General features: G+C 67.8%; 99 protein-coding genes and 5 pseudogenes (1 of these 104 only partly in view). 33 read left to right on the top strand and 71 right to left on the bottom strand.

Annotated elements, in window-relative coordinates; translation table 11 throughout:
• On the top strand, positions 1-465 hold the 3' portion of the coding sequence (locus ACIBK2_RS13645; RefSeq protein WP_396966896.1) for a hypothetical protein. It extends 6 nt beyond the left edge of the window; only the last 465 of its 471 coding nucleotides appear in the window; the start codon falls outside the window, past its left edge; the stop codon is at positions 463-465.
• A 13-nt stretch (positions 466-478) separates the two neighbouring features.
• On the opposite strand, the gene rpe is transcribed toward ACIBK2_RS13645, so the two are convergent.
• Complete coding sequence (gene rpe / locus ACIBK2_RS13640) at positions 479-1,135, bottom strand: ribulose-phosphate 3-epimerase (RefSeq protein WP_396967232.1); 657 nt, start codon at positions 1,133-1,135, stop codon at positions 479-481.
• A 96-nt stretch (positions 1,136-1,231) separates the two neighbouring features.
• Between rpe and ACIBK2_RS13635 the strand changes: the two genes are divergently transcribed.
• Both ACIBK2_RS13635 and ACIBK2_RS13630 read left to right on the top strand, forming a co-directional pair.
• Positions 1,232-1,654: an anti-sigma factor gene (locus tag ACIBK2_RS13635; protein WP_357392013.1), complete on the top strand. Its 423-nt coding sequence runs from the start codon at positions 1,232-1,234 to the stop codon at positions 1,652-1,654.
• Positions 1,654-2,580: an RNA polymerase sigma factor SigF gene (locus ACIBK2_RS13630; RefSeq protein WP_396966894.1), complete on the top strand. Its 927-nt coding sequence runs from the start codon at positions 1,654-1,656 to the stop codon at positions 2,578-2,580. The genes ACIBK2_RS13635 and ACIBK2_RS13630 overlap by 1 nt, the downstream gene beginning before the upstream one ends.
• Positions 2,581-2,585: 5 nt before the next feature.
• Here ACIBK2_RS13630 and ACIBK2_RS13625 read toward each other — a convergent pair whose 3' ends face one another.
• The 8 genes from ACIBK2_RS13625 to ACIBK2_RS13590 all read right to left on the bottom strand — a co-directional run bounded on the left by ACIBK2_RS13625 (position 2,586) and on the right by ACIBK2_RS13590 (position 9,919).
• The gene (locus ACIBK2_RS13625; protein WP_396966892.1) at positions 2,586-2,936 is read right to left on the bottom strand and encodes an MmcQ/YjbR family DNA-binding protein; all 351 of its coding nucleotides are present in this window, start codon (positions 2,934-2,936) and stop codon (positions 2,586-2,588) included.
• A 574-nt stretch (positions 2,937-3,510) separates the two neighbouring features.
• Entirely contained in the window at positions 3,511-4,911 is a 1,401-nt protein-coding gene (locus ACIBK2_RS13620) for an RsmB/NOP family class I SAM-dependent RNA methyltransferase (RefSeq protein WP_396966890.1), read from the bottom strand.
• Positions 4,912-5,588: 677 nt separating this feature from the next.
• Entirely contained in the window at positions 5,589-5,885 is a 297-nt protein-coding gene (locus ACIBK2_RS13615; protein WP_396966888.1) for a hypothetical protein, read from the bottom strand.
• Positions 5,882-6,805 carry a methionyl-tRNA formyltransferase gene (fmt, locus tag ACIBK2_RS13610; protein WP_396966886.1) on the bottom strand — a complete coding sequence of 308 codons (924 nt, stop codon included), beginning with the start codon at positions 6,803-6,805 and terminating at the stop codon, positions 5,882-5,884. Before fmt ends, ACIBK2_RS13615 begins: the two co-directional genes overlap by 4 nt.
• Positions 6,805-7,371 (bottom strand): peptide deformylase, encoded by a 567-nt coding sequence (gene def, locus ACIBK2_RS13605; RefSeq protein ID WP_396966884.1) that lies wholly within the window; start codon positions 7,369-7,371, stop codon positions 6,805-6,807. Before def ends, fmt begins: the two co-directional genes overlap by 1 nt.
• A gap of 137 nt (positions 7,372-7,508) precedes the next feature.
• Positions 7,509-8,432: an esterase/lipase family protein gene (locus ACIBK2_RS13600; protein ID WP_396967230.1), complete on the bottom strand. Its 924-nt coding sequence runs from the start codon at positions 8,430-8,432 to the stop codon at positions 7,509-7,511.
• Positions 8,433-8,577: 145 nt separating this feature from the next.
• The gene (locus ACIBK2_RS13595; RefSeq protein ID WP_396967228.1) at positions 8,578-9,228 is read right to left on the bottom strand and encodes a PadR family transcriptional regulator; all 651 of its coding nucleotides are present in this window, start codon (positions 9,226-9,228) and stop codon (positions 8,578-8,580) included.
• Between the two features lie 106 nt (positions 9,229-9,334).
• A complete protein-coding gene (locus ACIBK2_RS13590) occupies positions 9,335-9,919 on the bottom strand; it encodes a TetR/AcrR family transcriptional regulator (RefSeq protein ID WP_396966882.1) in 585 nt (194 codons plus the stop codon).
• 79 nt (positions 9,920-9,998) lie between these two features.
• Here ACIBK2_RS13590 and ACIBK2_RS13585 point away from each other — a divergent pair, with 79 nt between their 5' ends.
• On the top strand, positions 9,999-10,844 hold the full coding sequence (locus ACIBK2_RS13585) for an NAD(P)H-binding protein (RefSeq protein WP_396966880.1): 846 nt from the start codon (positions 9,999-10,001) through the stop codon (positions 10,842-10,844).
• Positions 10,845-10,850: 6 nt separating this feature from the next.
• On the opposite strand, the gene ACIBK2_RS13580 is transcribed toward ACIBK2_RS13585, so the two are convergent.
• The 18 genes and pseudogenes from ACIBK2_RS13580 to ACIBK2_RS13495 all read right to left on the bottom strand — a co-directional run bounded on the left by ACIBK2_RS13580 (position 10,851) and on the right by ACIBK2_RS13495 (position 30,670).
• On the bottom strand, positions 10,851-11,546 hold the full coding sequence (locus ACIBK2_RS13580; protein WP_396966878.1) for a hypothetical protein: 696 nt from the start codon (positions 11,544-11,546) through the stop codon (positions 10,851-10,853).
• Positions 11,543-12,148, bottom strand: coding sequence for a TetR/AcrR family transcriptional regulator (locus ACIBK2_RS13575; RefSeq protein WP_396966876.1), 606 nt, complete (start codon positions 12,146-12,148; stop codon positions 11,543-11,545). Before ACIBK2_RS13575 ends, ACIBK2_RS13580 begins: the two co-directional genes overlap by 4 nt.
• Before the next feature lie 178 nt (positions 12,149-12,326).
• Entirely contained in the window at positions 12,327-12,725 is a 399-nt protein-coding gene (locus ACIBK2_RS13570; protein ID WP_396966874.1) for an SSI family serine proteinase inhibitor, read from the bottom strand.
• A 318-nt stretch (positions 12,726-13,043) separates the two neighbouring features.
• Positions 13,044-14,693 (bottom strand): annotated as a pseudogene (locus tag ACIBK2_RS13565) (primosomal protein N'); the annotation flags it as partial.
• Between the two features lie 1,152 nt (positions 14,694-15,845).
• A pseudogene (locus ACIBK2_RS13560) lies at positions 15,846-16,184 on the bottom strand (primosomal protein N'); the annotation flags it as partial.
• Between the two features lie 162 nt (positions 16,185-16,346).
• On the bottom strand, positions 16,347-17,558 hold the full coding sequence (gene metK / locus ACIBK2_RS13555; protein ID WP_396966872.1) for a methionine adenosyltransferase: 1,212 nt from the start codon (positions 17,556-17,558) through the stop codon (positions 16,347-16,349).
• Positions 17,559-17,772: 214 nt separating this feature from the next.
• Positions 17,773-18,996: a bifunctional phosphopantothenoylcysteine decarboxylase/phosphopantothenate--cysteine ligase CoaBC gene (coaBC, locus tag ACIBK2_RS13550; protein ID WP_396966870.1), complete on the bottom strand. Its 1,224-nt coding sequence runs from the start codon at positions 18,994-18,996 to the stop codon at positions 17,773-17,775.
• A 45-nt stretch (positions 18,997-19,041) separates the two neighbouring features.
• On the bottom strand, positions 19,042-19,323 hold the full coding sequence (rpoZ, locus tag ACIBK2_RS13545; RefSeq protein ID WP_357392002.1) for a DNA-directed RNA polymerase subunit omega: 282 nt from the start codon (positions 19,321-19,323) through the stop codon (positions 19,042-19,044).
• A 26-nt stretch (positions 19,324-19,349) separates the two neighbouring features.
• Positions 19,350-19,922, bottom strand: coding sequence for a guanylate kinase (gene gmk, locus ACIBK2_RS13540; RefSeq protein ID WP_396966867.1), 573 nt, complete (start codon positions 19,920-19,922; stop codon positions 19,350-19,352).
• A 20-nt stretch (positions 19,923-19,942) separates the two neighbouring features.
• Positions 19,943-20,263, bottom strand: coding sequence for an integration host factor, actinobacterial type (gene mihF / locus ACIBK2_RS13535; RefSeq protein WP_014986450.1), 321 nt, complete (start codon positions 20,261-20,263; stop codon positions 19,943-19,945).
• 612 nt (positions 20,264-20,875) lie between these two features.
• Positions 20,876-21,700: an orotidine-5'-phosphate decarboxylase gene (pyrF, locus tag ACIBK2_RS13530; protein WP_396966864.1), complete on the bottom strand. Its 825-nt coding sequence runs from the start codon at positions 21,698-21,700 to the stop codon at positions 20,876-20,878.
• Positions 21,701-21,719: 19 nt separating this feature from the next.
• On the bottom strand, positions 21,720-25,046 hold the full coding sequence (gene carB, locus ACIBK2_RS13525) for a carbamoyl-phosphate synthase large subunit (RefSeq protein ID WP_396966862.1): 3,327 nt from the start codon (positions 25,044-25,046) through the stop codon (positions 21,720-21,722).
• Positions 25,046-26,188 carry a glutamine-hydrolyzing carbamoyl-phosphate synthase small subunit gene (gene carA, locus ACIBK2_RS13520; protein WP_396967226.1) on the bottom strand — a complete coding sequence of 381 codons (1,143 nt, stop codon included), beginning with the start codon at positions 26,186-26,188 and terminating at the stop codon, positions 25,046-25,048. Before carA ends, carB begins: the two co-directional genes overlap by 1 nt.
• Before the next feature lie 26 nt (positions 26,189-26,214).
• The gene (locus tag ACIBK2_RS13515; protein ID WP_396966860.1) at positions 26,215-26,730 is read right to left on the bottom strand and encodes a transporter; all 516 of its coding nucleotides are present in this window, start codon (positions 26,728-26,730) and stop codon (positions 26,215-26,217) included.
• A gap of 16 nt (positions 26,731-26,746) precedes the next feature.
• Positions 26,747-28,039 (bottom strand): dihydroorotase, encoded by a 1,293-nt coding sequence (locus ACIBK2_RS13510; RefSeq protein WP_396966858.1) that lies wholly within the window; start codon positions 28,037-28,039, stop codon positions 26,747-26,749.
• The gene (locus tag ACIBK2_RS13505) at positions 28,036-28,992 is read right to left on the bottom strand and encodes an aspartate carbamoyltransferase catalytic subunit (protein WP_396966856.1); all 957 of its coding nucleotides are present in this window, start codon (positions 28,990-28,992) and stop codon (positions 28,036-28,038) included. The genes ACIBK2_RS13510 and ACIBK2_RS13505 overlap by 4 nt, the downstream gene beginning before the upstream one ends.
• A gap of 76 nt (positions 28,993-29,068) precedes the next feature.
• Positions 29,069-29,701 (bottom strand): bifunctional pyr operon transcriptional regulator/uracil phosphoribosyltransferase PyrR, encoded by a 633-nt coding sequence (gene pyrR, locus ACIBK2_RS13500; RefSeq protein ID WP_396966854.1) that lies wholly within the window; start codon positions 29,699-29,701, stop codon positions 29,069-29,071.
• A gap of 157 nt (positions 29,702-29,858) precedes the next feature.
• Positions 29,859-30,670, bottom strand: a pseudogene (locus ACIBK2_RS13495) (SAM-dependent methyltransferase).
• A gap of 136 nt (positions 30,671-30,806) precedes the next feature.
• Here ACIBK2_RS13495 and ACIBK2_RS13490 point away from each other — a divergent pair.
• The 5 genes from ACIBK2_RS13490 to ACIBK2_RS13470 all read left to right on the top strand — a co-directional run bounded on the left by ACIBK2_RS13490 (position 30,807) and on the right by ACIBK2_RS13470 (position 34,755).
• Positions 30,807-31,361, top strand: a complete 555-nt coding sequence (locus ACIBK2_RS13490) for a TetR/AcrR family transcriptional regulator (RefSeq protein ID WP_396966852.1) — start codon at positions 30,807-30,809, stop codon at positions 31,359-31,361.
• A gap of 56 nt (positions 31,362-31,417) precedes the next feature.
• Positions 31,418-32,044 (top strand): alpha-ketoglutarate-dependent dioxygenase AlkB, encoded by a 627-nt coding sequence (locus ACIBK2_RS13485; RefSeq protein WP_396966850.1) that lies wholly within the window; start codon positions 31,418-31,420, stop codon positions 32,042-32,044.
• 61 nt (positions 32,045-32,105) lie between these two features.
• Positions 32,106-32,555 (top strand): SgcJ/EcaC family oxidoreductase, encoded by a 450-nt coding sequence (locus tag ACIBK2_RS13480; protein WP_396966848.1) that lies wholly within the window; start codon positions 32,106-32,108, stop codon positions 32,553-32,555.
• Positions 32,556-33,139: 584 nt separating this feature from the next.
• Positions 33,140-33,853, top strand: a complete 714-nt coding sequence (locus tag ACIBK2_RS13475; protein ID WP_396966846.1) for an HD domain-containing protein — start codon at positions 33,140-33,142, stop codon at positions 33,851-33,853.
• 86 nt (positions 33,854-33,939) lie between these two features.
• Positions 33,940-34,755, top strand: a complete 816-nt coding sequence (locus tag ACIBK2_RS13470; protein WP_396966844.1) for a lysostaphin resistance A-like protein — start codon at positions 33,940-33,942, stop codon at positions 34,753-34,755.
• 14 nt (positions 34,756-34,769) lie between these two features.
• Here ACIBK2_RS13470 and ACIBK2_RS13465 read toward each other — a convergent pair whose 3' ends face one another.
• Entirely contained in the window at positions 34,770-35,345 is a 576-nt protein-coding gene (locus tag ACIBK2_RS13465; RefSeq protein ID WP_396966842.1) for a TetR/AcrR family transcriptional regulator, read from the bottom strand.
• Positions 35,346-35,427: 82 nt separating this feature from the next.
• On the opposite strand from ACIBK2_RS13465, the gene ACIBK2_RS13460 reads away from it, so the two are divergent.
• Complete coding sequence (locus ACIBK2_RS13460) at positions 35,428-36,411, top strand: zinc-binding alcohol dehydrogenase family protein (RefSeq protein WP_396966840.1); 984 nt, start codon at positions 35,428-35,430, stop codon at positions 36,409-36,411.
• 872 nt (positions 36,412-37,283) lie between these two features.
• Here ACIBK2_RS13460 and ACIBK2_RS13455 read toward each other — a convergent pair.
• The 3 genes from ACIBK2_RS13455 to ACIBK2_RS13445 all read right to left on the bottom strand — a co-directional run bounded on the left by ACIBK2_RS13455 (position 37,284) and on the right by ACIBK2_RS13445 (position 45,077).
• Positions 37,284-38,522 carry an FAD-dependent oxidoreductase gene (locus ACIBK2_RS13455; protein WP_396966838.1) on the bottom strand — a complete coding sequence of 413 codons (1,239 nt, stop codon included), beginning with the start codon at positions 38,520-38,522 and terminating at the stop codon, positions 37,284-37,286.
• 171 nt (positions 38,523-38,693) lie between these two features.
• The gene (locus ACIBK2_RS13450) at positions 38,694-39,254 is read right to left on the bottom strand and encodes a DUF4334 domain-containing protein (RefSeq protein WP_396966837.1); all 561 of its coding nucleotides are present in this window, start codon (positions 39,252-39,254) and stop codon (positions 38,694-38,696) included.
• Between the two features lie 81 nt (positions 39,255-39,335).
• Complete coding sequence (locus ACIBK2_RS13445; RefSeq protein WP_396966835.1) at positions 39,336-45,077, bottom strand: TIR domain-containing protein; 5,742 nt, start codon at positions 45,075-45,077, stop codon at positions 39,336-39,338.
• A gap of 27 nt (positions 45,078-45,104) precedes the next feature.
• Between ACIBK2_RS13445 and ACIBK2_RS13440 the strand changes: the two genes are divergently transcribed.
• Together ACIBK2_RS13440 and ACIBK2_RS13435 are read left to right on the top strand one after the other, a co-directional pair.
• Positions 45,105-46,361, top strand: coding sequence for an SLC13 family permease (locus ACIBK2_RS13440; RefSeq protein ID WP_396966833.1), 1,257 nt, complete (start codon positions 45,105-45,107; stop codon positions 46,359-46,361).
• Between the two features lie 26 nt (positions 46,362-46,387).
• Positions 46,388-46,867, top strand: a complete 480-nt coding sequence (locus ACIBK2_RS13435; RefSeq protein ID WP_396966831.1) for a Clp protease N-terminal domain-containing protein — start codon at positions 46,388-46,390, stop codon at positions 46,865-46,867.
• Between the two features lie 21 nt (positions 46,868-46,888).
• On the opposite strand, the gene ACIBK2_RS13430 is transcribed toward ACIBK2_RS13435, so the two are convergent.
• The 7 genes from ACIBK2_RS13430 to ACIBK2_RS13400 form a co-directional block, all read right to left on the bottom strand.
• On the bottom strand, positions 46,889-47,764 hold the full coding sequence (locus ACIBK2_RS13430; protein WP_396966829.1) for an inositol monophosphatase family protein: 876 nt from the start codon (positions 47,762-47,764) through the stop codon (positions 46,889-46,891).
• The gene (locus ACIBK2_RS13425) at positions 47,746-48,432 is read right to left on the bottom strand and encodes a hypothetical protein (RefSeq protein WP_396966827.1); all 687 of its coding nucleotides are present in this window, start codon (positions 48,430-48,432) and stop codon (positions 47,746-47,748) included. The genes ACIBK2_RS13430 and ACIBK2_RS13425 overlap by 19 nt, the downstream gene beginning before the upstream one ends.
• Positions 48,432-49,322 carry a hypothetical protein gene (locus tag ACIBK2_RS13420; RefSeq protein ID WP_396966825.1) on the bottom strand — a complete coding sequence of 297 codons (891 nt, stop codon included), beginning with the start codon at positions 49,320-49,322 and terminating at the stop codon, positions 48,432-48,434. The genes ACIBK2_RS13425 and ACIBK2_RS13420 overlap by 1 nt, the downstream gene beginning before the upstream one ends.
• A 464-nt stretch (positions 49,323-49,786) precedes the next feature.
• Positions 49,787-50,050, bottom strand: coding sequence for a YciI family protein (locus ACIBK2_RS13415; protein ID WP_379287485.1), 264 nt, complete (start codon positions 50,048-50,050; stop codon positions 49,787-49,789).
• Positions 50,047-50,553: a transcription antitermination factor NusB gene (gene nusB, locus ACIBK2_RS13410; protein WP_357391976.1), complete on the bottom strand. Its 507-nt coding sequence runs from the start codon at positions 50,551-50,553 to the stop codon at positions 50,047-50,049. The genes ACIBK2_RS13415 and nusB overlap by 4 nt, the downstream gene beginning before the upstream one ends.
• A gap of 31 nt (positions 50,554-50,584) precedes the next feature.
• Positions 50,585-51,148 (bottom strand): elongation factor P, encoded by a 564-nt coding sequence (efp, locus tag ACIBK2_RS13405; protein WP_396966822.1) that lies wholly within the window; start codon positions 51,146-51,148, stop codon positions 50,585-50,587.
• Positions 51,149-51,195: 47 nt separating this feature from the next.
• Positions 51,196-52,323: a M24 family metallopeptidase gene (locus ACIBK2_RS13400; protein WP_396966820.1), complete on the bottom strand. Its 1,128-nt coding sequence runs from the start codon at positions 52,321-52,323 to the stop codon at positions 51,196-51,198.
• Between the two features lie 233 nt (positions 52,324-52,556).
• On the opposite strand from ACIBK2_RS13400, the gene ACIBK2_RS13395 reads away from it, so the two are divergent.
• The 4 genes and pseudogenes from ACIBK2_RS13395 (at position 52,557) to aroB (ending at position 56,633) form a co-directional block, all read left to right on the top strand.
• Positions 52,557-53,024, top strand: a complete 468-nt coding sequence (locus ACIBK2_RS13395) for a prepilin peptidase (protein WP_396966818.1) — start codon at positions 52,557-52,559, stop codon at positions 53,022-53,024.
• A 191-nt stretch (positions 53,025-53,215) separates the two neighbouring features.
• Positions 53,216-54,427: a chorismate synthase gene (gene aroC, locus ACIBK2_RS13390; protein ID WP_396967224.1), complete on the top strand. Its 1,212-nt coding sequence runs from the start codon at positions 53,216-53,218 to the stop codon at positions 54,425-54,427.
• A pseudogene (locus tag ACIBK2_RS13385) lies at positions 54,424-54,942 on the top strand (shikimate kinase); the annotation flags it as partial. The gene aroC and the pseudogene ACIBK2_RS13385, both read left to right, overlap by 4 nt.
• A gap of 572 nt (positions 54,943-55,514) precedes the next feature.
• Positions 55,515-56,633, top strand: coding sequence for a 3-dehydroquinate synthase (aroB, locus tag ACIBK2_RS13380; protein ID WP_396966816.1), 1,119 nt, complete (start codon positions 55,515-55,517; stop codon positions 56,631-56,633).
• Positions 56,634-56,923: 290 nt separating this feature from the next.
• On the opposite strand, the gene ACIBK2_RS13375 is transcribed toward aroB, so the two are convergent.
• From ACIBK2_RS13375 to ACIBK2_RS13350, 6 genes and pseudogenes are all read right to left on the bottom strand, one after another.
• Positions 56,924-57,382: a B-4DMT family transporter gene (locus tag ACIBK2_RS13375; protein WP_396966814.1), complete on the bottom strand. Its 459-nt coding sequence runs from the start codon at positions 57,380-57,382 to the stop codon at positions 56,924-56,926.
• A 48-nt stretch (positions 57,383-57,430) separates the two neighbouring features.
• Positions 57,431-58,258 (bottom strand): shikimate dehydrogenase, encoded by an 828-nt coding sequence (locus tag ACIBK2_RS13370; protein ID WP_396966812.1) that lies wholly within the window; start codon positions 58,256-58,258, stop codon positions 57,431-57,433.
• The gene (gene mltG / locus ACIBK2_RS13365; protein WP_396966810.1) at positions 58,248-59,780 is read right to left on the bottom strand and encodes an endolytic transglycosylase MltG; all 1,533 of its coding nucleotides are present in this window, start codon (positions 59,778-59,780) and stop codon (positions 58,248-58,250) included. Before mltG ends, ACIBK2_RS13370 begins: the two co-directional genes overlap by 11 nt.
• Positions 59,777-60,313: pseudogene (ruvX, locus tag ACIBK2_RS13360) on the bottom strand (Holliday junction resolvase RuvX); the annotation flags it as partial. The pseudogene ruvX and the gene mltG, both read right to left, overlap by 4 nt.
• Before the next feature lie 122 nt (positions 60,314-60,435).
• On the bottom strand, positions 60,436-63,099 hold the full coding sequence (gene alaS, locus ACIBK2_RS13355) for an alanine--tRNA ligase (RefSeq protein WP_396966808.1): 2,664 nt from the start codon (positions 63,097-63,099) through the stop codon (positions 60,436-60,438).
• A 256-nt stretch (positions 63,100-63,355) separates the two neighbouring features.
• A complete protein-coding gene (locus ACIBK2_RS13350; RefSeq protein ID WP_396966806.1) occupies positions 63,356-64,702 on the bottom strand; it encodes a replication-associated recombination protein A in 1,347 nt (448 codons plus the stop codon).
• 176 nt (positions 64,703-64,878) lie between these two features.
• On the opposite strand from ACIBK2_RS13350, the gene ACIBK2_RS13345 reads away from it, so the two are divergent.
• Entirely contained in the window at positions 64,879-66,543 is a 1,665-nt protein-coding gene (locus ACIBK2_RS13345; RefSeq protein ID WP_396966804.1) for an alkaline phosphatase D family protein, read from the top strand.
• Positions 66,544-66,574: 31 nt separating this feature from the next.
• Here the strand turns inward: ACIBK2_RS13345 and ACIBK2_RS13340 are convergent, their stop codons facing one another.
• Positions 66,575-66,940, bottom strand: a complete 366-nt coding sequence (locus ACIBK2_RS13340; protein ID WP_396966802.1) for a hypothetical protein — start codon at positions 66,938-66,940, stop codon at positions 66,575-66,577.
• A gap of 302 nt (positions 66,941-67,242) precedes the next feature.
• Entirely contained in the window at positions 67,243-68,412 is a 1,170-nt protein-coding gene (locus ACIBK2_RS13335) for a phosphotransferase family protein (RefSeq protein ID WP_396966800.1), read from the bottom strand.
• Between the two features lie 341 nt (positions 68,413-68,753).
• On the opposite strand from ACIBK2_RS13335, the gene ACIBK2_RS13330 reads away from it, so the two are divergent.
• Positions 68,754-69,875 carry a hypothetical protein gene (locus tag ACIBK2_RS13330; RefSeq protein ID WP_396966798.1) on the top strand — a complete coding sequence of 374 codons (1,122 nt, stop codon included), beginning with the start codon at positions 68,754-68,756 and terminating at the stop codon, positions 69,873-69,875.
• Here the strand turns inward: ACIBK2_RS13330 and ACIBK2_RS13325 are convergent.
• Positions 69,864-70,850 (bottom strand): DUF389 domain-containing protein, encoded by a 987-nt coding sequence (locus ACIBK2_RS13325; RefSeq protein ID WP_396966796.1) that lies wholly within the window; start codon positions 70,848-70,850, stop codon positions 69,864-69,866. The two genes, ACIBK2_RS13330 and ACIBK2_RS13325, sit on opposite strands and share 12 nt — an antisense overlap.
• A gap of 75 nt (positions 70,851-70,925) precedes the next feature.
• Positions 70,926-72,752, bottom strand: a complete 1,827-nt coding sequence (gene aspS / locus ACIBK2_RS13320) for an aspartate--tRNA ligase (protein ID WP_396966794.1) — start codon at positions 72,750-72,752, stop codon at positions 70,926-70,928.
• 161 nt (positions 72,753-72,913) lie between these two features.
• Between aspS and ACIBK2_RS13315 the strand changes: the two genes are divergently transcribed.
• Positions 72,914-73,834: a neutral zinc metallopeptidase gene (locus tag ACIBK2_RS13315; protein WP_396966792.1), complete on the top strand. Its 921-nt coding sequence runs from the start codon at positions 72,914-72,916 to the stop codon at positions 73,832-73,834.
• A 146-nt stretch (positions 73,835-73,980) separates the two neighbouring features.
• Positions 73,981-74,514: a hypothetical protein gene (locus ACIBK2_RS13310; protein ID WP_396966790.1), complete on the top strand. Its 534-nt coding sequence runs from the start codon at positions 73,981-73,983 to the stop codon at positions 74,512-74,514.
• Positions 74,515-75,909: 1,395 nt separating this feature from the next.
• On the opposite strand, the gene ACIBK2_RS13305 is transcribed toward ACIBK2_RS13310, so the two are convergent.
• Positions 75,910-77,571 carry a hypothetical protein gene (locus ACIBK2_RS13305; protein ID WP_396966788.1) on the bottom strand — a complete coding sequence of 554 codons (1,662 nt, stop codon included), beginning with the start codon at positions 77,569-77,571 and terminating at the stop codon, positions 75,910-75,912.
• The gene (locus tag ACIBK2_RS13300) at positions 77,568-78,203 is read right to left on the bottom strand and encodes a type VII secretion target (RefSeq protein WP_396966786.1); all 636 of its coding nucleotides are present in this window, start codon (positions 78,201-78,203) and stop codon (positions 77,568-77,570) included. The genes ACIBK2_RS13305 and ACIBK2_RS13300 overlap by 4 nt, the downstream gene beginning before the upstream one ends.
• On the opposite strand from ACIBK2_RS13300, the gene ACIBK2_RS13295 reads away from it, so the two are divergent.
• The 7 genes from ACIBK2_RS13295 (at position 78,129) to ACIBK2_RS13265 (ending at position 85,433) form a co-directional block, all read left to right on the top strand.
• Positions 78,129-79,130, top strand: a complete 1,002-nt coding sequence (locus ACIBK2_RS13295) for an NAD-dependent epimerase/dehydratase family protein (RefSeq protein WP_396966784.1) — start codon at positions 78,129-78,131, stop codon at positions 79,128-79,130. The two genes, ACIBK2_RS13300 and ACIBK2_RS13295, sit on opposite strands and share 75 nt — an antisense overlap.
• Before the next feature lie 111 nt (positions 79,131-79,241).
• Positions 79,242-79,961: a VOC family protein gene (locus tag ACIBK2_RS13290; protein WP_396966782.1), complete on the top strand. Its 720-nt coding sequence runs from the start codon at positions 79,242-79,244 to the stop codon at positions 79,959-79,961.
• Between the two features lie 9 nt (positions 79,962-79,970).
• On the top strand, positions 79,971-80,543 hold the full coding sequence (locus ACIBK2_RS13285; RefSeq protein ID WP_396966780.1) for a PadR family transcriptional regulator: 573 nt from the start codon (positions 79,971-79,973) through the stop codon (positions 80,541-80,543).
• A gap of 52 nt (positions 80,544-80,595) precedes the next feature.
• Positions 80,596-81,180: a helix-turn-helix domain-containing protein gene (locus ACIBK2_RS13280; protein ID WP_396966778.1), complete on the top strand. Its 585-nt coding sequence runs from the start codon at positions 80,596-80,598 to the stop codon at positions 81,178-81,180.
• A 75-nt stretch (positions 81,181-81,255) separates the two neighbouring features.
• On the top strand, positions 81,256-82,272 hold the full coding sequence (locus ACIBK2_RS13275) for an Rv2578c family radical SAM protein (RefSeq protein WP_396966776.1): 1,017 nt from the start codon (positions 81,256-81,258) through the stop codon (positions 82,270-82,272).
• A 132-nt stretch (positions 82,273-82,404) separates the two neighbouring features.
• Complete coding sequence (locus tag ACIBK2_RS13270) at positions 82,405-84,357, top strand: 2-oxoacid:acceptor oxidoreductase subunit alpha (RefSeq protein ID WP_396966774.1); 1,953 nt, start codon at positions 82,405-82,407, stop codon at positions 84,355-84,357.
• Positions 84,354-85,433: a 2-oxoacid:ferredoxin oxidoreductase subunit beta gene (locus tag ACIBK2_RS13265; RefSeq protein WP_396966772.1), complete on the top strand. Its 1,080-nt coding sequence runs from the start codon at positions 84,354-84,356 to the stop codon at positions 85,431-85,433. The genes ACIBK2_RS13270 and ACIBK2_RS13265 overlap by 4 nt, the downstream gene beginning before the upstream one ends.
• 8 nt (positions 85,434-85,441) lie before the next feature.
• Here ACIBK2_RS13265 and ACIBK2_RS13260 read toward each other — a convergent pair whose 3' ends face one another.
• From ACIBK2_RS13260 to hisS, 3 genes are all read right to left on the bottom strand, one after another.
• The gene (locus tag ACIBK2_RS13260; RefSeq protein ID WP_396966770.1) at positions 85,442-86,452 is read right to left on the bottom strand and encodes a malate dehydrogenase; all 1,011 of its coding nucleotides are present in this window, start codon (positions 86,450-86,452) and stop codon (positions 85,442-85,444) included.
• A 460-nt stretch (positions 86,453-86,912) separates the two neighbouring features.
• On the bottom strand, positions 86,913-87,560 hold the full coding sequence (locus ACIBK2_RS13255; RefSeq protein WP_396966768.1) for a hypothetical protein: 648 nt from the start codon (positions 87,558-87,560) through the stop codon (positions 86,913-86,915).
• Positions 87,561-87,756: 196 nt separating this feature from the next.
• A complete protein-coding gene (gene hisS / locus ACIBK2_RS13250; RefSeq protein WP_396966766.1) occupies positions 87,757-89,034 on the bottom strand; it encodes a histidine--tRNA ligase in 1,278 nt (425 codons plus the stop codon).
• A gap of 185 nt (positions 89,035-89,219) precedes the next feature.
• On the opposite strand from hisS, the gene ACIBK2_RS13245 reads away from it, so the two are divergent.
• Together ACIBK2_RS13245 and ACIBK2_RS13240 are read left to right on the top strand one after the other, a co-directional pair.
• Positions 89,220-90,095, top strand: coding sequence for a peptidylprolyl isomerase (locus ACIBK2_RS13245; RefSeq protein ID WP_396966764.1), 876 nt, complete (start codon positions 89,220-89,222; stop codon positions 90,093-90,095).
• Between the two features lie 400 nt (positions 90,096-90,495).
• Positions 90,496-91,050, top strand: a complete 555-nt coding sequence (locus ACIBK2_RS13240) for a hypothetical protein (RefSeq protein ID WP_364731806.1) — start codon at positions 90,496-90,498, stop codon at positions 91,048-91,050.
• 57 nt (positions 91,051-91,107) lie between these two features.
• Here ACIBK2_RS13240 and ACIBK2_RS13235 read toward each other — a convergent pair whose 3' ends face one another.
• The 18 genes from ACIBK2_RS13235 to ACIBK2_RS13150 form a co-directional block, all read right to left on the bottom strand.
• Positions 91,108-91,494, bottom strand: a complete 387-nt coding sequence (locus tag ACIBK2_RS13235; RefSeq protein ID WP_223885542.1) for a DUF4913 domain-containing protein — start codon at positions 91,492-91,494, stop codon at positions 91,108-91,110.
• A gap of 73 nt (positions 91,495-91,567) precedes the next feature.
• Positions 91,568-93,403, bottom strand: a complete 1,836-nt coding sequence (locus tag ACIBK2_RS13230; protein ID WP_396966762.1) for a type IV secretory system conjugative DNA transfer family protein — start codon at positions 93,401-93,403, stop codon at positions 91,568-91,570.
• Positions 93,404-93,442: 39 nt separating this feature from the next.
• On the bottom strand, positions 93,443-93,970 hold the full coding sequence (locus tag ACIBK2_RS13225) for a hypothetical protein (protein ID WP_396966760.1): 528 nt from the start codon (positions 93,968-93,970) through the stop codon (positions 93,443-93,445).
• Between the two features lie 173 nt (positions 93,971-94,143).
• Positions 94,144-95,865 carry a peptidoglycan DD-metalloendopeptidase family protein gene (locus tag ACIBK2_RS13220; RefSeq protein ID WP_396966758.1) on the bottom strand — a complete coding sequence of 574 codons (1,722 nt, stop codon included), beginning with the start codon at positions 95,863-95,865 and terminating at the stop codon, positions 94,144-94,146.
• A gap of 163 nt (positions 95,866-96,028) precedes the next feature.
• Entirely contained in the window at positions 96,029-96,337 is a 309-nt protein-coding gene (locus ACIBK2_RS13215) for a transposase (protein ID WP_150406119.1), read from the bottom strand.
• A 55-nt stretch (positions 96,338-96,392) separates the two neighbouring features.
• Positions 96,393-98,837, bottom strand: a complete 2,445-nt coding sequence (locus tag ACIBK2_RS13210; RefSeq protein ID WP_396966755.1) for a hypothetical protein — start codon at positions 98,835-98,837, stop codon at positions 96,393-96,395.
• 7 nt (positions 98,838-98,844) lie between these two features.
• The gene (locus tag ACIBK2_RS13205; RefSeq protein ID WP_191094272.1) at positions 98,845-100,335 is read right to left on the bottom strand and encodes an SCO6880 family protein; all 1,491 of its coding nucleotides are present in this window, start codon (positions 100,333-100,335) and stop codon (positions 98,845-98,847) included.
• 2 nt (positions 100,336-100,337) lie between these two features.
• Positions 100,338-101,810 carry a hypothetical protein gene (locus ACIBK2_RS13200; RefSeq protein WP_396966753.1) on the bottom strand — a complete coding sequence of 491 codons (1,473 nt, stop codon included), beginning with the start codon at positions 101,808-101,810 and terminating at the stop codon, positions 100,338-100,340.
• Between the two features lie 65 nt (positions 101,811-101,875).
• Positions 101,876-102,691 (bottom strand): hypothetical protein, encoded by an 816-nt coding sequence (locus ACIBK2_RS13195; RefSeq protein WP_396966751.1) that lies wholly within the window; start codon positions 102,689-102,691, stop codon positions 101,876-101,878.
• 73 nt (positions 102,692-102,764) lie between these two features.
• Entirely contained in the window at positions 102,765-103,376 is a 612-nt protein-coding gene (locus tag ACIBK2_RS13190) for a hypothetical protein (RefSeq protein ID WP_396966749.1), read from the bottom strand.
• Positions 103,373-103,657: a hypothetical protein gene (locus ACIBK2_RS13185; RefSeq protein ID WP_379287399.1), complete on the bottom strand. Its 285-nt coding sequence runs from the start codon at positions 103,655-103,657 to the stop codon at positions 103,373-103,375. The genes ACIBK2_RS13190 and ACIBK2_RS13185 overlap by 4 nt, the downstream gene beginning before the upstream one ends.
• Positions 103,657-103,953 carry a hypothetical protein gene (locus tag ACIBK2_RS13180; protein WP_040692318.1) on the bottom strand — a complete coding sequence of 99 codons (297 nt, stop codon included), beginning with the start codon at positions 103,951-103,953 and terminating at the stop codon, positions 103,657-103,659. Before ACIBK2_RS13180 ends, ACIBK2_RS13185 begins: the two co-directional genes overlap by 1 nt.
• Positions 103,954-104,004: 51 nt before the next feature.
• Complete coding sequence (locus ACIBK2_RS13175) at positions 104,005-104,673, bottom strand: DUF6668 family protein (RefSeq protein ID WP_396966747.1); 669 nt, start codon at positions 104,671-104,673, stop codon at positions 104,005-104,007.
• Positions 104,670-105,548: a MinD/ParA family protein gene (locus tag ACIBK2_RS13170; protein WP_396966745.1), complete on the bottom strand. Its 879-nt coding sequence runs from the start codon at positions 105,546-105,548 to the stop codon at positions 104,670-104,672. Before ACIBK2_RS13170 ends, ACIBK2_RS13175 begins: the two co-directional genes overlap by 4 nt.
• A 16-nt stretch (positions 105,549-105,564) precedes the next feature.
• On the bottom strand, positions 105,565-106,527 hold the full coding sequence (locus ACIBK2_RS13165) for a hypothetical protein (protein WP_396966743.1): 963 nt from the start codon (positions 106,525-106,527) through the stop codon (positions 105,565-105,567).
• 54 nt (positions 106,528-106,581) lie between these two features.
• On the bottom strand, positions 106,582-108,210 hold the full coding sequence (locus ACIBK2_RS13160) for a cutinase family protein (RefSeq protein WP_396966741.1): 1,629 nt from the start codon (positions 108,208-108,210) through the stop codon (positions 106,582-106,584).
• Between the two features lie 398 nt (positions 108,211-108,608).
• A complete protein-coding gene (locus ACIBK2_RS13155; protein WP_396966739.1) occupies positions 108,609-111,020 on the bottom strand; it encodes a RelA/SpoT family protein in 2,412 nt (803 codons plus the stop codon).
• A gap of 293 nt (positions 111,021-111,313) precedes the next feature.
• Complete coding sequence (locus ACIBK2_RS13150; protein WP_396966737.1) at positions 111,314-112,207, bottom strand: alkaline phosphatase family protein; 894 nt, start codon at positions 112,205-112,207, stop codon at positions 111,314-111,316.
• A gap of 376 nt (positions 112,208-112,583) precedes the next feature.
• Here ACIBK2_RS13150 and ACIBK2_RS13145 point away from each other — a divergent pair, with 376 nt between their 5' ends.
• The 4 genes from ACIBK2_RS13145 (at position 112,584) to ACIBK2_RS13130 (ending at position 115,286) form a co-directional block, all read left to right on the top strand.
• Complete coding sequence (locus tag ACIBK2_RS13145; RefSeq protein WP_396966735.1) at positions 112,584-113,342, top strand: metallophosphoesterase; 759 nt, start codon at positions 112,584-112,586, stop codon at positions 113,340-113,342.
• Positions 113,343-113,416: 74 nt separating this feature from the next.
• Complete coding sequence (locus tag ACIBK2_RS13140; protein ID WP_396966733.1) at positions 113,417-113,749, top strand: YnfA family protein; 333 nt, start codon at positions 113,417-113,419, stop codon at positions 113,747-113,749.
• Between the two features lie 119 nt (positions 113,750-113,868).
• On the top strand, positions 113,869-114,717 hold the full coding sequence (locus tag ACIBK2_RS13135) for an isocitrate lyase/phosphoenolpyruvate mutase family protein (RefSeq protein WP_396966731.1): 849 nt from the start codon (positions 113,869-113,871) through the stop codon (positions 114,715-114,717).
• Positions 114,718-115,037: 320 nt separating this feature from the next.
• Entirely contained in the window at positions 115,038-115,286 is a 249-nt protein-coding gene (locus ACIBK2_RS13130) for a hypothetical protein (RefSeq protein ID WP_396966729.1), read from the top strand.
• Positions 115,287-115,343 lie beyond the last annotated feature (57 nt).

Here is a 115,343-nt window from a genome sequence, read left to right as displayed (position 1 = left end):
ACTCTTCTCGATTCGACGCTGGAAGTTCGCTGCGTACAGTACCGGCGCGAATTGCACCTGCCCGCTTCGATCGATCCCACCTCGCGTCGCATTCTGCTGCATATCGGCGCCCATTACGGTGCCATCACCATGCCCGCCGATCTCGGCGAGCGGGTGCGGCAACGGCTCGAACAGGCCGCCATCGCGGGACCGATCGTCGATCATCCCCGCGCCAAGCGCTGGACCTTCCTGACCGGTCCGTACCGTCCGGACACCCTGAGCGCCGCGGTCTCCGCCGAGCTGTTCCGGATGTACGCCACGGTCGCCTGCACCGGCAGCCAGGTCGTGCTGCCGTCGCCGGACGACGAGCACACCGGCTATCGCACCTGGATCCGCCCGCCCGAGTCGGCGACCACCCGGCCGCCGCTCAACACGGTGATCGAGGCGACCCGCGCCATCGGCACCCGCAAAGTCCGCGCGCTGTAAGCGATTTCGCGGATCAGACCGTTCGCAGCGCGGCGGCCTGCCTGCGCAGCTTCTCGACGGCAGCACCCGGATCGGCCGTGTTGTACACAGCAGACCCGGCGACGAAGCAGTCGATGCCCGCCGCCGCGGCGGCCTCGATCGTGTCGGTGTTGATGCCGCCGTCGATCTCGACCAACAGCCGCAGCTCACCCGCGTCGACCAGGTTGCGCACGATGCGCGCCTTCTCCAGCACCTCGGCGATGAACGACTGACCGCCGAAACCGGGCTCGACGCTCATCACCAGCAACGTGTCGAACGAACGCAGAATCTCCAGGTACGGCTCGATCGGTGTGTTCGGTTTCACCGAAAGACCGGCCTTGGCGCCCGCCGCGCGAATATCGCGGGCCACCGCCACCGGATCGTCGGTCGCCTCGGCATGGAAGGTCACATTGTGCGCGCCCGCCTCGGCGTACGGCGGCGCCCAGCGGCCCGGATCGTCGATCATCAGGTGGCAGTCGAGCGGGATATCGGTCGCCTTCAGCAGACTTTCCACCACCGGGAGCCCGAGCGTCAGGTTCGGCACGAAGTGCGCGTCCATCACATCGACGTGTAGCCAGTCGGCGCCGGCGACCGCTCGCGCCTCGTCCGCGAGGTGCGCGAAGTCGGCGGACAAGATGGAGGGGGCGATCATCGGGACAGCCGGACGCGCGTAAGTCGGGGTGGACACAACGTCGCAGTCTATCGGTAGTGGGGGTTGCCCAGCGCGGGAGTGGGTAGCCTGATGAGGGTGATCAACATTTCGGCGGAACAGGGGCTGTACAGCACCCCGGTGGAGATTCGGGTGGCCGCATCGGTCACGCAGCTGCCCATCGTTCGTGGGCTCGCCGAAACTCTGGTCCTACTAAGCGATTTCACGCTGGACGAGGTGGCCGACATCCGGCTGGCCGTCGACGAGGTCTGCTCGACGCTCATCGCCGTCGCCGGACCCGACACCAGCTTGAACTGTCGATTCACCGTCGGCGAGACCGAATTGCTGGTCCGCGTCAGTGGAATCGCTGCCAAGGCGGGCTTACCGGATCAGCGCAGCTTCGGCTGGCACGTGCTGCGCACGCTCACCGATGAGGTACAGGCGACCCAGGATTCGTTCGATTCGACGGTTTCCGGATATCCGACGACGGTCGAGTTCCGTCGGGTCCGGGGGAAAGCGTAGTGGCAGACGAGGACACCGTGTTCGACTCCGATCGCGACGACAACGCCGATACCGTCACCGATGAGGCGGACCATCCCGCCGACGACGCGGACCATCCCGCCGACGACGCGGAGACCGTCACCACCGAGGACGCCGCCGAGGAAACCGAAACCCTCGAAGCCGTAAAGACCGTCGCCAGCTACGACGACGTCGGGTTGCTGTTCGAACAGCTCGGCGCGGCCAAGCCGGGGACCGCGCGGCACACCGCGATCCGCGCCGAACTGATCAGCCGCTGCATCCCGCTGGCCGATCACATCGCGCGCAAATTCAGCGGGCGCGGTGAGCCGTTCGACGACCTCACCCAGGTGGCGCGGGTCGGGCTGGTGCACGCGGTCGATCGATTCGACGTCGAGCGCGGCTCGAACTTCCTGTCCTTCGCGGTGCCGACCATCATGGGCGAGGTTCGCCGCTACTTCCGCGACAACACCTGGGCCATGCGGGTGCCGCGCCGGGTCAAGGAGACCCATCTGCGGATCGGCGCGGCCATCGACGCGCTCTCCCAGCGCCTCGGCCGCTCACCGACCGCCAAGGAGATCGCCGCCGAACTCGACGTCGACCCGGACGAGGTGACCCAGGCCGTCATCGCGGGCAACGCCTATCAGCCCAGCTCCATCGATGCCGCCACCCTCGGTCGCGATACCGACGCGTCACTACTGGACACCCTCGGCGAGGAAGAAACCCAATTCGACCGTGTCGAAGAGTATGTCGCGATTCGCCCGCTGCTGGCCGGGCTGCCCGAGCGGGAGCGGCGGATCCTCACCATGCGGTTCTTCGAATCGATGACGCAGACCCAGATCGCCCAGCAGATGGGCATCTCGCAGATGCATGTCTCCCGCATCCTCACGAAAACCCTTGCGCGACTGCGGGAACAGTCCAGCCGCGAGTAGCCGGCTCAATACGTATGGAACTCACGCTGCCCGCGCACCTTCGGCGGAGCGGTGAGCCACCATGCGTCATCGAGCATTTCGCGCAGCCGTTCGCGGTCGATGCGGTCCAGATCGATGAGGATGAACCCGGTTCCGTCGTAATGCGGTGTCGTGTAGAAAGCCGGATCACCGGAGGCCAACAGCGCCTCCTTCTCGGTCAGATCACACACCAGGGCCAAGCCGCCCTCAGCCTCGACGCGCAGCCTGCCGAACCCTTTCCCACCCACCTTCAATGCCGGGCTACGCCACCACGTCGATTCCTCGACCCCCGGCAGCCCGGTCGCAAGCTTCACCACGTCTTCCCACGTCAGTGCCATAAACGCCAGTCTCGTCGCTGACCACGCGCCCTGGCTTGGACAAATGGAATCAACGAACTGGACGACAGATCACGAGGAACTGGTGTCGGCATCTCGCAAGAAGCTAACGACACCAGTTCCCGCTCGATCGAGGCCTATCACGTCGTCGCCGCGCACAGCTTGCGGGCCGCGCACTTTTCACCCGGCTGCGCACGAAATCGCTGACTGATTCGCGCGCGGCCAGCAAACTCATGCGCACCGGGCAGTTCTAGCTCGCCGATCAACTCGGACCCGGCTGTTGCCCACACTGTGCCGAAGGCGCACGCCAACGCCAACGCGCACGTCCCGTGCAGCCGCGCACGTTCCACGCAGCCACGCACGTTCCACGCAGCCACGCACGAAATCGCTAGCCGAACCGTGCGCGGGCAGCGGAATCGTGCGCGGCACGGGCGGTCTACCTCGCGGTCGACTCCGCCGTCCGTTGCCGTATGTGTCGTGGATACATGCACATCTGATGCAGGCGCGCACATCTCGGGCGCCCGCGCACGAAATCGCTAGCCGAATCGTGCGCGAGCGGCGGAGTCGTGCGCGGGGGTCAGGGTTTGCGGAGGGCGGACATGAACATGGCGTCGGTGCCGTGGCGGTGGGGCCAGAGTTGGGCGGTGGAGCCGTCGCCCAGGTCGGTTACGCCGGGGAGGAGGTCTCGGGTGTCGAGTTGTTCGGCGCCTAGGCGGCGGACGGCGTCGGCTACGACTACGACGGTTTCCGAGAGGTGGGGGGAGCAGGTGGAGTACAGGAGGACGCCGCCGGGGCGGAGGAGATCCCATGCGGCGGTGATTAATTCGCGTTGCAGGGTGACCAGTTCGGCGACGTCGGCAGGGGTGCGGCGCCAGCGGGCCTCGGGGCGGCGGCGGAGTGCGCCGAGGCCGGAGCATGGTGCGTCGACCAGAATGCGGTCGTAGCCGGGGGTGAGTCCGCTGTCGCGGCCGTCGGTGACGTGGACGTCGACGGGCAGGCCGTGCACGGACTTTCGGACGAGTTCGGCGCGGTGCTCGGCGGGCTCGACCGCGTCGACGTGGAAGCCGTCGATCGCGGCGAGGGAGCCGAGCAGTGCGGCCTTGCCGCCTGGTCCGGCACAGAGGTCCAGCCAGCGGCCGCCGTCCGGCCCATTCAGTGGGGCGCGGGTCAGCGCGAGTGCGACGAGCTGACTCCCTTCGTCCTGCACACCGGCCATGCCTTCGCGGACCGGCTCGAGTTTCCCTGGGTCGCCTCCGTCCAAATAGACCGCGTACGGCGACCAACGGCCCTCTTCTCCACCGGTGACCAGCGCCAATTCCTCGGCGGTGATTTCACCGGGCCGAGCGACGAGGTGGACCGCAGGCCGCGCATCGTCGGCAGCCAGCGCGTCACGCAGCTCGCCCGCCCGTGCGCCGAGCGCGTCGGCGAAGGCTTGCGCGATCCACACCGGATGCGCGAACTCGAATGCCAACCGCCCCACCGGATCCTGCGGCGCGAGCTGCTCCACCCACTCCTCGACAGTCTTCTCCCCCGCGCGCCGCAGCACCGCGTTCACGAATCCTGCCTTGCCCGCACCGAATTCGGCGCGCGCCATCGCCACCGAGGTATCCACCGCCGCGTGCGCCCCGATCCGGGTCCGCAGCAGCTGATAAACCCCCAGCCGCAACACATCCAGCAACGCCCCATCGATCTCTGCGATCGGCCGCCCCGCCCCCGCCTCGATCACCGCATCGAGCAACCCGCGCGAACGGCACGCCCCATAGGTGAGCTCCGTCGCCAACGCCGCATCCCGCCCACTGATCCGCCGATCCCGAAGCAGCCCCGGCAGCACAAGATTCGCGTACGCATCCCGCTCCCGCACCGCCCGCAACACATCGCGCGCAACGAGCCGAGGCGCGTCAACGGAATCGCTCGCGCCAGGACGCCCACCCGAGGCCGATCCCCGATCCTTCGAACCGCCACCACGTTTCGCCGCCACACCCGGCCGCCCGGCGGTATCCGCCGAACGCGACCCCTGCGCCGACTGCCCGCTCCGACGTGGTGCCGACCGACCAGCGTCAGTCCCCGCACCACCTTTCGCCGATTCCACACCGCGCCGAGCGTCCGAACGCCCAGCCGAACTATCGGCCGAACGCGCACCACCCTGCGCCGACTGCCCGCGCACCGCCGACCGACCAGCCAGGTCATCGGCCGAACGCGAACCACCCGGCGCAGGCTGTCCCCCGCGCGACCCCGCCCGATCGTTCGAACCATTGCCCGAACGCGCACCACCCGGCGCCGATTGCCCGCCGCGCGCCGCTGCCGACCGACCAGTCGGACCATCGGCCGAACGCGAACGCCCCTGCGCCGATCCACCTCGACTAGATTCCGACCGGCCTTCGGCCGAATTCGACGATGCCGCACGACGCACCGGACGGTCACCACTCTGCTCGTCGGACCTGTTCCACTTCGCCTGTGCGGGCCGCTGATTCGCGCCGCTGGGCCGTCCGCGAGAGTCGTCACGCCGTGGCGCGGACTGTCGCGGAGCATCTCCCGCACGCGCACTGTTCGTCCGGGCCCCCGCATTCCCGCGTCCGGATTCGGCACCGTTCGATCGATCGCTGCGTGGCCGATCCGAGTCACGAGACTCGTTGCCGCGCTTACGTTCCGCGGGTGTCATTCGACCACCACGCCGCGCCCGAAACCCGCATCAACGGCCCGCTCGACTAGAAGAACGTTGCACCGTGCTGACATACTCCACCGCTCTCGTTGAGGTCGCGGCGCATCGCCACGGATATAAAGAATGCTGGCCACCTTCGCCCGCGCCTGGGGCTCGCCGATCAGACGATCGACGAGCGACACTCCACCGCGCTCGGCCGCAAAAACACTCCGCGACTGCGATCGGGCGCGCTCATCGCCACCTGTCTTCGGCAGCGCCAGGGTCTTTGCGTCAAGACGATCGAGGATCGTCACTCGACCACCGCGCCCGGCTGCAGTCGCGCGCCACGGGCCCAGTCGAGGGCCGCCATCATGCGTTTGCCTTGTGGCTGAACCTGATCCAGGCGGATCGCGGTGGTTGCGGTGCCTACGTAGACGCCGGATTTGCGGACCTCGATGGTGCGCGGTGGCAGTGTCTCCTCGACCAGTTCGACCGGACCGAGCTTCAGTCGATTGCCGTCGACCGAGGTCCACGCACCGGGGGCCGGGGTGACGGCGCGGATGCGGCGGTTGATGGCGAGCGCGGGCAGATCCCAGCGGATGTGCGCGGCGTCGGCGGTGATCTTGGGGGCGTGCGAGACGCCCTCGGTCGCCTGCGGAACCCCTTGCAGGGTCCCGTTTTCCACGCCGTCGAGGGTCGCCTCGAGTAGCTGGGCGCCGCTGATGGCGAGCCGGTCGAGCAGTTCACCCGCGGTGTCGGTGACGGCGATCTTCTCGGTCACCATGCCGAACACCGGACCGGTGTCGAGCCCGGCCTCGATCTGGAAGGTGGACGCTCCGGTGATCTCGTCGCCGGCGTCGATCGCGGCCTGCACCGGCGCCGCGCCGCGCCAGGCGGGCAGCAGCGAGAAGTGCAGGTTGATCCAGCCGAGTCGGGGGATGTCGAGCACTCGTTGCGGCAGCAGCGCGCCGTAGGCGACCACCGGACAGCAGTCGGGCGCCAACGCGGTGAGCTGTTCGATGAACTCGGGCTCGGACGGTCGCCGCGGCGTCAGCACCGGAATCCCGTGCTCGTCGGCCAGCAACCCGACCGGTGACCTAGTCACCTTTCGTCCGCGACCAGCGACGGCGTCGGGCCTGGTCACGACTGCGATCACCTCGTGGTGATCGGATTCGATCAACCGACGCAGCGACGGCACCGCCGGATCCGGCGTGCCCGCGAAGACAATGCGCATCAACGCCCCCGTCCGAACGGACCGGCCTGGCCCGTCCCACTCACCGACCGCGACGGCCGCGCCGTCACACCCGCACTGAACCAATCGGATTCACGAATAGTCCGCATCGCATCCTTGCGCGCGGCGGGGTCGAGTCGATCGATGAACAGCACACCGTCGAGATGATCGGTCTCATGCTGCACGCACCGAGCGAGCAGCCCTTCGGCGCTGAATTCGACCGGCGCACCGTGCATGTCGACGCCGGTCGCCCGCACTCGTAGCGCACGCCGAGTGTCATACCGCACACCAGGAATCGATAGGCAGCCCTCGGGCCCAACCTGCTCCTCGTCGCCGACCACTTCCCACTGCGGGTTCACCAGATGCCCCGCGGCGTCATGAGTGTCGTACACGAAAACACGCAACCCCACTCCGATCTGCGGTGCGGCCATGCCGACGCCACCATCGTCGTGCATGGTGTCGGTCAGGTCGGTCACCAGCTGCTGCAGTTCCCGGTCGAATTCGGTGACCTCCGCCGCGCGGGCACGCAGAATGGGATCGCCGAACAGGCGAACAGGCTGAATGGTCACGGCAAACTCCCGGAAGCGGACGAACACGGTCGTCTCATTCTAGTGAGACGACCGAATGTCCCCGATCCACCAGCCCGAAGCTGGTAGAACTCCAGTGCGGTCGGACGGGGTGCGTTGTCCTCCGTCCGGCCGCCCGTTCAGGAATTACCGGCGATGATCACTTCCGGAATACCGGTGCCGAGCATCACCGGACGGCACACCGGCGCCGGGCTGCTCGGATCCAGCACGTTCAGCAGCAGCTGCTGCACGAACGGGTCGTAGACCATGTGGAAGTGTCCGGTCAGGTCGACCGGGCAACGATCCTGCAGCGAGATGTTCTCCGCGCCGGGCCCGCGCAGGGCGATATTGCTGTTCGGCTGGATCATCTCGTCGACCTTGCTGCCGATCGTCGTGTACTTCGGGCCGGGCACGGTGTCCCCGCCCGCGTTGAGCTCGGTCATCACCGCCGAACCCTGCGCCTGCTGGATCGCGGCGAGCGAGGTCACCCGCGCGAACGCCTGCAATCCACCCGGCACCGCCTGCACGATCGGCACCAGTCCGTACATCACCCCGCCGTAACTGGGCGACGCCAGGCCGACCCACTTGCCGACCTTCGGCGCGCCCCCGAGCTTGTTGGTGTAGAACCGGGTGACCGAGGCCCCCTGGGAGAAGCCGACCAGGTCGACCTGGGTGGCGCCGGTGGCGGTCAGCACCTGGTCGACGAACTCGCCGATCTGGTACGAGCTGAGCACCACGTCTTCGGTGCCGTAGCTGTCCGCCCCCGGGCTGCCGCCGTAGTTGAGCGCGAAGACGCAGAATCCGGCGGCGGCGAGTTGTGGCGCGATGGCCGAGTAGTCCGAGTAGGCACTGGAGTCCGTGCCGTGCGCGAGCACCACCGGCCGCGGGTGGGCGACGGTAGGCTTGCAGCCGAAGTTGTTGGTGCCCAACGGAACCGCGTTCTTGTGCGTCTTCAGATAAGCTGCCGCGCCGAGGTGATCGGTTTGCGGCGGTCCGGGCTGGGTGGGGATCTCGGGCGAGCGGTAGCCGGACGGCGCGGCCTGCGCCGCACCGGTACCGAGCATGGCTACTACGGCAAGTGCGGCGACCAGCATCCCCTTACCCAAGTGTGAAATTCCCCAAACCCACAAACCCCGAAACTGTCGCATCTCACAATGATCTACTGAACCCGCCCCAAATGCGCGCTCCAGCGGGGTGTTTCACCCGCCGTTACTTTTCGGGGGTCTCGTCTTCGGCCAGGATCCGGTAAAGCGACTTCCTGGTCTCGGTGAGCAGTTCCGCCGCCTTGGCGGCCTGTCCGGGAGTGCCCGCCGCCGCGACCTGAGCGACCGCGCCCATCAGCTGACCGACGAGTTCCCGCAGGTCGATGGCCTGCGCGCCGACGTCTTCCTTGACGTCCGCCCACGGGTCACCCAGCTCTTCCTTGTGTTCGGTGACGTAGGTGGTGCCCGCCTCGGTCAGCTGAGCCGTCTTGCGCCCGGCGACCTTTTCGATGAGGACCAGGCCCTCGTCCTCCAGCTGTGCCAGCGCGGGGTAGATCGACCCCGGGCTCGGACGCCAGACGTCGTCGCTGCGCTCGCGGATCTGCTGGATGAGCTCGTAGCCGTGCATCGGCCGCTCGGTGAGCAGCAGCAGCACCGCCGCCCGCACGTCGCCGCGCCGGCCACGACCACCGCGGCCTCGACCGCGTCCGAAATGCGGTCCGAAGCCCGGCCCGAAACCTGGGCCGAAGCCCGGTCCGAAGTCGGGACCGTGCCCGTGTCGTCCGCCGCGGCGGAGTCGCTGACGAGGATCGACGTCCTCGCCCTGACGCTGCCAGGGGCCGCGCCGTCCAAATTCTCGATGTCCTTGGTTTTCCATGATGTAAGCCTCCTCAGGCTCTCGTGTTCGTTTCATGTTATCGACGATATATCGTCAATGCATCGAACGCAAGGATCGGTTCGAGAATTCCTGAGCAGCCAGCGGCTCACGGCACGAGCGAGTCGATCCAGCGCGCCAACCGGCCCCCTTCCGTCACCATCAACTCGGGATCTCGGAAGGTGTTGGTGAGCAACGAGATTCCCTGATAGGCGGCGATCAGCGCGACGGCAAGCTCCCTCGCGTCGGCGCGACCCATAGCCTCGAACTGCCCCTCGACCCAGTCGACCAGCTGCCGCATGACACCGGCGAGCTCGCGGTCCAGACCGTCGGCCCGCTTGTCCAGTTCGGTGGCGAGGGTGCCCGACGGACAGCCGAATCGGGCGGCCGTCTCGCGCTCGTCGACCCAGCCGCCGATCAGCGCTTTGAGCCGGTCCTGCGGGGTCGGCAGCTGCTCGAGCATTTCGATCAGGCCGCTCAGAGTCTGCTCATGGGCGCCGATCGCGGCACGGACCAGCTGGTCCTTGGTTTTGAAGTAGTAGTAGACGTTGCCGACCGGGACGTCGGCGGCGTGTGCGATGTCGGCGATGGTGGTCTTCTCGACCCCTTGCTCGTGGAAGACGCGGGCTGCGGCGGCACCGAGTCGCTCGCGTTTACCACCCTTCGGGCGATCTTGGGCTGCTGAGTTAGTCACCCAACTCACTATAGACACGCTGGGGGTTCGTCCGATAGCTTAATTTAAGTCAGCCAACTAACTAAATGGAGTGAGCAAGATGATCGTGGTTACCGGAGCAACTGGAAACATCGGCGCGAACCTCGTGCGGAACCTCGCCGCGGCGGGTCACGAGGTCACGGCGGTCTCTCGTGGCAGCAAAGAGGTCACGTGGCCGGAGGGTGTGCGTTCGGTGGTGGCCGACCTGGCCGATCCGGACAGCCTCGCCCCTGCCGTCGCGGGTGCCGATTCGCTGTTTCTGCTCATCACCGGCGAGCAACTGGTGAGTGGGCCGGATCCGGAGCGGGTGCTCGAGGTCGCCGAGGCGGGCGGCGTTCGACGGGTGGTGTTCGTATCGTCGCAGGGCGTGGGTACCAGGGCAGGGGCCGAGGGATACGCGCGGCTGGCCGCCTATGAGGAGGCCATCCAACGGTCCGGGTTGGACTGGACCATCCTGCGGCCAGCGGGTTTCTACTCCAATACATACGCGTGGGCAGAATCGGTGCGCGCTGAGCGGACGGTCGCCGCACCGTTCGGGGCGATCGGTTTGCCGTCCATCGATCCGGCCGATATCGCCGCGGTCGCGGCCATCGCGTTGTCCGAGGACGGGCATGCCAAGCAGATCTGCACCCTCACCGGACCCGCCCTGAGCACGCCGCAGGAGCAAGCCGAGGCGATCGGTGCCGCGCTCGACGCACCGATCCGATTCGTGGAATTGACTCGGGCGCAGGCGTTTACGGGAATGTCACGGTTCATGCCCGAGCCGGTGGTGGAGCACACGCTGTCGATTCTCGGCGAACCGACCGCCGCCGAGCAGGAGATCAGCCCGGACGTGCAGCGGGTGCTCGGCCGTTTGCCCACGAGTTATGCCGAATGGGCACAACGCAATCGGGCCGTCTTCGCCTGATCGTCGCTATCCCGACAGGTCGAAGACTCGAATGTGCTGCTCCCCGTCGCGATCTCGGACGTCGATGCCGAGTTCGAGCAGTTCCTCATCGAGTTCTTCGACGTCGAGGGGTTTTTCGTCGGCCAGCGCGCGCCGACGGGCCCGCAGGACGGTGTCGACGGCCTTGCCGGTCTCGGGTCGGCCTTCGACCCAGCGCACGTAGTCCGCGCCGAACGGGTCGTTCTGGTCCAGCCATGGATAGCCGTGACTGCGGAAGGCGTGCTCGATATCATTGCGGCTCAGGTCATTCGCGCCGAATCGCGCGAGCCTGCGTTTGTTCCGATCGGTGAGCACCAGGTCGGCGTCCTCGCGGAACACGGCGACGACGCGCCTGCGTGGGACATGCTGGGAACGCCCCTCTTTGACCAGCTCGACATAATCGTCGGCGACAGTGAGGGTGAGACTCTCAGTGCGGGCGGCCTCGTAAAGCACTACGCCCGCAACGGTTCCGACGAGCGTGGTGACCAGCACGAGCCACCCCGTCGGCACGCTCGTCGCGAGCTTCAGCGGGCCGGGACTGCCGTCGAAAGTATCGGACACCCAGTGGCCGACGGGATGCACGGCGAAACCGATACCGCAGCCGATGGCGAGCCCGCCGACCGCGAACAGCCAGGCCCATACCGTGGAAAAGCGCAGCACAGTGGGCGCGGAGGTGGTCGTCATGGGTGCTCCGTTTCGATCGGTCGCAGCAGCCGGGACACGGTCGCGCGCACCAGCGGGCGCGGGTCGTATGGGTCGGCCGGGTCTGCGTTGAGAAAGGCGCCGTCGACGACGGCGAGAATCCAGCGCGCGGTTTCCATGGGTGCGAATCCCGGGTCGATCTGCCCGGCGCCGATGCCGCGCTCGAGTAGCACGGCGAGAGCCTCGGCGCTGAGTCGCGCGTCGTCCAGCACGATCTTGGCCAATTCGTCGTCGTGACCGAGGCGGCGCAGCAGCTCGAACATCAGCCCGGGCGCCGACGGGTCGAGCACCTCGCCGGCCAGCCCGTCGACGATGTCGAGAACGGCGTCCAGGCAATCGGTTCGGTCGATGTGGCGCGCGATGAGCTCGGTGTGCTCAGGAATCGACAACTCGAAGATCGAACGAAAGACGGCGGCCTTGTCCTTGAAGTAGTAGAAGACGCTGCCCGAACTCAGCCCGGCGGCACGAGCGATCTGGGTGGCCGTGGTCCGTTCGTAACCGCGCGTGGCGAACTGTTCGGACGCAGCGAAGGTGATGGCGCGACGACGTTCGGCAACACGATTCGGATCGACGGTACGGGCCATGCGGCGATTTTATCATTAACTGATCGGCCAGTTAAAGAATTAATCCACCTCGAACGCGTGCACGGCACGGGAGTGTTCGTGGTCTGCGGCCGAGACTGCGGCGGCATCTCCGACTACTGGGTTGCCCGGTCGAGTTGCTCGCCGCGGTCGAGCGGGAGATCGAGGCGTTGCGGGCGCCCTAGAAGACCGGGGTGGTGCGGGCGCTCAGTTCGCACTTGTTGCCGAACACCTTGCGCCAGTCGACCTGCTTGCCCTGCCAGGTGCCGGTCACCGCGGCGTCGACCGGCTCGAAGACCTGCACGCAGACGGCGGTCGGATCACCGGTGAGCTTGTCGAAATCGCCACCCACCGCTGCCAACGCCTTGCAAGCCGCTTCGGCATTGGCGTGATCGCCGCCGGTCGGCTCGCAGGTGAGAGTGACGTGCGTCGGCGTCGACCCCGGAGCCGCCGGAGTGACAGTCAGGGTCAACGTGGACTTCGCCGGCTTGGGATCATCATCGGAACAGGCCGCCAGACCGAGCGCAACGACCACAAAGCACGCGGTCGCAAGGGTGCGGCGGAGCAAGGGTGTCGTCATCCATCCACTCAATCACGACGCCGCGCACGTTCTCGCCAACTGCTGGCTAACTCGCCGTATGACACGCCGCACGGGAACGCGCGGTGCCCGCAGATGGGCTGTCGACTGCTGCGATCGTTTAGCGCATCCACCTGAGCGTGACACCGGGGAAGGACCAGGTCAGCGAGTCTTCGTCAAGTTACGGGTCACCGGCCGACTGCACCGCGATTCGGTGATGCAGGCCCGAAATCGAGTATTGAGTCAGCTGCCAGAGATCAACCGACACGTGGTCCGGGTTGATCTGCAGCGGCGCGTCCGAACGGTGCGTCGGAACCGGGGTCAGCCGATATCGACCGGGTCGATTTGCACGCGCAGCGGGGCGTCGGAGCGGTGGGTGCTGCGGATGGCTTGGGCGGCGGTTAGGGCGCGGGCCAGGGCGGCGCCGGATTTGCGGTCGACGCGGAGCAGAATTCGTTCGACTTCGGCGGGGGTGTCGCCGGAGGAGAACGGCTTGCGGGCGCCGACTGGGAGTGGGACCGGGCCGAGTACCTCGACGTCGGCGGGAAGGTCTGTGGCTGAGAGTAATTCGGCGATGGAGTCGGAGGTGCCGTCGACTGCTGCCATCCGGACGGACGGGGGGAAGCCGACCTCGGCGCGGGATGCGTACTCGACTCTGGCGTGGCCGACGGGGTCCCAGCGGACCAGCGCCTGGACCGTGGGGATGCCGGGATCGGCCATCACGATGACCTGGCCGCGCGACCGGACCAGGGTCGCGGCGGTCATCCAGCGGCGCAGCGCGTCCTCGGAGGCGCGCAGGTCGGCGCGGCTGAGCAGGGCCCAACTGTCGAGCAGCAGAGCTACTCCGTAACCGCCGGGCAGGACCGGTTCGGCGCCGACGGTCGCGACCACCACCTGTGGACCGGGTTCGACCGTGTCGAGCATCGCGCCACCACCGGACCCGCGAATCGGCACGCCGGGGAACGCCCGGCCGAGTTCTTCCGCCGTGCGGGTCGCGCCGATCACCACCGCGCGCAAGGCCCGCGAACCGCAGGAGGAACAGCGGAACGCCGCCTCGGTGATGCCACACCAGCGACAGCTCGGGCTGTGCGCGGCGTCGCCCTGCGAATCACTGTGCCGCGCACGACCATCCGGCAGTGCCAGCGGTCCGTTGCAGTGGCGGCACCTGGCGGGAGTCCGGCATTTCGCGCAGGCCAGCGACGGGACGTACCCGCGACGCGGCACCTGCACCAGTACGCCCGCGCCCTCCTTCAGCGCCGCCCGCGCAGCCGCGTACGCGACGCCGGGAATCCGAACCGCCCGCGCGACCGGATCCCGCTCCATCGCCAGATCAGTATCGCCGGGCACGCTGATCCGCGGCGCCGCATCGCGCACCACCATCCGATCGGCAACCAAGTCATGCGCCCAGCCGGACTCGACAACCGCCTGAATCTCCGCGGTCCGCGCGAAACCGGCCGCGACGAACGCAGCCCCCGTCTCGTGCGACCGCAGCATCGCCACCTCCCGCGCATGCGGATACGGCGAACGCGGCTCAGCGTAGGTGTCATCCCCGTCATCCCAAATAGCAATCAGCCCAAGGTCTTTCGCCGGTGCAAACACCGCACTACGCGTCCCGACCACCACCCGCGCCGTCCCCCGCAATACCGCCAACCACCGCCGATACCGCGCCGCAGGCCCGAGCCCAGCCGACAACCCCACCGCCGATTCCCCCAGCAACCGAGTACATTCCGCCAACACCCGATCCAGATCCCGCTGATCCGGCACCATCAAAATCGCACTACGCCCCTCCTCAGCAACCGCCGCCGCCAACTCCGCCAACCGCCGCGGCCAATCCTCCCCCGGCAACGCCTGCCAAGCCGCCCGCGGCCCTTTGCCCCCCGCAAGCGCAGTCAGGAACGCCGGTCCGTGAATGTATCGCCCCCAAGGCCCTTGGTCGACGACGGCAACAGACTGGCCATCGTCCGACTCAACTTCCGGCCCCGCCCCTTCGCCGCCATCCCCCGCATCTGCCGCCCGACTCGCGTCTGCCGTCAAACCGGCGACCGCCGAATCAGCCTCGATCCCCTCGCCATTCGAGGATGCCGATTCCGGCCGCCGCTCCGCATGACTCGACGCGTCCGGCGATGCAGCCTGGCCCCCCTGTGCCGCTGCGGTGCCGGTCGACTGTGGCGCCGAGACCGGCTCGCCACCGCCATCCCGTACGGGCGCCGTCTTACCCTCGGCGACGGAACTAGCAACCACCGAATTACCTTCGGCCCCCGAGGCGTTCGACGATGTCGGTTCCTGTCGCGGCCCCGTGGAACTTGGCGTGTCCGACGATGCGGGCGAATCCGCTTGCACCCCTGCGGAACTAGATGCATCCGACGCAGCTGTGGTGGAACTCTCATCAACCGTGCGATCACGCAGTGCCGAATCAACCTCGACGCCAACAGAATCTGCGGTCGAAGACGTCGTGTCGGGCAACTGGTCCGACTGCGCGGCACCATCCACGCCTGACGACTCGGGCCGATCTTCTTGCGTCGGCACAGGCTCGGCCGCGGCCGGCGCGGATGCCGCGAGGGATCTGCCGTCGACTGTCCCATGGACTGCGGTCGAATCGGCTTCAGGCCCAGTGGAATCGGCGGTCGACGCCACCGATTTCGATGACTTTGCCGACCGCATTGGCGCATTCACGCCTGGCGGCGCGGAGTGGACACATTGCAGGTCAGCGGAACCTGCCGCGTCAGAGCCGACAGTGCGGGAACGCGAATCGGTTGCCGGTTCGCGCGTCACTGAATCGGATTCGGCTCCAGTGGAATCGGCGTTCCCGCACGTCACGCCGGATGGCGGTGCCGACCTGCCCGTGTCGTCCACTCCTGACGATGGGTCCGAGGTATGTCGAGCCTGTTTGGGGCTGGTCGAATCGGACGCGACAGAACCCTTCGGAGAGCTCCCGACCGAATCAGCCTCAGCTTCAGTGGAATCGACAGCGGACGTCATGTCAGGCAAGGAGTCGACCCGGAGTGGCGCTTTCGCGGATGAACGCCGTTGCTTCCGTGCCGGACTCGGCGCGTCCGACCCATCATCAGTCGAATCCTCTTGCCCCGCTTCAGCATCCGCCGACTTCTTCTTCGCCCCACCGGTCTCGGTGCGCGCATGCCGCGGCGGGATCGCCAGGCGAAGGACATCGGCGCGGGTACCCGCGTAACGGGCGGCCACTGCGCTGGCCAGTTTCACGATCTCGGGGGTCAGTACGCGTTCGGCGGAGACGACCCGCTCGAGTTTCACCAGCTTCCCGCTGTGGTCGCTGTGCGTGCGACGCTCCAGCAGGTATCCGTCGACCAATCGGCCCGCGAAGCGGATACGAACGCGCACGCCAGGCTGCGCGATCGCATCCAACTCGGGCGGGACCAGGTAATCGAAGTCACGGTCCAGGTGGGCCGGAGACAGCAATGGGAGCACCCGAGCTATCGGGTGCTCCACGGCTGCGGGGCCCGCGGGCGGGACCCCCGGTGTGGCGGGGGTTTCCGCCGCGGGTTTGTTCACTCGGTGCGGTCGGACCTACAGGCCGACGGCTGCGCGGAGTTTGTCCGCGCAAATCGGATGGAGCTTCCCAGGGCAGGTCGACACATCCGCACCGCCTCCTTACAGGCCGACTGCGGCGCGGAGTTTGTCCGCACGGTCCGTGTGCTCCCAGGGCAGGTCGACGTCGGTGCGGCCGAAGTGGCCGTACGCGGCGGTCGGTGCGTAGATCGGGCGCAGCAGGTCCAGGTCGCGGATGATCGCGCCGGGGCGCAGGTCGAAGACCTCGGCGATGGCGGCCGAGATGCGGGCCGGGTCGACCTTCTCGGTGCCGAAGGTTTCCACGAACAGGCCGACCGGCGCGGACTTGCCGATGGCGTAGGCCACCTGCACCTCGACCCGGTCGGACAGGCCGGCCGCGACGACGTTCTTGGCGACCCAGCGCATAGCGTACGCGGCCGAGCGGTCCACCTTCGACGGATCCTTGCCGGAGAAGGCGCCGCCACCGTGGCGAGCCATGCCGCCGTAGGTGTCGACGATGATCTTGCGGCCGGTCAGGCCCGCGTCGCCCATCGGGCCGCCGAGCACGAACTTGCCGGTCGGGTTGACCAGCAGCCGGATGTTCGAGGTGTCCAGCGAGGGCAGCTCGAGGTCGGCGATGACGGCGTCGACGACCTTTTCCTTGATGTCGGGGGCGAGCAGGTTGTCCAGGTCGATGTCGGCCGCGTGCTGGGTCGAGATGACCACGGTGTCGAGCCGGACCGGGCGGTCACCCTCGTATTCGATGGTGACCTGGGTCTTGCCGTCGGGCCGCAGGTACGGCAGCACACCGGACTTGCGTACCTCGGTGAGCCTGCGCGAGAGCCGGTGCGCGAGCGCGATCGGCAGCGGCATGAGCTCGGGAGTATCGATGGTCGCGTAGCCGAACATCAGGCCCTGATCGCCCGCGCCCTGCTTCTCGATCTCGTCGTCGGAGCCGCCGACGCGCGCCTCGTGCGAGGTGTCGACGCCCTGCGCGATATCGGGCGACTGCGCGCCGATCGCGATGTTCACGCCGCACGAGTTCCCGTCGAAACCCTTTGCCGACGAGTCGTATCCGATTTCCAAGACCTTTTCCCGGACGATCCGGGGAATGTCGGCGTACGCCGTGGTGGTGACCTCACCCGCGACGTGGACCTGGCCGGTCGTCACGAGGGTTTCCACCGCGACCCGGCTGCGCGGGTCCTCGGTCAGTAACGCGTCGAGAATGGAATCGCTGATGGCGTCACAGATCTTGTCCGGGTGACCTTCGGTCACGGACTCACTGGTGAATAGCCGGCTGCCGGACGTGCGCACAGTTCTTCCCTCTCCCTCAACGGGTATTTCGTCTCGGTTTGCGACAGTAACGCGATGTCGTTACCGCGCAACCCTTCATTCCAGACTATGGCAAACCACCGACACACCGCCGACCAAGAGACCACTATCTCAGACAGTTCGTCCGACTTGTCTCCCGGCCACTGCGCTACCGATGGTTGAGGACTGGGTCATTATCCCAGTCCGACAATGGTTTTCAGCGCAACAGCGGACCGAGCGCGTCGAGCACCCGGCTGGCAAGCAGCGCCTTCGACCCATGATCGAGCGACTGTTCGGTACCGTCCGCACCGAGCAGCCAGCCGTTGTTGGTGTCGACCTCGAACGCCTTGCCCTCGCCGACCGCGTTGACCACCAGCAGGTCGCACCCCTTGCGCGTCAGCTTGGCCCGCGCGTAGGTGAGCACGTCGCCGTGCTCGTCACCGGTCTCGGCGGCGAAGCCGACGATCGCGGTGCCCGCCAACTGCCCGTCGCGGCGCGCCTGCACCAGACCGGCCAGGATGTCGGTGGTCTTGGTGAGCGCGATGACGTCGGGTTCGCCGACGCCCTTCTTGATCTTGGCCGCGGCCACATCGGTGGGCCGGAAATCCGCCACCGCCGCCGCCATGATCACCGCGTCCGCGCCGACCGCATGCTTGTCGACCGCGGTCTTGAGCTGTTCGGCGGTGGTGATGTGCACCAGATCGACGGCCGCGGGCGCGGCCATCTCGATCGTGTTGCCCGCGATGAGCGTGACGTGCGCGCCGCGCTGGGCCGCGACCCGGGCCAGGGCATAGCCCTGCTTCCCGGAGCTGCGGTTGCCGAGGAAGCGCACCGGATCCAGCGGTTCCCTGGTGCCGCCCGCGGTGATGACCACCCGGCGACCTTCCAGGTCACGCGGGATGGCGTCGGTGCGTTCGAGCAGCAGCGTGGCCAGTCCGAAGATCTCCTCGGGCTCGGGCAACCGTCCCGGACCGGTGTCGGTGCCGGTGAGCCGGCCCGACGCGGGTTCCATCACGATCGCGCCGTGCGCGCGCAGCGTCGCGACATTGGCGACGGTCGCCGGATGCTCCCACATCTCGGTGTGCATCGCGGGCGCGAAGAGGATCGGACATCGGGCCGTCAGCAACGTGGCGGTGAGCAAATCGTCGGCGCGGCCCTGGGCCGCGCGCGCCATCAGGTCGGCGGTCGCCGGGGCGATGACCACGAGGTCCGCCTCCTGGCCCAGCCGAACGTGCGGCACCTCGGGCACATCGGTGAACACGTCGGTGTGCACCGGGTTCCCGGACAGTGCCTCGAAGGTTGCCTTGCCGACGAACTGCATCGCCGCCTCGGTGGGGATCACCCTGACCTGGTGTCCGGTCTCGGTGAACCGCCGGACCAGCGAGCAGGCCTTGTAGGCGGCGATCCCACCGCCGACACCGACAACGATCCGTGTGGTCACTACGCCTCCGGCCTAGTTGTTGTCACAGCTGAGCACTCGGCCCGGCTACTCGCCTTCGGTGTGCTCGAGCAGGTCGGAGTGGATCTCACGCATGGCGACCGAGAGGGGCTTTTCCTGCAGGCCCGGCTCGACCAGCGGGCCGACGTACTCGAGGATGCCGTCGCCGAGCTGGTTGTAGTAGTCGTTGATCTGACGCGCGCGCTTGGCCGCGTAGATGACCAGGGCGTACTTGGACGAAGTGCGCTCCAGCAGCTCATCGATCGGGGGGTTGGTGAGGCCGATCGGGGTGTCGTAGGCGGGAACGACTTTGCTGTCCGTACTGCTCACTAGGGGGGCTCCTGCGGATCGAAGGATTACGAACTCGAATTTGTGCTAACGAACAAGGATACCAACTGCTCACAGGCGCTGGTCACCTCGTCGTTCACGATGACGATGTCGAACTCGTCACAGGCCGCCAATTCGGTCCTGGCGGTTTCCAGCCTGCGCTCGATCACTTCCGGTGATTCGGTGCCCCGCGAGGTGAGCCTGGAGACCAGTTCGTCCCAGCTGGGTGGGGCGAGGAAGGCGAGGATCGCTTCGGGGATGGCCTCGCGGACCGCCCGCGCGCCTTCTAGATCGACCTCGACCAGTACGGGCAGACCCTCTGCGAGGGCGGCCCGTACCGGTGCGGCCGGGGTGCCCGAACGTTGCAAACCACCGTGAATATCAGCCCACTCGAGTAGTTCGTCCGCCGAGATCATGGCGTCGAACTCTGCCCTGGACACGAATCGATAGTCGAGGCCGTCGACCTCCCCGGGCCTAGGAGCCCGAGTCGTTGCCGACACACTGAAGATCAGGTGCGGCAGTCGCTCGCGGACGCAACGGACCACGGTCGACTTGCCAACGGCCGAGGGGCCGACCAGTACTACCAGTCGACCCTTCCGCATATGTTCGACCACCCTCGTTATCAGGCGTCGAAGTCGAACCGGGCAAGCAGCGCCTTGCGCTGCCGATCGCCGAGTCCGCGCAGACGCCGGGTGGGGGCGATCTCCAGTTCACTCATGATTTCGGCTGCCTTGACCTTGCCCACCTTCGGCAAAGCCTCCAGCAGCGCCGACACCTTCATCTTGCCGAGAATCTCATCGGATTCGGCATCGGTGAGGACCTGCTTCAGGTTGGTGCCGCCTCGCTTCAGGCGCTCCTTGAGCTCCGCCCGAGCGCGGCGAGCGGCAGCCGCCTTCTCCAAAGCAGCGGCGCGCTGCTCGTCAGTCAGCTGGGGAAGGGCCACGGTTCCTCCGTCTCATCGTTCATTGCATCAACTCCTGCCGGTAACCCGGCAGTCTCAGCGACCGTACCCACGGCATCCGCAGATTGCGAACCCACCCCCCAGGTCAGCGCATGATTCCGGATGCCGTAGACGCGAGAGCGGCGCGATCCGCACTGCTCCTCTGTCGCTGCGCAGATCGTACCGCCGAAATCACGAAATGCCTCTTCAGCAGGGAGTTTTCATGATTGACACAGGTTAGCGGGAGGGTTGCTATGACGTGACATGGGTCGCCAGCAAACCCATCACTGCCCGACCAGGAACTTTCTCGGAATTTCCCGCGTGTCGCGTTGTCTGTCAGCGTGTCGTGGGCCACAGACAGGTCGAACGACCATTTCGAGCGGACGCCGGCCCCGATCGATTGTCGAGGTGCACCGCCGGGTTTGTCGACCTGCACTGATCACAGCGCGCTTCTGGGCCGATCCGGGCCCGTCGGCTCATCCGAGCACCATTTGGGCGGGAAACGGGCGTAGCAGGGCACACAGACCCGTCTACGGGCCACATGCACGCGTGCACATGACCGCACGCGGGCCGGGAAAAGAGCCGAGACCGGCGCGATCGCGCCGGTCTCGGTGGTTATTTCTGCAGGAACGCGAACGTCTGCTGGAGTTCGCCCAGTCTGGCGCGCAGCGCCGGAACGGCCGGTCCGTCGCGCAGGACTTCCCGTGACGCGGCCGGCACAGCGGCCGCCAGCATCGCCTCCGGGACCAGGTCACGGATGTTTTCCGGTCCCCCGCCCTGGGCTCCGACTCCCGGCATCAGGATCGGCCCGTTGAGCGCGGACAGGTCCGGCGCCTCGGTCAACGTCGCGCCGAGCACCACACCGACCGACCCGAATTCCGCGCCGGCGTTACGCGCGGCCGCCTCGTCGACCATCGTCTGGGCGATGGTGCGGCCGTCGCTGGTGACGACCCGTTGCACCTGCGCCCCTTCGGGATTCGAGGTTGCCGCGAGCACGAAGACACCGCGGTGATTGGCCGCGGCCAGGTCCAAAGCCGGTGCCAGCGAGCCGAATCCGAGATACGGCGAGACCGTCACCGCGTCCGACCCGAGCGGCCCGTCGCCGAGCCAGGCGTGCGCATAGGCGTCCATGGTGGAGCCGATGTCGCCGCGCTTGGCGTCGGCGAGCACCAGCGTGCCCGAGGCGCGCAACACCTCGATGGTGCGCTCCAGCACCGCGATTCCGGCCGAGCCGTAGGTCTCGAAGAACGCGACCTGCGGCTTCACCAGCGCGACACAACCGTCGAAGGCCTCGACGCAGATCTCCGCGAACTTCTCCAGCCCGTCCGCGTCGGCGGTGAGACCCCACGACTCCAGCAGGCCCGGATGTGGATCGATGCCGACGCACACGGGGCCGAAATGCCCCATGGCGTGCTGCAATCGAGCGCCGAAGCTCTTCATCCCGTCAACTCCGTCCGGCTCACCCACGCAGCACCGAATGCAGTTCCTGCAGCGACCGCACTCCGATCCCGCCGTTGATGCTCGCCTCGATGCCCTGCACCGCGGCGGCCGCACCCTGCACCGTGGTGATGCACGGGATGTTCACACCGACCGCGGCACTGCGGATTTCGTAGCCGTCGATGCGCGGACCGGAATTGCCGTAGGGAGTGTTGAAGACCATATCGATCTCGCCGTCCCTGATCTGCTCGACGATCGTGGGCTGCGGCACATCACCATTGGTGTCCACCGTTTCCGGCTCCGAGTGCTTGCGCACCCGCTCACACGGAATACCGTTGCGGCGCAACATCTCCGCGGTTCCCTCGGTCGCCAGGATACGGAATCCGAGGTCGTGCAGGCGCTTGACCGGGAAGACCATGGCGCGCTTGTCCCGGTTCGCGATGGAGACGAACACGGTGCCCTCGGTGGGCAGCGAACCGTAGGCGGCGGTCTGGCTCTTGGCGAAGGCGGTGCCGAAGTCGGCGTCGATGCCCATCACCTCGCCGGTGGACTTCATCTCCGGGGAGAGCAGCGAATCCACGCCGCTGCCATCGGCCTTACGGAACCGATGGAACGGCAGCACGGCCTCCTTCACCGCCACCGGCGCGTCGAGCGGGACGTGCCCGCCGTCGCCCTCGCCGGGCAGCATGCCTTCCTTGCGCAGGTCGGCGATGGTCGCGCCCAGCATGATCCGCGCGGCCGCCTTCGCCAGCGGCACCGCGGTGGCCTTCGACACGAACGGAACCGTCCTGCTGGCACGCGGATTCGCCTCGAGCACGTACAGCACATCGTCCTTGAGCGCGTACTGCACGTTGAGCAGGCCCTTGACGCCGATGCCCTTGGCCAGCGCGACGGTCGAGCGCCGCACGGCCTCGATATCGCTGCGGCCCAGCGTGATCGGCGGCAGCGCGCAGGCGGAGTCACCGGAGTGGATGCCCGCCTCTTCGATGTGTTCCATCACACCGCCGAGGTAGACCTCGTCGCCGTCGCACAGCGCGTCGACGTCGATCTCGATGGCGTCCTCCAGGAACCGGTCGACCAGCACCGGGTGTTCCGGGCTGAGCTCGGTGGCCCGGGAGATGTAGCCCTCCAGGGAACCCTCGTCGTAGACGATCTCCATGCCGCGCCCGCCGAGCACATAGGACGGGCGAACGAGCACCGGGTAGCCGATCGAGGCGGCGATCTTCTTGGCCTGCGCGAAGGTGGTGGCGGTGCCGTACTTCGGCGCGGGCAGCCCGGCCGCGGTGAGCACGTCACCGAATTCGCCACGGTCCTCGGCCAGGTCGATGGCGGCGGCGCTGGTGCCGACCACCGGGACGCCTGCGTCGGTGAGCCGCTGCGCCAGGCCGAGCGGGGTCTGCCCGCCCAACTGCACGATGACCCCGATGACGGTGCCCGACTCGCTTTCCGCGTGGAACACCTCGAGCACGTCCTCGAAGGTGAGCGGCTCGAAGTAGAGCCGGTCGGCGGTGTCGTAGTCGGTGGAGACGGTCTCCGGGTTGCAGTTGACCATCACCGTCTCGTACCCGGCCTGCGAAAGTGTTTGCGCCGCATGGACACACGAGTAGTCGAACTCGATGCCCTGGCCGATCCGGTTCGGGCCGGAGCCGAGGATGATCACCTTGTCGCGCTCGCGCTGCGGCGCGACCTCGGATTCCGCGGCGGGATCGAGCTCGTAGGTCGAGTAGTGGTACGGCGTCTTGGCCTCGAACTCGGCGGCGCAGGTGTCGACCGTCTTGAAGACCGGGCGAACGCTGAGCCGGTGCCGCAGCGCGCGAACGCCGGTCTCCCCCGCCAACTCCGGGCGCAGCGCGGCGATCTGCCCGTCGGACAGGCCGTAGTGCTTGGACCGGCGCAGCAGCGATTCATCCAGTACGGGCGCGTCCATGATCTCCGCGCGCAGCTCGACCAGACCGGCGACCTCGGCGACGAACCACGGGTCGATTCCCGAAGCGGCAGCGACATCTTCGATGCTCGCGCCCAGGCGCAGCGCCCGCTCGACCTGGTAGATGCGTCCCTCGATGGGCGTGCGCAGGTCTTCCAGAATCGCTTCGACGTCAGTCCATTTGCCGTCTTCCAGGGTCCAGAAACCGGCGGCCTTGGTCTCCAGCGAGCGCAGCACCTTGCCGAGCGCCTCGGCGAAGTTGCGCCCCAACGACATTGCCTCGCCGACCGACTTCATCGTGGTGGTCAGCGTCGGGTCGGCGCCGGGGAACTTCTCGAACGCGAACCGCGGCGCCTTGACCACCACGTAGTCCAGCGTCGGCTCGAAGCAGGCCGGCGTCTCCTTGGTGATGTCGTTGACGATCTCGTCGAGGGTGTAGCCGATGGCCAGCTTGGCGGCGATCTTGGCGATCGGGAATCCCGTTGCCTTAGAAGCCAACGCGGACGAGCGCGAGACGCGCGGGTTCATCTCGATGACGATCAGGCGGCCGTCGGCCGGGTCCACCGCGAACTGGATGTTGCAGCCGCCGGTGTCCACGCCGACCTCGCGCAGGATCGCGATGCCCAGGTCGCGCATCTTCTGGTACTCGCGGTCGGTAAGCGTCATGGCGGGCGCGACGGTCATCGAGTCGCCGGTGTGCACGCCCATCGGGTCGACGTTCTCGATCGAGCAGACGATGACCACGTTGTCGGCGCGGTCGCGCATCAGCTCGAGCTCGAATTCCTTCCAGCCCAGGATGGATTCCTCGATGAGCACGTTCGCGGTCGGCGAGGCGGACAGGCCGCCACCGGCGATGCGGTCGAGATCCTCGTGGTTGTAGGCCATTCCGGAGCCGAGGCCACCCATGGTGAACGAAGGACGCACCACCACAGGGAATCCCAGCTCGGTGACCGTGTCGCGGACCTCGTCCATCGTGTAACAGACACGGGAGCGGGCACTTTCGCCGCCGACCTTGGCGACGATGTCCTTGAACTTCTGCCGGTCCTCACCGCGCTGGATGGCGTCGAAGTCGGCGCCGATCATCTCGACGTTGTACTTCTCCAGCACCCCGTTCTCGTGCAGCGCGACCGCGGTGTTCAGCGCGGTCTGCCCGCCGAGGGTGGCCAGGATGGCGTCGGGACGCTCCTTGGCGATGACCTTCTCGACGAACTCCGCCGTGATCGGCTCCACATAGGTGGCGTCGGCGAACTCGGGGTCGGTCATGATGGTCGCCGGATTGGAGTTCACCAACGAAACCCGCAGGCCCTCGGCCCGCAGCACCCGGCACGCCTGGGTGCCGGAGTAATCGAACTCGCAGGCCTGTCCGATGACGATCGGACCGGAGCCGATCACCAGGATGTGCTTCAGATCGGTGCGGCGTGGCATCAGGCTCCTTCCATGAGACCGGCGAAACGGTCGAAGAGATAAGCAGCGTCGTGGGGTCCGGCGGCGGCCTCCGGGTGGTACTGCACGGAGAACGCGCGGCCGTCGATGAGGCGCACACCCTCGACCGTGCCGTCGTTGGCGCAGACGTGGCTGACCTCGGCCTTGCCGAACGGGGTGTCGAACTGCTCGCCCTGCTCGCCTTCCAGCGCGAAGCCGTGGTTCTGCGCGGTGATCGCGATGCGACCGGTGCCGTGCTCGATCACCGGGACATTGATGCCGCGGTGGCCGAACTTCATCTTGTAGGTCTTGCGGCCGAGCGCGCGGCCGAGGATCTGGTTGCCGAAGCAGATGCCGAACAGCGGCAGGCCGCGCTCGAGCACGCCCTTGGTCAGCGCGACCGCGCCGTCCTGGGTGGCCGGGTCGCCGGGGCCGTTGGACAGGAAGACGCCGTTCGGGTTCAGCGCGAGGATCTGGTCGATCGAGGTGTTCGACGGGACCACATGCACCCGCATGCCGCGCTCGGCGAACATGCGCGGGGTGTTGGTCTTGATGCCGAGGTCGACCGCGACCACGGTGAAGCGGGACTCACCGTTGGGCTCGATGGTGTAGATCGAGTCGGTGCTCACCTCTTCGGCCAGGTCGGCGCCGAGCATGGACGGCTGGCCGGTGACCCGGCCGAGCAGCTCGTCGGTGCCGGCGAGGGCGGCACCGGAGAAGATGCCCGCCTTCATCGAGCCGCGGGTGCGCAGGTGACGCACCAGCGCGCGGGTGTCGATACCCGCGATGCCGACGATGTCCTGACGCTGCATCGCCTCGGGCAGCGTGCCGGTGGCCCGCCAGTTGGAGGCGCGGCGCGCGGGGTCGCGGACCACGTAGCCGGCGACCCAGATCTTGCCGGACTCGTCGTCCTCGTCGTTCCAGCCGGTGTTGCCGATCTGCGGTGCCGCGGCGACCACGATCTGGCGGTGGTAGCTGGGGTCGGTGAGGGTCTCCTGGTAGCCGGTCATCGCGGTGCAGAACACCGCCTCACCGAGCGTCTCGCCCACGGCGCCGTAGGCCGAGCCGCGGAATACCCGGCCGTCCTCCAGCACTAGAGCAGCGTCTTGTCCTGGCCCTCCCGCCGCCCGGCCACCGCCCCCCATGGAATCGCTGCGCGATACTGCTGTCGTCACTCGTCGTCTCCCGTCGTCGTGCTGGTGTCCGCCTGGAGCCCCCGCGTCCAAGCCGGGTACACCGACTTGTCGTCGCCCCGGAAACCGGTATCTATCTCGGTCCCGGTGGGCAGCTTCCAGCGAACTACCAGCACACCATCTGCTGTCATTACTTTGCCCGCATGCCCGCGCTCGGTGCGCACCGCAGTGATGGATTCCTGCGGGATCCAGATCACCGCCGCGCCGTCGCGCTCGAGCAGAATTCCTCGTTCGAACCGCGTGAGTTCCGCCGTGGCCCGGAAACCCAAGTCGCCCACCGCGATCCGGTCCTGCCAGCTGGGCGCCATGGTGCTGCCGAGATACAGTCCGGTGGTCGGCTCGAGCACCTGCGCACCGAGGTCGGCGGGCACGGTGGGCAGGTCACCGATGCGGGCCTCTTGGCGCGCGGCCCGGTTCTGCCAGCCCCGATACATCAGCCAGATACACAGGGCGAACAGCGCGGCCAGCCCGATTACCCATAGCGTTCTTTCCACTTACGGTCCTCCTCGGTTACCCACCGGCCTTGCCCTCGCGGGCGGTTACCCGGCCCCTGAGCAACGTCGTTGTCACTCGGGCCGGGAACGTCATGTCCTCGAACGGTGTGTTGTTCGAGATGCTGGCGAGCTCCTTGGCGCGCACCGTCCAGGTGGCGGCCGGGTCGACCAGCGTCAGGTTGGCGGGCTCGCCGACCTCGATCGGCCTGCCGTGCTCGTCGAGGCCGACGATCGCGGCGGGCTGCTCGCTCATCACCCTGGCGACGCCGCGCCAGTCGAGCAGGCCGGGTTCGACCATGGTCTGCACGATGATCGACAGCGCGGTCTCCAGGCCGAGCATGCCGGGACGGGCCGCGGCGAACTCGCAGCACTTGTCCTGTTCGGCGTGCGGGGCGTGGTCGGTGGCGACGCAGTCGATGATGCCGTCGGCCAGCGCCTGGCGCAGCGCGGCGGCGTCGGACGCCTCACGCAGCGGCGGGTTGACCTTGTTGACCGCGTCGTAGGTCTCCAGGCGCGAGTCATCCAGCAGCAGGTGGTGCGGGGTGACCTCGGCGGTGATCGAAATGCCTTGCGCCTTGGCCCATTTCACCAGCTCCACGGTGCCCGCGGTGGAAGCGTGGCAAATATGCACGCGCGCACCGGCATCGCGGGCGAGGATCGCGTCGCGGGCCACGATGGACTCCTCGGCGGCCCGCGGCCAACCGGCCAGGCCGAGCCGGGCCGCGGTGGGACCCTCGTGCGCGACCGCGCCTTTGGTGAGCCGCGGCTCCTCCGCGTGCTGGGCGATCAGCACGCCGAGGGTGTTCGCGTACTCCAGGGCGCGGCGCATCAGCAGCGGGTCGTAGACGCAGTGGCCGTCGTCGGAGAACATCCGCACCGCGCCGACACCGCTTGCCATGGTTCCCATTTCGGCGAGCTGCTTACCTTCGAGGCCGACGGTGACCGCGCCCACCGGGTACACGTCGACCAGGCCGACCTCCTGGCCGCGACGCCACACGTGATCGGTGACGACCACCGAGTCGGCGATCGGGCTGGTGTTGGCCATCGCGAACACCGCCGTGTAACCGCCCAATGCGGCTGCGGCGGAACCGGATTCGATGGTCTCGGTGTCTTCGCGGCCGGGCTCGCGCAGGTGCGTGTGCAGGTCGACGAAGCCGGGCAGCAGGATTTGGCCGTCGGCGTCGATGACTTCCGCGTCGTCGGCGTCGAGACCTGTGCCGATCTCCCGGATTACACCGTCGGCGATCAGCACGTCGACCGGTTCGCCCTCGCCGTAGATCCGGGCGCCCTTGATCAGAAGTTCGCTCATGCCACCGCCTCCTGCGTACCGATCAGCAGCCGGAACAGGACGGCCATGCGCATGTGTACTCCGTTCGTCACCTGTTGCAAGATCGCGGCCTGCGCGGAATCGGCTACCGGCGAGGCGATTTCCATGCCGCGCAGCATCGGGCCGGGATGCAGCACCGTCGCGTGTTCGGCCAGCAGGGCGAGCCTGCGTTCGGACAGTCCGTAATTGATCGAGTATTCGCGGGCCGACGGGAAGAAGCCGCCGTTCATCCGCTCGGCCTGCACGCGCAGCATGAGAACCGCGTCGGCGCCGGGCAATTCGGCGTCCAGCGAGTGCGCGATCCGGGCGGGCCAGGCGTCGACGCCCACCGGCAGCAGGGTGCGCGGGGCGACGAGCACTACTTCCGCACCGAGGGTGTCCAGCAGGAAGACATTGGAGCGGGCCACCCGGCTGTGCAGGATGTCGCCGACGATGACGACCCGCTTGCCCTCGATATCGCCGAGCCGTTGGCGCAGGGTGAGCGCGTCGAGCAGAGCCTGAGTGGGGTGCTCGTGCGTGCCGTCGCCCGCGTTGATGATGGCCGGGCCGGAGCTGCCGGACGAGAGGGCCCAGGCGTCCATCCAGCGCGCGATCTGGTGTGCCGCACCGGAAGCCGGGTGTCGCACGATCAACGCGTCGGCGCCCGCGGCGTGCAGGGTGAGCGCGGTGTCGCGCAGGGATTCGCCCTTGGAGACCGAGGAGCTGCTGGCGCTGACGTTGATGACGTCGGCGCTCATCCACTTGCCCGCAACCTCGAACGAGACGCGAGTGCGGGTGGAGTTCTCGTAGAACACCGTCATCACGGTGCGTCCGCGCAGGGTCGGCAGCTTGTGGACTTCGCGGCCGAGCAGGGCCTGCTCGAATCGTTCGGCCTCGTCCAGCAACTCCGTCGCAGTCGCGCGATCAAGATCACTAACTGTCAGCAAGTGCCTCACGACTCCACCTCGCTAACGCTCGGCTCCGTCGTTCGGCACGGGGCCGCTGTGTTGTTGGTTCGCTCGCTACGCTCGCTCACGCTTCAGCCTCCTGGCGCAGGTAAACGCCGTCGCGGCCGTCGTGTTCGGTGAGCAGGACCGAGATGTCTTCGGCGCGCGAGGTGGGGACGTTCTTGCCCACGTAGTCGGCCCGGATCGGGAGTTCGCGGTGGCCGCGGTCGATCAGCACCGCGAGCTGCACGGCGCGCGGGCGGCCGAGGTCGCGCAGCCCGTCCAGGGCGGAGCGCACGGTGCGACCGGAGAAGAGGACGTCGTCGATCAGCACGACGAGCGCGTCTTCGATGCCGCCCTCGGGAACCGAGGTGCGCTCGAGCGGCCGGTGCGGCCGGGTGCGCAGGTCGTCGCGGTAGAGGGTGATGTCGAGCGAGCCGAGGGCCGGGCGAACGCCGGAGAACTCCTCGATCTTGTCCGCGAGCCGCGCGGCAAGCGAGGTGCCGCGGGTGGGAATGCCGATGAGCACCACGCGTGGCGCGCCGGGCTCGCCCGCGTCGAGCGCGGTCTTCTCGATGATCTGGTGCGCGATACGCGCGATGGTCCGACTGACATCGGAAGCCGACAACAGCTCCCGCCCCGCCTCCACCCCCTCTGGGGTGTGTCGCTGCGATGTTTCGGCAGCGCCGGACTTGGCGGCCCGTTCGGGCACGGCCATGCCGACCTCCTTCCCCGCCTCACCGGACGGTCCGTTAAAGGATGTCTTACGGCAAGCAGCGTAACAGCGGTCGGAGCCGGGCTTTCACCAGGTGTAGTGCGGTGTGAGCGGGGCCACGAGCGGGACGTGGCCCCGGCCACATCGGCGGTCGTCCCGGTTACTCGCGGACGGCGAGGATCAGGCCGACGTCGGCGTCGCGGATGGCGGCAGGACGGTTGAGCGGCGCGACGAGGTCGTCCCACCTGCGGAAGCTGGTGCGCCAGCCGTGCGCGGTGAGCCAGGCCTCGGCGTCCGGCCCGAGGCCGCTCAGGTCGCGACCTTCGTCACTGTGCTCGCCGCCGACCAGCCGTCCGAGTTCGGTGTAGCGCGGCAGATTTCGGTCGACGTGGAAGCGGCCGGCGCCGAATTGGCTTCCTGGAGCGGAGAGTTCGGTGAGGGTTCCGGCGACCCGAAGTGCGTCGTCGCGGCTCAGATATCCGAGCGATCCTTCGTCTACCCAGCAGGTCGGCGCGTCGGCGCGAAAGCCGTTGGCGCGCAGCAGCTCCGGCCAGTCCCCCCGGAGATCGCTGGCGATGACGTTGCGGTCGTACCGTGGCGCCGCGCCGCCAGCGCCGGCTCCTTGAACGCGAACAGTTCCGGCAGATCGATCTCGAAGAACCGAACGTCCGCGGGCAGCGTCAACCGGAACGCTCGGGTATCCAATCCCGCGCCGAGGATGACGATTTGACGGCAACCGTCTTGCACCGCCTCCACCATCCGATCGTCGACCAACCGGACGCCGACGCTGCGCCCCTCGAAGAACGTGTCCGCCAACGCTTCCAGTCGCGCCCATCGCCGCTCCCCCTCCGGCGTCGCCTCGAAGCTGCGCCGCGCGGCATCGGCGAAGTGTCGCGCCAACGGGTCGTCATACAGCCGGTCGGGCCTGGCCGATTCCCGCGCCCGAATCACCGCAACCCCGATCGCCGTCATCGCCACACCCGCCATCGGTGCCGCTGGCTGCGCTTCGGTCATGATCCCTCCAAATTAACTTGTCGACCGGCTAGGTATCTCGCCGCAGCCGTCACGCTAGGCTCCAACTAGCCGGTCGTCAAGCAAAAGGAGCACCATGGATCGCCGTCGCAGCGACATGCGGGAACGAATCCGCGCGGTGGCGATGGAGTTGTTCTCCGAGCGCGGCTACGAGAAGACCTCGCTGCGCGAGATCGCCGAGCGACTCGACGTGACCAAAGCCGCGCTCTACTACCACTTCCGCACCAAAGAGGACATCGTCGCGAGCCTGTCCGACGACCTGCGGCGCGGCATCGACGACATCGTCTCGTGGGCCGCGACCGCACCGACGGGACCTGAACGCGCGCAAGAGATTCTCGACCGCTACGGGGCCCTGCTGCACGGCATCGGCCGCGACATGGTGCGCTTCATGGCCGAAAACCAGCCCGCCTTCCGGGAACTCGGCTTCGGCGTGAGCCTGCGCTATCAGTTCCGGGTGCTCGCCGACCTGATGACCGAACCCGAGCAGGCGCCGCGCGCGGTTTTTCATGCCAGGCAAGCGCTGCTGGCCATCAGTTGGAGCACCGCAATGATGGGCGATCTGCCGCTGAGCGACGACGAGTGCTACGCGGCCTCGGTCGACATCGCGCGCGACATCCTCGCCAGGAATTGACCGCCGCGTCCGATTACTGCTAGCACATACGTTCGATTGCGGGTAGATTCGCTCGCATGTCGACACCGCTGCAGGGTTCACTGCTCGACGGGTTCGGTGATACCGAATTCGGGTCGCTTCGTGCCGCGCGGCGCACGGTGCTCGATCGCGGGGCCTGGGTGGATGTGCTGCCCGGCTGGTTGTCGGGCGCCGACGCGCTGTTCGATCGACTGGTCGACGATGTGCCGTGGAAGGCCGAGCGGCGGCCGATGTACGACCGTGTGGTGAACGTGCCCCGGCTGTTGAAGTTCTACGAAGAGCACGAGCCGCTGCCCGACCAGGTGCTGGCCGACGCGCGCGAAGCCTTGAGCGAGCACTACCGCCGCGAACTCGGCGAGTCGTTCCGCACCGCCGGACTCTGCTACTACCGCGACGGACAAGACAGCGTCGCCTGGCACGGCGACACTTTCGGTCGCGGCGCGACCCAGGACACGATGGTCGCGATCGTGTCCATCGGCGCGCCAAGGGCATTGCTGTTGCGACCGCGCGGCGGCGGCGAGAGCCTTCGATTCCCGGTGGGCCACGGCGATCTACTGGTGATGGGCGGCTCGTGCCAGCGCACCTGGGAGCACGCGGTGCCGAAGACACGAAGGCCGACTGGACCGCGGATCAGCATCCAATTCCGTCCGCGCGGCGTGCGCTGACTGTGAGCAAAGCAATACCGGTCTTGACCTCAATCATTATTGAGGTTGAATGCTGAACGGCATGAGCGCAAAGACTTTTGAGCCGCCAGTGGCCGGCGACACGACCGTCGACCACACCGCCGACGTCGCGGCCATCAAGCAGATCATCACCAACGTCGAAACCGCATACAACACCAACGACCCCGAACTGATGACCGCCGACTTCACCGCGAACGCCGCCGTCGTCAACGCGGTCGGCGCCCTGATGACCGGTCGCGACGCACTACTCGAAGCGAACCGCCGTGGACTGTCCGGCTTCCTGAAGAACGAGTACGTCCGCTACGAGGTCACCGACATCACCTTCCTCCGCCCCGACGTCGCCTTCGCCCACAAGGTCGCCCGGGCCACCACCGCCGAAGGCGAACTGATCGACATCGATCACGCAATGATCGCCCTCTACGTCCTGGTCAAAGAAAACGGCCGCTGGTGGACAGCGGCCAGACAGAACACCTTGATCCCCAAAGCCGAATGACCGCTCCACCCAACGACGCAGCGCCGCAACAACACCGAGGGGTGCGGCGCTGCGCCGGAGGGCCGATCAGCCGCTCACCGCTTCTGTAACCCGCACACCCGGCACAGGCGGTGTGAGGCTGACACAGCGGGTGTACGGATGGGTTCTCGCGTGATCGGCGGCAGTTCCGGTAGCCGATCAGACCCGCCGGTCGCTCCCCGAGCCGGTATCCCCAAGATCTGCACCCTCACTCGGGATCTGCACTCGGAATAGGGCCCTAGAGTCAGTGCCGATCCCGAGTGAAGGTGCGGATTCTGCTGTCGGCGTGGCGCGTTGGGGGCGCACACCGTCTGTGTGGGCGGCACATCCTTTGCAGGGGTGTGCGACTTCGGGGGATCAGTCAACCTGCGATGCGACCTCTCCAGCCGATATGGCCAAGATCTGCACTCTGTCTCGGGATCGGCACTCGGAATAGGGCCCTAGAGTCGGTGCGGATCCCGAGTTGGGGTGCGGATTTCGTTGGTAGGGGGGTGTTCTTGGCGGGTGGTGGGCGGAGGCGGAATTTCGCTGCGACGCGGGGGGTGGGTCGCCGTTAGATTGACTGCATGAGCAATCCTGGGGCGGGAGTCCTGGCTGTGATGCCGCTGCATACGATCAGTGAGGTTTATGGCGAGGCCGGTCTGCGTGAACGATTATTGTTGGAGATCGCGGAGTTGCCGGATGCCGATCGGGTCGTCGGGGCGCTCGACCTGGCCACGGAATTGCATCGAGATGATCGTTACGGCCGTGAGCCGTATCTCAATCATCTACTGCGAGTGGCGATTCGGATCATCAGCCATTACAAGGTCGCGGACGGCGAACTGGTGGTCGCGGGTCTGCTGCACGATTCGGTCGAGGATCATCCGGCGGAGTTGGCCGGTGATCGACCGGGGCCGCCCACCGCGGCCGCCCTCGCCGAACTCGCGGATCGATTCGGCGAGCGGGTGGCCGAGTTGGTCGCGGCTGTCACCAACCCCGAGCCGGACCCGTCGATTGATCGGCACCTGCAATATCGCGAGCACGTCGCCGCGAACCTCGATCGTTCCCCGTGGGCCAGGATCATCAAGCTGTCCGACTTCACCGACAACGGTGTCGGCATCCTGTACGCGACCGGCACGGCCATGCACCGGCTCGCCACCAAATACCGCCCGCTCACCGCGATCTACCGCGACCTCGTCACCCGCCCCGACACACCCCTCGCCGACGACGTGAAACAGCACATCCTCGACCAACTCGACAGTGCGGACCAACGATTCGAGGCCATCCTGGCGGGCGATTGATCGCCGGTCGTCCTTTCGGATGACATCCGGCCGATATCCGGCCCGCCGGGACCGACCGGCGCGGCACCGATGGCATCGTGAGGCGCATGCGACTTCGAGGGGCGAGCGGCTTCCTGCTGGCAGCGGGACTTCTGACGTTCATCGCCTCGGTGCTGACGCTCGTTGGGACGGGCCACACCGCACTGCGCTACTCGGCCGACAACGACGACACGTTGCCCCTGTGGATACCTATCCTGACGGCGTTCGGTGGGGTCGCGGCCGCCTGGCTGGTGCCGCCGAAACCACGCGACAACGCAGTGCTGCCGGATGATCCGCGCACCATGCGTCAGGGCTGGTGGCTCTTCGCCCTCGCACTCGCCTTCACCATCAGCTTCGCCCTCTCCCCTGGCGGCAACGGCTGGCTGCTCGCCCTGAAACTGCCACTACTGCTTGCCATTCCGTTGCTGTTCCGATTGGCGTCCTGGCGCGAGTGGTACCGGGTCGACACTCGTGGCCGTTGGCTTCGACCCGCACCAGCGGTACTCACCTTCCTTGCCCTGTTCACGCTGTTCGGCCATGGTTACACCGGCGCGCGACCGGACCTGATCGCCGTGCTGTGCGTGTTCGTCCTGAATGCGATGCTGGAGGAGATCTTCTACCGGGTCTGGCTGCAAACCCGACTGGAGATCAGCCTGGGGCGCTGGCCCGCGATCGTGGTCACCTCGTTGGTGTTCGCCTCCTGGCACGCGGTGATCCACGGCGGCAACGGTTTCGGCGTCGACCTCGCCAGCGCCTTCGTGCACATCGGCGGATACGGCATTTTCCTCGGCTACCTGTGGTCTCGGTACCGAAATCCCTGGCTGCTCTTCCTTGTTCACGGCATCATCAACCTGCCCATCCCGATGCTTGCCGCAATGTGGTGATGGCACAAGAGATTTCAGGGCGTGCGCAGCACCGACTCGATCAGTTCCCGAACAGCGGCGAGCAGCCGGTCGGTCTCGCCGGAACGGACCATGACTTGCACCAATTCGCTGCCGATCGCGGCGAGTAACAGCCTGCCCACCACCTCGGCGTCGAGATCGGGCCGCGCTTCGCGCAGCAGCGCGGTGATGTGGTTGTCCCAGAACGCGTGGAACTCCCCGGTGCGCGGATGCGGCGGTTCGGTGCGGTAGGCGGCCATGAGCTCCGAGTTGTCGATCACCAACCGCGTCATCGCATCGAAATAGGCGAGCAGCCGCGCATCGGCCGGTGCGCCGGGGCCCAACGGTGGCGGTCCACTGGTGATCGCATCCATCAACGTGAGCGCGCTCTCCGCAACCATCTCGTGCAGCAGCCCGGCGCGACTGCCGAAGCGATGAAAGATGGTCCCCTTTCCCACCCCGGCCGCGGCCGCGACCCGGTCCATGGTGATCGCCTCGGCCCCGTGTTCGGCGAGCAGCGCGGTGGTCGCGTCGAGAATCGCGCGCCGGTTACGCGCGGCATCGGCCCGTTCCTTCGGACGCCCGTCGGACATCGCACCCACTTTCGTTGACAACTTGACCGTTGGTCCATATCGTTGCGAAAGCAAATGGACCAATAGTCAATTTATGGAGTTCATGGTGAAGGCAATCGTAATGACGGGAACCGGCGGCCCTGAGGTGCTGGTCCTCCAGGAGGTCCCGACGCCGCAGGCAGGCCCCGGTGACGTCGTGATCCGAGCCGAGGCGATCCCGGTCCTGTTCCCGGAAACCAAGCTGCGCTCCGGCGAGTTCCCGCTCGGTGTCGAGCCGCCGCTGGTCTTCGGTTTCCAAGCTGCCGGTGTGGTGATCGAGGTGGGCGCGGATGTGGATCCCGCACTGATCGGCCGCCGAGTGACAGTGGCCACCATGGGTTTCGGCTCCTACGCCGAATTCGTCAGCGCACCAGCCAATTCCGTGACCCTGATCCCGGATAGCTTGTCCTCGGTCGATGCGGCCGCGGTCCTGATGAGCGGCTCGGTGGCCCTCCCCCTATTGGAAACCGCCGCCCTCGCCAGCACCGAAACAGTGCTGATCGAAGCCGCCGCAACAGGTATCGGCAGCTACCTCACCCAACTCGCCAAGGAGTACGGCGCGGCCCGCATCATCGCCACAGCGGGCGGCCCCACCAAGGCCGAACAGGCACGCAAGCTCGGCGCCGACGAAGTAATCGACCACAACGACCCCGAATGGCCCACCCGCCTACGCGAAACCCTCAGCGGCACAACCCTGGACGTAGTCTTCGACTCCATCGGCGGCCCCGCCGCCCTCGACCTCCTCGACACCATGACACCGCTGCGCGGCCGAATGCTCAGCTACGGCTGGCTTTCCGGCACCCCCGCCCAACTGACCGCCACCGACCTGATCACCCGAGGCCTAACCCTCACCGGCTGCGCAGGCCCCGACTGGCTGTCCCGAGTAGCCAACGCCCGCACCACAACCCTGCACCGCGCCGCCACCGGAGGCTTAGCCCCACTGATCGAAGCAGTCCTCCCCCTCGACCAAGCCGCCCACGCCCACCACCTCATCGAAAACCGCGCGCCGTTGGGCAAGTACATCCTCCAGCCGCACCCTGCGTCGTAGCCGCACCAACACCCGGCCGGACACGTCGCCGCGCGCAAATTCTCATCGAGCGCACAAAATTGCCAACTGAAACGCACGCAGCAACACAAGACGCGCGCGACGGCCCGGCGCGGTCGCATTCACTGCGGGCAAGCGGAAAATTGCGCAGGCCTAGTCGGCACATAACGCCGCCGCGCACCGATTGTCGCGCCGAGCACGAATTCGCCGACTGATTCGTGCGCAGCGAGACAACAAGTGCGCGCCAGCTCCCGAGTACGCCACAGAGCCAGAACACAGCGCCAGCCCGGCCCAGCTCAGCCCTGGCGCAGACACAGTGCCGCGCGACAATTCGCGCGCCGCGCACGAAATCGCCGACTGATTCATGCGCAGCGAGACAACCAATGCGCGCCAGCTCCCGAGTACGGCCGCAGAGCCAGAACACAGCGCCGTCCCTGCTCAGCCCAGCACAACACGGCCCAGCTCAGCCCTGGCGCAGACACAGTGCCGCGCGACAATTCGCGCGCCGCGCACGAAATCGCCGACTGAATCGTGCGCAGCGAGACAACCAATGCGCGCCAGCTCCCGAGTACGCCCGCGGAGTCAGAACACAGTGCCAGCCCGGCACTGCACGGCGCGGCGCGGCCCTGCGCGGCGCGGCCCCGGTGCAGACACAGTGCCGCGCGACAATTCGCGGGCTGCGCACGAAATCGCCGACTGAATCGTGCGCAGCACGACGACATGTGCGCGGCGCACCAACACCACGGGCGCGGCGGCACCGATCAGGAGCGCAGCAGCGACAGCGCGGGCAAACGTGGTGCCGCGCAACGAATCTCGAGCCGCGCACGAAATTGCCAGCTGAATCGTGCGCGGCAGGGGAACTGGTGCGCGGTGAGTTAGGTGGGGGTGGTGCGGCGGGCGAAGCCTGGGGCGTGTTCGGGGCGGATGCCTCGGGCGACCAGGAAGGGTGGGATGCTGCGGATTACGGGGATTTTGCGGAGGATGCGGACCGGGAGCGGTGCCCGGGGTGAGCCGGCGATGTTGATGCCGCCGTCGAGGGCAGGGCGGATCACCCGGGCGTGCAGGAAGCGTTGCATGCCTTGAGTTACCACGGTCGGCAGGGTGCGGCGACGTTGGACCTTGGCCAGGTCGCGGGTGCTGACGGTCTTCGAAAGCAACGGCGCGGCAAGGATTCTCGCGGCCGCGACGGCGTCTTGGACGGCGAGGTTGATGCCGACGCCGCCGACGGGAGACATGGCGTGCGCGGCGTCGCCGATACACAGCAGTCCGTCGGTGTGCCAGGTGTTCAGGCGGTCGAGCTGGACGTCGAGGAGTTTGACCTCGTCCCAGCTGGTGAGCGCGTCGACACGGTCCTTCAGCCAGGGCACCGAGTCGGACATGGTGCGCATGATGTCGTCGACCGGACCGCGCCGGGCCACCTCGTCGGTGCCCTTGCCGATGAGGGTGGCGCATTGCCAGTAGTCGCCGCGGTCGAGGAGCACCGCGGCCCGATGCGGCGTGACGACCGGGACGGCGCCCGCGGGGTCGATCTCGGTGCGCGGCAAGCGGAACCACCACACGTCCATCGGCGTCGGCCAGCTCTGCGACGCGAGGCCCGCCGCGGCGCGCAGCACCGAATCACGTCCGTCGCAGGCGACGGTGAGGTCGGCGCGGATCTCCCCGGTACTACCGTCGACGGTCCGATAGCTGACGCCGGTGACCGTGCCGTCGGTCCGAACCAGGTCGGTCGCTTCGGTATTCATCCGCAGGTGGAAGCCGGGCTCCGCGTCGGCGGCCCGCGCCAGCAGGTCGAGCAGGTCCCACTGCGGCACCATGGCGATGTACTTGTGCTTGCCCGGCAGGTGTTGCAGCGAGGCGAAGGTCTGTAGCCCGTTGGCGGTCGCCAGTTGTATCTGATCCAGTTTGCGCGCAGGCAGTTTCGCGAATTCCGCACCGAGCCCGAGCTCGTCGAGCAGGTCGAGGGTGGTGGGATGGACGGTGTCACCGCGGAAGTCGCGCAGGAAGTCCTTGTGTTTCTCCAGGACGGTCACGTCGACGCCGGCTCGGGCCAGCAACAGTCCGAGGATCATCCCGGCTGGGCCGCCCCCGACCACTAGGCATGTCGTCTGTTCCATCGACTTTCCCTCCTCGGTCATCGCATCGCCGCAAGGTAACGCCTGCTGCACAAATTCTACGCTTGGTGAATTCTTTGCGGGATGGATCGAATGCCGAGATGGGTTGTCACGGTGCGCAATCCAGGGCGGACCACGATCGACGGCGCGAATCCCGCCGTCAAGTGCTCTTGATCAGGCGGCGACGTCCTGCTGCAGGATGAAGAAATACGGCTCGCTCATCCCACGCATATCCATCACGCCGAGCAGGGTCCGCTCATCGACCCGCCGGAAGTGATCGACGATCGGCAAGTGGTCGTAGATCATCGCGGCACTGACCACGCCGCGATACTCCACATTCCGCAAACGCGCTGTCGGCCTGTGAGTTTGGAACGCGAAGCGAAGGTACCCGAGCGCCTTCTTACTCGCCCGCACCCCCGCCATCGGTATCCGTCCGGCCAGCCCGAGCGGCACCCGGCGCGGATCGACCGGAAAGACGACGCCGTCGGCCGCGAACAACAGCGGATGCACGGTGTCCGCGTCATCGAACTGCTTGCCGTACCACCCCGACGCGACCAGCACACCGGCCAGCGCGTGCCCGGTATCGAGCTCATCGCCGCGCCAGCGCCCGGTGGTGATCTCGGCGAACGGGACCGCAGGCAGGCTGTCGAACAACGCCAACGCCTGCTCAGCGGTGCAGCGGTGGGCTCGAAGCGCCGCCAATTCGGCTGCTCCCGTCCCCTTCGTCTCGGCCATGTCCGGTCTCCTCACTACGGCAACGTTGCACCAATGACACTATCGCTCTGTCATAGCCGCCACCGGCCCGGCTGGCCGCACTCAGAAGGCCGCGTCCAACGGCAGCTGCCGCACCTCCGGCAGATACGGATCCAGCTCACCGGACTCGAACCGCGACATGCCGATCACATGCCAGAACTGTCCCGCGGTATTGCCTTCGAACTTGTATCGCCCGTCCGGCGCGAGCGCCGCCCACCCCTCCGACAGCCCGAGCAGTTCCGCGCGAATGGTCGGCGCGGTCTCCGTGTCCGGGTAATCACCACCGGGCACGGCCCACAGGATCGCATTCCCATCGTCGCCACCGCTGGCCAGTAACCGTCCGGACGGATGGAACGCCAGCGACCACACCTGCCGCTTGTGTCCCTCCATCGTGTGCAGATGACGCCCAGTTGCCATGTCCCACAGGCGAACCACCAGATCCTCGCCACCGGTGGCCAACAAACCGCTCTGCGGATCGACCGCTGCCGCCCACAGCCGCCCGGTGTGCCTGGTCAGCTCGTGCAGGCCGGCACCGGAGTTCACGTCCCAGATGCGCACCGTCATGTCCCACGAGACGCTGGCCAGCCGGTCTCCGTGAAAAACCACCCCGTACACCCGGTCACTGTGGCCCTTCAGCTCACGCAACAACCTGCCGGATTCGACATCCCACAGCCGCACCACGGAATCGTCGCAGCCGGTGGCCATCAACGTGCCGTCGGCGTCGAACGCGATCGACCGCACCCGCCCGTGATGCTCCGCGCACACCATGTGCAGTGCCCCGGTGGTCCGTGACCAGATGATCACCGTGTCGTCATCGTTCGCGGTGGCCACGTACTGGTCGCTCGGGTCGAAGGCGATCGCCCAGACGGGCGCGGCCTCGACATTGATGTGCCGCTGGAACAGGCCGGTGTCGAGGTTGAGCAAGCTGAGCCTGCCGTCGTTGCCGACCACCCCGAGCTGTTGCGGCTGCTTGCGACTGAACAGCGCCGATTCGAAGGTCACCAGCCGGTCTTCACTACCCACCAGCCGCCGAATCTGCTTGACCGTCACCGGATCCCAGAGCCGCACGACACCGTCGTTGCCACCGGTCGCCAGCAGCGTGCCATCGGTATTGAATGTCACCGACCTGACCTGCCGGCCATGCCCGGTGAGCACGTGCCTACTTGCGCCGGACACGGGATCCCAGAGCCGCGTGGTGAATTGGTCGTCGGTGACGGCGAGCTGCCCTCCGTCCGGCCGGAAGGCGAACGGCCAGATCGACCCGGTGTGCGCGGTGATCCGATGCCGCAGTTCGGCGGTCGCGCTGTCGCGCAGGCAGAGCAGACCAGCGCTGTCACCGGAGGCGAGCAGATCGCCGCTCGGATCGAAGGTCACCCAGTAGATGGCGGCGTTGTGATCGGACGGCGCGTGCGTCGACTGCCCGGTCTCGACATCCCAGATGCGCAGTCCCCCATCGGTATCGCCGCTGGCCAGCAGCGGCAGCCGCGGATGGAAGGCGAGCGTGTACACCCGCCCGGTGTGGCCGGGCAGCCGGCGAATCACCTCGCAGCGCACCGGATCCCACAGCGTGACCATGCCGCGCACATCGCCGACCGCGAGCAGATCACCCGCCGGATTGAACGCGATACGGAACACCGCGCCCGTCGCACCGACGAATTCACCACGCTCGCGCCCGGTTTCGACATCCCACAACCGAACCTTGCCGTCGCGGTAGGCAGCGGCGACCACGCCGTCGTGAAAAGCCAGGCTGAAGATCAGCTCCCGGCTGCCGTCCGCGGGCGCGCACTCGTGCCGCAGCTCGCCGTCGGGCAGCGACCAGAGCCGCAGCATCCCCTCGGCGTCGCCGGTGGCCAGCAGATCACCCGCGCGGTTCAGCATCACCGGCCACGGCCATTCACTGTGCCCGTGCAGGATTCGGCGTAGCTCGCCGGTCGTCACGTCCCAGATGCCGACGGTGCCGTCGCTGGACCCGCTGACCAGCACGGTATCGGTGTAGGCGACCGCGAACGAGCGGTTGCGATGCCCCTGCAGGGTGCGCAGCGGCAGCCCGGTCTCGGTGTCGCAGATCAGCACTCCGCCGTCGTCGCTGCCGATGGCCAGGGTGTCACCGTCAGGGCTGTAGGCCAGCGGCTGCGGCAACCGGCCGTGCCTGGCGTGGAACCCGTGCCTGACGCCGATTGCGGCAGGGGCGAATTCGGTCCTGGCCACCGAACCCGGCACCCACGCCGCGCCAAGCAGATCGGTGTCGGCCGGGGTGCCGGTGACGTCGAGCAGCGCCGCTCGGTTCCAGCGGCTGCCGGTTCCCAGCGACCCGGTCAGGTCCGTGCGGGCCAGCCGCGCCCTGGTGAAATCGGCCTCGGTCAGGTCCGCGCCGACCAGGCTCGCCTCGTCCAGCCGGGCGCCGACGAGCCGCGCGCCGCGCAGGATCGCCCGGTCCAGGTTCACCCCGACCAGGCGGGCGCCGGTCAGATCCGCGCCGGTCAGATCGACCTGCTGCATGTCGCGATAGGACAGGTCCTCACCCACCAGGATCGCGCCGCGCAGGTCGGCGGTCGGCGCGGTCCGCAGGCGGGTGGTCAGCCGAATCGCGTTGGTACGGGAGACCTCGTCGGCGACCGGATCATCGAGCACCCTGTCGGCCCAGGTACGCGCGACCCGGATATCGGCGAGGTCACACAGGAAGTCGATGGACAGCTGCGACAGCTGGGCATGCGAGAGCTGCGGCGGTACGGCGACGCCGGCCGCGAACTGCTCGGCAATGTGGTTCGCGACAAGCCATTCCGGCACCGAGGAGTGGATGAAGCCGAACAGATTGTCCTCGGTGCGCACCAGCAGACTGCCGGACCCGATGGCGTGCGCGGACTGCTGCACCGACATCCGGTTGGCGCCGGTCATCTCCACGAGACTCTGTGCCACCTCGGTCAATTCGGCCAACCGCAGATACGGCTCGCCGGTCTCCCAGATGCGCAACGCGAATTCGGTGACCGCAAGCCACAATTCGTTCAGGCCGAGGCCTGGCAGCGAGCCCGCGGTCGCCGCGGTCCGGCCCGTCTCGTAGGACAGCCAGGATTCGAGGATCTCCCGATACAGCCCGGCCGCGCCGACGGCCTGCTGCGCGCCCGCCGCGGCCCGCAGCCGCCGCTCGTCCAGATCGGCGATGAAGCTGAGCATGCGCGGATTCTGGGCCAGCCCGAGCAGGTCCTCGATGCCGGTGATCAGCCGCATCCTGGCGTCCGCGCGCGGCACGTCGCCGTCATAGCGGTTGGTGAGGAAGGCGTGCACCTGCGCGGGCGCGAAATCCTCGATATTGAGGATCTGCCGGTCCTGCAGCAGCCCGACCCGCTCCCCCAGCGCGGTCAGCACCTGCGCGCGCGACTCGAAATGCTGTGTGCGGCTTGCGACTATGATCTTCGCCTTGCCGACCGCCGCCTGCAGCAGGGTTTCCAGGTGGTCGGCGGCGAACTCGTAGCTGATCCGGGTGACGAGCTCGTCGAAACCGTCGAACAACAGCACCACGCGACCCTCACGGAGCATGTAGCGCAACGCCTTCAGATCGATCCGGTCCTCGCCGTGGTTGGCCAGGTGGGCGGCGACCAGGGCGTCCACCGAATGCGTCTTGTCCAGCGTGCGCAGGTCGATCAGGATCGGGATGAGCACGGGCATGGTTTCGGTGATGCGGCGGGCCAATTCGTGCAGCGCGAAGGTCTTGCCGCGCCCGAAATCGCCGAGCACCAGCACGAATCGGCCGTGATCCGCCGCGACCAGGCGCAGCAGCTCGGCGACGAGATCGTCGTGGACCAGCTGATCGCCGTGTTCGAGCGTCCGGAAACGTTGCGGCACATAGAGATCAGGCGGGTATCGACGGTCGGTGCGCAGCCGCTCGACCTGCTGGGCGAGGTAGTCGTCCAGGTCGAGCAGGCCCTGGAATTCGGTGAAGCTGCGCACCCGCAGGCCGTGGCTCGCGGCCTCGTCGCGCAGCGAACGCGGCGGCGGCGCACCGCGATAGACGAGCTCGGAGCCGTATTCCGGGTCGTTGCCGAGGAATTCCTCGACCACCTGCCTGGTCATGTCGCCGACGTGCACGCCGACCCGCCACTGCGCGGTCACATCGTCGCGCTGGTGGGTGATGAACAGGTGCGGCGGATCGGTCTCGACGCGCCGAATCTTGGCTTCCGGGTAGCGGGTTTCACACACCTCGGCGACGCGCTCGAGCAGACGGCCGTGCGGGTCGACGATGGCCGGGGTTTCCGTGATGGGCTCGTCGGGGCCGGTGAGCTCCGGCATCGTGTTCGAGGCAAGTGCCGCAACGGCATTGGCCCATGGCGACGCCAGACGCGCGGTGGGATCCGCGGGATGTGTTGCGGTGGCCGAATATCGGGCGAGCCCCTCGGTGGTCAGGTGGATGATCTCGTCGCGCCCCGCCGCCCCCGCGGGGATGACGGGCAGCCTGCCGTCCAGCCGATCCAGGTGCGGCCCACCGGGACCCGGGCCGTGCAGCAGCAGGTTCAGCCGACCGCCGAGCAGCCGCGACAGCGTGTCCGCGTCACGCAGCAGCGCCGGATCGCGAGGCGAGGCGGCCGGACCGGGCAGCGGGTCGTGCCGGACCACCCCCAGCCGCAGCCAGCCGTTCTCCTCGAACGGGCGCAGACGCTCGGCGAACCAGGCCGCCTGGGGTTCGCCGATCCGGCCGTAGTCGTCGTCGGGCAGGTGGCTCGCGGCCATGGTCGAGTTCAAACCCGCTACCACCACCCGCAATTCGGGGATCGGGAACAGCGTCCACGGCTGGCCGACGTCGAACACGAGATGGTCGAGGCCCTGGTACAACTCGGCGAACAACCGCGCGTACTGCTCGAGCTTCGGGAAGTACGGCGGCTGTGGCTTGCGTTCGCGCGCTTCACAATTCAGGAAATAGGCGTGACAGGCGACCTTGGAGACGTCATGGTTGCCAGGCACCACGATCAGCCGGTCCGGTTCGAGTCCGAGCAGCACGCGCAACCCGGTCAGGAAGGTGAGCGCCTCGTCGACCTCGCGCGGGCGACCGGATTCGGTGAGATCGCCGGTCACCACGATCATGTCGGGTTTCGGCACGCCCTGGTCGACCAGCTGGGTGACGTTCGCGTAGATGCGCGACTGCAGTTCGCGGCCGGTGCTCGGCTCGTCCTGCGCGAACAGACCGCGGCCGAAGCGGGGACCGGCCACGTGCAGCACGCTGACGCCGGAGCGGTGCTCGTCGCGGTGCACGCCGCCCGGAAAGGCCGGGGCCGCAACGGGAGTGCGCCGGTTCAGCGGGGACTCGACCGGGCCCGCGTCGTCCTCGGCGGTGTAGCGGTCCGGTAACGCGGCGGTGCCGAGTTCGTTCGGGAACCGGGGTTCGTGCTGCGGTTTCCCCCGGCCCGCGAGGAGGTGCCGGACCCGCTCCATCAGGATGCGACGAGCCTGCTCATCGGTCGGCACATCGACCAGATCGATGTAGGTAAGAGTAGCGAGCAGGCCCTCCAGCGCACAGTCCGCGATACGGATCGGCAGCAGCTTGCCGGGATCGGTGCGGAACGCGGCCTGCCATTCCATTGTCCCGTAACGCGATTGGAGATAGTTGTCGGAGAGCACCGCGAGCACGACCGCCGAATCGCGCACGCCGCGATCCATGAAGTCGATGAAGTTGGTGCCGGGCACGAAGTCCCAGGCCTGGATCAGGGTGCGATAGCCGGCGCTTTCCAGTTGCCAGGCCAGCCAGGTGGCCCACCGCTCATCCGCTGGGGAGTAACTGATGAAGAAGTCCCGCGCCCGCCCGCCCTGCTGTGTCACGCCCCCAGTATGGCCTAGGCCAATAGCATGGCAGGCGTGCCCGAACAGGTCGACTCCTCCGAACGAAACGCCACGGCGGCGCCGTCACGCCCGCGCTGGGGCTTGAGCGTGCTGGACTGGGTCCGGATCGGGCTGCTGCTCGCCGGACTGTTGTGCGTGCTCACCGGGCTATTGCCGCGGCACGAGGCGGCCGACAACATGCGCCGCATCGGCCCGCTGCTGCTGTTCCTCGGCAGCGTGATCGTGCTGGCCGAACTCACCCGCCAGGCCAAGGTGTTCGACGTGATCGCGCACCGGCTCGCCATCCTCGGGCGGGGTTACTACCCGGCGCTGTTCGTGCTGTGCGTGCTGTTCGCGTCGGCCACCACGATCCTGTTGAACCTCGACACCACGGCCGTGCTGATCACCCCGGTGATGCTCGCGCTGGCGATACCGGCGCGCATCCCGCCGCTGCCGCTGGCCATGACCACCGTCTGGCTGGCCAATACCGCCAGCCTGCTGCTCCCGGTCTCCAATCTCACCAATCTGCTTGCCGCGAACCGGGTCGCGCTGACGGCGACCGGGTTCGCCGCGAAAATGTGGGCGCCCCAGCTCGTTTCGGTGACCGCGACGATGCTGTGCCTGTGGCTCTGGTATTGGCGGCGCGGGCGCCGCGATACCGACCGCTACCTGCCGCCGGAGCCGGTCCGGCCGGCGAACGCGAAGGAACGGGTGCTGCTGTACACCACGGCGGCCGCCTGCCTGCTGTTCATCGTCGCGATTCCGTTCGTCGGCAACAGCATCGGCATCGCGGCGACCATCGCCGCCGCCATCGCGGTGGCCGCCTTCGCCGTCGTCGACCGTGCGTCGCTGCGGTTTTCGCTGATCCCCTGGCGGCTCTTGGTTTTCGTCGTCGGACTGTTCCTGGTGGTCCCCACGCTCGGCCGCCTCGGACTCTCCGATCTGATGCACACGTTGATCGGATCCGACTCCGGCGCGGCGGGTGCCTTCCGCGCGGCAGGCGCGGGCGCGACCCTGTCCAATATCGCCAACAATCTCCCCGCCTACACCGCGGGCGAGGCGGTCGTGCCGCCTGAAAACCACAACCAGCTACTGGCCTTGCTCATCGGCACCAATATCGCCCCGATCGTCACGCCGTGGGCCTCCCTCGCCACCCTGCTCTGCCTGGAGTTCTGCCGCACCCACAACGTCCGCGTGCCCATGCTCCGCTTCGTCCTGACCGGTCTCGGACTCGCCGTGATCGGCACTACCGGCGCGGTCGCGGCGCTGCTTATCATCGGATAGCAGCAGTTTCGGAGGGGGAATCACCAATGGTCAACGTCGACTTCACCGTGACAAACGTGTTCGACATCAGCGGACGCGGCGTAGTGATGGTGGCGGGCCGCCTGGCCGCCGGCGTCATCGAGGCGGGCGACGTCCTGTACGACTCGGTCACCGGCGCACGAATAACCGTGGCGGGCTTGGAATTTCACGGCGGCCGCGAACCCGACGAACACGTACTGGTCGTACCCGCCAACGAGGCCGACCGTCTTCACATCGACCAGCACCTGACCGATCAGCGCCCCGACGACGGACTCACCCGAACCCCGCGCCTAGTGCGGATCCTCGATGCCGCCCCCGACATCGCCAGAGCACAAGGCCACGACTACGTCGGCGTCGAACACCTGATGCTCGCCATCCTGTCCGACCCGGACGCGGTGCCGACCCAGCACCTGCGCAAGCTGGGCTTGGATCCGGACAACATCGCTGAGACGTTGCTGGAATCTCTCCGAGATAGTCAGCCCCGCTGAACGATTCGACGAACCCCGCAGTCAGCCGGGTAGACCGGTGACGGTCACTTCCGCGGCGGACTTCACCAATAGCGTGAGGTCGGACATCATCTCGGAGCTGCCTGCGATGAAATCCACTTCGCCGGTGGGTAATTCGAGGCGCTCATCGAGGGTGGTGCCGTGGAAGTCGGTGATGTGCATGCCGGATTCGCGGGCAAGGAGCGCGCCCGCGGGGAGATCGATCAGGCCTGCTCGGTAGCCGACGAAGCCGTCGATGTCGCCGTTGCTCAGCATGACCCAGCACAGCAGGGGCGACCAGAGTTGGATCAGCCGGCGCGAGGCCGATTCGAGGGTGAGGCGCAGGGCGCGGGCCGTGGGATCGGCGCGGGTGACCGGGTAGCCCTGCAGCCAGGCGAGGACGGGAGCGGAAGCGGCGGGGCGGTGCGCCGGATGCCACAGCGGCCCGTTCGGGCCGTGCGCGCCGCGGCCGCGGATGGCGGTCCAGGTGCGGTCGGCGATCGGTTCGTGTACGACGCCGAGGACGGGTGTTCCGTTGTGGCACAGCGCGATACCGACGGTGCAGACCGGCAGGCCGATGGCGATATTGTTGGTGCCGTCGAGCGGGTCGATCACCCAGCACCAGGCGTCGTCGGCGTTGTCGACGACACCGGATTCCTCGGCGAGGATGCCGTGCTCGGGGAAGGCGCGGCGAATGTGGCGCAGGATGATCTCTTCGGCCAGCAAGTCCAGGTCGGTGACCACGTCACCGGTCGGGTCCTTGGTGCTGATGGTCAGCGCCTCGAGCAGCCCGGAGCGGATCGCGTGGCCCGCCTCGACGGCCGCGGCGACGGCGACACCGGCCGCCAGGTCGAGCAGCGTGTCCGGCAGGACCTGGTTCATCACGTCGCCCGCTCGCATCGGTTCTCCAGTTGCTTCGGCAGGGGTTGGTCCTGCAGATTGGCGAGCACGGTGTGCGCCGCACGTCGGGTTTCGTTGGCGGTGCACACCGTTCGGTGCACCCAGTGATCGGTGGTGGCGAGCGTGCCGAGCGAGAGATCGGGGCGGCCACGGTTGTCCTCGCCGAGGACGACGGTCGCCGCCTCGCAGTGCACGTCGGACACGTGGAACGCACCGTGGGGCAGCGTATACACCTCGCCCGTGTGGAAGTCCTCGCGGGAGCGAGTCCGGTAGGTGACCAGGCGTTGCGTCGCGTGCACCAGGTCGCCGTCCGCCGCACTCTGGATCTCGAACAGGCGATGGGTGGGCTGCGCTGGGGCGCTGAGGATTTCGATGATCTCGTTGCCGACGGTGCCGTACAGCACGGTACTGAGCAGGTCCCAGCTGTGCGCGTGCATCTTGGACGTAGTCGGTTCGGCGCGCACTCCTTCGGTCCAGACATGCACGCAGATGCCGAAACCGTCACCGCGCCAAGCGGGAAAACACAAGAAGCCCAACGGATGTCGGACCGCGAGCAGGTCCGAACTTCCGTCGACGACACCCGCGAGCACGTCGCGGGCCCACCTTCGCACCGCGGCCCCGGTGTTATCGGAGCCGATCAGCGTGCGCAGGCGAGCGTATTCATTCACTAATACGGGTTCCTCGGTTGGAGCGCGCGACGCACGATATCCGCGACGTCGCGATCGGTGAACGCGGCCGGTAGCTCCAGCGAGAGCAGCTGGAACAGGCTACGCACCTGGTCTACGGTCGGCTCGTCGGACAGCGGCAGCTCCTCGCTGCGGCTCAACGGGACCTGACGAGTCTGCTTGAAGCTGGCGACCAGTTCACGGTTGAAATCGCGGTAATACGGCTTGCCCCGCTCGAACATCAGCGCCGGGGTGTTCGGATTGTCCTGCGTGACAATGACGCAACTGGACGACAGGTCCCAGCGGAACGTCGTCATCACCGTCGACAAACCGACGTCGATGGTCAGGAAGGTGAACCGCTGCCGGTACCAGCAGGCGGCCAACACGGTGGCGAACGCTTCCTTGCGGGTGCGTTCGGTGGTCCACAGCTCGCCGGTGCGATCGGCCTCGGGCGAGAGCGAGGAACGGAACTGGGCGTAGGTCTTGCACAGCACTTCGTTGGCCGGGTCGAGGATCTCCAGCTGCATGCGCAGCGGGCGCTGTTCGCGTCGCGCGTTCTCCACGCATTCGCGCAGCGTCACCGCCCGGATGTAAGTTCCGGTGCCGCCCTTGAAGATCCACTGCTCGGTGCCGCGTCGGGCGACGGTGTGCGCGTGGCCGATCTCGGGCCCGTACAGCAGCTGCACCGAATTCGCGTCGCGCATCGCCTTGGCCGACAGATGCCGGTCGCGCAGCAGCGTGGTCGCGAGCAACGCGAGGACGAGCAGCACCGCCGCGTTCACGTTGTCGACGGGGATCACGTCCATGACCGTGAGCAGACCGACGGTCACGGCGAGCACCAGCGCGACGAAACCATCGACGTTGTTACGCAACCAGATCAGCAACCGCGCCATGCAGCCCTCCCCTCTGTTCTCCCCAGGATAGAGGCAGCCGGACGGCGGAAGCGAAGGAAACCAGAAGTCGTGCGCGCCAACGGCTTGACGTGCTTGCGGGTGCGAATGCACGAGTCCGGTCGGAACGCTTGGCAGTGCGGCCGCCCTGCTCGCGACCGTGGTCCAGCCCACACTTCACGCGCTTGACCTCGAGTGCGGTTCAGGAACCACGATGGGAACCGGTCGTCGAGCACCCCTCGGCGGCAGCAAGCCCGGATGCCTCGGCATCCCGCTCCCGCCGGTCCCGTACACCCCCGGCGGGAGCGCAAAGGGCCCCCGCCGCACGGTTCTTGATTTCCCGCACCGGAAATCGCATGCGAATCTCGGTGCCGGAAATCAGAAAGCGTGCGTGTGCCTCGCCTGCGGAATCACGACGAAACAGCCGCCCACCTTCTGACGTCAGAAGGTGGGCGGCTGGGTTGAGCTCAGTTCGGGGTGGTGGATTCCCACTCGTAGACGGTGACTTCCGACGAGCCGGTGGTGTGCACCGGATCGGCGAACGCGAGTTCCCGTGCGGCATCCAGGTTTTCGGCGGCGATGAAGTACGCCCCGCCGGTGCCGTCGGTGAAACGCGCACTCTCCACCAGTTGACCGCGCTCGCTCAGCTGCTGCAGGAAATCCTTGTGCGGCTGGAGCACGGCGGTATCGAAGCGCGGTGTGCGCATCGCCAGCACCAGGTACTTCTTCACGCGTCGGCCTCCGGGCGCGACACGCGGGTGGCGGCCGCGGCGGCGCGGACCTGCGGCGCGATCAGCACCACCTGACCGAGCACGCCGTTCACGAACGACGGGGAGTCGTCGGTGGACAGCTCCTTGGCCAGCTCCACCGCCTCGTCCACCGCGACGACCGGCGGAACATCGTTGGCGTGGAACAACTCCCACACCGCGATGCGCAGGATGGCGCGGTCGACGGCGGGCAGCCGGGACAGCTCCCAGTCCTTGAGGTAGGACTCGATGGTGCCGTCCACCCGATCGAGGTCGTCGGCGACACCCTCGACCAGCGTGTGGGTGTAGGCGTGCACCGGCGCGACGGCCTGATCACGGGTGGCCAGCTCGACCCGCTCGTCGAGCAGGTCGGCCGGGTCCACGTCGCGGGCTTCCGCTTCGAAGAGCAGGTCGACGGCCCGGCGGCGGGCTTTGTGCCGCGTGCCGAGCTTCTTGAAGGACTTCTTGTCTACCGGCTGTTCAGCCACAGTCACCATTATCTCAGTCGAGGCAGGGCGATCAGGCGTTGACTCGGCCGAGGTAGCTGCCGTCACGCGAATCGATGCGCAGCTTGTCGCCGGTGTTGATGAACAGCGGGACCTGCACCTCGGCGCCGGTCTCCAGGGTGGCCGGCTTGGTGCCGCCGGTGGAGCGGTCGCCCTGCAGGCCGATGTCGGTGTGCTGCACCTCGAGCTCGACGGTGACCGGGAGCTCGACGTAGAGCGGCGCGCCCTCGTGCGTGGCGACCTGCGCGGTCATGTTCTCCAGCAGGAAGCGCGCGCTGGGGCCGATGGTCGCCTCGGAGATGGAGATCTGGTCGAAGGTGGCGCCGTCCATGAAGACGAAGTCCGAGCCGTCGTGGTACAGGTAGGTCATGTCGCGGCGGTCGACCGTCGCGGTCTCCACCTTGACGCCCGCGTTGAACGTCTTGTCGACGACCTTGCCGGACAGCACGTTCTTCAGCTTGGTCCGCACGAACGCGGGACCCTTGCCCGGCTTGACGTGCTGGAATTCGATAATCTGCTGCAGCTGATTGTCGATTTTCAGCACAAGGCCGTTCTTGAAGTCGCTGGTGTCCGCCACTGTCCTCGGATCTCCTAGTTCGTAAACAACATGTTGGTGAACCGACGTCATTCGACGACGGTCAGGTCTTTGCTGGTGTTGGTGAGCAACTCCGGGCCCCCTTCGCGCACCACGAGCGTGTCCTCGATCCGGACCCCGCCGCGGCCGGGAAAGTACACACCGGGTTCGACGGTCACCGCCACGCCAGCAAGAAGTGTACCGGTTCCGTTTTTGGCGATGCCCGGCGCTTCGTGGATCTGCAGTCCTACCCCGTGTCCGAGGCCGTGCACGAACAGTTTGCCGTGTCCGGCGGCCTCGATTACCGACCGCGAGGCCGCGTCCACTTCGTCGACCTTGACGCCGGGTCGCAGTGCCTCGCGTCCGGCCCGCTGCGAGGCCTCGACCAGCGCGTATACCTCACGTTGCCAGTCGCTGGGCTTGCCGAGCACGAGGGTGCGGGTCATGTCCGAGTGGTAGCCGCCGATCAGCGCGCCGAAGTCGAGTTTCACGAAATCGCCTGTGGCGAGCACGGCGTCGGTCGGCCGATGATGTGGGACAGCCGAATTCACGCCTGCGGCGACGATGGTATCGAAGGACACCGCGTCGGCGCCGTGTTCGAACATGGCCCATTCCAGGTCTCTGGCGACCTGCTTTTCGGTGCGGCCCGGGCGCAGCAGCCCGCGCTCGAGCAGGGTGGCGAGACCGGCGTCGCCCGCCGCGCAGGCGGCCGTGAGCTGGGCGATCTCGTAGGCGTCCTTGACCATGCGGAGCTGCTCGACCAGGCCGGGGGTGGCGACGAACTCGAGTCCGGTGCACTGCTCGATGAAGCCGCGGTGCTGGTCGACGGTGACGATGTGGCTCTCGTAGCCGATCCGGCCGAGCTGCCATTCGCCGGCCAGTTCGATGATCCGGCGGGCGGTGGCCTTGGCGATCTCGGCCCGCAGGTCCGGGACCTGCTCGGCGACCTGGGTCTGGTAGCGGCCGTCGGTGCAGATGACCGTGCGGTCCTCGGCGCTGCGCATGTCCCAGGAATGCACGAGTAGCGCCGCGTTGGATCCGGTGAATCCGGTCAGGTACCTGAGATTCACCAGGTCGGTGACCAGCAGGGCGTCTACCCCGTTTTCCACCAGCAGACTCCGCAGCGCGCCACGCCGCGCGGCGTAGTCGGGTCTATGGCCCGCGTGATCAGCACACATGGTTCAAAGCTACCGCCGACACGCCGTATCTCCGCATACAACACGTGTACTGGCCGCTGCCACTACGCCGACCTCGCGGTGGTGATCTTGGCGACTGCGGCGGAATGCCGTTGGCGCTGGCCGTTTTCCGTACCGGACGGCATGCGGAGAGCGGTTGTTCACATCTCGGGAAGCTATCCACATTCGGGTGAAGCGGGGTTGTCTCGCGCCACGATCGGACAAGAGTGGACGGCATGCCGAAAGTTGCCTTCGCCGCCCTCCTCGCGTGGTGTGTTGTGTTGAGCGTCATCGATTTTCGGCAGCGCCGGTTGCCGAATTCACTCACCGGATGGGGTGCGCTCGCGGTGTTCGCATACGCCTTGTCCACAGCTCAATACACAGCCGCTTTTGTCGGTTCCGTCCTACTCGCAGTGCCATATCTGCTGGTACACCTGGTCCTTCCCGCCACCTTCGGTGCCGGAGATGTGAAGCTCGCCGTCGGCTTGGGCGCGGCGGCAGCGCTCGGCGGTGGACCGGCCTGGGTGTGGTCAGCACTGGCCGCGCCGTTGCTCACGGCGTGCGCCGGAGTTGCCGTGCTCGGGCTACATCGAATCCGCGCGCCGTCTGACTCGCCCGACGCGTCCCGGCGAATCGCGGTGCCGCATGGGCCTGCGATGTGTCTTGCGACGGTATGCGCACTGGCCAGTGCGGGTGCTGGATGAGTCGCGCGGGTGCCGTCGTCGCGGGCGAGGCGCAGCCTGCGGAGGGTCCGATGTGGCGCGCGTTCGGCCATCGTCGTGGGCTACGCGCGGTACACGAGCGGGTGCGCGCGGGCGGTGGCGCGTCGAACGTGCCCGCCATCACTGCGGGCCGCATGCCGGAGCAGCCGCGCCGACATGGGAAGATGGACGACGTGTTGCGCTGGATAACTGCCGGAGAATCCCACGGTCCCGCTCTCGTCACCATCCTCGAGGGGATGGTGGCCGGTGTCGAGGTCACGTCCGACGAGATCTCCGCGCAGTTGGCGCGCCGCAGGCTAGGGTACGGCCGCGGCGCCAGGATGAAGTTCGAGGCCGACAAGGTGACCGTCGTCGGCGGTGTCCGGCACGGCCGCACCATGGGCGGCCCGGTCGCCATCGAGATCGCCAACTCCGAGTGGCCGAAGTGGACGACGGTCATGTCCGCCGACCCGGTCGACCCGGACGAGCTCGCCGAACTGGCCCGCAACGCCCCGCTCACCCGGCCGCGCCCCGGGCACGCCGACTACTCCGGCATGCTCAAGTACGGCTTCGACGACGCCCGCAACGTGCTCGAGCGCGCCAGCGCCAGGGAGACCGCGGCACGCGTCGCGGCGGGCACCGTGGCACGGAACTTCCTGCGGCAGGCGTTCGGCGTCGAGGTGATCTCGCACGTCGTGTCGATCGGCACCGCGCAGAACATCACGGGTGTGGTGCCGACCGCCGCAGACCTGGCCGCCATCGATGAGAGCCCGGTGCGTTCGTTCGACAAGGACGCCGAGGCCGCGATGATCGCCGAGATCGAAGCCGCCAAGAAGGACGGCGACACCCTCGGCGGCGTCGTCGAGGTGGTCATCGACGGACTTCCGGTCGGGCTCGGCTCGTTCACCAGCGGCGAGAACCGGCTCGATTCGCGACTCGCGGGTGCGCTCATGGGCATTCAGGCCATCAAGGGCGTCGAGGTCGGTGACGGTTTCGAGACCGCGCGCCGCCGCGGCAGCCAGGCGCACGACGAGATGAAGCCCGGCACCGACGGCGTGCTGCGTTCCACCAACCGGGCCGGCGGCCTGGAGGGCGGCATGACCAACGGCGAAGCGCTGCGGGTGCGCGCCGCGATGAAGCCGATCTCGACGGTGCCGCGCGCACTCGCGACCGTCGACATGACCACCGGCGAGGAAGCCGTCGCCATCCACCAGCGTTCGGACGTGTGTGCCGTGCCCGCCGCGGGCGTGGTCGCCGAGTCCATGGTCGCGCTGGTCGTCGCGCAGGCCGCGCTGGAGAAGTTCGGTGGCGACTCGCTCGGCGAGACCCTGGGCAACATCACCAGCTACGTCAAGCGGATCAGCGACCGCCCGCACAACGCGCCCGCTGACGCCAGCACGCCATGATCGTGCAGACCGATCCGCGCGCGCCGCGCGTGGTGCTGGTCGGACCGCCGGGCGCGGGGAAAACGACGATCGGCCGCAAGCTCGCCAAGGAACTCGGCGTCGAGCTCTACGACACCGACGCGGGCATCGAGCGCGAGACCGGTCGCACCATTCCCGAAATCTTCGCCACCGACGGCGAACCCGAATTCCGCAAGATCGAAGAGCGGGTGGTGCGCCGCGCGATCCTCGCCGAGCGCGGCGTCGTCTCGCTCGGCGGCGGTGCCGTGCTGTCCCAGGACACCAGGGCGCTGCTGCGCAACCGCACTGTCGTCTACCTGGAAATCAGTGTGGGCGAAGGACTCCGTCGCACCGGGGCGAGCACCAACCGGCCGCTGCTCAACGGCGCCGATCCGGCCGCCAAGTACCGCGAGCTGATGCGCAAGCGTCGCCCGCTGTACCGCGAGGTCGCCTCGGTCCGGGTGCGCACCGACGGTCGCAGTCCCGGCCGCGTCGTCAAAATGGTGCTGGCCAAACTCGGCGTCGAACCCAGTGATCCCGGCAACGGAACAGACGTCGACTGCACGGATCTGCCCGAGACCACTCAGCCGACGACCACCGCGAGTGAGAACGGCGGAACACCACAGGGCAGCAGCCGATCTCGGGCCCGGCGTCGGGCGCGGGCACGTGCCGCCGCGCGCCGAGCGGCGGCCGCGCAGGAATCGGCCGAAGCATCCGGCGAGTCGATTCCGGCGGGGAAGGCCGCCGCGAATGCGAGTGGGCGAAGCTGGCGCGCACGTCGTGCCGAGGCAGCCCACACCGACAAGCCCTCGGCTGACGGCTCAACAGCCGACGAGTCTGCGGCCGACGGAACTGCGGCGAAGTCCGCTGACGGTTCGAGCTCGACCGGCCGGAGCTGGCGCGCTCGTCGCGCGGCCGCACAGGAAGCGGCCGCACAGGGCGAGGCCGACGGAACAGCCCAGCCGGACGGCACGGAAGAACCAAGCAAGAGTTCGCGATCCAGCGGCCGGGCCAGGCGTGCCCGTGCCCGCCGTGCCCGCGTACGCGCTCGCAAAAACCAAGAAGCATCAACAGAATCGGAGCAGCCGTCGTGACAGAGCCGAATCGTCTCGAAGTTCGTACCGCAAATCCGTATCCGGTGATCATCGGTCGCGGTTTGCTCGGTGAGCTCGTCGAGGCGGTCAACGGCGCCACGAGCGGCGTGCGCTCGGTCGCGATCTTCCACCAGCCACCGCTCGCCGAGACCGCCGAGGCGGTGCGGAAGGCGTTGGCCGACAGCGGACTCGACGCCCACCGCATCGAGATCCCCGATGCCGAGGCGGGCAAAGAACTCGCCGTCGCCGGCTTCTGCTGGGAGGTACTCGGCCGAATCGGCTTGACCCGCAACGACGTTGTGGTGAGCCTCGGTGGCGGCGCCGCCACCGACCTGGCCGGTTTCGTGGCCGCCACCTGGATGCGCGGCGTGCAGATCGTGCACGTGCCGACCACGCTGCTGGCCATGGTCGACGCGGCCGTCGGCGGCAAGACCGGCATCAACACCGAGGCGGGCAAGAACCTGGTCGGCTGCTTCCACGAGCCGGCCGCCGTGCTCGTCGACCTGGCCACGCTGGAAACCGTGCCGCGCAACGAGATCGTGGCGGGCATGGCCGAGATCATCAAGGCCGGTTTCATCGCCGACCCGGTGATCCTCGACCTGGTCGAACGCGACCCGCAGGCCGCCCTCGACCCCACCGGCGACGTGCTGCCCGAGCTGATCCGGCGCGCGATCCAGGTGAAGGCCGACGTGGTCGCCGCCGATCTCAAGGAGGCCAGCCTCCGCGAGATCCTCAACTACGGCCACACCCTCGGCCACGCGATCGAGCGCCGCGAGCGCTACCGCTGGCGCCACGGCGCGGCTGTCTCCGTCGGCCTCGTCTTCGCCGCCGAACTCGGCCGCCTGGCCGGCCGCCTCGACGACACCACCGCCGACCGCCACCGCGCCATCCTGGAAAGCGTCGGCCTGCCAACAACTTACGACGCCGACGCCCTCCCCCAACTCCTCGACACCATGCAAACCGACAAGAAAACCCGCTCCGGCGTCCTACGCTTCGTCGTCCTCGACGGCCTCGCCAAACCCGGCCGCCTGGAGGGCCCCGACCCCACCCTCCTCGCCGCTGCCTACTCCGCCATCCTCCGCGAAGGCACCCCGAGCACCGGCATCCTGCTGTAACCACCCCGCGCACCGATTCGCCCGCTGCGCACAACATCGCTGACGATTTCATGCGCAGCACGCGGATCCGTGCGCAGCACGCCAGATCATGCGCGGTGCGTCAGGTCGTGCGCAGCTCGGCCGCTTTTTGGGCCGCGCACGAACTCGCTGGCCGCGCACGAATTTGCTGACAATTTCATGCGCGGGACGCGGATTCGTGCGCGGACTGGTGGATCGCAGCGCGGCGGAAGGGTTCGGGAGCAGACCGCAAACGGCGCACTCCATGAGCGGAGTGCGCCGTTTCTTATGCGTCAGGCCGGGGTGTGTACCGGTGTCGACTGCTTGTTGTGGGTGCGGTCGGCCAGGATCCGGCCGACGCCGACGCCCACGAGGGCGGGGATGAAGATCAGCAGGACTATGAACGCGGCGCCTGCGGTGAGTTCGAAGAGGAGGCCGTTGTCGCCGAGGTCGAACTTGGGCAGCCAGTCGATGATCCAGGCGCCGAGGCCGCTGCCGAGGCCGCCTGCCGCCGCGGCCTCGAGCCACAGCAGGGTCAGGTCGGTGCCGCGTTCCGGGTCGGGTTGGGCCGAGCGGTCCTTGCGTCCGTCCAGCACGCCCCAGTACAGGACGGCGACCACGAGGACGACCAGGCAGAACATCCGCATCCAGACCCCGTGGGTCGGCCAGTTCACCATGGCGAACCCGAGCACGGCACGCAGCAGCACGACCAGCGCGCCGAGCACGATCGCCCGCAACACCCAAGCATTCATGCGCACCACCATAACCCTGCGCATCGCCGAACCAAACTAGAACCGGTATCAGTTTCCGGACTGACGAGCTTCATCCAGCGCCGCCGCCATTTCCGTGCGCGGCGCCGGGCGGCCGGTGAACAGTTCGACTTGCCCATACGCCTGGTTCAGCAACATCTGCAGACCACTGATCACCGTGTGCCCAGCGCCCGACACCGCCTCGGCCAGCGGCGTCGGCCACGGGTTGTAGATCGCGTCGAGCACCACGGGGGCCGTCGCGACCGCGTCGGCGACCACCGCGGCGGCCTCGGCCGGAATCGTGCTGACCACGGCACCCGCCCGCTCGCAGAGTCCGGCGAGTGCGGCCGGGTCGAAGCTGGTCACCGCCGCGTTCATGCCGAGCCGCTCGGCGAGATCCAAAGCGCTGCTTGCCCGTCCGGCATCCCGGGCGATCACGGTGACCGTCTTCGCACCGAGTTCGGACAACGCGAGCAACGCGGGCCGCGCGGTCCCACCGGCACCGAGCACGACGGCCTCGTCGAGGTCGACGACTCCACCGCCGCGCAGCGCGCCGAGCACCCCGTCCACGTCGGTGCAGTCGGCCAGCCAGCCGCCGTCACGCCGGACGAGCGTGTTGGCCGAGCCGACCAGCACCGCCCGCTCGGTGCGTTCAGCCGCGTACGCCAGCGCGGCCTCCTTGCCCGGCATGGTCACCGACAGCCCGACCCATTCCGGTCCGAGCCCGTGGACCAGCCCGGGCAGCTGCTCGGCCGTGCATTCGATGCGCTCGTAGCTCCAGTCGAGCCCGAGCGCGCGATAGGCGGCCAGGTGCAGCTGTGGCGAGCGGGAGTGCGCGATCGGCTTGCCAAGCACCGCCGCTTTGCGTTCAGCGGCCACTGTCCAGGATTCCGCTCGCCTGGGCCTGCTGGATGTAGCGCTGGTGCTGCTTGTAGTCGTCGGTGAACAGCGTCGTGCCCTGCTTGTCGACGGTCACGAAGTACAACCACGACCCCGGTTCCGGATTCTCCATGGCGCGCAACGCGTTCAGCGACGGTGCGGCGATCGGTGTCGCGGGCAGGCCGATTTTCGCGTAGGTGTTCCACGGCGTCTCCGCGGCGCGGTCGGCGTCGGTGGTCTGCACCTCGGTGCGGTCCAGCGCGTAGTTCACCGTCGAGTCGAACTGCAGCATCTGCGGGACCCGGAGCCGGTTCACGATCACTCGCGCGACCTTGCCCATGTCCTGCGGCTTGGCCTCGCGTTCGACGAGCGACGCGGCGATCAGCGTCTGGTACGGCGTCAGCTTGGTCTCGCCGCCGGACTGTAACAACCCGGTGGATTCATAGCTCTTGGCGCTGGCCGTGACGACCTGCCGCAGCATCTGCTCCGGCGTGCCGCTCGGGTCGAAATCGATAGTGCCCGCGGCGATCAGGCCCTCCAGCTGCCTGGTCCGGTCCGGGCAGTCCTTCACGCCCTGCGCGGCCCAGGCGGGCACACCGAGCGCGGCCAGATCGAGGCTCGCGCCCGCGGCATCGAGTTGTTCGTAGGTCGCGCACTTCTGGTTCGGGCCGGTGCCGACGCAGCTGGCCGCCGCCATCATGCGGTAGATGCCGTCGGTGCGCCTGCTGGTGCCCACCTCGGTCTGGTCGTGCAGCAGCTTCCCCTCGGGAATGACCAGGTTTCCGACGCGGGCCTGCTTGCCGAGCAATCCGGTTACCGCCTGCGCGGCGGGAATGTGGCTCGGCAGCGCGTAGAAGCCCGGCTGCACCGTGTTCATGTTCGAATTCCGCACGGCCGCTTGGAAGAACGCGCCCGTGCTCGCGACGACGCCACGTTCCTTCATCGTCGCGGCGATCTGCTCCGAGGCGTCCCCGTCGTGCACCTGCACCACGACGAGCGGTCCCGGCGATCCGGTGGCGAAATCCTCGGGACTGCCGAGCGACTTGATCAGCTTCATGCCCGCGAACACCGCGGCACCGGCGAACAACAGCACGAAGACACCCGCGACGAGCCACAGGGTACGGCGACGACGCTTGCGCTCTTTGGCTTTACGCGAGGCGGCCCTGGAGCGCCTGCCGCGCTGCGGGCCCTTCGACCGGCGCCGCTCTTCGGGCTCGTCATCGTCGCGCGCTACCGCTTCCCGGCGGCCGACGCGCGGGCGCGGTGCGTCGCGTCGCTCACGCGGGCGGGGGGCCGGCGCAGGCGGCGGCTGGTCGTCCATCTCGTCGGTGTAGCGCGGGATGACGGTGGTGTCGTCGTCGTAGTCGTCCCAGTCGTCCTGCTCCCGGCCGACCACGCGGTTCGTCTTGCCCCGGTTGTCTCTGCTGTTCTGCCCACCCCAGGCTCGGTCGTCACGCCGGTAACGCCGATCAGCTTCGCGCTGTCGGTACCGTTCCTCGGCCCGCGCCCATCGATCCGTCATGCGTCGTCCTCGGACGACGCATGACGCACCGCTTCAACCGACCTCAACACCGCACTCCGTTCGTCCAACCATCCTTGCAGGATCGAGACGGCCGCCGCCTGATCGATCACTTGCCGCTGGCCACGCGCGCGAACTCCACTGTCCCGCAATGCACGTGCAGCTGACACCGTAGTCAAACGTTCGTCGGAAAGTCGTATAGGCACCGGCGACACGGCGACCCGCAACTGCTCGGCGAATGCGGTGGCAATGGTAGCGGCAGCGCCCTTCTCCCCGCGCAATGTTCGCGGCAGGCCGACGATCACCTCGACTGCCTCGTACTCCCGCACAATTTCAGCAATTCTTGCGATATCGGGCGCGGGCCCGACCGAGCGCTTGTTCGGCTTCGCGCGCGGCACGGTTTCCACGGGCGTGGCGAGGACGCCGTCGGGGTCGCTGGACGCGACACCGATCCGGACACTGCCGACATCGACGGCAATTCGCCTGCCGCGCCCCGGATCTGAGTCAGGGTGGGGCCGGTCGGCACTGTGCGACGCCGACCTTCCGGAACTGTCGGAGTTGGGCCGGTCGGCACCGTGCGGCGACTTCGCGGAACTATCAGAGTTCGGCCGGTCGGCACCGTGCGGCGCCGACCTCTCGGGACTATCGGGGTCCGCCATCACCCGGCCAGTTCGGCCACCCGAGCGCGGACCGCAGCAAGACCTGTCGGGATGCCCGACGGATCGGAACCGGCGCCCTGCGCCATTTCCGGCTTGCCGCCACCGCGTCCGGCGATGCTCGGACCGAACGCCGCGACCAGATCGCCGGCCTTGAAGCCGAGGTCCTGGGCGCCCTTGTTCACGGTCACCACGAACGGCACCTTGCCGTCAGCGTTGCCCAGCAACACCACCACGGCAGGATTTGTGCCGAACCGGCCACGAATATCGGTGGCAAGGGTGCGCAGATCGCCCGCAGGCACGCCCTCGGGCGCGGCGACAGCGACCAGCAGCACGCTACCGATGCGCTCGGCCTCCTCGACGAACTTGCCCGCCGAGGACAAGACCGCAGCCATCTTGGTGCGCTCGAGTTCCTTCTCAGCAACCTTGAGCCGCTCGACCAATTGCTCGACCCGCGCGGGCACCTCGTCGGAGGGCACCTTCAGTGAGGACGCGACACCGGCCAGCAGCGCACGCTCCTTGGCCAGGTACTGGTACGAGTCGAGACCGACGAAGGCCTCCACCCGACGGATACCGGAACCGACCGACGACTCACCGAGCACGGTGATCGGGCCGATCTGCGAGGAATGCTGCACGTGCGTACCACCGCACAGCTCCATCGAGAACGGACCACCGATCTCCACCACACGCACTTCGTCGCCGTAGTTCTCACCGAACAACGCCATCGCGCCCATCTCCTTGGCCTTGGCCAAGTCGGTGACGAAGGTGTTCACCGGGAAGTCCGCGCTCACCGCGTCGTTGGACACAGCCTCGATCTCGGACTTCTGCTGCTCGGAAAGCTGGCCCTGCCAGTTGAAGTCGAAACGCAGGTAGCCCGGCTTGTTCAGCGAACCGGCCTGCACCGCGTTCGGGCCGAGGATCTGACGCAACGCGGCATGCACCATGTGCGTGCCGGAGTGGCCCTGGGTGGCGCCGCGACGCCAGGCCGGATCCGCTTGCGCGAGAACGACATCGCCCTCGGTGAGCTGTCCCTGCTCGACGGTGGACTTGTGCACCCACACCTTCTTGGCGATCTTCTGCACGTCGTTGACGCGCAGCTTCACCCCGGCGGCGGTGATCGAACCACGGTCGGCGATCTGGCCGCCGGACTCCGCGTAGAGCGGGCTGCGATCCAGGATCACCTCGACGTCCTGGCCGACCGTGGCGACGGGAACCCGCACGCCATCAGCGATCAGCGCCAGCACGTGGGCCTCGGAGGTCAGCTCGTCGAAACCGGTGAACTCGGTAGCGCCACGGTCGACCAGTTCCTTGTAAACAGTCAGATCAGCGTGCGCATGCTTGCGGGCCTGCGCGTCATCCTTGGCCCGCTTACGCTGCTCGGCCATCAACGACCGGAAGCCGTCCTCGTCCACCGAAAGACCCGCCTCAGCAGCCATTTCCAGCGTGAGGTCGATCGGGAAGCCATAGGTGTCGTGCAGGGTGAAGGCGTCGGTGCCCGCAATCGTGTTGCTGCCCTTGGCCTTTACCGCGGCGGCGGTGTTGTCGAACAGCGTCGAGCCGGTGTTCAACGTCTTGAGGAACGCCGTCTCCTCACCGACCGCGACCGTCTCGATGCGCCGGAAATCGGTGGCGAGTTCCGGGTACGAGGGCGACATCAGGTCGCTGACGACCTTCATGAACTCGCCCATCACCGGCTTCTCCGCGCCGAGCAGGCGGGCCGAACGCACGATCCGGCGCAGCAGGCGGCGCAGCACGTAGCCGCGGCCGTCGTTGCCGGGGTTGACGCCGTCGGCGATCAGCATGGCGCCGGTGCGCGCATGGTCGGCGATCACCCGGAACCGCACGTCGTCCTCGTGCGTGACGCCGTAGGACCGGCCGGTCAGCTCCTCGGCCTTGTCGATGATCGGGCGCAGCAGATCGGTCTCGTAGACGTTGTCGACGCCCTGCAGCAGGAACGCGACGCGCTCGACGCCCATGCCGGTGTCGATGTTCTTCTTCGGCAGCGGGCCGAGGATCTCGAAGTCGTCCTTGCTGATGCCCGCGCCACGCTCGTTCTGCATGAACACGAGATTCCAGATCTCGATGTAGCGATCCTCGTCGGCCTCCGGGCCGCCCTCGATGCCGTATTCGGGTCCGCGGTCGTAGTAGATCTCCGAGCACGGGCCACACGGGCCGGGGATGCCCATCGACCAGTAGTTGTCGGCCATGCCGCGGCGCTGGATGCGCTCGGCGGGCACGCCCATCGACAGCCAGATCTGCTCGGCCTCATCGTCATCGAGGTAGACGGTGGCCCAGAGCCGTTGCGGATCGAAGCCGTAGCCGCCGTCCTCGACGCTGTTGGTCAGCAGCGACCAGGCGAAGGTGATCGCCTCGCGCTTGAAGTAGTCGCCGAAGCTGAAGTTGCCCGCCATCTGGAAGAAGGTGTTGTGCCGGGTGGTGATGCCGACGTTCTCGATGTCACCGGTGCGCACGCACTTCTGCACACTGGTCGCGGTCGCATACGGCGGGGTCTGCTGACCGAGGAAGAACGGCACGAACTGGACCATGCCTGCGTTCACGAACAGCAGGTTCGGGTCGGCCAGGATCAACGAGGCACTCGGTACCTCGGTATGCCCGGCACGGACGAAATGGTCCAGGAAGCGCCGTCGAATCTCGTGGGTCTGCACAGATATCCAGCCTACCGGTGCGGTGCACATGGTTTTTCATCGACTCGGGTGGTCTTGGCCACCGGGCTATTTTGCGGCGACCTGCCCGCTGCGTCGGTCGTTTGTCTAGCGGGCGCGCAGTCAGCGTAGTCCGTTCAGAGGGCGTATGGGCGGCGTGGACGCTGAGATAAGCCCACCTTCACAGTCGACTGTTCCTGCGCGAGCCGACCCTGCGTTCGCGGCGTCAGCTGGCCGGAGCAAAGGGCCAGGTACGCCCCTACTTTCCGCGGATTATCCGGCGCAATTTGTCCACCCTGGGGCCGACTTCACGTTCGTTGCCGTGATCGGTGGGTTGGTAGTAGTTCACACCGACCAGCTGGTCCGGCGGATACTGCTGGGCGAGCACGCCGTCCTTGTTGTCGTGCGGGTACTTGTAGCCCTGGGCGTTGCCGAGCTTGGCCGCGCCCGCGTAGTGGCCGTCGCGCAGGTGCGGCGGCACCGCGCCCGCCTTGCCCGCCGCGACATCGGCCATCGCGGCGCCGAGCGCGGCGATCACGGCGCCCGACTTCGGGGCGCTCGCGAGATGAATGGTGGCCTGCGCCAACGCGAGACGAGCCTCCGGCAGACCGACCAGCTGGACGACCTGCGCGGCCGCGGTGGCGGTTTGCAGGGCGGTGGGATCGGCCATCCCGATGTCTTCGCTGGCGTGGATCATCAGCCTGCGTGCGATGAAACGCGGGTCCTCCCCCGCGGTGAGCATCCTGGCCAGGTAGTGCAGCGAGGCGTCGACGTCGGAGCCGCGGATGGACTTGATGAAGGCGCTGATCACGTCGTAGTGCTGGTCGCCTGCCCGGTCGTAGCGGACGGCGGCCTTGTCCACGCTGGCCTCGACCAGTTCGACACCGACGGTGCCATCCAGGGAGGATTCGGCCGAGGCCTCCAACGCGGTGAGTGCGCGGCGAGCGTCACCGCCCGCGATCCGGATGATGTGGTCCAGTGCCTCGTCGGACACCGTGTACTGGTCGTCCAGCCCGCGCCGGTCGTGGATCGCGCGCTGCAGGACCTGACGGATGTCGTCCTCGGTGAGCGATTGCAGTTGCAGCACCAGCGAGCGCGACAGCAGCGGCGACACCACGGAGAACGACGGATTCTCGGTGGTCGCGCCGACCAGCAGCACGATCCGGTTCTCCACCGCGGCGAGCAACGCGTCCTGCTGCGTCTTGGAGAACCGGTGCACCTCGTCGATGAACAGCACGGTCTGCTCGCCGTTCGACAGCCTGCGCCGCGCCACATCGATGACCGCGCGCACTTCCTTCACGCCCGCCGACAAGGCCGACAGCGCCTCGAACCGCCGCCCCGTCGAATGCGAGATCAGCGAAGCGAGCGTCGTCTTACCCGTGCCGGGCGGCCCGTACAGCAGCACCGACGCCGCCCCCGCCCCCTCGACCAGCCGCCGCAACGGCGACCCCGGCCCGAGCAGATGCTGCTGCCCGACCACCTCGTCCAACGACGCAGGCCGCATCCGCACCGCAAGCGGCGCGCCGGAATCCCGCCGCACCACATTGTCGATGCTGTGCTCTGCGGGCACCCCGTCGCCGGGCACGTCGAACAAGCCATCGGTCACACCGCGCAACGTTACCGACGCCCACCGACAAGCCCGTTCGACGGCCCGGGCCGCGGCCGCGCAGGCACCGAAAGGGACGTGGTGGCGGGGACACGCCGAGCGGGCCGCCGTCAGATCCCGTTCGATGACTCTGGGCTGGGTTCGGCGGGCCGATTTGCGTGGCGGGCGGACATCGGATGGGATCAGTACCCGTGGCTGAAAACGTGACCGTTTCAGATTCTCCGTTCGGACCGTTCGCGCGGCGCACGCTGCTGAAAGGTGGGGCGGTTGCCACTGCGACGGCGCTGCTGACGGCCGCGCCTGCGCAGGCGGCGGGTGTGGTGTTCCGGCACGGGGTCGCGTCCGGCGATCCGCTGCCGAACGGTGTCATCCTCTGGACCCGCGTGACCGTGTCCGATGACGCGGCGCCTGGTTCGGGTGTGGGCGAATCGGCAAGCGTGCGTTGGGAAGTCGCTGAGGATGAGCGGTTCGGTGTGCTCGCGGCGTCCGGAAATGTCACGGCCGCAGCGTCTTCCGACCACACGGTGAAGGTCGATGTGTCCGGGCTCGCGCCGGGCACCGTCTACTTCTACCGGTTCACCGCGCTCGGTGAGACGTCGGCGATCGGCCGCACGCGAACTGCGCCCGCGATTTCCGACGCACCCGAGCGCCTCCGCTTCGGCATCGTGTCCTGCGCGAACTGGGAGGCCGGGTACTTCGGCGCCTACCGCCACCTGGCCGCGCGGACCGACCTCGACGCCATCGTGCACCTGGGCGACTACATCTACGAGTACGGTCGCGGCAAGTACGGCGGCCGCAATGGCACTGTGCGCCCGCATGATCCGGCGAACGAGACCGTCAGCCTGGCCGACTATCGAATTCGCCACGCGCAGTACAAGACCGACCCCGATCTGCTGGATTTGCATGCCCGCCAGCCGTTCATCTGCACCTGGGACGATCACGAATCCGCCGACAACTCCTGGTCCGGCGGCGCGAACAACCACGACCCGGTCACCGAGGGCAACTGGCGGGACCGCCGGGCCGCCTCCGCGCAGGCCTACCTGGAATGGATGCCGGTGCGCGCGCAGGGCTCCGGCGCGGATGTGCAGATCTACCGCAGGCTCCGCTTCGGCACGCTGGCCGAACTGTCCATGCTCGACCTGCGCAGCTACCGCGATCAGGAGGCGAAGCCCGGCGCGGGCTGGCGCGAGGCGGACAACCCGGCGCGCACCATCACCGGCAAGGCCCAAATGGATTGGCTCACCGCAGGATTGGCGTCCGCGCCGGTCCGCTGGAAGCTGGTCGGCAACTCGGTGATGATCGCCCCACTGGTCTTCCCGCCGCTCGAACCCGCCACCACCGCGGCCATCACCAGCACCCTCGGCATCCCACAGTCCGGCCTGACGGTGAACGGCGACCAGTGGGACGGCTACACCGCCGACCGTCAGCGTCTGTTCCGCGCGATCACCGAACAGCAGGTCTCCGACGTGGTCTTCCTCACCGGCGACATCCATTCCTCCTGGGCCGCCGACCTCCCCGCCGACACCGCCAACTACCCCGCGGGCAACACGGTCGGCGCCGAGTTCGTCGTCCCATCGATCACCTCGACCAGCATCGGCGACATGCTGAAACTCAACTCGGCACCGATCGCGGAGTCGATCAAGGGCATCAACCGCCACATGCGCTACGTCGAACTCGACTCCCACGGCTACGGCGTACTCGAGGTAACCCCGGACCAGACCCAGATGGACTGGTTCTACCTCACCGACGTGACAGACCCGAATTCCGGTGTCCGCCACGCCACTTCACTCGCCGTCCGCTCCGGCGGCCGACTGGAACCACGCCCGGCACCGGTGAGCTGACGAGGCGTCCGGTCAGCTGACTGAGCGTTCGCTACGACCCGCCACCGCAACCACCACCACCGCCGCAACCGCCGCCACCGCCGCAGCCGCCGCCGTGGCCACCACCACAACCGTGGCCGTGACCGCCGTGTCCGTGACCGCCATCGCTGCCGCCGAACAACCCGATACCGCCCAGGGCCCAGCTGCTGCCGTCACCACCGCCTGCGGACCCCCGCCTGCGACGACGCCGGGTTCGCGGACTGGCGATCTGCGAGCTCAGCGCGGTGCCGGACTGCTGGGCGCGGGTCAACTGGTCGAAGTCTTCGGCCAGCCGAAGGCGTCTCCGCCGACTCACGATCACCGCCAGCAAGACGGCGACGACAATCGCCACGACGACTACCAACAGCACAGTGTTCACTGTGACCACCCCTCTCGAACCCCGTGGTCTAGAACACCCCAGCGTACTGCCACCGACGGACAACCACCGCCCCCGATTACAGGGTCTCCGATGTTTTTCCGGCGCAGCCGCACGACTTCCGACATCCGCACGCGTGTCAGTGCGGCGAGTCAGCGTGCGGGAAATCAAAAGGCGTGCATCAAGCCCGCCTCAATTACCTTCAGCCTGACTGAAATCGGATTTCCCGCATTATCCGTTCACTACGAACACAGCGGCAGACAAAAACTTTCAGACAACGGCAAGGGAAAGAATTCCCGCGAATTCTATTCGGACCAGCGCTCTTCCAGCATCGCCGAGACATCCTCGGCGAAGTCGCCGACGATATCGTCCCCGGTGCACCGCGCATCCTCGGCCAACGCGGCCCAGCGATTGATCAACGCCTCCGACCGAGGCACCGACAACCCGTGCTCCCGCGCCGCCGCGATCCGCGCATGGTCCGCAGGCAGGAACCAGTAGGTGGACAACCACACCCAGATCAGCCGGGCCTCGAGGATCCGCTCGGACATGATCTCGTCATCGGCGAGCGCGGGCCACACCCCGACCACCTCGGAGCGCCACGCCTCGATCATCTGCCCGGCACGTTCCCTGGACAGTTCGAAGTCGCAGAGGCAACCCGGGAACGACACCAGCGCATAGGCGATGTCGAGCGTGGCGTCGCGGAACCCACCCCACTCGTAGTCGAGGAACCGCGCGCCCTCCTCGTTGAGAATGACGTTGTCGGGGCACAGATCCGACGGACTGAACGCCCGGAATCGCCCGGCGGAGAACAGCCGGTTACCGCGCACGATCCGTTCGGCGATCTCGCCGGGCACCTCGATGCCCAACTCCCGCTGCAGCAGTCCCGGCACCTCGGCGATCGCGGATTCGGCCTGCTGAGCAATGCCATCGACCCGATGGACCACATCGACACGACGCAGCAGCGCAACGAAATCGGCCTCGCGACCGACGGTCGCCGCATGCATCCGGCCGAGCGCCTGTGCGAACGCCATCAGCCCGTTCCTGGTGGCCGGCTCGGCGCCGGACTGCAGCATCTGGGTGAGCAGCGAGTTCTCGCCGAGATCGCTGAGGATCAGCAACCGCTCGGGCAGGCTGTGTGCGATCAGGTACGCACCGGGCCGCTGTTCGCGGCTCAACGCGGTGGTGAACTGATACGACACCGCTTCACGCAGGAACGCGGAGTCGATGCTGGCGACTCCGGGTGCGAGACCGCCCGTGGTGCGGTCATGCGAGTGTCCGCGAACTTGTTTCACGATCAGGGTCCGCGGTAACGAGAAGGCGTTTTCCGCAACACGCACACGGAGAACCGTCGTTCTACCACTACCGCTGAGTTCGATCGGATCGCTCAGCTTTACCGGAGCACCCATTCGCTTTGTGAGCAACTGTTGCGCTGCGGACACGACTTCGGCGGCGCGTTCGGCCAATAGTGCGGTCATCGCCCTTCAAGTTACTCGCATCAGGTCACTTCTAGCGAGCGGATACACAACCTTTCCGCGTCGTTCGGCGTGTCTCCCTCGAGGTTACGGGACGAGCGCGGGTTGCTTGACACGATTGCACTCGTCAGGTTTTCTCATCGTCAACTGCTCTGCGCCACACCGCAAACCAGTTGAGTGGAAAGGTCTATGGCATGACCGGCACACCGCCTCCCCCGCCCCACGAATCAGCTGGCGACGCTCCCGACCACGGAGACGACGAACGCTACGCGGCACGGCCAGGGCAACACGAGAGTCACACTCCACAAACACCGGACACCGGCGCCGGGCAGGGTCGCCACGAGATGGCTGGGCCGGCCGGATACCCGCAGTTCGAAGGTCCGGGCGCGGCGCAGTACGGCAACGAACCCGTCGAGCCACCGCCGCCGGTGGCGTCTCCGCAGCAGTCGGCGCAGCCGGGTTATGCTGCCCAGCCTGGTCATCCGGCCCAGCCCGGTGCCGCGGTCCCGCCTGGTTACTCGCCGCAACCCGGTTCCGCGCCCCCGCCTGGTTACTCGCCGCAACCCGGTTCCGCACCCCCGCCCAGTTACTCGACCCAGCCGGGTTCCACCGGCCAGCCCGGTTACGCGTCACCACCCAATTACGGTCCGCCGGGTACCGGTCCCGGCACGCCGCCACCTGGCACTATGCCGCCAGGTGCGATGCCACCACCGGGCTCGATGCCACCGGGATCGATGCCGCCACAAGGGAACCAGCCGTACGACATGCAACCAGGCATGATGCCGCAGGACCCGGGGACCGGACAGCAACCGACCTACGGTTACCAGCAGGGCGCCTCCGCCCCCGGCACCCTCGATGTCGGTCAAGCGCTCAGTTACGGCTGGGAGAAGTTCCGCTCGAATCCCGGACCGTGGATGGGCGTCATCGCGGCCGGGCTCGTCATCTATCTCGGTTTCGTGCTCGTCGTGCAGCTCACCGACCCGACGACGATGCTCCCGCTGCTGCTGATCTTCCTCGCCGTGCTGGCTGCTGTGTGGTTGCTACAGGCCGCGATGGTGCGCGGCGCGCTGTATGAAACCGACGGCAACAAACCCCATTTCGGGTCGTACTTCCGTTTCCTGAATGCGGGCAATGTGCTGATCACCGCCCTGCTGTCGTTCATCCTGAGCTTCATCGGAGCGGCGATCTGCATCCTGCCCGGACTGGTCGTCGGCGTGCTGTGCATGTTCTCGCTGCACTTCGTGATAGATCAGAACGAGGGTCCGTTCGAGGCGATCAAGTCCAGCGCGACCCTGGTGGTCACCAATGTGTGGCCGGTGCTGCTGCTCGCGCTCGCTGTCCTATTCGTGACCTTCGTCGGCGCACTGCTGTGCGGACTCGGCCTGCTGGTCGCGGGACCCGTCGCGGTCATGGCGGTGACCTACGCCTACCGCACACTGACCGGCGGCCCCGTCTCACCGATCTGAAATGTCGGATTTGTCTGTTAGCGCACGCATTCCGATCCACCGCTGAAACCGCGCCACCGGCCCGGCCTCGCTCCCCGCGCGAGGCCGGAGTTCGAGCACGATCACTCCGGCCGTGATGATCCCCGCCAGGTTCACCGCGAGCTGACCTGCGGACATGAACGCGATGTGCCACTGCCCCACCGTCGCCGCGACAACCGCGAATCCGGCCGCGGGCACGGTCGTCACCGAGATGAACACACCGATCAGTGCCGCCGACTTCGCGGTCACCAGCGAGAGCATGCCCGCCGCGCCCGCCAGCAGCGCGACGACCAACGAGAACGGCCCCACCTCATAGATGAAGTCGACGTTCTTGACGCTTTCCACACCGTTCAACGTGATCCAGCCGAACTGCTCCCACACCAGCGTCGCGGCCAGGGTGACCAGCATGGCCACCGGGAACCCGACCGCGAGCGCGATCGCCGACCGGCGCGCGAGCCGAAAGTCCCGGCGCACCAACCCGACCGCGAACGCCGCGAGCGGTCCGAACTCCGGACCGACCACCATCGCGCCGACGATGGTCACCGGCGAATCGGTGGCAACACCGATCGCGGCCAGCAGGCACGCGATGGCGAGGAACGCGAGGAAGGTCGAGTTGAGCGTCGACTCCTCGTGTACCTGTGCGAGCAGTTCGTCCCACACCACCGCGTCGGTCGGATCGCCGGGCGCCGCTTCGACCGCTCGGTCCCCCGCCTCGGACAGCACGGTCTCCACCGGCCCGAGCGTGATGCCGCCTGTTTTGCAGATGCCGAGCTCGGTCAGCTCGGCCAGCACCTCGTTCGCCGCTTCGCGCGCGACGTCGGCCTGAATCAGATCACCGGCGGGTTCGACCGCGACGCCGCGAGCCAGGGTCACATGCGTGGCACCTGGATTCGCGGCGAGCACGGCCAGCACCTCGTCGGTCGTCTCCGACGGGCTGATCATGCGCAGATGCAGCAACGGATCCCCTCGTGGTCAGTGCCGCCCGGCGCGGGTCGACGGGTCGGAACTGTCCGAAAGGTACCGTTCGTCCGGCTATTCGGCCGGCTTGTCCGCCTTCGCGTCGGCCTTGTCGCCTTTCGCGTCGGCCTTGTCGCCCTTCGGCGCGGGCTTGGCGTCCAAACCCGCCTCCTTGCGCTGCTGCTCGGTGATCGGGGCGGGCGCGTCGGTCAGCGGGTCGACGCCGCCGCCGGTCTTCGGGAACGCGATCACCTCGCGGATCGAGTCGAGCCCGGCGAGCAGGGCGACGATCCGGTCCCAGCCGAACGCGATGCCGCCGTGCGGCGGTGCGCCGAATGCGAAGGCGTCCAACAGGAATCCGAACTTCTCCTGCGCCTCCTCCAGGCTGATCCCCATCACCTTGAAGACGCGTTCCTGCACATCGCGGCGATGGATACGGATGCTGCCGCCGCCGATCTCGTTGCCGTTGCAGACGATGTCGTAGGCGTAGGCGAGCGCGGAGCCCGGGTCGGTGTCGAACGTGTCGACCGACTCCGGCTTCGGCGAGGTGAACGCGTGGTGCACCGCCGTCCACGCCGAATGCCCAAGCGCCACATCGCCACTCGCGGTGGCCTCGGCGGCGGGCTCGAACATCGGCGCGTCCACGATCCACACGAACGCCCACGCGTTCTCGTCGATCAGGCCGACCTTGCGGGCGATCTCGGCGCGCGCGGCCCCGAGCAGCCCGCGCTGCGCCTTGGCCGGACCGGCCGCGAAGAACACGCAGTCGCCCGGCACCGCGCCGACGTGCTTGGCCAGCCCGTCGCGCTCGGCGTCGCTCAGGTTCTTGGCGACCGGGCCGCCGAGCGTGCCGTCCTCTTGGATCAGCACATACGCCAGCCCCTTGGCGCCGCGCTGCTTGGCCCACTCCTGCCAGGCGTCGAGCTGGCGCCGCGGCTGGCTCGCGCCGCCGGGCATGACGACCGCACCGACGTAGTCGGCCTGGAACACCCGGAACGGGGTGTCCTTGAAGTACTCGGCGCACTCGGTGATCTCGATGCCGAACCGCAGGTCCGGCTTGTCGGAACCGAAGCGGCGCATGGCTTCCGCGTAGGTCATATGCGGAATCGGGGTCGGGATCTCGTAGCCGATCAGCTTCCACAGCCCGGCCAGGATCTGCTCGGCGAGCAGGATCACATCGTCTTGGCGCACGAAGCCCATCTCGATGTCGAGCTGAGTGAACTCGGGCTGGCGGTCGGCGCGGAAGTCCTCGTCGCGGTAGCAGCGCGCGATCTGGTAGTAGCGCTCGATGCCGCCGACCATCAGCAGCTGCTTGAACAGCTGCGGGCTCTGCGGCAGCGCGTAGAAGCTGCCGGGCTGCAGGCGCGCGGGCACCAGGAAGTCGCGGGCGCCCTCCGGGGTCGAGCGGGTCAGCGTCGGCGTCTCCACCTCGACGAACTCGTGGTCGGCCAGCACCGCGCGGGCGGCGGCGTTCGCCTTGGACCGCAGCCGGATCGCATGCGCCGGGCCTTCGCGGCGCAGATCCAGGTAGCGATACTTCAGCCGCGCCTCTTCGCCGGGCTGCTCGTCGAGCTGGAACGGCAGCGGCGCGCTCTCGTTGAGCACCTCGAGCTCGGTGACGTTCACCTCGATGCTGCCGGTCGGCAGGTCCGGGTTCTCGTTGCCGTCCGGACGCAGCTCCACCACGCCGGTGACCCGCACGCAGTACTCCGCGCGCAGCCGGTGCGCCTGCTCGGCGGGCTCGCCCTCGCGGAACACCGCCTGCGACACTCCCGACGCGTCGCGCAGATCGATGAAGATCACGCCACCGTGGTCACGCCGCCTGGCCACCCATCCGGTGAGGGTCACGGTCTGACCGGCATGCTCGCTTCGCAGCGAACCAGCCAAGTGGGTGCGCAGCACAAGGTTCCTTTCGACGACTCCGGCACCGGCACGATATGACCAGGTGCGGTCCCATCGTAGTGAGACACATCCGTCGAGTGGAAACCGATGTCGCCACACCCGTGCGAAGCTGTATCGGCTGGGTATGTCCGAGCCGTGGCGACAACGAGAAAGCGACGACGATGACGTTCAACGAGGGCATGCAGATCGATCCCAATCGGGCGTCCTCCGGCGGGCCGGGGATGGGCGGCAAGATCGCACTTGGCGGCGGCGCGGGCGGCCTCATCGTGCTGGTGCTCACCCTGCTGCTCGGCGGTGACCCCGGTTCGATCCTCGGCCAGTTCACCGGTGCCGAAGACCAGCAGCAATCCCAGCCCGGCGCGGGCACGCCGGCGCACTGCAAGACCGGCGAGGACGCGAACAAGTACGTCGACTGCCGGGTGATCGCGACCGCACAGAGCCTGGACGTGGTGTGGACCGATCAGCTGCCGAAGCAGACGCGCACGCAGTATGTGCAACCGAATCTGCACCTGTTCTCCGGCGCGACGGCCACCGGCTGCGGCAACGCGACCAGCGACGTCGGCCCCTTCTACTGCCCGCCCGACCGGACCGCCTACTTCGACGTCAGCTTCTTCCAGGAGCTGGTGGATCGCTTCGGTTCGAGCGGCGGCCCGCTCGCCCAGGAGTACGTGGTCGCGCACGAGTTCGGTCACCACATCCAGAACCAGCTCGGCGATATCAACCGCGCCCAGCGCGATCCGCAGGGCGCGAATTCCGGCGCGGTGCGCACGGAACTCCAAGCAGACTGCTACGCGGGCCTGTGGGCACACTTCGCCGACAAGACGCCCGGCGTCGGCGGTGGCCCGCCGTTCCTGAACCCGCTGTCCGACAACGACATCAACGACGCACTGTCCGCGGCCGCGTCGGTCGGCGACGACCGGATCCAGCGCGCCGCGCAGGGCCGGGTGAACCCGGAGAAGTTCACCCACGGCAATTCCGAGCAGCGGAAGAATTGGTTCCTCACCGGATACCGGACCGGACAGGTCAAGGCCTGCGATACGTACTCGGCACGCGACCTGACGAATCCGCCCGGCCTGCGCTGAACCGGCCGCTCGCCGATCTGGTTGGCGGACAACACGACTGCGCCGACCGCGACTCGCTGACATTCGCCACGCGCGGATTTGACGCTCCGCTGACATCCCTGTGCGATGTCAGCGGAGCGTTTTCATTGACAGGGAGGTTGCGATCCATGCGACGAACGAAAGCCGCACTGCTGGTTGCCATGCTGGCGCTCGCGCTCGGCGCAGGCACCGCCACCGCCGAGCCGGCCGATCAGCCGAGCGTGCACGGGCCGATCTCGGCGCCGATGGCCCTGCTCACCCTCACCAAGATCCCGAACGGCTGGCAGACCCGGGTCGACCTGCGCCCGCAGCTGGAGGTGTCCAGCGACGGACGAGCCGTAAAGATCCCCGATGCCGTTGCCTCGGACCGCAATCCGGACAACCTGCCGCAAAAACTCAGCGGCCACATCCCACCCGACGTGCTCGCCGCCGCCCTCACCGAAACCCGAGCCCTGGCCACCGTCGACTTCGGCATGCCCAACATCACCGACCAGGGCAGTCAGATCATCGACCTGATGCCCCAAGCCCCCGAAGAAGACGCCCACCTGGTCGTCTACGCCCCCGAATTCACCGAGGGCCTGGCCCCCGAACAACAAGCCGCCCGAAAGCGGTTCACCGACCTCTACCGCAAACTCCTGGACGCCTTCGTCCAAGACGCCTAACCCCACCCACCGCGCACCCATTCGCCCGCCGCGCACGAAATCCCCGGCAATCTCATGCGCGGCGCGCTAATCCGTGCGCAGCGCAAGAATTCGCGACCAGCACAGCAACGGTCACTACCCCCGAACAGTTGTCGCCAACAGCCGCACTCTCTCTCGGGATCGGCACTGGCTTTAGGGCCCGAGAGCGAGTGCGGATCCCGAGACCGAGTGCAGATCTACGCTGCCAACAGCGATGACGCCCTCCCGCGCACGAGTTATGCAGCCGCGCACGGTATTGCTGGCAATTTCGTGCGCGGCTGCACAATTCATGCGCAGCGACCACCACCGGATCACTCGACGGGCCGACCCGCTGACTACTTCGTGCTTGGCCAAAGCGCTTGGGACGCAACCCGATCGCGACGTGAGAACCCATCCGTACACCCACTGTGTCAGCCCCACACCGCCTGTACTGAGTGTGGGGCCGACACAGCGGGTGTACGGCGGTAGCTTCACCACCTCGGAAGCCGAGATTTCGCTGATTATTGGGCTCTCGAAACGCCACCACAGCCAGATGACCACCTCAGCAACGCGACATCGCGCACCTGACGCACACCTAAAGCCGGGTACGGCAGGCGACGCGACCACACTACTCACGGGAAAACGTGGACAGGTCTTCAGCTTCTATGAACTGCCCCACCTGCGGAGTCCTAAGAAGCACTTGCCCGGAAAGGTCCACCTTTCCGAGGGTCTCTGGGTGTACTGGTCCGCGTTGGTGTACCGAGAGATCTCCGGTGGTGTGCTGTCCCCGAGGTTTTCGACTGGTTCATCGGATGACCGGAGTAGTGCTGGGCACGTGAGGTGGGGTCCCCGACCTTAGTTACCGGTCAGGTGCGTGATGTCGCGTTCCAGCGTGGTCATCTGGCTGTGGTGCTGTTCTCGAGCGCTTTCGAAGGAATAAGCGTGTCGTGTGGACGTTTTCGGGGTCGCTGGGGCTCCGATGCGCACCCTTTGTTCTGGCCGCTCACCGTTTCTGTGACCCGAACACCCGCTGTACCGGGTGGTGCGGTCATAGAAACGGTGTTCGCCTGACAGAAGGGTGTGGGGGTGGGTACACGATCAACGGGACGGGTTGGCGGAGGTGAGGATTCGACGGGAGGCCTGGCTGTGGCACCGTTCTCGAGCGTTCTTTCAGGCCAGGCAGTCCGGAAGGTGCGGTTTCGCACGCGGGATGGCGCGCTCGTCGAAATCTGCACTCTCTCTCGGGATCTGCACTCGAAATAGGGCCCTAGAGCCAGTGCAGATCCCGAGAGAGAGTGCAGATTCGTTGCGCGGTGGCCGAGCCGCGCGCTACCCCGGACGCCGAACAGCCCGGCTCGAGCGAACTTTCGCTCGGGCCGGGCTGTGCTGGACGATTCGTTAGAACTGGTCCTGTTCGTAGTCCGACGTGACGATCTCGTCGGAGTGGGTGGCGCCGATGACGTCCGGGGTGGATTCGCCGAGGGGGCCGGTGAGATCGTCGTTGCCGGTGGCGCTTTGGTAGGGCTGCACGGTGCGGGAGTGTTCGTCCTCGCCGCGCTGGCCGCCCGCGGCACCGGCGCCGCCGCCCATGAAGCTGTTGCCCGCGCCGGTGCCTGCGGCGCTGGTGCTCGGGGCACCGGTCGCACCGGGGCCAAAGCCGGTACTGCCGGGGATGCCGCTGATCGGGCGGATCGGCGACATGCTGGTGCCGGGGAGGGCGGCGACCTTGGGCATCGACGGAATGCCGGGCGTGCTGGGGCGACTGCTCGGGCTGCCCGCGCCGGTCCGGCTCGGGCTGCCCGGCACGCCGGTCGGGACGCCGTGGCTGGTGGTGCTCGGGCTGCTCGGGCTGGTCACCGACGCGGTCGTGGTCGAATTCGGCGTGCCGGTAGGCGAATTGAGGCCGGCGGCCTGGGTCGCGGTGTCCGACGCGGTCGACTGCGCCTGCTCCAGGATCGGCTGGCCGACGTTCTGCGCCAGCGCCTGCGCGACCTCCTGCGGGGCGGGCCCGCCGCCGGGCGCGACCAGCTGCTGCACCATGCCGCTCAGCTCGCCCGTCTTGCCCGCCAGATCGCCACGGGTGGCGTTGACGATGCCGACGGCCTGACCGAGGTGCTCGGTGGCCGAGGCCATCAGCGCGGCCTGGGCGGGCGGGGTCAGGATCACCGGCGCCATCGCGGCCGCCTGGGTGGCGAACGACGAAGCGACGGTGAGCAATTGCCCGTTCCCCTGCTGCACCACCGCGGCGGCCTTCTGGGTGAGGTCGGAGATGTCGATGCCGCGCTTGCTGGTTTCCTGGCCTTCGACATTGTTCTGCTGGCTGGTGGCCTGCGCGTTGCGCGCGGCCTGGCTCTGCCACAGCTGTTCGACGGTGGTCATGCTGCCCTTGCCGACCTGCATGGCCATGTCGATGACCTTGGAGGACTGACTCAGGATCGCGGTCGGGTCGAGCGCGCCGATGACGCCGGAGCCGAAGCTGCTGAGCAGATCGAGGATCGGCTTGATCAGCATGTCGACGCCGGGCAGCGCGGGCACCGAGATGCCCTGCATGAGCGCGGCGACCGGGTCGGCGGGCAGGGCGGGCAGCGAGGTCGGGATGGCGGCGGTGGCCTGGCTGATCGCGGCAGCGACCGTGCTCGGCGCGGAGCCGACGGCACCGTTCAGGACGCCGGTGGCCTGGTCGAGTGCCTGGTTCACCGGAGCGGCGACGTGCTGCAGCGCGTTGTGCGTGTCACCGAGCAGGGCCGAAACATCGGACGGGACACCGGAGATGCCCTGCGCGTCCGGCGTCTGATTGCCGTTGAGTCCCGGCAGACCGCCCGGCATGCCGAGCGCGTTGTGCTGGTCTTCGCTGAGCCGCTTGGACAGCACGAACTCCGGCGGCTCGAACGGCGGCATATCGTCGGGCACCTGGCCGAGCGGCACATCGAGGATGGCCTGGGCCGCCGAGTTGTGCGTCGCGTCGAGCACGGCCTGCTGGGCGATGGCCACGTGCTGGTCGGCGGAGTGCGCCATCGCGAGTTCTTCGGGCGCGATCACCCCGCTGTCGAGTGGCTTCATACGGCGCCGCCGATCTGGTTGCCGATGGCATTCAGCGCGCCCGCGCCGGACCAGTCGGTCGCGTCGTACGCCGCGGCGGCGCTGAACGCGGACTCCGAGAGCTTGTTGTACTTGGCCGAAAGATCGTTGATGTCCTTCGCCTGCAGCACCTGTGCCGCGGCGAACATCGCCAGGTAATCCGCCCCGATCAAGCCGAACACCGGCACGAGTGCCGAGACGTTCTTGACCGCGTCGAAATTACCTGCCCCCGCAAGATCACCGGCGATGCCCGCGTTCGTGGCGGCGAACGCCCGGACCGCGTCGGTCTCTACCGAGAGATCACTCATCGAGTTGCCCCCCAAATCGTCGTGCACATCAGTGTCGTGAACTTCTTCGTCGTCACCGTCTGCCCATTGCCGAACGGCATGACCGCTACGGATGGGCCCAATATAGCGGACGGTACCGGCAACTTTCGAGCCCATCGCGACGTTCACAGAGGGAATGCCGAGGTTGGCAGTGGGAATGGAAAGGAACTGGAACGTGTTGCAAATTAGAACAAGTTCTATATTCTCGATGCCATGAAGGTCGCAGTGACCGGCGCAGCCGGCTACCTTGGCACGAATCTGCTCCGCCTGCTCGTCGCGCGCGGCCACGAAGTCACGGCTATAGATCGAGTGGTGCCACCGACGGCCGAGGAGCCGAACGTCACCTGGGTGAGCGGAAACGTGCTCGATCCGGCGTCGATGCGCGCCGCGCTCGACGGTGCCGAGATCGTGTATCACCTGGTCGCGCTGATCACCCTCGCCGAAAAGCACGACCTGGCCTGGAAGGTGAACACCGAAGGCGTCCGGGTGGTCGCCGAGGCCGCGCTCGAGGTCGGCGCGCGGCGCATGGTGCACGCCAGCTCGATCCACGCGTTCAACCAGTACACCTGCGGCGGCAACATCGACGAGAGCGCCCCGCGCTCGACCGATTCCGCGCTCCCCGTCTACGACCGCTCCAAGTGGGCAGGCGAGATCGAGCTGCGCAAGGTGATCGACCAGGGCCTGGACGCGGTGCTGTGCAACCCGACCGGCGTGTTCGGCCCCCTCGACTACAGCAAGCCGCTGTCCCGCATCAACCGCACGTTGAAAGACGCCGCGCAAGGCCGCATTCCGGCGATGATCGGCGGCGGCTTCGACCTGGTCGACGTGCGCGACGTCGCCCAGGGCCTGATCCTGGCTGGCGAACGCGGCCGGACCGGCGAGAACTATCTGCTCGGCGGCGAGATGATCTCGATGCTCGACCTCTGCCGACTTGCTGCCAATCACAGCGGCAAGCGCGGCCCGCGCTTCTCCATCTCCCCCAAGCTCGTCGCCGGCGTGATCCCCGTGCTCGCGCCGATCGGCAAGCTGCTCAAGTCCGACATCGTCTCCAAAGCCGCACTGGGAGCACTGATTTCGGCTCCGGTCGTGGATCACCGCAAGGCCGAGCGCGAACTCGGCTACCTCCCGCGACCCACCGACGAAACCGTGCGCGACCTGGTCGCCTTCTTCGCCGATCCCACCCCTGCCACCCCGGATACTCGGCAGATCGCCTGACCTCTCGAGCGACACCCGGAGCGGCTAGTCAAGTTTGTCTAGTCGCCCACCGGGTGTTATTTTTGAGCAGCTAGCCAAATTTGGCTAGCTGTGAATGAGAGGCTGGGCAAGATGGCAGGCGAAGTGACGACGCCGATATTGCCGTGCAATTCGATCGATGAGATCGCCGAGTTCTATCGGATGCTGGGATTCGAACAGACCTACTACCAGGTGCGCCCCAACCCCTGTGTGGCGATGCGCCGCGAGGACATCAACCTGCAATTCTGTGGGATCCCGGGGTTCGACCCGGCCAACTCCTACGGAACGTGCATAGTGGCCGTCCCCGATACCGGCGCGCTCTTCGCCTCGTTCGCCGAGGGAATGCGCGCGGTGCACGGCAAGCTACTGGTCACGGGCACGCCCCGGATCACCCGGCCGCGCAAGCGAAAGAACGCCGACAACCTGTCCGGCTTCGTGGTGATCGACCCCGGCGGCAACTGGATTCGATTCTTCCCGCTGACCCCGGCGCCGACCGAGGAAGAACCGGACCACAGCAGGCTCCGCAAGTCCTTCGACAACGCGGTCGTGTTGGCGGATTCGAAAGGCGACAACGCCCAGGGTGCCAAGATTCTCGATGGCGCCCTGGCGCGCGAGTCGCACAGTGCGACGACGATCGACCTCGTCGAAGCCCTGACCTTCCGCGCCGAACTGGCCGTACGCATGAACGACCCCGAACTCGCCCACCAATTACTCGCCCGAATTCGAGCAGTCCCGCTGACCGAGGCCGACCGCGCAACCCTCGCCGACGCCCTAGCCAATGCCGATGAACTACAACGAATTTCCACCGACTGAAAGGACCCCATGTCCGCGGTTCGCCTCCTCGTACTCGGCGCCATCCGACGCCGTGACCGCGCCCACGGCTACCAGGTACGCGCGGACCTGGAGTCCTGGGGCGCCCACGAGTGGGCGAGCCTGAAGTCCGGCTCTATCTACCACGCACTCAAAGCCATGACCGCCGAGGAACTTCTGCTCGCCCACGAAACCACCCCGAGCACCACCGGCGGACCGCCACGCATCGAATACGAGACCACCGACGCGGGCGACCAGGCGTACTTCGCCCTGCTCCGCACCGCCCTCTCCCAACGCGACCCACGCATGGACATGCTCGCCGCCGCCGTCGGCCTCATCGATGACCTCCCCCGCGCCGAGGCCATCGACCTACTCCGGCAACGTGCCGACGCGATGGAACAGTGGCGAGCAAGCGTCACCGGCGAACTACCACCCGGCACCGACCTCGACACCTGGGGCCCAGTCGGCGAAGTCCTCGGCCTATGGCTGCACACCGCGGACACCCGCGCCGAATGGACCCTCCGCCTACTCCGCCGCCTCGAGGCAGGCGCGTTCGACATGGCCGACGACAAACCCGCGTCTTGACGATCGGCAAACTAACTTTGCGGAACCGGCAAACCCTGGGCACAGTGACCGTATGAGTGACGAATTCGAGGCCGTACTGGCTGCGGTCGGGCCGCGGTTGCGCCGGTTACGCCGCGGCAGGGGGACCACATTGACCGCATTGTCGGCGAGTACCGCCATTCCGATCAGCACGCTGTCGCGGCTCGAGTCCGGGCAGCGCAACCCCGGCCTCGGGCTACTGTTGCGGCTGGCGAAGGCCTATCGGATGCCACTCGATGAACTCGTCGGCGCTCCGGCCAGCGGCGATCCACGGGTGTACCCGCAGCCGTTCCTCCGCAACGGGATGACCGTTATCCCGTTGGCGCGCAATCCCGGTGGGCTACAGGTGTTCAAGCAGGTCCTGCCGGGCGGCCCGAACGACGTCCAACCCGAACCGCGTTCCCACGACGGATACCACTGGCTCTATGTCGTCAGCGGACGACTACGCGCCGTACTCGGCGACCAAGACCTCGTCCTCAACGCAGGCGAAGTCGCCGAATTCGACACCGAACTGCCGCACTGGTTCGGCAACGCCGACACCGAGCCGGTGGAATTCCTCAGCATCCTCGGCCCTCGAGGCAAGCGCCTCCGCACCAGAGCCCGCTACCGACTCGCCTGACTCTCGCCGACCGCGCGCTGGGCCGGTAACTCGCAGAAGATTGCACATCAGCCGAACATATGTTCGACTGGATCGGTGCGGTGGCAAAGCCAAACCCTCAACGCCGACGACGGCGCGCTGCCCGGGCTCACCCGGGCGGGTTTGACGCGCACCGTGCAAACGCCCGAGTTCGAGGGCATCACCTTCCACGAGGTGCTGTGCAAGAGCGCGCTGAACAAGATGCCGGAGAGCTCGGGCCTGCCGTTCGGCTGGACGATCAATCCGATGCGCGGCTGCTCACACGCCTGCCGCTACTGCTTCGCCCGCCCGAGCCACGAGTACCTGGATCTGGACGCGGGCAAGGATTTCGACTCACAGATCGTGGTGAAGACGAATATCGCCGCGGTGCTGCGCAAGGAACTCAACCGGCGCTCCTGGCATCAGGAACCGGTCGCGCTCGGCACCAATACCGACCCCTATCAGCGGGCCGAGGGCCGATACCGGTTGATGCCGGGCATCATTCGCGCCCTCACCGATTCGGGCACGCCGTTCTCCATCCTCACCAAGGGCACCCTGCTGCGCCGCGATCTGCCGCTGCTCACCCTGGCCGCGCGCGAGGTGCGGGTCAGCGTGGCGGTATCGATCGCGATCTTCGATCTGGACCTGCATCGCAGCCTGGAAACCGGCACCCCGTCACCGAAGGCCCGCCTGGAGATGGTGCGTGCACTCACCGACGCCGGTTTCGACGTGAATGTCATGGTGGCGCCGGTGATTCCGTACCTCACCGACAGCAAGGACCACCTGGACGGACTGTTCGGCGCGATCGCCGACGCCGGTGCGCAATCGGCCGTCGCCTTCCCGATGCACCTGCGCGGCGCCACCCGGGGCTGGTTCCTCGGCTGGCTCGCCGAGCAGCATCCGGCGCTGGTCCGCCGCTACCGTCAGCTCTACGGCCGTGGCGCTTATGTGACGCCCGAGTACGCGACCTGGCTACGCGGCCGACTGGATCCACTCCTGCAACGACACGCCTTGCAGCGGGAAATACCGGCGGAACCGGTGACACCACCGGAAAGTCCGCACGCCGCCGACCCGCAGCTGGCATTGTTCGGCTGACGCCTCGAGCACCGGCCGCCGGTGAACTTCACGCATTACCAGTGAACCTCACATATCGGGCGGACGCACCGCCCGGTGCGGAGTACGTTGGCGATGGCACCCCTCTCATGAGCGAGGAAGTGAAGCAGGCAGATGGTTTCGCATCACAACGAGGTCGGCACAGCCCAAAACACTGCCGACGCAGCGAAATTGGAAAAGGTGGTCATCCGGTTCGCCGGTGACTCCGGCGACGGCATGCAGCTGACCGGTGATCGTTTCACGCACGAAGCGGCCGCGTTCGGCAACGACCTCGCCACCCAGCCCAACTTCCCCGCCGAGATCAGGGCACCACAGGGCACGTTACCTGGCGTTTCGTCGTTCCAGATCCAGATCGCCGACTACGACATCCTCACCGCGGGCGACCAGCCGGACGTGCTCGTCGCGATGAATCCGGCCGCGCTGAAGGCCAACCTGGAGGATCTGCCGCGCGGCGCCACGGTGATCGTGAACACCGACGAGTTCACCAAGCGCAACCTCACCAAGGTCGGCTACGCCGCCGACCCGCTCGACGACGGCACCCTCTCGGACTTCGTGCTGCACCGCGTCCAGATGACCTCGCTCACCCTCGGCGCCACCGAGTCCACCGGCGTCGGCAAGAAGGACGGCCAGCGCGCGAAGAACATGTTCGCGCTCGGCCTGCTGTCCTGGATGTACGGGCGGCCGATCGGCGGCACCGAGAAGTTCATGCGGGAGAAGTTCGCCGCGAAACCGGACATCGCCGAGGCCAATGTGCTGGCGTTCCGGGCGGGCTGGAACTACGGCGAGACCACCGAAAGTTTCGCCACCACATACCACATCGCACCCGCGAAACTGCCGCCAGGCACCTATCGGCAGATCACCGGCAATACCGCGCTCGCGTACGGACTGGTCGCGGCGGGTCAGCTGGCAGGCCTGCCGGTTTTCCTCGGCACCTATCCGATCACCCCGGCCTCGGACATCCTGCACGAGCTGAGCAAACACAAGAACTTCGGCGTCACCACCTTCCAGGCCGAGGACGAGATCGCGGGAATCGGTGCGGCACTTGGTGCTTCGCTCGGCGGCGCGCTCGGCGTCACCAGCACCTCCGGACCGGGGCTCGCGCTCAAGAGCGAAACCATCGGTCTCGCGGTGATGACGGAACTGCCACTGCTGGTGATCGATGTGCAGCGCGGCGGACCATCCACCGGGCTGCCGACAAAGACCGAGCAGGCCGATCTGCTGCAGGCGCTGTACGGGCGCAACGGCGAATCGCCGGTCGCCGTGCTCGCGCCGCGCTCCCCCGCCGACTGTTTCGCCACCGCGGTCGAGGCGGCCCGGATCGCGCTCACCTATCGCACACCGGTGCTGCTGCTGTCCGACGGTTCGATCGCGAATGGTTCGGAGCCGTGGTCGATTCCGCGGGTCGCCGACCTCGCGCCGATCGATCCGGCGTTCGAGCCCGACGGCGACGACGCGGATCCGTTCCAGCCCTACGCCCGCGACCCGGAAACCCTGGCCAGGCCGCTCGCCGTGCCCGGAACCAAGGGCCGCGCGCACCGGATCGGCGGCCTGGAGAAGGCCGACGGCAGCGGCAACATCTCCTACGAACCGGCCAATCATGAACTGATGGTTCGGTTGCGGCAGGCCAAGATCGACGGCATCAGCGTGCCCGATCTCGAGGTCGACGACCCGGACGGACGGGCCGAACTGCTCATCATCGGCTGGGGCAGCTCGTACGGGCCGATCGGCGAGGCCTGTCGCCGTGCGCGCCGCCGTGGCGTGCCGGTCGCGCAGGCGCACCTGCGGCATCTGAATCCGTTGCCCGCCAACCTCGGTGCAGTATTGCGGAGCTATCGCACGGTGGTCGCGCCGGAAATGAACGGCGGCCAGCTCGCGCTGCTGTTGCGCGGGAAGTACCTGGTCGATGTGCGGCCGTGGACCAAGATCGCGGGCACCGCGTTCTCCGCGCAGGAACTCGTCGGGGTCATCGACGCCGCATTGGACGGCTCGCTCGAGGAGCTGGAACAGGACAAGGCCTTCGCCGCCCGAGCGCGGGCCACCTACGTCACGACCGGGGGTACCGAATGACCATCGTGGAAACCTCGCTTGTCGGCACGGATCTGGGCCTGACCGGACTGTCCGGCGTGCCGACCGCACCGGGCCCGCAGAAGGTGAAGGACTTCACCACCGACCAGGAGGTGCGCTGGTGCCCCGGTTGCGGTGACTACGTGATCCTGGCGACCGTGCGCGGCTTCCTCGCCGAGCTCGGATTGCGCAGGGAGAACCTGATGTTCGTCTCCGGGATCGGCTGCTCCAGCCGCTTCCCGTACTACCTCGAGGCGTACGGCATCCACTCCATCCACGGCCGCGCGCCCGCCATCGCCACCGGGCTCGCGGTGACCCGCCCCGACCTGTCGGTCTGGGTGGTGACCGGCGACGGCGACGCGCTGTCCATCGGCGGCAACCACCTGGTGCACGCGCTGCGCCGCAACGTCAACATGACGATCCTGTTGTTCAACAACCGGATCTACGGGCTCACCAAGGGCCAGTACTCACCGACCTCGGAAGAGGGCAAGGTCACCAAGTCGACCCCGATGGGTTCGGTGGACCACCCGTTCAACACGCTGTCCATCGCGCTCGGCGCCGAAGCCACCTTCGCCGCAAGGGCTTTGGACTCCGACCGCGCGGGCCTGACCGAGGTGCTGCGCGCCGCCGCCGAACACCGCGGCACCTCGTTCGTCGAAATCCTGCAGGACTGCCCGATTTTCAACGACGGCGCGTTCGACGCTCTGCGCCGCGAGAACGCCGCCACCCACCTCGTCCCGCTGCACCACGGTGCGCCGATCCGTTTCGGTGCCGAGGGCGAATTCGCCGTCGTACAAAGCGGTTTCGGCCTCCAGATGGTCAGCACCGACACCGTCGCCGAATCCGACATAGTCGTGCACGACGCCTACACCGACAACCCCGAGTACGCCTACGCCCTCTCCCGACTCTCCGACCAGGGCCTGGACCACGTCGTTACCGGCATCTTCCGCAGCGTCAGCCGACCGACGTACGACGACGGCGTGCGCGCGCAGACGACGATGGCGCGGGAACGCAAGCCAGTCGAGCAGGACTCACTGCAGTCCCTGCTCTCCGGCCAGGAAACCTGGACCATCGACTAGCGAAAAGTTCAGGCGCGCTTGGCGAAGCCGAGGTCGATGACGGCGTCGCGCTCCTGGGTGAGTTCGGCGACGCTGGCGTCGATGCGGGTGCGGGCGAAGTCGTCGATCGGCAGGTCGGGGACGATCGTGTAGGTGCCGTCGGCGCAGGTGACAGGGAACGAGCTGATCAGGCCCTCAGGGACGCCGTAGGAACCGTCGGACGGGACGGCCATCGAGACCCAATCGCCGGGCGCGGTGCCGCGGACCCAGTCGTGGATGTGGTCGAGGGCGGCGCTGGCCGCGCTGGCGGCCGAGGAAGCGCCGCGGGCCTGGATGATCGCGGTGCCGCGCTGCTGCACGGTGGGGATGAAGTCATCGGTCAGCCACGCCTGGTCGCCGATGCGGTCGAGGGCCGGGCGGCCGTCGATGGTGGCGTGCGCGATGTCCGGGAACTGGGTCGCGGAGTGGTTGCCCCAGATGGCAACTCGCGCGATGTCGGCCGCGGGTGCGCCGGTCTTCTTGGCCAGCTGCGCGATCGCGCGATTGTGGTCGAGGCGGGTCATCGCGGTGAACCGCTCGGCCGGAACGTCGGGTGCGTTGTTCATCGCGATGAACGCGTTCGTGTTCGCGGGATTACCGACCACGAGCACCTTCACATCATCGGCGGCACTCGCGTTGATCGCGGCGCCCTGCTCGGTGAAGATCGTCCCGTTGGCGGCCAGCAGATCCGACCGTTCCATCCCCGCCGTCCGCGGCCGGGCACCCACCAGCACCGCGACGTTCGCACCGGAGAACCCCACCCACGGATCGTCACTGATGTCGATGGACTCCAACAGCGGAAACGCCCCGTCCTCCAACTCCATCGCCACCCCCTCCAGCGACGACACCGCGGCCGGAATCTCCAGCAACCGCAACCGCACCGGAGTATCCGCACCGAGCATCGCCCCGGACGCGATCCGGAACAGCAGCCCGTAGGCGATCTGCCCGGCCCCTCCGGTCACGGCAACGGTCACAGGCGCGGTCCGAGCTGCGGTGTTCACGACAAAACTCCTAGCGATAGGCGGACTCTCGAATCTCACCCTATCGACTCTCTCCACCCTCGAAACTAGACGGTGAGCAACACGACAGTCACTCCCGAACACCCCACCCCACCCGCCGCGCACACCTTCTCCTCCCGCGCACGAATTCGCCAGCAAAGACATGCGCGACCCGCGAAACCGCGCGCGGCAAGCGACACCATGCGCAGCAGGGCGGCACCTCCGGCGACGGCGCGACCATCCGCCGGTGTCAGCGCCGCTCGCGAACTGGCCTCGTGCGCACAGAATTGCCCGCAATTTCGTACGCGTAGGGCGAAAACAGGCGCGCGGACGCCGACGTGTGCGTCGACTCCACGACTATCAGTGGCAAGCCGATCGGCTCGTGCTGCGCACGTATTCGCGTCGCGCGCACCGAGTTGCCAGCGATTACGTGCGCGGCGGGCGACGATGTGCGCGGCGAAGATCAGGTGAGGGCGGCGACCTCGCCATCGGTGAGGACTACCGGGGAGACGGCGTCTTTGGTGCGGGCCATTTGGACGGCGCGGTAGAGAGGCCGTTCGGGGAGGCCGGCGTCGCGGGCTTCGGCGCGCAGTTGATGGACCAGGAGGGACGAGACGGCTACGGCGGCGGCCAGTTGGCTGGTGGCCAGGGCGTCGGCCAGGCGGCGGAGGCCGAGTAGGTGCATTTCGCGGCCGCTGCCCGCGTCGGTGTACATGGCCAGGGGAATGATCTGGGAGATTTCGCCTGCGGTGACGCGGAGCACGATGCGGCTGAGCCGGGCGGGGAAGATCAGGACCTCGACGCCGGTGGCGGCGGACACCTCGACCTGACGCTCACCGAAGACGCGGCGGGCGTGGATCACGGTGCCCGCCATCCACATTCGACGCCGGCGCAGGGCAACCGCATAGCCGACGGTTGGCGCGCCGACGACCAATCCGATGGCCACCGCGATCGGCCAGCTGACCACGGTCGCGGCCAGCAGCGCGGCGCCGATACCGATGCCCGCGGCGGCCAGCGCCAGCCGACGGAGCATCGGCGCGTACATCTCGGGCGCGACGAGGTCGAGCCCGACGGGTGGATCCGTGTGCTGCTCACCAGCATTCGACGACACAGGCCCACCTCTCCGTGACTACGGCGCCACGTCGCGCGCGCAGTTACGTTACCCCCGTACCGCCGGTCGAGTGCGCCCTTCTGGGACGTTGTCCCTGAGGATCATTCCGACGACGGCGCCCCGGTGACCCGTGCGACGACGAAAGCCGAACCGAGCCCCCCTGTTTGGACGACACCGCTGCCCCCGGTTCCTCGACCTAGGACGAAACGTCGAGCGCCTCGCGAATCGCGACGATCGCCTCGTCGATCGGGATCTGGCGCTGTTCCCCGGTTGCCATATCCTTCAATCCGATTGTCTCCTCGGTAAGATCGCGATCCCCGAGCACCAGGGTGAACTTCGCACCGGACCGGTCGGCCGCTTTCATCGCGCCCTTCACGCCACGCCCGCCGTAGGCCAAATCGACACTGATCCCCGCCGAACGCAGTTGCGCGGCAAGCACCACCAGTCGCTGCTTGGCGGCATCGCCCAGCGGCACCCCGAACACCTCGCAACGCGCGGCCTCGCCCGCGGTCTTGCCTTCGGCCTGCAATGCGAGCACGGTCCGATCGACGCCGAGCCCGAATCCGATGCCGGACAACGGTTGTCCGCCGAGCTGAGCCATCAGCCCGTCGTAACGCCCGCCGCCACCGATCCCCGACTGCGCCCCGAGCCCGTCGTGCACGAACTCGAACGTGGTCTTGGTGTAGTAGTCGAGCCCACGCACCATCCGCGGGTTCACCACGTACGGCACCGCCAGCGCGTCCAGGTACCCGAGCACCTGATCGAAGTGCGTCTTGGCGGATTCGGAGAGGTGATCGATCATCAACGGCGCGTCCGCGGTCATCTCGCGGACCTCGGGCCGCTTGTCGTCGAGCACCCGCAGCGGATTGAGCTCGGCCCGCCGCTTGGTCTCCTCGTCGAGCGGCAGCCCGAACAGGAACTCCTGCAACAGTTCCCGATACTGCGGACGGCAGGTCTCGTCGCCGAGCGAGGTGAGCTCCAGCCGGAAACCTTCGAGCCCGAGCCCGCGGAAGCCCGCGTCGGCGATCGCGATCACCTCGGCGTCCAGCGCGGGGTCGTCCACGCCGATCGCCTCGATGCCGACCTGCTGTAGCTGCCGGTACCTACCGGCCTGAGGGCGCTCGTAACGGAAGAACGGCCCGTTGTAGACCAACTTCACCGGAAGCTGCCCGCGATCGAGCCCGTGCTCGATTACGGCCCGCATCACACCCGCGGTCCCCTCGGGGCGCAGCGTCACGCTGCGATCGCCACGATCGGGGAAGGTGTACATCTCCTTGCTGACCACGTCGGTCGACTCGCCGACGCCGCGGGCGAACAGCCCGGTGTCTTCGAAAACCGGCAGCTCGATATGTCCGTACCCGGCCAGTCGGGCGGCGCGAATCAGTCCGTCGCGTACCGCGACGAATTCGGCCGAGCCGGGCGGCACGTAGTCCGGGACCCCCTTCGGGGCGGAAAAGCTGCTGGTCTTGGTCACGATGGTCCAGTTTTCACCACCACGCCCTGTCAAGTCCAACCGGTTATGCCCTTGGCCCGTCGTTGTCCGTTATGCGCGCTTCCTACCGGGTGTGAGGCGCACCGCTCTCAGGAAGTGTCGGGCAGTCTCAGGAATAAATGGCAGACTCTCATGCCGTAACAACCGGACACGGGAGGAACGTGGTAGTGCCGAGCAACGAACAGCGGCGAGCAGCGGCGAAACGCAAGTTGGAGCGCCAGCTCGCCAACCGGGCCGAGCGCGCACGCAGGCGCAAGCAACTCACGATCGCCGGGTCGGTGCTCGGTGTTGTCGTTTTGGTCGCGGCGATATCCGGCGTGTATTTCCTGACCAAGGGCGACGACAGCTCCGACGCCAAGGACGCGACCCAGTCGAACAGCGCACCGTCCGCGGCGGCACCGCCCGCGGCGGCGGCCAAGCCGGCGATGGTCAACTGCGTCTACAAGGACAGCCAGAAGCCCGCCGACAAGCCGGCCACCAAGCCGGTGAAGGCCGACGGCATCCCCACCACCGGCAACGACGCCAAGGTCAGCATCAGCATGGAGACCAATCAGGGTCCCATCGGCCTGACCTTGAACAACGCCGAATCACCATGCACGGTGAACAGTTTCGTCAGCCTGGCCTCGCAGAAGTTCTTCGACGGCACCAGCTGCCACCGGATGACCGCGAGCGACGGCCTGAAGGTGCTGCAGTGCGGTGACCCGACCGCGAGCGGCATGGGCGGACCGGGCTACGAGTTCGACAACGAGTACCCGACCGATCAGCTCGACGCCAACAATCCGACGGCCGCCCAGCAGCCCATCGCGTACAAGCGCGGCACGCTCGCCATGGCGAACGCGGGTCCAGGCACCAATGGCAGCCAGTTCTTCATCGTCTACGGCGATTCCCAGCTGCCGCCGAACTACACCATCTTCGGCACGGTCGACGACAACAGCATGGGCACCCTGGACAAGATCGCGAAGGCGGGCCAGGACAACTCCAACGGCCCCGGCGACGGCAAGCCGAGCCAGCCGGTCGACATCCAGTCGGTCCGGATCGACTGAGACCGCGAAAACCGTTCGGGCCCCGCGCTGATTCGTCGGTGCGGGGCCCGACACGTGTCGCGCCGATGAAGGGCACCCTAATCCTTCGGTAAGGGTTGGCTGAGACCGGATTTCGTCCGGCGAGTTACCAAGACTGTCGGAATTGTGCGATATATGCTGATAAGCGGCACGGCCGTACGGTTGCGACAGTGCTTTCTCGGGTAACCTCGAAACACGGAGTTCGCGTAGCGTGGCAACCCCTCAAACGGGCGACCCCCGAGCAAGGGAATGCGGCGACACGAGTTCTCCCGGTGTCCACGTTTGCAGCCGGGGCATCGTCGGACGGACTACAGTCCCCTGGCGGTGTCCAGACGAAGCACCACAACATCCATAGTGATCACTGCAGCATCGGGGAGCAGCCATGTCCGAGGAACTGGACGACATCGGCCGCGAGACAGCGGCCATGATGAGGACTATGTTGCAGCTTGCGACCCTGGTCGCGCTGCGGACCCGCGAGCGTGGTCAAAAAGAAGCCGAAGCGCGCGTCAAGGTCACCGAGGCCCGCATGAAAGAGGCCCGCGAGATGCAGATCCGCGAGGCCCGCGACTCGAAGGCCAAGGACCCGCGCAACACCGAACTGGCCCGGATGATCGAGAAGCCGATCCCGGAACGCGGTGTGTCGCTGGAGAAGGACCGTTTCACGGCCCAGGCCGAGGCGACCCGCATGGCGGGCATCGCCGCCGCGGCACACGCCAAGCCGCCGGTGCTGCAGTACGACTCCCCCGAACGTCGCATGGCGATCGCCGCGCATCTGGCGAAAATGGGTGTCGCGCCGGAACTCGCCGCGGTACGGATGTTGATCGAAGTAGGCCAGGCGCAGCCGCCGATCGAGGCGGTGCGTACCCGGCCCGAAGAGGCACCGGCGGTCACCAGGGCACGCGAGCAAGAGTCCCGCGGCTTGGAACGCACCCGCTAGCAGACGCAAAGGAAAACGCCCGCTTATCAAGCGGGCGTTTGCTTTTCGTGCCGCGAGCTACATCCGGAAGTCACCGATGGTCGGGTCACCGAACATCCCGTGCTGCGGCGACTTCAACGGCAGCGGGCTGAGCATGTCCTTGTGCCCGTTGCGCACGCTGCAGTACTTGAACGGCCCCTTGGGATCGAACAGCTTGGCCATGTGCGGGTCGGCGTGATCGAGGAACCACACGCTCAATCCCGTTGCCCCGTCGAGCCGGAAGTGCTCCCAGGCCCGCCACATCGCGTCCAGGCGGGCGATCGCCTCGGCGTGCTGCCACCACTCCGGGCACCACACCGTGTCGCTGAGATCGGTGACCTGGCGCCGGTACACCAGGCTCAGATAGTTCTCGACGAACTCCACCACACTGGCGTAGATCATCGGTTGCTGCTGCTGTTCGGTCATGACCGCGCCTCACTGGCGCTCGACCCCGTCACGACCAATAGTGCTGCGTCCGAGGCTCGCTCGCTGCGCCCACTCACAGTGGCCTGACCTCCTCGATCTTCCCGTATTCCGGCGGCGGGGTGCCCTTGCTCAGCGAAGGCGTGCCCGGCATCAGGTCACCGATCTCCGTCTTGCGCTGCGGATCATGGTGCGAGATGGACTTCGTCACCTCGGCAGCGTACTCGCCCTCCCACCAGGGAACGGTGCGAACCAACACCGGCGGCGCGCCGGACGGGAAGACGATCACGCGACCGCGCGGCAACTGGGCAAGCGCCTGCACGCTGAACGTCTTCGACGAGCCGAGCGAACGCGAATAGCTCTTGCCGCCAGAGGATTCCGACACCGAGGCCGAGACCACCTCGTAGTCGCCGATCGCCTCGGACCGCTCGCGCAGGAAGTTGGTGTCGTCAACCCCACTGCCGAGCACCTTGATGTTCGCGGCGGCCCACAGCGCGTTCATGCCGGGCTCGCCCCAGCAGCGCACGCCCTGCGCCCACGACTGCAGCACGGTCATCACGACGATGCCGCGCGAGCCGAAGTGGCTGTACTGCTTGGGCAGATCCTTCCAGCGCACCACGTTCGCGGCCTCGTCCAGCACCGCGAGCAGCGGGATGGGCAGCCGACCGCCGAGGGACTGCGAGGCCTTGCGCATGGCCACGTCGATCACGGCCTCGGTGAGCGCGCTCACCAGCGGCGCCGCCGACCCGCGGCCCTCCAGCGACAGGCTGTACAGGGTGCCGTTGCGTTCGATGAACTCCAGCTCGTCGAACTCGCGACGGTCGCCGCCCCTGGTGATCCACGGGTGCACGTTGGACAGTTTGAGGCAGCGGATCATCTTCTTCGCGGTGCCGAAAATGCCACTGCGCGTGCGCAAGTCGGCGTTGTACTGGGACGCCAGACCCGAGGCCGTGTAGTGGTGCCGGGCCGCGCGCAACAGCTCGATGGGCTCGGTGTCGCCGGGGTTGGTCACCCATTCCCACACCTGCACGATCGGCCTGCTGCCGTTGCGGTCGCCGACGGCCGCGGCCAGGAACAGACCGGCCAGCAGATCCTCGGCCTCCGGATCGAAGAACGCGTCGGTCTTCGCGTCGGAGCCGTCGTCGCCGTCGGCGAAGTGCCCGGCCAGCCGCGCCGCGCGCATCTCGCACCCCTCACGGCGCGCGTCCACCCAGGCCAGCGGATCCCAGAACCAGCTCGGCTCCTCGCCTGCGACGCCCTGCGGGTCGAAGACGAACGTGGGACTGCCCTTGGCCTCCCGCACATCTCGCGTCGCGTCCACCACGTCGCGCTTGTTCGAGGTGGCCAGCACCGGGCCGATCGCGGTGAGGATCGCCGGGATCACCCGCGAGGTCGACTTGCCCTGGCGCGGGCCCCAGATGTCCAGGTGCAGATCCTCGTAGGAGCCGTACAGCATCTCGTTGTCGGCGATCCCGATGCCGATCGGCACGCCGGGCACGTCCTCGCTACCGAGTCGCACCCCGAGCTGCTTCGCCTTCTCCCGCACGCCCTTCGCGGTGAGGTGGGCGATCGCGCTGCCCTGACCCATCACGTCGGCCTTCTCGTCCACCGGGAGCACGCCGATCGTCTTGCGCTTCGCCAGCCGCTTGCGGACGACCACCCATGCCACCAGCGCCACCACCACGAGCAGCACGATCACCGTGGACGCGCGCGGCCAATGCAGTTTGCCCCTGACCAGATCCGCGACGATGGCGATCGGGTTGATCGGGATGGACTGCGGGGTCACCGCGAGCATGTTGCCGAGGTGCAGCGCGATCCAGAGCGTGGCCACCACGGCGATGCCGGCGTACAGCATGATCATGGTCGTGTCCGGCCCGACCGCGGCCGGATCCTTCACCACCTTCTTCGCCATGGCTGCCTCCTAATTTCGGTACGGGAAATGTCTTGGTGTTCAGCGGAACGCGTCGAGCCGCCAGCCGTCGGGGGTGCGCACCACGGTGGCGATCACCGTCGCGGGCGGCAACGGTTCCTTGCGGCCGTTCGGGTAGACGACGGTCTGCTCGATCCCGATCTTGAACTGCTGCAGGTTCGGATCGCCACCGCTCGGCGCCTTCTCGCCGGAGGCGAAGGTGAACGCCTCGACGGTCGCCTTCGCGGTGGCCCAATCCGCCCACTGCAGCGTCGCCTTGGGGGTCTCCAGCCCGGTCGGCGTGCCGTCCAGCACGCGAATCAGGCTGGGGCCCAACCACTTCCGAGCACGCGCCAGCGACGCGCCCTGGGTCTCGGTGGCAGGCTGCCAGGTGTAGATCTCCTTCAACGCGGCCACCGCGACACCGTCGGGCGTGACCGGGTCGGGTGCGGGCACACCCTCGAGCAGCCGGGTCGTTGACGTGGCCGGGTGCGCCCCACCGGATCCCGCGTCGCCGCCGTCTCCGCTACTACAGGCCGCACCCAGCATCGCGACGCTCACCACCAGCATCACCACCAGTTTCGCGCGTACCTGTGCTGTATTTGATGGGCGGCGCTCTCGGGGCCCTGCGTGGTTACGCAAGCTACCGCCTCCGGGCCCGTCGTTCGCGCCGCCGTCATTCCAGGCTAGCCGCATGGACCGACACTTCGGCAGTCCCGACGTCGCGTGTTCGGATCGGGAGCTCACAACACCCTCCTCGCCCGGCTGTCTCCCGGCACTTGCACCTCACCGACCCCACCGCCACCACGAATTCCGGGCACGGCCTGAATCATCCGTCCGTTGCCGGAGTAGATGCCGACCTGCGCGGGTCCGCGCGGCCCGAACGCGCTGAACACCAGATCCCCCTCCTGAATCTTGCCCATCGGCACCTCGACCCCGGCCTCCCACTGCTGTTCGGCGGTGCGCGGCAACGTCACCGAGCCGGACGAGGCCGCGAACACCGCGGCCGAGGTCAGGCCGGGCCCGTCCATACCGCCGCCGCTGGGCCCCTCCGGCCCGCCGCCGCCCCACACGTAAGGCTGTCCGAGCCAGTCGTGCGCGGCCTCGACGATCTGATTGCCGCCGCCGCCCTCCTTCGGATCGAACCGGCCGAGCGCACCGGGCGCGCGGAACTGCGCCTCCATCGCGAGGATGTTCGCCACGTAGGGCTGGGTCTCGGACAGGTGCGCCGCCACCTGATTCGGCATGCCGCCGGACGCGAGCACCGCGCCCTCGCCGGCGTTGTAGGCGGCCAGGGTCAACGCGGTGACGTCGCCGCGCACCTTGCCGTCGGCCTCCCACTGCACGATCTTGTGCGCGATGGCGCACATGTAGCGGCCCTGCCCGATGATCGCGTCACCGTCGTCCCAGAGGCTGGCGGTGCCGTTGCCGTCGGCGTCGATCACGTAGGGCTGACCGTCATCCGGGTCGACGCTGACCGCGGTGCTCGGCAGGAACTGCGCCAGCCCCTGCGCGCCCGCGGGCGAGGTGGCGCCGCGGCGGAAGCCGGATTCCTGCTTGCCCTGCGCGGCGAGCAACGAGGGGGTGATCTGCGGGCAGAGGGAACCCGCACGGCGATACCAGATTTCGAGTTCCGGCGGCACCTTGCCCGCAGCGAGCGCGCCACCCGCGCTACCGAAGCCACGACTGCACCGCGGATCGCTGGAATAGGCTTGCGCGCCACCGACATCCGGCGTCGGCGCACCGTCCAGCCAAGGCAGCGGGTCGATCTGGCGTCCGCCGGTGAACCGGCCGCCGGGGACGATCTCGAAATGCAGGTGCGGGCCGCTGGATTCGCCTGCGGAGCCGACCTGGGCGATGGGCTGACCCGCGGTCACCGTGTCGCCGACGCGCACGTGCACCCCGGTGTCCCACATGTGGCCGTAGACGGCGGAGTAGGCGCGGCCGTTGGTGTCCACCGAGTCGACGACGACCCAGTTGCCGAAACCCGATGCGGGACCGGCGGCTACCACTCGGCCGTCGGACACCGAGTAGATGGTGGTGCCGTCGGCGGCGGCCAGGTCGACGCCGAGGTGGGTGCCGCCGCGCGCGCCGAACACGTCCGACACCGTGAAGGTGCCCTTGGCCAGCGGCATGGTGCGGCGGATCGGTCCGGCACCCGCGGCCAGCGACGGCGCACCGGCACTGGTCGGATTCGCCTGCGGCCCCGACGGTGCCGCTGCGGCCGGACTCGCCGTGGTGCCGAACGGATACGCGGCACTGGTCGGATTCGCCGGTGTCCCTGACGGATTCGCGCGCGGATCACCCGGCGGGTAACCGCCGAGCGGCGGCAAGTTCGATGGGGTGGCGAATAGCGACGAGCCCTCACACGGATCATCCACCGACGGCAGCACAATCACCACCACCAGCGTCATCAACGCAAGCACCGCCCCCAGCGCCCCCCACAACAGCGCCTTCCCGGTCACCGCACCCCCGCCGCCCCCGGCCCCCCGCCCCACACCCGACCGAAGGCGCCCTTCAGTCGGTCAGACCGCCCCAAGGCGCCCGCCATCCGGACAGGCCGAGGCGACCGAAGGGCACCCTCGGTCCGGTAGACAGGGTGAAGGGCGCCTTGGGTCGGGTTGGGGGTCACTGGCCGCGCCGGGATTCGTTGAGGGTGTCGGCGAGGGTGCGGTTCATTTCGGCTGCGGCGGCCAATTGTTGTTGCAGCAGAGCTACTTTGCGGCGTAGGGCGGAGGCATCCATCCGCTCCAGGCTGGGGCCCTCGGCCGCGCGCACCCAGTTGCGCACCGAGTTGGTGTGCACGCCGATCTGTTCGGCGACCACCCGGCAGGCCTCCGACTCACTGCTCATCTGAGCGGTGAGCGCGACGACCTGCTGCACGGCGGCCTGGCGCACCTCGGGCGACACCCGGCGGTAGGAGCGGTGCGGCATCATCCGACGCACCTCCCCGCACGGCGGCACCTCGATAACCGGCGTCTCGGCTGATTTCTCATGCGGCGCTCCCGCTCGGCGAATCCGTCCCTCGGCCAGTCGATTCGGTGAACTCGCTGAACCGCTGGTTGGTGTCGTGAATGCCGCTCTCCTTCTCCGAGAGCGTGAACTCCATGTGGAACGGAATCCCTGGCCGCCGATCCTCACCGATCTTCAGCAGGAACTTGCCGGTGCCCGGCGGCGACGGCCGCTGCTGACCCGGCTTGAGCGCCTCACCGGTCAGCGCCTGCGGTGCGGACCAGCCGGTCACCATCTGCTCCTCGGCGGAGGTGAACGGCACGATGCTGTCGAGCCGCTTGACCTCCTCGCCGGGCAACGCGCCGAAGATCTTGGCGCGCGCGCGTTCCAGGAAGCCGAGCGCCTTGGCGATGGCGGCTTCGGAGCCGAGCGCCTGCAGGTCCTTGATGGTGTGGCTGATCATGATCAGCGAGGTGGCGATGCCGCGCTGCAGGCGGGTGAGCTCGTCGACGCGGTCGATCATGAAGTCGCCGAGGCCGAGCACCTGCCACAGCTCGTCCATCACCACCTGGAAGTAGCGCTGCGGGCCGAGGTCCGCGTCGGAGAGCACGTGCGCGGCCTCGACCGAGGCGAACCCGTCCGCCCAACAGGCAAGCATCACAGCGGCTTTGAGCTTCTTGTCGCCGGTCGGGATGTGTGAGACATCGATGCAGACCGCGACCGCGCCGGTGTCGATCGGCACCGAGGTCTGCCCGTTGAAGATCGCGCCGAACGGGCCCTGGGTGAGCGCGCGCAGCGAGCGACGCAGGTTCTTGATCGCGTTGTTGTACTCGTCGACGTCGTCGGCGCCCGCGTCGAGCATCAATTCCTCACCGCCCGCGACGATCACGTCGAGCAGGTTCTCCATGATCGGCGGCTGGTCCGGGGTGTAGCCGCAGTGCTTACCCACCCCGCCGACTCCGTCGGCTGCCGTCCCCTCGGCCGGCTGATAGAGGATGCGCAAGGCGGTGGCGATGAGCGTCTCTTCGTAGTCGCGCACCCGCGCGCCGCGGACCAGTTCGACCAGACCCGCGATCAGCGTCACCTGGCGCGCCCGCAGATCCTGCAGCACCTGAATCTGCAGGGCCGGATGGTCATCCAGCATCGGCACCACGGCGCCGAGCACACCGGCGGCGAGCGGGTTGAGCTTGCCGTGGCCGTAACCGAGATCGATCACCTGGCCGCCGACCAGCTCCACCATCCGGCGATAGTCCGGCTTGACGTCGGCCAGGATGAGCGGCGTGATGCCCTGGGCGATGCCGCCGAGCACGATCCGGCGCACCAGCGACGACTTACCGAAACCATTGAGGCCGAGCACGAAAAGGCTCGGCGCGGTGATGAAGCTGCCGCGCATGAACCAGTTCATCGGGTCGAAGCAGACCGGCGCGCCGGTGTGCAGATGCGAGCCGAGCGGGGTGCCGATCAGCGGCGCGCCGGCACCGACCGACCACGGCCACAAACCCGCGACCTGCGCTGTCGTGGCACGGTATTCGACGGGACGGCCGACCACGTTCATCCGGCCGCCGCCCTCCCCCGCGTAGCCGCGATCGGTGAGTTGGGCGGTGCTGCGGTCGAATCCGTCCTCGAAGACCTGTTCGGCGCGCGCGGCGTAGTTGCGGCGGCGGATGTCGTCGGTGCGAATCCGGAACTGCGCGAACGCCGCCCGCAGGCCGGTCTGCTCGCGGACGATCATCTCCAGCTTGGCCCTGGTCGGCTCGTCGAGCAGCGGCGGGCCGGAGGTCTTGCGCCGGTCGGCCTTGGCCTTCGCGCGCAGCGCCGCCTTGTCCATCACCGGCGTGCCCATGGCCCGGTCGGCGGTGTAGTCGGTCTTGGTGGGACGCTGCGGGTTACGGGCGGCCCGCGACCCGTTGCGGTCCTGCACGCCGCGCTCGGACTTGCCGTTGCGGGCCGCGCGCGCGGCCCGCGGATCCGGCTGCTGCGATCGGGCCGGACGCTCGCCGCGCGCCGAGTTGGCGCCGTCGCGAGCCCGCGCGGTCCTGGCCGCGTCGCCGCGCGCCCGGTCCGAACTGCGCTCGCCCCTGCCGTTTTCGGCACGTGACCGCTCGCCGCGCGACCCGTCGGCGCGCGCGCCCTCGGACCGCGCCCGTCGCTCGGCCGCCTCCCGCGCGCGCTCCCGCTCGGACATCTCCTCGATTCCCGACCGGTCGTCGCCGCTTATGACTGCGCCTCGCTGACGCTCGGCTCCGTCATGCGGCGAGCGCGCTGTGTCATTGTTCGCTCGCTGCGCTCGCTCATCCCGCGCCGCGCCCCTGCCGAATCGCCGTGGGCGGTCCGGCATCTCCTCGATGCCGGAGCGTTCCCGCACGCCGCGGCGACCGCGCTCGGCCGCCGGGCGCTCGCCCCACTCGTCTTCGTCGCGCCGCCTACCACGCCGAGCCGCCGGCTCGTCGCGGTCCCGTACGGGTGGCTCGTTGTCACGTGCCATGAATCATTCACCCCGCCAGTGCCTTCGGAATTGTCGCGTGCTCCGGCAGGATCACCCCGCAACCGAGCGAAGCCGCGAAGGCCGCCGCCTGGTAGCGGTAACACCGCCGAATCTTCAACCGCGCCTGCGTGGACAGGTCGCGCGTGATGGCTTCGATCCGCGGCAGGTCGCCGCGCAGGGGCTCGGTGATGGTCACCAACGCCCCGAAGCGGGTCACACCGTGACCCCGGGCTTGCTCCTCACGAGCCTGCTGGGTGGCGCCCACCCGCAGCGTCGCCGCAGCGGACACCACACCGCGTTCGCTCTGCTGGGCCACCAGCGCGTTCTTGAAGTCGTCGTCGACGATCTCGGCGGCGTCGGCGGCCGAGTGCGGCCGGTACACGATGGCGATGCGCTTGCGTGGCACTTCGGGATTGGGCGCGAGCAGCCGTTGCAGCACCCGCTCGTCCACCGCGCCCTCGGGGGCGGCGTCCATCTCCCAGGTGACCGAGCGGCCACCGTCGTGCACGAAGTGATCCCACTTCTCGTCGTGCGAAACCGGGCCCGCGTCCGCCCAATCCAGGCCGTGGCCCTCGGGTTCGCTCGACGCGACTTCCAGGTCCGCCTGCGAGGCCGGGTCGTAGCTGCGCCGGATGAACGAGATGACCTCGTCCGCCGACATCGGCTGGGCGCGCACGCCCGCCTCGGCCAGCGCCGCGCAGATACCCGGCAGGCGGCGGCCGATCTCGACGGCCTCCTCGGCGGGGTTCTTGCGCCGCTCGGCGGTGGTGGCCTTGAAGGTGATCGCCACCCGCGGCAGCAGCTGCACCCGTTCCTGCGGCAGCTCGGTGGCGAGCTCGTACATCACCTGCTGCGCCAGCTCCGGCGCCTCCGGCCGGGTGATCGTGGAAACCTCGGTGAGCAAACGGTTTCCGGTCTCCGGCACGGTGTCGATCACCGGCACGACCGCGACGATGTCACTGGTCTGGCCGACCGAGGCGAGGAAGGTGCCCCACGCCGACACCCAGCGATCGATCACCGGCTGATCCACCGCCTCGTGACCTTGCGGCCACGCCCGCAGCACCACCGTGTACTGGGCGAACTGCGGCAGGTGGATCATGCCGAAGCTGTAACCGCCCGCGTCGATGCCCTCGTAGAGCTTCGACGGCGCGAGCAGGCCCGGCAGCCGGGTGACGCCGCCCGGGATCCGGGAGAACCGGCCACCCCGGTACACGTGCTCGCCGTTCTTGCGCGAGCGCATCCAGTTGAACATCATCAATCCCGTCTCGTAGCCCGATCGGCCGCCCGTCCGCCACACCAGTGGAACCATGATCACGACGCCGGTGACTCCGACGATCAGACCCCATTTGAAACCGCCGACCATCGCGGTGATCAACGCCGTGATCACCACCACGAAGCCGATCACGGTCTCTTCCCAGCGCAACCCGAAAAGGCCTGCGCTGCGGGGCTTTTGCCACAGCCCGTACGAGCGACGCTCGTAGGTATCGTTCGTCGTCATCGTCATCGCGGAATGGTGCTCCTCCCGAGGTCGGGCGAGCGATTCGCCCAACGGTCACCGGCCACATCACCCATTGCCTGGTCCGCACGGTTCAGGCTGCTCGTCGCGGCGCGGGCCGCGCCGATCCGCCCCGCCGCCCGTGCCGCACCGGACGGTACTCCCGCCGCGCCGCCGGGCCCGGAGGCGCGCGGTGCCGCACCACCGGCCGGTCCGCCGCCACCGCGCGGCGGGGTCGGGCGTGGTGCGCCGCTGCCGCGTCCGCCCGCGCCGCCCGGCGGGCGCGGACCCGCGCCGCTGCCGCCGACGTAGCCCGGCGAGCCCGACGCCGCAGTGCCTTTGACGCCAACGGCCTTGGTGCCCATGGCGCCCAGGCCCGCGACGGCGAGCAGGGTGCCACCGGTCGCGGTGAGACCGGAACCGCCGCTGCCGACGATGGCGACCGCGGGCGTGACCAACCGCATCAGCGCGGGCAGCACGAACGCGACGCTGCACAGCAGCACGATGGCGACCAGCATGCGTTGCGCCTGTTCACCATCCGGCAGGCCGTTGGTGGAGGTCAGCGAATCCACATGGCCCGCAGTGGTGAACGCGATCATGTAGACGATCGCGGCCACCGGTTTCCAGAGCATGAACGCGATGATCCAGCCGATCAGCTTCTGGTAGGACTGTTTTCCGACGTTCATCCCGGACGCGGCCGCCGCCAGCGGCAGCACGCCGGCCGCGATGATCAGCAGCCCCTGCCGGACGATGGCGAGCACGATCTGCGCGAGCGCGCCGAGCAACCCGACGATCGCGATGATCAACACCAGGCCCGGCGAAAACGCCTGCAGCTTACTGGTTTTCACCATCAGCTCGGCCAGGTCCTTGGCGTTGCCGTTGGTCGAGTCGTTGATGATCCACTCGGAGAAGCGATCCGAGGCCTGGGTGCCAGCGACGATCACCGCGCCGAGCATCCAGGAACTGAACACCACCCTGGCGAACATCCGGAACGATTCGGCGGCCTCGTTCATCGTGGCCCCGCGTCTGGCCTCGGCCAGGCGCGCGCCGGACAGGATCACCGAGGCTATCAAGAGCAATATCTGGGCCTGATAGGTGTATTCGTTGATCTTCGTGAACAGCGAACCCGAGTCGCTGGCCGCCTCGTTGGGCACCTTCATCCAGAAGGTCAGCGCCAGGATGATGGCCTCGCCGAGGCCGTTCATCAGCGAGTCGACCACCTTGCCGAAGGTCGAGTCCCACGCCTTGTCCTTGACTGCGGTGGCCGCCTGCCCCGGATGCGAGGCGGCATTGCCCGCCTTGCACGCGGCCGAGGCCGCATCGCCGAGGGAAATGCCGGGCAGGCCGACATTGTCGAGCGTGTCGTGGATCTCGTTGCACGTCTCGTCGAAGCCGTACTGCTGTCCATAGGCGATGGTCGGCGTCGCCATCATCACCGTGAAGATGACGGCGAAGATCGTGAGTAGTCGCCTCACCATTATCTGCACCCCTCGCTGCTCCGCAGGTCGGCCCTCAACTTGTGCTCGTGCCCTTCCGATCGTGCTCACCATTTCGTCCACCCGCCCAACGATTCGATGTACTCGGTTTGTGCGGTATTGGACGTCGAGGGCTTGAGCCGCCAGTCGCCCGCATCCCAGACCATGACCAGGCGGATCGCCGCCCAGGATTGCTTGCCGTCGACCACCTGGCCGCGCGAGGCGAGCCGGACGATGGCCAGGTCGTCGGCGTAATCGTCGACCTTGAACGCGTCCGAGGCGACGAAGTATTTGGTGACCTTCTCCGGCTGCTGCTCGGGCAGCTTGTTACCTGACAGCGCCTTGTCGTACGCGGCGATCTGCTGGGCCGAGACGCGCACCTGCGTCACGTACAGGTCGCGGTCGGCGGGCCGGGCGTTGAGCCGGTAGGTGATCTGCGCCGCGGCCAGCACCGCGCCCTGCGGCGTGTGTGAATAGCCAACGGCCAGACCATCTTCGATGCGCGCCGGCCCGTCCGAGGTGGAGAACGGCACCGAGGCGCCGTAGACCCGCTGCCAGCCGTGCGGCGCGGTGGTGCCCTCGGGCGCCGCGGTCAGCCAGTCGCCGTCGGAGGCCTTGCGCTGCCGCGACGGATCCTGCGGAAGTGGTTGTCCGGCAGCATTGTTCGGCACGTCGACGCGCCTGCCGAGGATGTCGACCTCGGGGCTGGCGAAGCCGGTGCCACCAGCCGAGCCGGCGGGGGCGGGCGCACTGGCCGCGGAGCTGCCGTCGTCACGGGTGATGTAGACGACGATTCCGACGATCACGATGAGCGCCAGCACTGCTGCGGACGCGACGGCACCGAAGGAGACGCGATCACGCGCGTAAGACTCCTTCTCACTCATGACTCCGCCTCGCTAGCGCTCGGCTCCGTCATGCGCGAAGCACACTGCGACATGGTTCGCTCGCTGCGCTCCCTCACTTCGGCGCCTCCAATTTCACAGTGTCATCAGGTAGTACGTCTATCGATTCGATCGGTCTGGCGGTAGAGCCCGGATCGGGCAGCCGTAACCGCCAGTCCTGGCCGAACCACTCGACGGTGGTGTGGTTCACCGCCTTTGAACTGTCCGAGTACTCGGTGTGTACGTCGATGGTGCTGCGCTGGTCGGTGTATCCGGTGACCTTGTAGCCGAGCACGCGCGGCGCATAGTCGGGCGTAGCCGGTCCGGTGATGGACAGCTGGATCCGATTCACCGCCCACTCGTCCTTCGCGGTGCCCGGAACCACTTCCCGCGCGGCGACTTTCGCCCATTGGCTGTCGGAGGCCACCGCCAAGCGCACCGCATGGGTGATCGCGGCGACGCCGGCACCGCGCGGCGAATGCTCGAAACCCGTTGCGGCGCCGTCGGCCTCCGACTTCGGGCCCTGGTCGGTATGCGGCAGCGGCACGCCTTGGAACGGCTGCCACCGCAGACCGGTCGGCGTCGCCGACAGGTCGGGTCCGGAGCGGTCGTCGCCACCGCCGCAGCCGACCGCCGCGATCAGCAACACCGCGCCGAACGCCCCCGCTGTCCCCCGGTGATCGATCATGTCGGCAAGAAAGCCAGCGCGATTCCCGACGCTGTGCTCGCCACTATCGCCCCGAGCAGGCTCATCAGCACCCCGTGCGAGGCGTCGTTCATCGCGAGGTCGCTGCGGAAGGCGATCCACAGCTTGCCCGCGGAGACGATCATCCACGCCAGACACACCAGCAGCACGAACCACAGCAGCCAGTTGAGCAGCTGCATCAGCGGTTCGAGTACCTCGGCGGGCATCTGTTTGTAGGCCAGCAGCTCGGCTGCCGACGCGCGCACGGTAGATATGTCGGACATCAGGTTCCAATAACGGCGTTCATGATGGTGCCGGCGCTGGTCGCGACGACGCCGCCGATCATGGCCCCGGCCACCATCTTCGGCGACTCGAGTCCACCACCCGTCCACTTCTCCCACGCGAACTTGCCGCCCGCGTAGGTGATTCCGCAGATGCCGGACAGCAGCACGAACCAGGTGAGGTAGCGCACCAGCTGCAGGATCTTCTCCGAGCCGGGCGGCGCCTCGGGCGTCGGGTTACCGACCTGCGCGAGTACGGTGCCGTACGTGTCCTGCACGGCGAGGAGAATCATGCTCATCGGGTGCCTTTCTCGAAAGTAGTTGAGTCGTCGCCGATTCGATGCGTACGTTCACTGATCGGGTGGCTTTCTACTGGCCCGGTCCTGCGCCGGATCGTCGAGTTGGCCCTCCTCCAGTGCCGTTCGAGCCGCCGCGACAATGTCGGCGCCGAGCTCCCTGACATCGAGCGGTACCTCCTCCAAGGGGTCGATCTTGCGTTTCTTCGGTGGCAGTGCGTCACCGGGCGCCCATACCGGCAGCTTCTCCGGTTCTACCAGCGTCCATTCCTCATACCACGGGACCTGCCACGTCTGGCCCGCCAGCGAGCCGACCACGTCGCGGTAGCGGCGGATCTCGGCGGGCAGCCGACCGGGTCGCGCGGCGACGGTGATCAGCCCGAGCACCTCGCAGGACCCGGCGAAGCCCGAATGATGTTGGCGCAGTAGGTCATGCGCGCGCGTGAGGCCCGCGATGGTCTCTCTGGCCACCAGCACGACGAAGGGGGACTCGCGGTCGAAGACGCCGGGCCAGCGGCGGCCCGAATCCGCCGCGGGCGCAAGCACATGCGCGAGGCTACTGGCTCCGGCACCGCCGTGCACGCCCATGATCCACACCAGCGGGGCCCGGCCGACCCCGGGCACCGGACGGTCCCAGATCGGCGCGCGGCGCGACTCCGGCGGTGCGACCACGCCTGCGGGTGCGGATTCTGTTTGACGTCGAAACTTCATAGCGGCCGTCATGATGCCACCCCGGCCAGCAGGCGCCCATAAGCCCGGCGCGTATCGAGGGACAGTGACGCGTGTCGAACCAGTTCGCCCCTGGCCAGGTGCGGGTCGTAGGGAATCTCTCGAATATCGCGGACCCAGCCGGACAGGTGCTCGCGCAAATGCTCGGCTACGCCCGACTCGGTGCCCGGATGCTGGTGCGAGACAACGATTGTGGTGTCGCCGACGATGCCGCCGCCCTGCCCCTCGGTCGAGTCGCCGAACTGGTCGTCGAGCCATTCCAGGGTGACACGCAGCCGGTTCGCGGCGTCGGCGCGCGCCGGAATGGCAAGTACCAGAGCAACATCCGCGTCGTCGAGCAGCGGGCGCAGCTGCCGTCCGGCAATCGGGCTGCCGCCGTCGTAGACCGCGGTGAAGCCGGAGTCGTACACCGCGCGGGCCACCGTGAGATAGGTCGCACGCCTGCGCAGCGGCGCGGAATCGCGCCACAGTAAACCGATTCCGGAGGTCGCGCGCGACAGGCATTCCTTCAGCGGTGCCGGTTCGTCGTCGCCGCGCCCGTACAGCCACGATTGCAGGCTGATCGGGTGCAGGTGTTCGTCCGCGCCGCGCAGCGCGAGGTCGCTGCCCGCCGCGGTCGCGTCCACCGCCACCGTCGGGGTGCCTGCCATGCCGAGCTCGCCCGCGATACCCAGTGCAGTCGTGGTGGTGCCCGCCCCACCGCAGCCGCCGACCACCAGGATGGGTCGCTGCAAAGGTTGTTCCGCACCGGAACCGCCGCCCTTGCCGCGCCGCAACCGCACCACCGGAGCCTTGGAGCGCACGGGCCGGCTCGACGATTCACCCTGATCGGGTGCCTCGTCGAGCCAGCGGCTCCAGTCCTCTCCCATCGCTTCCTGCTCTCCTCTATCCGGCCGCGATACCCGTGATCAGGGTGCGACCGTCGACCACCGCGGTGGTGACCGTCTGCTTGTTGTACGTGGCGGGCACGCCGCCGGGGCGGTACTCGGTGACCTCCACCGAGTACCGATTGTCCGAGAGGGTCACGATCCGCACGCAGTGCGTGGTGCCCACGGGGATGGTGTCGATGCCGCGCTGGATGGTCGGTGCGGGCGAGACGGTGGCGTCCGGTGCGACGACCTGCCGGACCTGCTCGCCGGAGCGCTCCACGTAGTACGCGTACTGGAACGCCAGGATGGCGTCGGGACCCGTTGTGGTGCTGCCCATTTCGGCGCCGCGCACGATCGACGCGGTGCGCTCGGTCGGGCAGGCGCCGGACGCGCGCGGCGTGGTGACCCCGGCCTGCGACTTGCCGCGCAGGCTGTCGGTGCTCACGCCCGCCTGCAGGCTGCCCGCGGTGAACTGCACCGAGGCCGAGGAGGCGGGCAGGCGCGGCGACGCGGCGCGACTGTTCGAGGAGTGCAGCAGGAACAGCACGCCCGCGGCCGCGGCGCCGAGCAGCAGCACCGCGATGACCAGCACGACGAACACCCGCCCGCGCCGGGAACGCCGGGCGCGCGCCTCCAGACGCAAGGCGCTGGACGAGCGCGGTCGCGGCTCGTCCAGCGGGTCGTCGTAGTCCTCGTCGTCGGGCCAGGGGAAACGCACCAGGTCGGCGTCGCGCGGGGTGTACTCGTCGTCGGGGCCGGGAGCCCGGCCCACCCAGTCCGACCAGCCGCCGGTGAATTCGCTGCGCTGCGCCGATAGGTCCGCGGGGACCTCGGGCTGCGGCTCGTCGCGAATGTAGTGCGGATACCGGGCCGGGCCGTCTTCGTCCACGTGCACCGAATTCGCGGCGGGCGGCACCGGGGCCGTCTCCGGCTCCAACGCGGCATACCACCGGGACAGTTCTTTGTACGACTTCAACATTCCCCCATTCCCGCTGCGCGAGGCACATAGCTCATCGTCGGACCCTCTCGGCGATCAGTTCGTGGAGAACGGGTAGGTGTTGGGTGTGCCGGGTCGATCGGTGGGCGGAATCGACGTCGCGCCGCCGGATGAGGCGCCGTCGGCTCCTGTCCCGAACGGAAATTGTCCCGTACCGGACACATTCGGCGTAGCAGGCGCGCCGGATTGCGGACCGAAGAATCCCGTCGGCGGCTTGTCCGCACCACCCTGCGGCCTGGCATTCGCACCGAATTTTCCGGCGATATCGTGGGCTACCGCGGCGAACCAGTCGGCGACGAAGGTGGTCGGCGCGTCGCCGTTGGCGGCGACCGTCGCGGTGTTGTACGCGCCGTGCCGCTGGACGGTGTCCCAATACCGCACCCAGGTGGCGGTATTGAGCAGTTCGCTGTTGTCGGTGATGTTTTGTACGACCGCGTCGAACGCCTGGGTGACCAAGCGGGCGCCGGTGGTCGGCGGCACGAGTTGGGCGACGGCGCCGGCCAACTCGGTGCCGAGCGAGAGCAATGCGGCGGGCGGGTTCGACAATCCCGCGGTGGCCAGGTCGGCGATGGTCGCCGGGTTGATGACCGTCTTGACGACGGTGACGACCGCGTTCAGACCGATCATGCCGACCTTCAGCAGCGCCTGTAGCGCGGCGGGGAGGTCGAGTGGGGTGCGCGGGTCGGCGGCGTCGGCGAGGCGCTGGGAGATCGACTTCTTGGGCGAGATGGCCAGTGTCGCGAGCGAGTTGCCCTGCACATCCTCGTTGGCGATCTTGGTGGCGGTCTTGATCGAGGTGTAGGCGAGCGCCTGGGCGATGGAGGTCAGCGAGGCGATCGGGTCGCCGCCGCTCAGCTTGGACTGGCCGACAACGTTGGTGACGGCCTTGAGGATCGGCGCGCCCTGCGGTGCGTCGCAGGCGAGGTCGCCCGCCGCGCAGAAACTGGCCACGCGGCCGGTGAGGGCGCCGAAGTTGGCGGCCAGGTCGCGATCCGGGCCGATGCCGCCGCCGGTGGCGGGCACCTGCGGTAGCGCGGCGATGGCGGCGAGTTCGTCGCCCTGGGTACCGGGGGCCGGATCCGGGGACGCTTTGCCCGGCGAGCCGGGAAACAGTGGCGCACCGGGGTTGCGGGTCGGGTCGGCGAACAGCGCTACCGCAGCGACCTTGTCGGCCGGGAGCACGCCCCGCCCTTGCCCGACCTCCTGCGCGAACATCGAGGCAACGTGTGCGCCCTGCGAATAACCGACCACCGCGAACCGGGTGTCCGCGCAGCGATCGGCGACGGCCTTGGCCATCGTCCGCAACCTGGCCAGCCCGCCGGTTACCGATTCGGAGTACGGCACCGCACCACCCGGAGTCGCGCCGCCGAAGCCGGATTCGTAGGGCACATAGGCCCGGTCGACCAGTCCGGGCGCGGTGGCCTTGGCCAGCATCGGCCGGAAGACGGTGGACAGCATGCCGGTGTCGGTGGACGGCGCGGCATCCGGTGACGATTCGCCGGTGCCCTGAATTCCCAAGGCGTACAGTGCCGGACACGCGCTGAGCGCGATGTTGGTCGAGGGGCCTGCGGGATTCGGCGGACCGGCCGCGGCGGTACCCGCCGTAGCCACGGTCACGGTGAGTGCTGTCAGCACCCCCGCGACTCTTGCCGAATAATTAGTCATAGCGATCCGCAATCAATCCGTGTTGCCGCAGTTACCCTCAACGCCATGAAACGCAATAGACCGTAACAGATTCCGACTATTGCTGGGGCATCGCCGAAAACTTTCCATGAACTGCCGAAACGGGTTTCACACATTCCCGCGTGCCGAGCAACATCGCCCGGCAACTTTCCGATGGCCCGAAAACGAGAGCAACCGCCTGGCGACCCGCCGGTCAGCCGAATTCCGCAGCGGGACTCCATCTTCCGTTCGCCCGATAGCTTCGGCATTCATGCAGATACCTCGACCGTCGCTGCCCGTTCGCCGAGAGGTTGCTAAGGGCACAACAATTGACACGTCAAGGGGACTGGCCCGCAGTGGAGAATTTCAGGCGGCCGCGCGCATTCGCGCATATAAGTGCGCTAGGCGGCGGAGGTGACGCGGTACACGTCGTAGACGCCTTCTACATTCCGGACCACATTCAACAGATGGCCCAGGTGCTTCGGGTCGCCCATCTCGAAGGTGAACTTGCTGATCGCAACTCGATCGCCGTGGGTGGCGACCGACGCGGACAGGATGTTCACCTTCTCGTCGGCCAGCACCTTCGTCACGTCGGACAGCAACCGGGTGCGATCGAGCGCCTCGATCTGGATCGCGACCAGGAACACCGAGGACGGTGACGGCGCCCAGGACACCTCGATGATGCGTTCGGCCTGATCCCGCAGCGACCCGGCGTTGGTGCAGTCGGTGCGGTGCACGCTGACCGCGCCACCGCGGGTCACGAAGCCCATGATCTCGTCACCGGGCACCGGGGTGCAGCACTTGGCCAGCTTGGCGACCGTGCCGGAAGCGCCGGGGATCAGCACGCCCGCATCGCCGGTGGTGCGCTGCCGGTTCGGCGTGGTGGACGGGGTGGACCGCTCGGCGAGCTCGTTCTCCACGTCACCGATGCCGCCGAGCTGCGCCATCAGGCGCTGCACCACGTGGTGCGCGGAGACCTGGTGTTCGCCGACCGCGGTGTAGAGGGTGGAGATGTCGGTGTAGTGCAGTTCGTGCGCGACGGCGGTCATCGCGTCGACGCTCATCAACCGCTGCAACGGCAGGCCGACGCGGCGGACCTCCTTGGAGATCTGCTCCTTGCCGTTCTCGAGGGCTTCCTCGCGGCGCTCCTTGGCGAACCACTGGCGGATCTTGGCCTTGGCGCGCGGCGAGACGACGAAGTTCTGCCAGTCGCGGCTTGGTCCGGCGTTCTGCGCCTTCGAGGTGAACACCTCGACGACCTCACCGTTCTCCAGCTGACGTTCCAGCGCGACCAGGCGACCGTTCACCCGGGCGCCGATGCACTTGTGACCGACCTCGGTGTGCACGGCGTAGGCGAAGTCGACCGGGGTCGACTTCTGCGGCAGCGTGATCACGTCACCCTTCGGGGTGAACACGAAGATCTCCGGCGACTTCAGGTCGAAGCGCAGCGATTCCAGGAACTCGGCCGGGTCGGCCGCCTCCCGCTGCCAGTCGAGCAGCTGGCGCATCCACGCCATGTCGTCGACCTCGGTGGAGTCGTTCGAGTGCTTGCCGCGGGTCTCCTTGTAGCGCCAGTGCGCGGCGATACCGAACTCGGCGGTGCGGTGCATGTCCTGGGTGCGGATCTGCACTTCCAGTGGCTTGCCGTCCGGGCCGACGACCGTCGTGTGCAGCGACTGGTAGACGCCGTAGCGCGGCTGGGCGATGTAGTCCTTGAACCGGCCCGCCATCGGCTGCCACAGCGAGTGCACCACGCCGACGGCCGCGTAGCAGTCGCGCACCTCGTCGCAGAGGATGCGGATGCCGACCAGATCGTGGATGTCGTCGAAGTCCTTACCCTTGACGATCATCTTCTGGTAGATCGACCAGTAGTGCTTCGGCCGACCCTCGACGATCGCGTTGATCCGCGACGCCGCAAGGGTATTCACGATTTCCGCGCGCACCTTCGCCAGGTACGTGTCGCGCGACGGCGCCCGGTCGGCCACCAGCCGCACGATCTCGTCGTACTTCTTCGGGTGCAGGATCGCGAACGCGAGGTCCTCCAGCTCCCACTTGACCGTCGCCATGCCGAGCCGATGGGCAAGGGGCGCAATGACTTCGAGGGTTTCCTTGGCCTTCTTCGCCTGCTTCTCCGGCGGCAGGAAGCGCATGGTGCGCATGTTGTGCAGCCGGTCGGCGACCTTGATCACCAGCACCCGCGGGTCGCGCGCCATCGCGATGATCATCTTGCGGATGGTCTCCGCCTCGGCGGCCGCGCCGAGATTGACCTTGTCCAGCTTGGTGACGCCGTCGACCAGATGCGCGACCTCGGGGCCGAAGTCGAGGGTGAGCTGCTCGAGCGAGTAGCCGGTGTCCTCGACGGTGTCGTGCAGCAGCGCGGCCACCAGCGTGGTGGTGTCCATGCCGAGCTCGGCCAGGATGTTGGCCACGGCGAGCGGGTGGGTGATGTACGGGTCGCCGGACTTGCGGAACTGGTGCTTGTGCCGTTCGTCGGCCACGTCGAACGCGCGCTGCAGCAGCGTCAGGTTCGCCTTCGGATACAGCTCGCGGTGCACGCTGGCCAGCGGCTCGAGCACCGGCTTGACCGCGGCGATGCCGCGCTGACCGGTCATCCGGCGGGCGAGGCGGGCGCGCACGCGGCGTGACGCCGAGGTCGGCACGGCGGCGGAGGTGCCCGGCTGACGCGGCGGCGTAGCACTGCCGGTCGGCGTGCTGGGCGGCGTGTTCGGCTGCTCTCCCCCGTTGGCGGCACCATTCGGCTGCGGGGCGTCCGCCGATTGCTCGACATTCGCCTCGCCCACGTGCTGAGTCATGCCACCACCTCTCAGTGCCCGCTTGCGGCGCTCACGGTCCCTCCGTGGGTACGCCGGCTGCCGCCTCCGGGCCTGACGTTCGCGCCGCGTGCCTCGATCGAAACCACCCTATCCGACCGGTGCAACACCAACTTTAGTCCCGGCCGCGCACTGGCGTCCGGCACGTGGTTGCCGCAGGCGCGATGCGGGTTCTCATGCCGGGATGGCGCTGGGTTCGCTGGCCTTGGCGAGGCGTACCGGAACGTGACATATCAGGCGTCGCGGTGGTGGCGTCGCGCCCTGGGCGGTGGGGCCTACCGGATCGTGGACGGGCTGGCGGGCTCCCGGTTGATCATGGACTGGCCGTCGAAGTCGGGGCTGGCCGGGACGCGCAGGAGGTCGACGACGGTGGGCGTGATGTCGACGAGGGTGTAGCGGGAGGTGGTGTCGCCCGCAGTGAAGTCGGGGCCGCGGGCGATGACGAAATTGGTTGTCTCGTCCGGGGATTGGCCGCCGTGGCCGCCCTTGGGCCGGTGGCCGTGATCGGCGGTGACCAGGATGGTCCAGCGTTCGGCGGGGTTGGCCTTGGCGCGGGCGTCCACGGCGGCGGCGATGCGGCCGACCTGTTCGTCGATGCGGCGGACGGCGTCGAGGTATTCGTCGGAGGCGGCGCCGTCGCTGTGACCCGCGTGATCGACCTGGTCGAGGTGGGTGAAGAGGAAGTCGGGAGCGAACTTCGTGATCGCGTTGACCACGTCGGTGGCGGTGGCCGCGTCGGTCTTGGCCTCATCGGGGTCGTCGGGGACCGGCGCGGTGGAGACGACCACGTCGGCGCGGGGATTGCCGCTGCCCGACATGGTGGCGATCTGATCCCAGGTGGCGATCGAGTGCGTCTTGAGGGCCGGGTTGGCGCGCTCGAGCTGGGTGAAGACGGTCGGATACCGCGCGAACGGCGCGGCGGTGAAGTTGTTGTCCTTGATGCCGTGCTTGCGATCCCACACGCCGGTCAGCACGGTGGCCCAGGACGGGCCGGAGATGGTGATGTGCGGCGCGATCGAGGAGCGGCTGAGCAGGCCTTCGGCGCTGAGCCGCAACAGGTTCGGCGCGCGCACCTGCAAGACCTTGTCGTACATCAGCCCGTCGAGCCCGATCAGGACCACCTTGTCGACGGGCGCGCCGGCCTGCGCCCCACCTGCGGCCATCGTCATGGGCAGGACGGTAACAGCCAGCACGGCAAGCGCTTTCGCCCAGAGCCCGCTCATGCTCGCGGCCCTTCGGTCCGGTCCGGTCGGTCGGCAACGCCCTCATCGCGCTGCCATCCGATACATCCGCCGGGCCGAGGATTCGCTCGCTTGCCGCGCTCGCTCATAGTCCGAACCATGCGGGGCGAAGCGACCCGGTGGATAGCCTGCCGCGGCACTGTTCATTGACGTTTCATCGGTCTCGCCACCGCGCGTTGCCTCGCTGAACACCGACTGAACTCTCGATAGCCACAAGCTATGCCCCCAGCTCGCGGGCGGGTGGCGCGCGGGTGAACGTCAGATTGCGGTTGACACCGCGCCGACGATGTGGCTGGCTGACGCCATGCCAGCCGATTCCGCGCAGCGGGGTATCCGGATCGCGGCCGTCGCCGATACCCACCTGCGCCCAGCCGTCGCCGGCCGATTCCGGCCCGACTTCCTGCGTCTGGCCGAGCACGCCGACGCGCTGCTGCTGGCAGGCGACCTCACCGAGGGCGGCACGCTCGCCGAAGCCGACCTGCTCTGCGCCGAAATCGCCGACCTCCCAGTGCCGGTCGTCGCCGTCCTCGGCAACCACGACCACGACCACAAACTCGGCTTCCGAATCTCCGCCCAGCTCACCGACATCGGCGTACACCTGCTCGAGGGAACCACGATCACGCTGGAGCTGAACGGAATTCAGGTCGGCATCGCGGGCGTGATGGGCGGCAGCGGCGGCTTCCCCGACTACCCCGGCACCCCCGACGAAGGCACCGAAGAACACCAAACCCGCATGCGCCGCGGCCCCCGCGACGCCCTGCTCCTGCAACAAGCCCTCGACACCCTGACCACCGACATCCGCATAGCCCTGATGCACTTCTCCCCCACCATCGACACCCTCATCGGCGAACCACCCAAGATCTACCCCGGCCTCGGCTGCCACGCCCTCGCCGAAGCCATCGATGTGGGCCACGCAACCCTCGCCCTACACGGACACGCCCACAGCGGCACCGAAATCGGTTGCACCGCAGGCGGAGTCCCCGTCCGCAACGTGTCGTACCCAGTGATCGGCCGCCCATACGCCGTCTACGACGTCGCGCAGGCGCAAGCTCGGTCAGCCTGAACCGACGTGAGCCCGAACCGATGCTATTGGCGGCGACCAGCTGTCCGCCCGAATCAGGTCGGTATCTTCACCTCATGACCGTCGTCCGCTCGCTGCTGCTGTTCGCGTTGGCTGCTGTTGCTGAGATCGGTGGGGCGTGGTTGGTGTGGCAGGGATGGCGGGAGCAGCGCGGGGTTCTCTGGATTGCGGCGGGGGTTGTTGCGCTGGGGGCTTATGGGTTTGTCGCGACGTTTCAACCCGATCCCAATTTTGGCCGGATCCTCGCTGCGTACGGTGGTGTGTTCGTGGCGGGGTCGCTTGCTTGGGGCATGCTCGTCGACAAGTTTCACCCAGACCGCTGGGACTACCTCGGGGCGGCTATCTGCCTCGTCGGGGTCGCCATCATCATGTACGCGCCGCGGCACTGACCGGCTGGCGGACATGTTCTGCCACATCGGTTTCGGCGCACGAAATCGGGATGGCTCGCGCGGTTTCCGGTGTTACCTACAGGCGACCGGTCATCGATACCATCTCGCGAGGAGCCACCGTGGCACAGGACATCCAGATCACCGACACCCAGCGCAACGCGGCGGCTGCCTTCCGGGCGCTGCACGAGCAAGGACTATTCGTGCTGCCGAACGCCTGGGATGCGGGCAGCGCCGCGGTGATCGCGGCAGCGGGCGCGCCGGCGATCGCGACGACCAGTGCGGCCGTTGCCTGGTCGCTCGGCACCGGCGACGGTCAGCGACTCACCAGGGACGACGCGATCGGCGTCATCCGCCGGATCGCCGCCGTCGTCGACGTCCCGGTGACGGCTGACATCGAAGGAGGCTACGGCCCCACACCCGAGGATGTCGCGACCACCGTCATCGCCACCATTGCCGCCGGTGCCGTCGGCGTGAACCTGGAGGATTCCACGGCCCCCGGCGGCCCACTGTTCGACACCGCCGCCCAGTCCGACCGACTGCGCGCGGCCCGCGACGCCGCCAAGCAGGCCGGCCTGCCGGAACTGGTGATCAACGCCCGAACCGACGTCTACCTGTTCGGCATCGGCGCCCCGGAAACCCGCTTCGACGAGGTCCTCACCAGGGCCGCCGCCTACGCCGCAGCCGGCGCCGACAGCTTCTTCGTCCCCGGCCTGCTCGACCTGCCGACCCTGACCGACCTGGTCGCCAAGTCCCCGCTGCCGATCAACGTAATGGCCGGCGCCGGAGCACCTTCTATCGCCGACCTCGCAGCAACAGGCGTACGCCGAGTAAGCGTCGGCTCCGCAGTAGCCCAGGCCGCCTACAAGCTGGCCGAAACCGCAACCGCCGAACTCCTCGAGCACGGCACCTACTCAACCCTCGAAAACGCCATCGACTTCGGCGCCATCCAATCCCTGCTGACCCGCTGACCCAGCCCCCGTGAGTGGCGCACCGTTGAGAGCCGCCCTGGCGATCCGCAACAACGATGCCCCCACGGGGCCCCTTGCTGCGCAACGCTTTCCAGCTAGGAAGACGCACGCCTCTTGATTTCCGGCACCGAAACTCGCATGCGATTCCCGGTGCCGGAAATCAAGAAGGGTGCGGCGGGATGTGGTCGCAACGCAACACTTTCCGGCTAGGCCGTGTCCCCCAATGTTTCCAGCATTGTGCTGCGGTGGTCCGGCGGCCGCCCACTTCGTGGGTGGACCAGTGTCGATAGGCGCGTCGGCTCGTGTGCACCATGGAGGACGTGCAGCACAAGATCGCCCACGGCGGAAACACCTTGATCCCTGCAATACTCGCCATCGAGGCCGGGGGCTTCCGGATAACCGAACAGGGCACGTTGCTGGTAGCCACGGATGGAACCGACACCTATGTCGCGGATGATCCGGTGGCGCTGCTCGGCCTAATAAAGCTGGTCGAATTGCGGGGCTGGTCGTGGCAGGCCAGCGACGATGAGGTCGACACCACATTGGCGCGGTTCGGGTGGACCAGATGATCCGATCGGGAGACACGGCCTAGTCATCGCGCCGAATGCCCACACCGCGGCGGGTCT

Origin of the sequence: Nocardia sp. NPDC050175 (assembly GCF_044459885.1) — a bacterium.
Taxonomy (GTDB): Bacteria; Actinomycetota; Actinomycetes; order Mycobacteriales; family Mycobacteriaceae; genus Nocardia.
The sequence above is the reverse complement of the archived record's forward strand: the minus strand, read 5'-3'. Positions and strand labels throughout refer to the sequence as shown.

What these genes read in the sequence shown, in the direction of transcription:
- ACIBK2_RS13200 (WP_396966753.1), bottom strand. Translation starts at nt 101,810, where the DNA reads ATGGTGAGGCGACTACTCACGATCTTCGCCGTCATCTTCACGGTGATG.
- ACIBK2_RS13305 (WP_396966788.1), bottom strand. Translation starts at nt 77,571, where the DNA reads ATGAAGCCACTCGACAGCGGGGTGATCGCGCCCGAAGAACTCGCGATG.
- carB (WP_396966862.1), bottom strand. Translation starts at nt 25,046, where the DNA reads ATGCCACGCCGCACCGATCTGAAGCACATCCTGGTGATCGGCTCCGGT.
- ACIBK2_RS13265 (WP_396966772.1), top strand. Translation starts at nt 84,354, where the DNA reads ATGACCATCGTGGAAACCTCGCTTGTCGGCACGGATCTGGGCCTGACC.
- ACIBK2_RS13595 (WP_396967228.1), bottom strand. Translation starts at nt 9,228, where the DNA reads ATGGAAAACCAAGGACATCGAGAATTTGGACGGCGCGGCCCCTGGCAG.
- ACIBK2_RS13450 (WP_396966837.1), bottom strand. Translation starts at nt 39,254, where the DNA reads ATGGCCGAGACGAAGGGGACGGGAGCAGCCGAATTGGCGGCGCTTCGA.
- ACIBK2_RS13485 (WP_396966850.1), top strand. Translation starts at nt 31,418, where the DNA reads ATGTCGACACCGCTGCAGGGTTCACTGCTCGACGGGTTCGGTGATACC.
- ACIBK2_RS13600 (WP_396967230.1), bottom strand. Translation starts at nt 8,432, where the DNA reads ATGCTCGGTACCGGTGCGGCGCAGGCCGCGCCGTCCGGCTACCGCTCG.
- ACIBK2_RS13295 (WP_396966784.1), top strand. Translation starts at nt 78,129, where the DNA reads ATGAAGGTCGCAGTGACCGGCGCAGCCGGCTACCTTGGCACGAATCTG.
- carA (WP_396967226.1), bottom strand. Translation starts at nt 26,188, where the DNA reads ATGGGGGGCGGTGGCCGGGCGGCGGGAGGGCCAGGACAAGACGCTGCT.
- ACIBK2_RS13175 (WP_396966747.1), bottom strand. Translation starts at nt 104,673, where the DNA reads ATGACGGCCGCTATGAAGTTTCGACGTCAAACAGAATCCGCACCCGCA.
- ACIBK2_RS13375 (WP_396966814.1), bottom strand. Translation starts at nt 57,382, where the DNA reads ATGAATGCTTGGGTGTTGCGGGCGATCGTGCTCGGCGCGCTGGTCGTG.
- ACIBK2_RS13235 (WP_223885542.1), bottom strand. Translation starts at nt 91,494, where the DNA reads ATGACCGAACAGCAGCAGCAACCGATGATCTACGCCAGTGTGGTGGAG.
- ACIBK2_RS13190 (WP_396966749.1), bottom strand. Translation starts at nt 103,376, where the DNA reads ATGATCGATCACCGGGGGACAGCGGGGGCGTTCGGCGCGGTGTTGCTG.
- ACIBK2_RS13180 (WP_040692318.1), bottom strand. Translation starts at nt 103,953, where the DNA reads ATGAGCATGATTCTCCTCGCCGTGCAGGACACGTACGGCACCGTACTC.
- ACIBK2_RS13170 (WP_396966745.1), bottom strand. Translation starts at nt 105,548, where the DNA reads ATGGGAGAGGACTGGAGCCGCTGGCTCGACGAGGCACCCGATCAGGGT.
- ACIBK2_RS13230 (WP_396966762.1), bottom strand. Translation starts at nt 93,403, where the DNA reads ATGGCGAAGAAGGTGGTGAAGGATCCGGCCGCGGTCGGGCCGGACACG.
- ACIBK2_RS13335 (WP_396966800.1), bottom strand. Translation starts at nt 68,412, where the DNA reads ATGACCGCACTATTGGCCGAACGCGCCGCCGAAGTCGTGTCCGCAGCG.
- ACIBK2_RS13480 (WP_396966848.1), top strand. Translation starts at nt 32,106, where the DNA reads ATGAGCGCAAAGACTTTTGAGCCGCCAGTGGCCGGCGACACGACCGTC.
- ACIBK2_RS13345 (WP_396966804.1), top strand. Translation starts at nt 64,879, where the DNA reads ATGGGATCAGTACCCGTGGCTGAAAACGTGACCGTTTCAGATTCTCCG.
- ACIBK2_RS13285 (WP_396966780.1), top strand. Translation starts at nt 79,971, where the DNA reads ATGTCCGCGGTTCGCCTCCTCGTACTCGGCGCCATCCGACGCCGTGAC.
- ACIBK2_RS13290 (WP_396966782.1), top strand. Translation starts at nt 79,242, where the DNA reads ATGGCAGGCGAAGTGACGACGCCGATATTGCCGTGCAATTCGATCGAT.
- ACIBK2_RS13140 (WP_396966733.1), top strand. Translation starts at nt 113,417, where the DNA reads ATGACCGTCGTCCGCTCGCTGCTGCTGTTCGCGTTGGCTGCTGTTGCT.
- rpe (WP_396967232.1), bottom strand. Translation starts at nt 1,135, where the DNA reads ATGATCGCCCCCTCCATCTTGTCCGCCGACTTCGCGCACCTCGCGGAC.
- fmt (WP_396966886.1), bottom strand. Translation starts at nt 6,805, where the DNA reads ATGCGCATTGTCTTCGCGGGCACGCCGGATCCGGCGGTGCCGTCGCTG.
- ACIBK2_RS13315 (WP_396966792.1), top strand. Translation starts at nt 72,914, where the DNA reads ATGACGTTCAACGAGGGCATGCAGATCGATCCCAATCGGGCGTCCTCC.
- ACIBK2_RS13440 (WP_396966833.1), top strand. Translation starts at nt 45,105, where the DNA reads ATGGCAGGCGTGCCCGAACAGGTCGACTCCTCCGAACGAAACGCCACG.
- ACIBK2_RS13185 (WP_379287399.1), bottom strand. Translation starts at nt 103,657, where the DNA reads ATGTCCGACATATCTACCGTGCGCGCGTCGGCAGCCGAGCTGCTGGCC.
- ACIBK2_RS13205 (WP_191094272.1), bottom strand. Translation starts at nt 100,335, where the DNA reads ATGACGACGAACGATACCTACGAGCGTCGCTCGTACGGGCTGTGGCAA.
- ACIBK2_RS13225 (WP_396966760.1), bottom strand. Translation starts at nt 93,970, where the DNA reads ATGCTGGTGGTGAGCGTCGCGATGCTGGGTGCGGCCTGTAGTAGCGGA.
- ACIBK2_RS13510 (WP_396966858.1), bottom strand. Translation starts at nt 28,039, where the DNA reads ATGAGCGAACTTCTGATCAAGGGCGCCCGGATCTACGGCGAGGGCGAA.
- ACIBK2_RS13435 (WP_396966831.1), top strand. Translation starts at nt 46,388, where the DNA reads ATGGTCAACGTCGACTTCACCGTGACAAACGTGTTCGACATCAGCGGA.
- ACIBK2_RS13150 (WP_396966737.1), bottom strand. Translation starts at nt 112,207, where the DNA reads ATGACGATGGCCGCAGGTGGGGCGCAGGCCGGCGCGCCCGTCGACAAG.
- ACIBK2_RS13160 (WP_396966741.1), bottom strand. Translation starts at nt 108,210, where the DNA reads ATGACTAATTATTCGGCAAGAGTCGCGGGGGTGCTGACAGCACTCACC.
- pyrF (WP_396966864.1), bottom strand. Translation starts at nt 21,700, where the DNA reads ATGAAGAGCTTCGGCGCTCGATTGCAGCACGCCATGGGGCATTTCGGC.
- ACIBK2_RS13165 (WP_396966743.1), bottom strand. Translation starts at nt 106,527, where the DNA reads ATGTTGAAGTCGTACAAAGAACTGTCCCGGTGGTATGCCGCGTTGGAG.
- ACIBK2_RS13460 (WP_396966840.1), top strand. Translation starts at nt 35,428, where the DNA reads ATGGTGAAGGCAATCGTAATGACGGGAACCGGCGGCCCTGAGGTGCTG.
- ACIBK2_RS13585 (WP_396966880.1), top strand. Translation starts at nt 9,999, where the DNA reads ATGATCGTGGTTACCGGAGCAACTGGAAACATCGGCGCGAACCTCGTG.
- ACIBK2_RS13625 (WP_396966892.1), bottom strand. Translation starts at nt 2,936, where the DNA reads ATGGCACTGACGTGGGAAGACGTGGTGAAGCTTGCGACCGGGCTGCCG.
- ACIBK2_RS13455 (WP_396966838.1), bottom strand. Translation starts at nt 38,522, where the DNA reads ATGGAACAGACGACATGCCTAGTGGTCGGGGGCGGCCCAGCCGGGATG.
- ACIBK2_RS13490 (WP_396966852.1), top strand. Translation starts at nt 30,807, where the DNA reads ATGGATCGCCGTCGCAGCGACATGCGGGAACGAATCCGCGCGGTGGCG.
- ACIBK2_RS13470 (WP_396966844.1), top strand. Translation starts at nt 33,940, where the DNA reads ATGCGACTTCGAGGGGCGAGCGGCTTCCTGCTGGCAGCGGGACTTCTG.
- ACIBK2_RS13155 (WP_396966739.1), bottom strand. Translation starts at nt 111,020, where the DNA reads ATGACTCAGCACGTGGGCGAGGCGAATGTCGAGCAATCGGCGGACGCC.
- ACIBK2_RS13580 (WP_396966878.1), bottom strand. Translation starts at nt 11,546, where the DNA reads ATGACGACCACCTCCGCGCCCACTGTGCTGCGCTTTTCCACGGTATGG.
- ACIBK2_RS13215 (WP_150406119.1), bottom strand. Translation starts at nt 96,337, where the DNA reads ATGATGCCGCACCGCTCCTACCGCCGGGTGTCGCCCGAGGTGCGCCAG.
- gmk (WP_396966867.1), bottom strand. Translation starts at nt 19,922, where the DNA reads ATGCGGAAGGGTCGACTGGTAGTACTGGTCGGCCCCTCGGCCGTTGGC.
- ACIBK2_RS13195 (WP_396966751.1), bottom strand. Translation starts at nt 102,691, where the DNA reads ATGAGTGAGAAGGAGTCTTACGCGCGTGATCGCGTCTCCTTCGGTGCC.
- ACIBK2_RS13465 (WP_396966842.1), bottom strand. Translation starts at nt 35,345, where the DNA reads ATGTCCGACGGGCGTCCGAAGGAACGGGCCGATGCCGCGCGTAACCGG.
- ACIBK2_RS13395 (WP_396966818.1), top strand. Translation starts at nt 52,557, where the DNA reads ATGCCGAAAGTTGCCTTCGCCGCCCTCCTCGCGTGGTGTGTTGTGTTG.
- ACIBK2_RS13570 (WP_396966874.1), bottom strand. Translation starts at nt 12,725, where the DNA reads ATGACGACACCCTTGCTCCGCCGCACCCTTGCGACCGCGTGCTTTGTG.
- ACIBK2_RS13270 (WP_396966774.1), top strand. Translation starts at nt 82,405, where the DNA reads ATGGTTTCGCATCACAACGAGGTCGGCACAGCCCAAAACACTGCCGAC.
- ACIBK2_RS13330 (WP_396966798.1), top strand. Translation starts at nt 68,754, where the DNA reads ATGGCTGGGCCGGCCGGATACCCGCAGTTCGAAGGTCCGGGCGCGGCG.
- ACIBK2_RS13430 (WP_396966829.1), bottom strand. Translation starts at nt 47,764, where the DNA reads ATGCGAGCGGGCGACGTGATGAACCAGGTCCTGCCGGACACGCTGCTC.
- ACIBK2_RS13280 (WP_396966778.1), top strand. Translation starts at nt 80,596, where the DNA reads ATGAGTGACGAATTCGAGGCCGTACTGGCTGCGGTCGGGCCGCGGTTG.
- mltG (WP_396966810.1), bottom strand. Translation starts at nt 59,780, where the DNA reads ATGACGGATCGATGGGCGCGGGCCGAGGAACGGTACCGACAGCGCGAA.
- ACIBK2_RS13420 (WP_396966825.1), bottom strand. Translation starts at nt 49,322, where the DNA reads ATGGCGCGGTTGCTGATCTGGTTGCGTAACAACGTCGATGGTTTCGTC.
- ACIBK2_RS13210 (WP_396966755.1), bottom strand. Translation starts at nt 98,837, where the DNA reads ATGGCACGTGACAACGAGCCACCCGTACGGGACCGCGACGAGCCGGCG.
- ACIBK2_RS13310 (WP_396966790.1), top strand. Translation starts at nt 73,981, where the DNA reads ATGCGACGAACGAAAGCCGCACTGCTGGTTGCCATGCTGGCGCTCGCG.
- pyrR (WP_396966854.1), bottom strand. Translation starts at nt 29,701, where the DNA reads ATGGCCGTGCCCGAACGGGCCGCCAAGTCCGGCGCTGCCGAAACATCG.
- ACIBK2_RS13240 (WP_364731806.1), top strand. Translation starts at nt 90,496, where the DNA reads ATGTCCGAGGAACTGGACGACATCGGCCGCGAGACAGCGGCCATGATG.
- ACIBK2_RS13575 (WP_396966876.1), bottom strand. Translation starts at nt 12,148, where the DNA reads ATGGCCCGTACCGTCGATCCGAATCGTGTTGCCGAACGTCGTCGCGCC.
- ACIBK2_RS13400 (WP_396966820.1), bottom strand. Translation starts at nt 52,323, where the DNA reads ATGTGTGCTGATCACGCGGGCCATAGACCCGACTACGCCGCGCGGCGT.
- ACIBK2_RS13145 (WP_396966735.1), top strand. Translation starts at nt 112,584, where the DNA reads ATGCCAGCCGATTCCGCGCAGCGGGGTATCCGGATCGCGGCCGTCGCC.
- ACIBK2_RS13475 (WP_396966846.1), top strand. Translation starts at nt 33,140, where the DNA reads ATGAGCAATCCTGGGGCGGGAGTCCTGGCTGTGATGCCGCTGCATACG.